The organism is Streptomyces sp. ISL-87 (assembly GCF_018614095.1).
GTDB lineage: Bacteria > Actinomycetota > Actinomycetes > Streptomycetales > Streptomycetaceae > Streptomyces.
In genome coordinates this window covers 1-91308 of record NZ_JAGGOY010000079.1, presented here as the reverse complement: position 1 = coordinate 91308, position 91308 = coordinate 1, and the positions used below count along the sequence as shown (strand labels likewise).

The following is a 91308-nucleotide window of genomic DNA, read 5'->3' as shown; positions in this document are numbered from 1 at the left end:
GCCCGCACCGGACAACCTGATCCCGCTCACCTGCAACGAGATCGCGCGCTTGTTCATCACCCTCGTCATCCAGCCCGTACGCGATACGGCACACCGTCTCCGCTGGTCACACTGGCGACGCCGCCACCAGGCCCGATCCCAAGCAAGCCACTACCACCGCCAAGCCGCAGCACCAGCATGATCACGATCTACAGCTGGAGTACTAGAAGTGGAATTCCCAGGCCTGGTTGACGATCCAGGGATCCTTGGGCTTCTTGACGCAGTCCCAGATCTGCAGGACCGCCATCGGCGGGGGAGGCGTGGGGAAGGACGGGTTCCTCGCGTCGAGGCACTTTCCGCTCAGCTTGTTCACCAAGAGGACGGACCCCAAGTCGGCACCGGGGCCGTAGAACCCTTGGATCTCCCAGAGCTGGTTCGTGGTGCCCGTGCAGTCCCACAGGATCACCGGGGTGCCGTTCGTCGTCCCGAAGCCCGCGGCGTCCAGGCATTTGTCATGGGACCACCTGATCTCGCTGCCGCCCGGGACGTCGACGAGAGCGAAGATGCTGCCTGCGCCGGATTCCAGACGCAGACCCCTGCCGTTGAGGCAGGCCATGTCACGGCATCCGGCGCTGATGACGGATACCTCCAGGCCGGAGCGCCGGTTCGTCAGGCGGGTCGACTGGTGCCAGGTATCGGCGTTGGCCGGGACAGGGGCCGCGAGACCCCACGACGTGCAGAACGCGGTGAGCGCGGCCAGAAGAACCATGGATTTTCTTCTCATCATGCTCTTCCCCCTCGGGGGATGTTGCGTTGTATTGTCACGATGGCACGGAAGGACTGACGCCGCGCGGTCACGCAGGGTTAGGGTATCCGCCGTGGCAGAAGTGAGCGGGGCACTTATCGGCGGCAGGTACCAACTCCTGGAACTCATAGGCCGGGGCGGTATGGGCCGTGTGTGGAGAGGGCGCGACGAGACGCTCGGCCGGGAGGTCGCCGTCAAGGAGGTCACGCTCCCGCAGGGCGTCAGCGATGAGCAGCGAGCCGTCCTGCTCGAGCGTGTGATGCGCGAAGCGCGGGCCGCCGCGCGGCTCAACCATCCGGGGATCATCACCGTGCACGACGTGGTCGAGCACGAGGGCGCGCCCGTCATCGTCATGGAGTACGTGACGGGTCCGTCCCTCGCCGCCGCCGTGGCGCAGGAGGGCCACCTGCCGGTGCGGCGGGTCGCCGAGATCGGCGTGCTGATGCTGAAGGCGCTCTCACGGGCGCACGCTTCGGGCATCGTCCACCGTGATCTGAAGCCCGACAACGTCCTGCTGATGGACGACCGGGTGATCATCACCGACTTCGGCATCGCTCACATGTCGGACGCCACGATGACGCTCACCCACACCGGAACCATCATCGGTACGCCCGCCTATATGGCCCCCGAGCAACTTGAAGGCAAGCCTCCGACGCCCGCCACCGACCTCTGGTCGCTGGGCGCCACCCTGTACAGCGCGCTGGAGGGCCGTCCGCCGTTCTCCGCCGAAACGTTCTCCGCGCTGTGCGTCGCCATCGTCATGCAGGAGCCGCCGGTACCGGAGCGGGCCGGCCGACTGGCGCCCTTACTGGCGGCCCTCTTGACGAAGGACCCGGCCCGGCGGGCCTCCGCCGAACAGGCGCTGGCCGCGCTGGAGGCCGTATCCCGGGGCGCCGAGCCCGCCGAGCCCGCCGAGCGCGCCGAGCCCGCCGAGCGCGCCGAGCCCGCCGAGCCCGCCGAGCGCGCCGAGCCCGCCGAGCCCGCCGAGATCCAGGCACAGGCCGCTCCGGCCCCGGCCCCGGGCCCCGCTCCGGACCCCGCCCCGGCACTCGCGCCGACGGACGTCCCGCCCTCCGGCCCGCAGCCGGTCCCCGTGGCCGGGACCACGCCCCGGCCGCAGTCGGTTCCGGCACTGGCTCTGCTGCTGCGCGGCGTGGGCTGCTTCGCCCTGATCTGGGCCGGCACCATGCTCCCGTACAACTACATCCGGGAATGGCACGGCAACTTGAGGGAACTGCTCATCTCCGCCACGGCTTTGGTGGTGGCCCTGGTGAACACGTCGCTGCGGCCCCGGTGGCCGGTCGCCCCGGCGTGGCTGCTGTTCGTCGTGGTGAACCTCGCCCTCTTCATGGCGGTGGCCCTGATCTGGCCCATCTGGGGGCTCCTGGGGGTCCTTTGCAACGCACTGCTGCTGGGCACCGCCTGCTGGGCCCTGTGGTGGTCGGTGCCCGGCAGCCGCAGCCGCTGACCGACATCGCCGTCGCGCTGGGCCGCCTGGCTTCCCGCGTTGTGCCCCCGCACCGGTTCCCCGGCTGGGACGGGCCCGGACCCTATGGCGTCTCGTCCGGGCCGAGCAGCAGCTGGAGCTTCCTGCGCAGCGTCGTGCTGGAGACGTCCGTGGTGTACGGCAGGTACACCACCTCGACCCCGACGCCGCCGACTTCCCGCTGCCACTGGGCCCCGTCCGAGGTGCCCTGCGAGTCCTCGCCCGTGAACAGGCGGTGGAAACCGATCTGCCGCCAGGCCTCCATCATCCCGGGTGTGGCGTCCGCGACGGCTTCGTCGACGTACTTCACGGAACGCACGATCTCCAGCCGCTCGTGGAGCGGTACGACGGGCGGGTTCCCCTTGCGTGCGGCGACCTCGTCGACGAACACCCCTGCGACGAGATGATCGCAGTGCGACCGGGCCTGCCGGAGCAGGTTGAGGTGACCCACATGAAAGAGGTCGAAGACACCGGGTGCGTAGCCGATGATGCGAGACGCGGGGTCCCCTGCCATGTGCGGGATGGTCAAGGTCGTGCTCCTGCTCTGTGCGGGGGAGGGCCCCGTCGGAGTGCGCCCGGTCCTGGCGGGTGCGTCAGGTGATCCGTCTCCCTGGGCACCGGCAGTTGAGCGGCGATCAAGATACACAAAATGTTGAAGCGCGCGCCCTTTCGGTACACGGGTTGAGACGACACGGGGCGGCGGGCGTCAGGCTCGCCGCCAGCGTGGCCTCGCCGCGCTTCGGGTGGGTGGCGGGTCGGCGCTGTCGAGGTGGAGGCTGCGGAGCGTGTCCTGTGTCTCGCGCTGGAAATGCTTGTAGGAGATGAGCTCGTCCCAGACCGGGTCGGGCAGGCCCGGGACGGTGGCACCGCGAGCCTGCCATTCGCGGGCGAGTTGATCGAAGAGTGGCGCCCGGCCGGCTTCCAGACCGCTTCCGGTCTGCTGGCGGGGGATGCCCGGCAGGGAAGAAGGACCGTCTGGCGCCCGGTGTCGTGCCGTTGAGGCAGGGGCGGCGTACTGCGTCGTGGCCATACACGGCCAAACGATTCTGTGCGGCGACGGAAACTGCCAGGACGCCGCCGCTGATGAGTGCACCGCCCCGTACCGCCGTGGGTTGGCCGGCCGTCCCCCCACGACATGGGCCGGGAGAGGCCTACGGTGGATGAGGAAATCTCGCAGAACCGGACAGGTACCGGCGGGTAGTGGTCCGGCGGCCCCCTGGATTTGATAGACGTGGAACAACGCGGGGCGTGCTTGCCTCTGGCGGAAAGGGGTGGCCATGTTCGATGCGCTTCGGCCGAAGACCGTCGTCTGCTCCTACTGTCAGGCGCGCCCGGCTGACGGGGACGCGCGGACCCTGTACTGCCACGAGGGCCGGCTGACCGTCACCTGGCACACCGACGGGTGCCCCCACTACACCGCCGACCGGGTCCTCGCCGGCATGGACACCTAAACCCCCTGCCCCCGAGGCGAAGTAATCATGGATCAGTCGCTCGTGGCTCGTATGTGGGAGTACCTGAACGCCGGACTCGCCATGGACGTCGAGGGCTGGACGCCCTCTACGACCCGCAGTCCGAGAACATCCGCTGCGACGAGGCGGGCAGGGTGGTGACCTTGACGAAGGACCAGTTCATGGGGCGCTTCCGCGCCCTGCGAGACCAGGGGCAGGCGGTGGGCGAGTCGATCGACGACCTCACTTTTGATCCAGGCCGCCCAGACCTCACCCGCCTGACCGCGCCAGCGGCGGCGGCCCACGTCCGGGCCGCCGCCGTGCACATCCGACCGGGTTCACGGCGTGCGCAACGCGTCGCGATGCGCAGCCAGCCAGGTCGCGAAGTCCTGTAGTTCGGGATTGAGTTCGCGGATCGCGGCGAGGTCCCGGGCACGGGTGAAACGCTCCTCGCAGTCGGCGTAGAACTGGAACATGTTGCCCGCCTCCTCCGCCGCGGGGAAGTCGAGGGCGCGGTAGGCGTCCGGGGTCAGGGGGAGGTACTCCACCGGTTCGCCGAGCGTCTCGGTGAGGGCTCTGGCCATGTCGGCGACGCGCAGGTGCTCACCGGCGATGCTGACGGTCGCGCCGATGAGGTCGGTGCCCCGCTTCAGGATCGCCAGCGCGGTCTTGCCGATGTCGTCGACGGCGATACCGGAGAGCCGGCTGGTGCCCATGGGGAAGTTGAGCCGGAGGATGCCGTCCTCGCCGCGCTGCGGGGCGGACGTCGTGAGCAGGTTCTCCCAGAAGAAGGTGGTGCGCAGAAAGGTGGTGGGCGCGCCCGCGTCGGTGAAGTAGTGGTCGGCCTCCGCCTTGCCGTCGAAGTCCGGCACCTTGTACGAGCCCTGGAGCGTGGGCATCCGGTCGTCGTCGAGGGGGATGCACTCGCGGGTGTCCTCCAGGGTGGACCAGATCACGTGCTGGACGCCGGCGTGCCCGGCGGCCCCGGCGATGGCGGCCGCCTGCGCCTTCTCCCTCTCCGCCGACATGTGCTCCCAGAAGTTGGTCATGAGGAACGCCCCGTACACGCCCTCGAACGCCGGCACCAGGGTCTCCGCGTCGTCCATGTCGGCCTGGACCACCTCCGCGCCCAGCCGAGCCAGCTCCCGTGCCCCGTCCGAGTCGGGCTGGCGCGTGACGGCCCGCACCCTGAATTCTCCGGCGGGGTCCGAGAGGATCGCCCGCGCCAGCGCTCCGCCTTGCGCCCCCCTCGCACCGAACACTGTGATGGTCCGCTTTTCCGCCGTGTCCGCCATCGTCCAGCCTCCGTGCCGTAGCGCTACGCGTACGAATCAATACGGTGAGGTGCCCACCTTATGTGGATGTTCCGGGCAATTCGATGATCCGGCTGAAGGCGTCCATGCACGGGGTGCAGTAGTGCTCGGCACCGGGCTCTGTCGCCGAAGGTGCGGCACGCTCAGGACGGAGCAGGAATCCGCACAAGGCGCTGGAAGGGGTTTCCTTGGCGAGGACGTGCCAGACCAGCCGGAGCCGGTCGGCGGTGGACTCGGCGCGCATCTCATACATCGGCGTACCGCCCTCCTGTATTCGCTGGGGCGAGTGGAACCCCGCCCGCTGTCCATGAGAGGGCCCTGTGACGAATAGGGCCAATGGGGGTAGACCATCGGAAGGAAAACACAGTGCCGGAGGTTTGAGCGGATCGACGGGTATCTACGCGACCGCTGGGCCGAAGGGACCGGGCAGGAAGGGAGGCGGATGCCGAATGGCCTGGGCATCGTGGACGACGACAGGGGTCTATGCGGGGGCCGGTGGCGTGAGTACGGAGGAGGCGGGGCGCATCTCGGGCAACCTGACCGTGCATACGACGTGGACGGGGGCCCAAGCGCAGGTCGCGGTCCAGTACACCGGCTCGTCGGACTGGTTCACCCTGTCCGGCAGCCCTGTGGGCTGCTCGTCGGAGCCGGAGAGCCGGGATCTGCACCAAGCCGTGGTGGAACGGGTCCGTGAGGGAGCCGGCACCGGCGTTCCGCTCCACTGGGGCACGAGTGCGGCCTGACACCGCAGGGATGTCCCACCGGCCCGAACCGAAGGCCGCACGGCCAGAAGGCCGTGCGGCCATGACCGTGCGGCCTGACGGGCGCCAGTGCCGGCGCCGGCGCCCGTCGGGCGGGGCTGCCTGCCTGCCGGGGCTGCCTGCCTGCCTGCCGGGCTGATGCCGTTACCGCCGCCCGGCTGGGTCGTCGTCGCGGATGGGTCGTCCTTCCCGGACCGCCGCACGGTCGAGGTGCCGCCCGGCACCGCCACCCGCGCAGCCCGCCGGGGCCGGCCCGGTGTGCCCTGGCCGCGCCCCTGGGGGCGGGGTGGCAGAGTGGGGTCATGTGCGGCCGCTATGCCTCCACCCGCGCTCCCGCCGACCTGGCCGGCCTCTTCGAGGCGCGCTGGGATCCGCGCGAGACGCTGGCTGCGAGCTGGAACGTCGCCCCCACTGACCCGGTGTGGGCCGTCCTGGAACGCCCGGACCGTGGCAGCGGTGAGCTGGAGCGCCGGCTGCGCACCCTGCGGTGGGGCCTGGTGCCCTCGTGGGCGAAGGACCCGGGTGTCGGTTCCCGGATGATCAACGCTCGGGTGGAGACGGTCCACGAGAAGCCGGCCTACCGTCGGGCGTTCGCCAAACGAAGGTGTCTGCTGCCCGCGGACGGCTTCTACGAATGGCAGCCCGTCCCCGCCACCGCCACGGCGAAGGCCTACAAGCAGCCGTACTTCATCGCGCCCGAGGACACCGCTGTGATGGCCCTGGCCGGTCTCTACGAATTCTGGCGCGACCCGGCCGTCGCCGATCAGGATGATCCGGACGCCTGGCTGGTCACGGCCGCGATCATCACCACTGAAGCCACCGACTCGGCCGGCCGGATCCACCCGAGGATGCCCCTCGCCCTGGACCCCGCGGACTACGAGGCCTGGCTCGATCCCACCCGCCAGGACATCCACGAGCTCCGCGCCTTGCTCCACACCCCGGCCGGCGGCCGGCTGGAGGTGCGGCCGGTGTCGACCGCGGTCAACAGCGTCCGCAACAACGGCCCCCATCTCCTCGACGCCCCTGCCTGACCGCCTGGCCGCCGGCGCACCGGGTCAGAGGGGGCCTTGCCGTGCCGACTCGGGCCAGGCCGCCATCGCCGCGTCGGCCACGCGCTCCAGCACCTCGCGTGCCACCCCGTCGCACGCCTGCTGGTTCATCCCCTGGATCACGGCCGCGTAGAAGGCCGCGAGCCCGTCGGCGTCCACATCCGCAGGGAGGAGGCCCGCGTCGACGTCGGCGCGGATGCGGGCGGCGAAGGAAGCCTTCGTCTCCTCCCGCATCGCCCGCAGGCCGGCCTTCACGTCCTGTGAGCCGGGGCCGCAGTTGGTCGCCGCGGTGATGAGGAGGCAGCCCGGCGGGTGGCTCGGGTCGGTGTAGTCGGCGGCGAGGTACCGCAGCATCCCCGCGATGGCGGAGCGGGCGGTCCTCGACGTCTCCGTCTGGCATCAGCTGTTCGAGTCGGGTCAGCACTCCCTGCTCGCCGAATACCTGAACCTGATGGCCCTGAGCGCACCTGTGCTGAACTCGCTCACACCCGCCCGGGTTCAGGCCGCTGCCGAGCAGATCGCGCCGCTCATCCCGTCCGGCACGGGGGACCAGGTCGGTCTGGTCCGGCGCATCGACGTCCGCGCGGATCTCGCCGGCATGGCGGTGCCGACCCTGGTCGTCGTCACCACCGGCGACCCGCTCGTCTCTCCCGCCCTCCAGCGCGAGCTCGCCGTCGGCATCCCGGCGGCGGAGGTCGCCGAACTTCCTACGGGACACCTGCCGTTCGCCGAGCGCCCGGAGGAGTGGCTGAAGCTCATCACCGACTTCCTCGTACAGGACTGACGCGTGTGCAGACTGACGTGTTCACGCCAATTTTCTGCGGGGCCCGGGTGCCCCTGTACTCCGACGCATGCCGTATATAGCCTGCGTTGCGCAACGCAGTTAACAGCATGGCCCGGCACGCCTGCATGGGTTCGTCTGAACGCCGACGCAGGGCCCCTTCCGTGGGATCTCGTCGAGCGACTAAGGAATTGCGTATGAATCGCGTGACCGACGTGGCCGACGAGGTGCCGCGGCCGCAGGTGTTACTGGTGGTGATCGGCTCGGTCATCGGCGCGGTGCTGCTGGGAGTGTCTCTCGTGGTCAGTCTGGCCGGGCTCAACGAGCCTGAGATGCCCAACATGCCAACTCTTCCGGGTGGGACGCCGCTTCCGCGGCTCCCGTCCGATTTCCCGTCCGCCCCCTCGTTACCGGGCGGCTTACCGACGCGGTTCCCCTCTGACTTTCCCACGGACTTTCCGACGGACTTTCCCACCAGCCTGCCCTCGGACCTGCTCCGTCAGTTTCCGACCGGCCTGCCCGGTGCACCCGCCGCCCCGGGTGGTGCCCGGTGACCGACAGCCTGCCGTCCCCCAAGACCTCGGCCGTGCCCAGGCGCATACGCGACGACGCACTGGCGAGGGGGTGGGCACTGCTGATCGCCCGGCTGGTGATCGCGCTGTACCTCGTGGAGCTGTTGCTCAACATCACCCGGCCGCACCTGCTGCCGGACGAGCCAGCCGTGTCGATCTTCTATGAGCTGCCGAAGTCGATCTCCCAGCAAATGAACAGAGGGCCGTTCGGCTCGCTCGATCGGCTGCTGTCCATGCCACGGATGGTCTTCTGGGCCGTGATGGCGGGCATCGTGGTGGGTGCGCTGCTCCAGGTATTCGCGATGATCACTCGCCCGGCGGGCCGCCGGGCCGTGGTTCTCACCTGGGCGACCCTGGTGGCCCTGCTGGGTCCGTTCGCTTTGATGGGGCTGGCGGTCCTTGCCACGTATCCGCTGACTGCGCTCGCCTGCGTGCCCAGTACGGCGTTCGTCCTGTGGCTGTTGCACCACGGCCAGAGATTCGCCCGGCTGCCGCTGTCGGTACTGCTGACCGCGTTCGGCTGGGGCGCGTTCATCGTGTTCGGGTTGGGCCGTGCCTACAGCGGCCTCGCGTTCGCGACCGTCTACGGCTACCTGCTCAAGGATCCAGGCTCGCCCGCCGACCTCACCGCACCCCTCCAGGGCCTCTACCGCGTGATTGACTTCCTGATCCTGCATCTGAGCGTTGTGAACGTGCTGCTCGTCGCGGCAGGCGTTGTGATGATCCTGCTCCTGTTCCGGCACCGGGTCACCGATACCGTGACCGGTCTTGTCCTTGGAGCCGCGGTCGGGCTCGGGTACACCTTCGTGGAAAGCGTCCTGTTCATCCGGCTGTACGGCGCGATGAGCTCGTTCACCGGGGCGACAGGCGGCTTCGAGTACTGGATCCGGCAGTCGATCGGCCTACTCGGTGGGCAGGTGGCGTGCGGTGCGCTGCTCGGGGCCGGGCTCGGCCTCGCAGCCCAGACGCGGCAGCGCAGACGGCGCGCGCTCATCGCCGGGGCGGCCCTCGTGGCAGCGGTCGGCGGCGCCGTGGCCACCGAAATACTGTCGGCGTGGCTCTCACACCTGGTCGGTGATCACATCGAGGTCGGCTCGGCCTTCGACACCCTGGTCGTCTCCCCGCTCCTCTGGCTGCTCCCGCAGGCGCCCTTCATCGTGCTCGCCGTCCTTCTGCTGATGACCGGGAGGCGCGCACGGGCCTTGGCGGCGCAGGTCGCGCTGTCGGCCGAGGCGGCGGAGGGCGGGGCCATTACCCCCGGAGAAGCGCCCTTCCTGACCAATCCGGCGCTGCGGTTCTGGGCACTGGCGGGCACCTGGCGGTGGTACGGGCGCAATGCCGCGCTGGCGCTGCTCCGGCTGCAGTCCGCTCAGCTGGACCTGGCCGGCTGGCGACTGCAACAACAGGCAGCCCCCGTGGACAACGCAGCCGGCGTAGCGGACGCGGGTGACGTAGCCGACGCAGATGACATGGTCGATGCAGCCGACGTGGCGAGTCGCGAGAAGGGTGAGCAATTGCGCGCGAAAGTGATGCGCCTGAAGGCGAACGCCCGCTCGGCGGTGACATCATGACCGGCCGTGGATTTACCGCGCTGACCTTACGCGCAGCCTGTCTCATCGCGGGAGCGGTCCCCATAGCCTGCCTCATACTGCTCCTCGTCCCGCAACAGGCGTCGGCCTGCACGGTCAGCCTTGGCTACAGACCATCGCTGAAAGTCAATTTCAACGACCCTCACTTCATCAGCAGCCGGGCGTGCGCCAATGGCACCTCGCTCGCCGGTTCCACCATCGTGGCTCTCCTGGCGGTCACCGCCCTGGCCGCCGCGGGCACCAGGGCATTCAAACGGGGCGCGGCGCTCACCGTGTCGTCCTCCTCCCCTGGCCAGGACACGGGGCCCGGGCAGGCGCTGACCGACTACCTTCAGGCCGCGGGCACGGCCCCGCCGGCGCCCGGCCCCGGTCAAAGCCAAGCGGGAGACCACGGTGCGCATCCCTAGTCATAGCCGGTGGCAACGCCTTGCCGCACTGTTCGGCGCGGCGCTGATCGCCTTCGTGCCGGGGGTGCCGGGAGCGCTCGCAGAGTCCACGCCTCCGCCCTTCACGGACGCGAACGGTGTGCGCCTCATAGTGCCGCCGGGCACGAGTCTGGACACCGACCAGCAGTTGGAGGCGGCGTCCGGGCAGCTGCTCCAAAGCCCGATGGGACGAAGGCTCGTCGCGGCTCGCATGAGGTTCGGAACCGACCCCGGGAACGTGTCGGTCGAGTGGTTCGACTTCTCCTGGCTGCGGGACGAAAAGACGCTTCCCTGGTTTCGGGCGGACACGTTCCACAGCGACATGCTGAATGCACTCAATGCGGCAAATTCCGGATTCGACATCCCAGGTGATTACAACATCGCCGCGAAGCCCGTCGATTACGCGGACAACCGGGAGATCTACGCGGAGCTCGGAGCGAAGCAGGCCGGCAAGCTGCTGGAAGTTTCGACGAGCAACGTGTATCACGGTACCCATTCCGAGCAGATCCCCCTCGCGCGCATCCGGGCCGCCGGTCCGCTGAGCATCCAGAGAATGTCCAAGGACATCAGTGACGCGGCAGCCAAATCACTGACAGATTCGATCTTGGTGCGGTCTTCGCTGGGGCTCGCGAGCGAGAACAGTCCCTGCCTCAACAAATGCAATAAACAGACCCAGGACTTCCAGCGCAAGCTCGCCATCGCCTATTACGGCCGGGGCGGAAGCCCTGACTCCAAGGCCTCCGTGGCGGTCTCACAGAACGTCATGGGCAAGGCCACATCCCAGCTGCGCCGGGAGAAGACCCGCAAGGAGGAGCAGAAGCGCAAGGAGACCTTGGGACTCCGGCCGGACTGCGACACCGGGGTGGCGGGCCCGCCCGGGGAAGGCACACGCGGGGGCAGCGGCCGTGTCGTGGTGATGGCGGCGGCGCTGCCCATGGCAGCAGCCCCCTGCTCCTCACCGGGCGGATCCTCGTCGGGCGGGCTCGCCGAGGCGCTCGCGTCGAAGGACACCGGCGGTGTCGACTTCTCCACTCTTGAAATGCGCTACCTGTCCGACAACCCCGGTTCCGGAGGAGTGCAGTACTCCTTCTCGGCGAAACCGGCCGCTCCAGGGCTCCAGCAGGACATCGACTCCGGCCTCGACCTGCTCACGACCAGCGCCGCGGACCTGAGGGCCTGGCTCGTGCTGGACCCGAACAAGTTCTGGGTCAATCTCAACCCGAATGAGCCGGACAGGATCGTGGACACCGAACTCGGCCAGACGAACGCCGGCCGGGCGCTCCTCGAGGCAGACCTGCAGATGAAGCGCACAGAGGGAAAGCTCCTCGATCCCAAGACCGACTTCGGCGCGCGTTACTGGAAGGCACTGACCGGCCCCTCCGGGAAGGCGTGCTATTCATCAAGGCTGTGGATCGTGCCCGGCGACGTCCAGGTACGCGAGGACGGCGGGTCGCTCTACATCCTCAAAGCAACCCTCGCGGTGAACGCGAAGGCCCAGCACATCGCCGGATTGCCCCAGTCGTGCGACGCCGATCCGGAGAGCGACGCGCGCAACGAGCGGCTGGAACAGACGACGGTGGTGCCCAAAGTCGCCGAGGCGGTCAATACGGCGCCGGAGTACGCGCCGCTGCGCCGCGCCTTCCTTGCCCGCATAGTGGCCCAGTGGATCCGCAAGCGGCACCAGGAAGGCCACCCGACCTCCTTCGGCAAACTGATCGACTCGGGAGATCTCGGCCCGGCCAGACTCAAGGGCGACTGGCGGCCTCGGCAGGTGTTCGACACCTACGTTCATTCCATCGAAAGCGGAGAGTTCACCTACGAGCAGACCACCGAAGAGGGCGACACCGTCGTCACGTCCACGATGGTGTTCGGCGGGGTCGACTTCAGCAAGCTGAACACCACCCCGGTCAGCGCCGAGCGGATGAACAGCCTGTATCCACAACTGCCGCAGACCGTGAAGGCGTCGAGGGACCACCCGGCGGCCGCCCCGGACGGATCGATCTGGCTGGGCGAGACGGCCGCCTCACCGGACAGCAGCCTGTGGTCCAGGACCTCCGACGCGGTCCGTGAGTTCGCGACCAGCCGCACCGGCGTCATGGTCCTGCTGCTCGGCGCGCTGGTCGTGGTCACCTTCGGAATCCGCAGCGGCTCCGGCCGCCGACGGCAGCCGTCGTGAGCCGTGAGCCGGAACCGCCGTAGAGAACGGGGTGAGGTGTCATCCGCGCGCCAGGACCCGGCGTTCCGCCTCCTCCACCGTCAGGCGGGCGTCCGGGTCACCGTCCGCCGCGCGGACCGCCGCGCGGACCGCCGCGCGGACCAGGGACAGGTAGAACAGCGCCGGGGCGCACGGGGCCCACAGCGGGGTGTCGCGCAGGAACGTGAGGACCGACTCCGGGTCGGCCGGGGTGAACGTGTAGCGGTCGTGCTCCCACTTGTCCTCGACGCCACGGCTCCAGCGCGCCCGCAGTTCCTCCTCGCCCAGGTCCTCCAGGACCGCCCGGAAGAACACCGCCCACTGGTTGTTCCGCAGGTCCAGGCCGAAGCCGAGCAGTTCCAGGTCGACCCGGTCGGACGCCTGCACCGCCAGCTCCTCGCGCAGTGCCCGGCGCGCCACCTGGTGCAGGCTGATCTCACCGGACGCGGGCAGGTCGTGGTTCGCGGCGAGGCCCTCGTTGGCCGAGGAGTTCCAGCGGGAGGCGTTCGGGCCGGCCACCCTGGCGCTGCGCCGGGAGAAGAGCATTTTGCCGTCCTTGCCCGTCTCGACTGCCACGTTCACGCCGAGGCTGCAGAACATCCAGGGCGGGGCGTCGAGCGGGTCGGCGTCCTCCAGGTACTGCTGGCGCAGCGTCGAGCCGTTGCGCAGGGTCCGCCCCAGCCGCTTCGACCCCGACCACTCCTTCGCCCTCACCGAGCTGGTGGACCGGATCCTCTCGGCCCCGCGGCCGTCGCACACCCTCCTCGTCCTCGACGCCTGCTCCTCACACGGGCACCTGAACGTGGCCCTGCGGCGGGCGGTCAGCAAGGACCGCGCCGCGGTGGCCCGCGCGTACCAGGACACCGCCGCCGGATTCGCCGTGATCGGCACGTCGGGGGTGGGCGCCACCATCCGGGAAGGTCTTTGGGTGGGTTGGCTGTCGTCCGTCCTCGGCAAGCCCGACACCGAGGTCTCCGACCGCTCCCTGCCGATGCACCGGTCGACCTCTACCTCTCCGTCCCCTACCTCGTCGATGCCGTCGACCAGGAAGCGGCCGCGGAAGGCCTGGAGACCAGGGACGAGCGGCCGGGGTTCGAGACGGTCCGGCCCCTGCCCAACAACTTCCTGCACAACCCGTACTTCCAGGACGACGGCGATGCCGCCCTCCGTGGACAGTGGGCAAATCCGGCCGTACTCGCCGACGACGCGGAGCCCCCGTGGGCGCAGGAATCCCCCTTTCAGCTACAGGAAGGTGGCGCGCTGGAACGGGAGTTCACCGGCCGGCACGCCGCGCTGGCCCGCCTCGTCCGCTGGCTCGACACGGCGGCGCACGGCATGCAGGTGGTCACCGGGCCCGGCGGATCCGGCAAGACCGCCCTGCTCGCGATGCTCGGACTGCTGTCCGTGGCCCGGCGCAAACGACGGCTCGACCACCAGCCGCCGCCGCAGATCTGCCCGCGGCCCGGCACCGTCCACGCCCTGATCACCTGCCGCGACCGCTCCCTCCCCGCCGTCGTCGAGGCCGTATGGGACGCGCTGAGCACCTTCGACGCCATGCAGCACAAACCCCCGACGGGCCTGGACGCCAGCCGCTGCGCCGAAGCCGTCGCCGCCCTCGCCCGGCAGGCGGGCGCACTGAACCTACTCTTCGACGGGCTCGACGAGGCGATGCCGGGTCAGGCGCACGAGATCGCACGCCAGTTCCTGAACCGGCTCGCGGAGACCTCGGGCGTGAAGGTGATCGTGGCGACGCGCCCACGGCCCCGGCGGCAGCTGGCCGACCCGGTCGTCGCCGAGAGCCTCCTCGACGTACTCGACCAGACCACCGCCCCCCTCGCCCTCGACCAGGACGACGACGCCGAACGGGACATCACGGCCCTCGTGGAGTCGCTCCTCGCCGCCCCCGGCTCCCCGTACGCGGACGCACGCCGCGCCCTGCTGCGGCGCGAGGCCGCACAGGCGATCGCCGCCGAGAGCGACGGGCTCTTCCTCGTTGCCCGGCTCATCGCCGGCCAGCTCGTCCGCCGGGCGCACCCGCCGTCCGGCCCCGAACTGGAGGCCGAACTCCGGCAGGCGGGAACCGGACTGGAGGAATGGGTCCGCCGGGAGATCAGCCACCTCGAACAAGACGGGACCGTACCGGCGGCCAGGATCCTCGCCCCGCTCGCCCTGGCGCACGGAGGCGGGCTGCGCGACCTCTCCCTCCTGGTGACGATGGCCGACGCCCTGCACGGCCGGGCAGGGGCCTTCACCCGCGCCCAGACCCGCGACGTCCTGGCCCTGGCCCAGGGCGGCCTCGTCGCCGTCGAGTCGGGTACGTACCGGCTCGCGCACGCCGGGGACGGCGCCCACATCCTCGAACGGCTCGGCCTCACACCGCAGAACGGACACCTCAAGGTCCACGACGCGCTCCGCGCCCGCGCAGCCCCCGAGTGGGGGCGGGCGGACGCCTACACCCGCTCCTATCTGGCCGTCCACGCCGCCCAGGCGCCGAGACCCAGCTCCACCAGATCCATCCGGCCGGAGTGGGACGGCAGCTGCTCGGACCGGCCGCACCGCTGACGCATACCGGGCGCGGACCGGTCCGGGCGATCGCGGCCCTGCCGGACCCCGCACCGAGGGCGGGTGAGCCGGCGGCCGCCGGCGCGTGGCTGGCCCGCGCCGACGGCCACACCACCGACGTGTGGCGGCTGGCCGTCACCGCCGGCGGCGACGGCCGCCCCGACCCCGGCTGGTCGGTGGAGCACGCGCTGTCGGTGGAATCGCCCGACGCCCGTGGCGTGGCGCTCGGCCGCCTCGGTACGCAGCCCCTGCTGGTCCTCCACCAAGGCGACCGGGTGGCCGTGCACGGGCTCGCGGAGGAGGGCCGCCCGCTGTGCGCGTTCCCCGTCCACGGGCACCGCATGCGCAGGCGCTGGCCTGTGACCCCCGCGGCAGCGGGCGCGTCGCGGTCGCCGACGGCCCGCACGTACGGATCCTCGACGTCGCCGCGGCGACCGCCGCCCGGCCCCGCGAGCCGCAACGCAGCTACACCGAACGCCTCATGGTGGAACCGGCGGCAGGCCCGCCCGGCCGTCCCGCGCTGCTGTGCCGGGTCATGGGGCGCGCCGTCGTCGCCGGATACCCCGGCGCGGGCGGGGAGCCGGTGCTGCTGCGGCAGGACGAGGCGGTCACCGCGGTGCGCGCGGTGTGGCACGACGACACCTGGCTCGTCGCCGCCGCCGCAGGCCGGACCGTACGCGTCTGGTCGCTCACCGCCGCCCTGGAGAGCGCCGCCCCGTACGAGGACATCACCCTGCCCGGCGACGCCGGCGAGGAGATACGCGGTCTGGGACTCGTTGTCGAGGAGGACGGCGCGCCGAGCGTGTTCGTCCCCGACCGCAGGCGGGTTCAGCGGCGGCGGCTGCGCAACGGCCGCTGGCTGGTCCAGGACGAGGTCGATGTGGTCGCCCACGCCCTGGACGCCCGCGCCATGTCCGACGGCAGCACCTGGGTCGGCGTCGACACCGGTCGCGGCTTCCGGCTGTGGCAGGCGGGCGCGGAGCACGACGGGGCGCTGCCCCTGCTCGACGACTCCTGGCGGCGTACGGCGGCCATGGTGCTGGGCGAGCACCAGGTGCTGGGCAGGTCCGTCCCCCTGGTGGCGTGGGGGGCCGACGACATGATCTACCTCGCCCGGTACAAGGGCGGGCGCTGGGTCGCGGACCGGTTCCCGTACCCGGGCGGACGCGCCTCGGCGCTCGTCTTCACGGGCAGCCCGGACCGCCCGCTGCTGGTGGCCTGCGGCGGGGAGCTGACCGGCTCGGTGTTCGACGCGACGACCCGCCGGGAGCTGAAGGCGGCGACGGTGCCCTGGCGGGGGCTGGACGTCGAGGCGGCCGGGGCCGTGTACGAGGAGGGCCGCGGTATCACCCTGACCCTCCAGGGGCGCCGCCGCTGCGACCAGATCCTGCTCGGCGCGCAGGCGCTGAACCCGGCGCCCGACGCCCGCCCCGGACCGGAAAGACGCGCGGGCACAAGCGGCCCGGGCGTCGGCCCGGGCGCCAACGGCTGGCGGCCCCGCACAGGCTGGTAGCGGCGCCGGCCCCTGACCTGCCGGCGCCACCCGAGGGGGCGGCGGCCGGACGACACAAGGAGGAGTCAGTTGAAGCACGACCTGGTGGTCTTCGTACCGGGGATCACGGGAACCCGCCTGACGCGGGACGGCAAGGATCTCTGGAACCTGTCGGTACGCGCGCTGCTCGGCGCGGTGCCGCCACAGAAACTGATCAGGCGGCTCCGCCTGCCCGACGGAATCGGCGACGAGCGGCCCGAGGAGCCGTACGCGGTCGAGACCCCGGGGCTGATCCACCGGCCGAGCGGAATGCCCGGGATGGTCACACAGCAGGGCTACCCGGACGTCGCCGGCCTACTCAGCGGGGTCCGCCCGGAGCAGTTCGTGGTGTTCCCGTACGACTGGCGACTGTCCAACAGGCTCACCGCGGCCGACCTCAAAATCCGCATCGAGCGCGAACTCGGCCGCTGGAGCGAGGAGTTCAGGACGCACTACCCCAAGGCCGAGGACGACCCGAAGGTCACCCTGATCTGCCACTCCATGGGCGGCCTGGTCGCCCGGTACTACCTGGAGGTCCTCGGCGGCCGGGAAACCGCCCGGACGCTCGTGACGGTCGGCACCCCGCACCGGGGCGCCGCCCAGGCCGTCCGCTTCCTGACAGGGCACGGCGTGGGCACGGGCCTGGTGGGACGCACCGCGGCGGCGATGGCGGGCCGCCTCAACGACCGGCTCACGGAACTGTGCCGCAGCTTCCCTTCGATGGGGCAACTGCTCCCCGTCTACGAGGCCGTGCGCAGGCCCGGCTATCCCGAGGGCTACTACGACCACCTGACGGACATCGACGCGGGCCTGCCGACGGACATCGTCCAGGACGTGTTCGCCTTCCACGAGGAGTTCGAGACCGCCTTACGGGACAACCTGCGGGGGAGCCCGGACCGCAGCCTCCCGTACGAGGTGCAGTGCCTCGCCGGCCGGGCACACCCCACCATTCACGCGGTGACGGCGGACGCGGGCGGGAAGCTCGACTTCCACTACGTCATGAACGACTCGGATCCGTGGACCGGCGACGGGACGGTTCCCGCGGAGTCGGCCTTCGCGCGCTGGGCACTGCGCCGGACGGACGAGGCCCGGTGGAACGGCCACCGCCACGGCCACCTCATCAGCGGCGAGGCGTTCGGCCACCAGCTCGACGCCATCCACAACAGCAAGTCGGCGAAGGACACCCTCGCCGACGACGAATTCGGCATCGTGGTGCCCGAGTTCGCGGTGGCGGGCGAGCCGTTCGACATCGTGGCGACCGGCGTCGAGCGCGGCCGCACCGTACGGGCCGCCTTGCACGCCCACGACTCGGCCGAGCCACAGGACTGGGTGGTCCTGCCGGCGTCGGAACCGGGCGAGCGCCGGGGCAGTCTCACGGCCGGCCCCGGCCTGTGGGTCCTGTCGGTCGTGGCCGACCGCCCGCAAGTGGTCCAGCGCGACGTGATGACGATCCTCGAACCCTAGGACCGCCCCGGAACCTTCTCGCCCCCACATCCCTCTAACTGAGGACCGGCCTGGACGGCCGGTCCTGCTTCAGCCCTCTACGACAGGAGGCACGCGTGCCGTCCTCACGTCGCCGCACCCTCGCGCCGGCTCTGATCTTCACCCTGGCCGCCGCTCTGCTGGCCGTCGCCGCCCTTGCCTTCTGGCAGGGCAGGGCGCCGGGTCTCCTCCCGGAAGGCAGTTGGGGAGCCTGGCGGAACCAGGAGGTCTCCAACTGGTCGACGCACGTGCGGGTCAACACCTGGGTACATGCCGCCGAAGCCAGAGTCCACATGGGCAAGGCCGAGGAGATCACGCTCGAGGCGTACGGCAGGACGGCCCGCGGCACCACCACGATGGACGGCACCACCTTCACCCTGACTCCGGAAGGAAAGATCACCGGGACCCGGCAGTAGCAGGCCGGCCGCACATCGCGCCCGGCGGCTCCATGCAACTAGGCGGTCTTGCGCGACGGCCGCCGAGACGCTTTGGTGACCCAGGTCACGCAGCGGTGAACGGGAGGCGGTCAAGGATGACGGACACGACCCAGATCGACACCGGAGAGAGCGATGAACCCCTTTCTCGAAAGGCGAGTTGGCGATCCATCGGACCCGGAATCGTCGTTGCCGCGACCGGCGTCGGCGCGGGCGACCTCGTCGCCACGCTGATCGCGGGCAGCAAGTTCGGCTACACCCTGCTGTGGGCGGCGGTGATCGGCTGCCTGGTCAAGATCTCGCTCGCCGAGGCCGTGGGCCGCTGGCACCTCGCCACCGGCCGTACCCTCTTCGACGGCTGGCGCAGCCTCGGCTCCTGGACCACGGTCTACTTCGTGGGATACGTCGCCGTCTGGGGCTTTGTCTACGGCGCCGCCGCGATGTCCTCCAGCGCCCTCCCGCTGGCCGCGCTCTTCCCGGACACCATGGACCTGAAGGCCTGGGCCGTGCTGTGCGGCCTGGTGGGTCTGGTCTTCGTCTGGTTCAACCGGTACGCCGTCTTCGAGAAGGTGATGACGGTCCTGGTCGGCGTGATGTTCCTGGTCACCGTCTACCTCGCGATCCGGGTCACGCCCCACCTCGGCGAAGCCGTCGCCGGACTCGCGCCCGTCCTGCCGGACGGGTCAATGATCTACACGCTCGGCCTGATCGGCGGGGTCGGCGGCACCATCACGCTGGCCGCGTACGGCTACTGGATCAATGCCAAGGGCTGGACGGACACGGGCTGGATGAAGGTGATGCGGCTCGACAACCGCGTCGCCTACGTCACCACCGGCATCTTCGTCGTGGCGATGCTCTTCGTCGGCGCCGAGCTCCTGCACTCCTCCGGTGCCGCGCTCGCGAAGGGCGACAAGGGCCTGCTCGATCTGAGCGGCATCCTGGAGGACCGCTACGGTACGGCGACCGCCAAGCTCTTCCTGGTGGGTTTCTTCGCGACCTCCTTCACCTCGCTGATCGGCGTGTGGCACGGGGTGAGCCTGATGTTCGCCGACTTCATGACGAAATACCGGCCGTCCCTGGCCCCGGCCGGCACCAGCCGCGAGAAGTCCCTGCCCTTCCGCGCGTACCTGCTCTGGCTCACCTTCCCGCCCATCAGCCTGCTCTTCCTGGACCAGCCGTTCGGACTCGTCATCGTGTACGGGGTGATCGGCGCCTTCTTCATGCCGTTCCTGGCCCTGACCCTGCTGTGGCTGCTCAACTCCTCACGCACCCCGTCCGACTGGCGCAACGGCCTGCTGAGCAATGTGATGCTGGCGGCAGCCGGACTGCTCTTCGTCGTACTGTGCGTTCAGCAGGTGCGGGAGCTGCCCTGGTGATCGCGGACGGGCGCGGCTCCGATGGCTCAGGCCCGCGGGGTCTCACCCTGAGCCGTGGCCTCCGCCGTCCACCCGTAGGGCAGCTCCCGGCCGTCGACCGTGACCGCTTCCACGGCGTGGGTGCCGGGGTCGATGTCCACCTGGAGGCCGTCGCCCTCGTAGCGGGGGAAGCCGCTCGCCCCCGTGTCGCCGGTGGCCTCGACCGAGGCTGAGCGCATGCTCGCCCCGTGGTTCGTGTGCCCTTCACGATCGGCGATCTGTGGCTTCAGTACGACGGTGTAGCGCCGCGGAGGATTTGTCATACCGACGACGCTAGTACGCCCGGCGGCGCCCCGCCTTCGAGCGCCCGCCGGTCGTGGTAGCCGGGCCGCGGCTGCGGCAAACGCGTGAACCGTTCCGCGAGGTGCTCCGTATGGCCCCGTGCGCGGCGGTGGGAGACCCCGCCGCACCCGACCCGAGCGACCCGAGCCGACATCGCCCACTGGCCGCTGCCACCGGACCGAGCAAGCGACGGGGCACCCCTCCGGGAATGCCGCCCAGGCAGGATGGAGGCATGGATATGACGGAGCTGGAGGGACGGGCCCGCGGCCTCGCCGCGTCGGGCGCTCGGCGGATCCTGGGGATCGCGGGGGCGCCCGGTGCGGGGAAGTCCACTCTGGCCGCGCGCCTGGCCCGGGAGCTGGGGCCGGGGCTGGCCGTGGTGGTACCGATGGACGGATTCCACCTGGCCCAGGCCGAGTTGGTGCGTCAGGGCCGGGCCGACCGCAAGGGCGCGCCGGACACCTTCGACGCGGCGGGGTACACGGCACTGCTGCGACGGCTGCGTGAGCCCGCCGCCGGTGTGGTCTACGCCCCGGCCTTCGACCGCTCACTGGAGGAGCCGGTCGCGGGAAGCATCCGGGTCGCGCCCGCCGTACGGCTGGTGATCACCGAGGGCAACTATCTGCTGTACGAGGAGGAAAGCTGGGCGGAGGTCAGGCCCCTGCTCGACGAGGTCTGGTTCCTGGCGCCGGACGACGGGGTACGCGTCCGGCGGCTGGTTGACCGCCATGTGCGCCACGGCAAGGAGGCGACGTACGCCAGGGAGTGGGTGGCCCGCTCGGACGAGGCGAACGCCCGCCTGATCGCACCGGGGCGCGCCCGTGCGGACCTGGTGGTGGAGTGAATGATTCCGCGCTCCCCTCGTACAAGTGGACGATCTCGTTCTGGCAGGATGATCGGCGTACGACGAGGACGTCAACGGGGAGTGTGGAAAGAGATGCGTACGTGGACGCGTACCGTTCCGGCTGCGGTGGGTGCCCTGGCGCTCGTTGTGGCGCTGACCGGCTGTAACGGCTTGGGTTCGGGAAAGAAGAACCGGGGCAGCTCCGGCTCCGCCGCCAAGGACGAGAAGAAGACCTTCCGCCTGGGTGAGGCCAGCCCGGAACAGGAAAGCGACAAGCAGAAGTCCACGGGGGCCAAGTACACGGTCACGCCGACCAAGGTGGAGACGGGCACCACGGCCGACATGGACGCGTCCGGTCTGGAGAAGGACGAGAAGAAGGGCCCGGAGGTTCCCGTCTTCGTCTGGTCGACGGTCACCCACAAGAGCGGTGCGCCCATGGAGGTCGGCGACATGGACGGCGACCTGGTCATCAGGACGGAAAGGGGCAACCGCACCCGTGCCCTCCTCGTCCTGATGGGCTCCGCGAAGTGGCCCAACTGCCCGGAGACGGACAGCGGAAAGCAGCTGAGCCCCGGCCAGTCGGAGAACATCTGCACCGCCTTCGTCATCCAGGACGGCGACAAGGCCGCCGCGGTGGAACTCACTCAGGGCTTCTACAAGGACCCGCTGGAGTGGCCGGTCACGAACTGACCCGCCGAAGGCGCGGTGGGCACCCAGGGGTTGTGAGGGGAAGGGCGCGCCCCCGATAGTGGAGAGCGGCCTAGATCCTCGGAGCAACGGTCCACCAATCGGGGGCGGGAATGAAGCGCGTTCTCTCTTTGATCAGTTCCATGGCTGTGGGCGCCGCCTTGACGGTCGTCGGCGCGAGCCCGGCCTCCGCGGACGCGTACGACTGCCGCACCTGGTACAAGTCGAGCACCACGGCGGCCGGCACGTGCACCAACGGGACGGGTGAGTTCCGCGTCTACACCAGGTGCGACAGGACCTGGGCGCAGGACTACACCGTGTACGACCCCACGTGGCGCCGCGTCGGCACCACGAGCACCGCCACCTGTTACAGCGGCGGCACGGCTTACGGCGCGGGCATCCAGGTGCACTAGTCCCGGGCCTGCCGAAGGGCAGTGACCGCAGAGACCACTCTGAAGGTACGTGCGGAAGCCCGCGGAAATGTCCGTCAGCCGGGGACCCGGTGCAAGAGGAAGTCGCACAGCACGCCAGGGCGACGGCGTGACCGTACCGACTTTCGGGTGCCCTCGCGCATAACCGCCCCCCTGTTCCATCCCCGCATCAGCGAGAGGATGTTCGCACAGGCCTACGGATCACCTCAGCGCGGGACCGAGCCGGTCGTGCGGATTGGCGGCATGGCCACTCCGGCGTTCCGCGAGGTGGCCGCCGCCGGGGAGGCCGGGGACGTGTTCCTCTGCCACCCGTTCCTGGTCCACGCCGCCCAGCGGCACGGCGGGAGCACACCGCGGTTCCTCGCCCAGCCGCCGCTGGAGCCGACTGGCCTGCTCGATCTGGACGGCCCGGCGCCGTCGCCCGTCGAACGGGCCGTGCTGCCGTGTCTGAGGGTGCGAACGTTCTGCAGGGAAGCGCTAAAAACAGCCGCAGATACGACTTTGTGATCCTGCTGCAGTGCGCACAGAACGGAAGACAGGCCCTAGTCGAGGATCGCGTCGAGCTCTATTTCGACGAGCCAGTCCGGATCGATGAAACGCGAGACCTCGATGAAGGTGCATGCCGGACGGACCGACGCGAGCCGCTCTCCGTGGGCTTGCGCGGCTTCCTTCCATCGAGTCACGTCAGTGAGCATGATGCGGGTCCGCACGACATCCTCCAGTGATGCCCCCGCTTCCTTCAGTGCGCCCTCTGCAATGTCCAGACACCTGACGGTCTGGGCATAGACGTCACCCATCCCCACGGTCGATCCGTCGTCTCCGATGGGAGCAGTGCCGGCAACCGCCACATGCGCCCCTTTGCGGACTGCCCGCGAAAATCCAATCTTCGGTTCGAGGGGTGACCCAGAACTGACCGTCTGTCGAATACGTCCCATTGCGTCATCCTGCCACGGGGCACTGGAACCCGAGACGTCTCCCGACAACTCAAGCCAGGGGTGGGGTGGTCAGGGTGGTCGTGCCGGTTGCCTGGAAGAGCCTCTGCACCTGGCGCGAGGTAACTCCTGCCACGTGGAAGGCGCGTCCCTGGCTGTCGGCTTGGTGCCGGATGCCGAGAAGGACGCTGAGTCCGGAGCAGTCGCAGAAGGACACCGCGCTGAAGTCGGCTTCGACCCGTGGTGTGTTGCCCGCGAGTGCGGCATGGAGGGCATTGGCCAGCAGGGGCGCGGTCGCGATGTCGATCTCTCCGGTCACCGCCACGGTGATGCGGTCGTCAAGGTGGGTCGTGGTGACGGTGGCATGGTCCGTCGTAGCCGGGGCGGAAGGCGTGGGTGAGGCCGTGACGGCACGGCTGGATGGCGAGATTCCTCTTGTGTCCATGGCCCGTCCCTCTCCTTCCCGGGTGCCACGGTGGGTGCGCGTTCGGCCGCGCTCCGTGGCCGGTTTCAGGCTTCGCAATACGTCGCTGGTGGTGGCGTGGCCCTCTCGCATCGCAGTCTCCGCCGTGTTCCGAGTCGTCCGGCAGACGACATTGCCCTTGTCATCGTCTGGACGACATGTTACAACGGATACACGTTGAAGCGCATTGGCAGTTCCTGCCTGGACCGATCTGGAGGTGTTTCGCGATGTTGATGCGCACCGACCCGTTCCGCGAGCTCGACCGCCTCACCCAGCAGCTGGTGGGCACGCCGGGGACCTGGACGAAGCCGTCCGTGATGCCGATGGATGCCTACCGGGAGGGGGACGCATACGTGATCGCCTTTGACCTCCCAGGCGTCTCCACCGACGCGATCGACATCGACGTCGAGCGGAACATGCTCACCGTCAAGGCCGAACGCCGCCCCACGGCCGCGGCCGACGCCGTGCAGATGGAGCTCTCCGAGCGTCCGCTGGGCGTCTTCTCCCGGCAGATCATGCTGGCCGACACCCTCGACACCGAGAACATTCAGGCCGACTACGACGCCGGAGTCCTGACGCTGCGCATTCCGATCGCCGAACGCGCCAAGCCCCGCAAGATCAGGATCAGCGCCAACGACGGGCGCAAGCAGATCAGCGGCTGAGCCGCACCAGCCGCACCCTTCTCGCCACCCCGAACGGCGGAGGACGGGACGAGCCCCTCCCTCCCCCCGGCAGCCCCGTCCTCCGCACCTCCGTACACCGCACCGCCGTACACCGCTGAGGGAGGCTTGCACCGATGCCCCTGCGATGGGAAGCGTTCCTCGACCACGTCCAGGAACGCGGCGCGTACAACACCCGGGATGAGGCCGACAGTGCGGCCCGCGTCGTGCTGGCCCTGCTCGGCGCCCACATCGTCGGCGCCGAGCGGGCCGAACTCGCGGCCCGCCTGCCCGAGACCTACGCCTTGATCCTCCTCAACCCCCTCCAGGCGGCCGAACCCCTCTCCGCGGAGCGTTTCGTCCGAGCGACCGCGGCGTGGATCGAGGGCGCCAACGAGGCCACCGCGATGTGGGACGTCAGCGCCGTCCTCAGCGTGGCCGCCGAAGCCGCCGGCCAGGAACTCACCGGCAGGCTCCTGCTCCAGCTCCCACCCGGCTACGACCACCTCTTCGGCCAGGCCCAGCTCCACCGCCCCCACCACGCCGCCTGAGCGCGTAGTCGCGCGGTGAAGAAACCGGTTGCCCTGGACCGGTGACAGCACGGACGATCGTCTGCTGTGAGCACCAGCCGGATTTCCTCGATACTGCCCGACCTGTCCCCGTGGCGTTCCGTCAGGGACTTCCGGCTTTTGTTCTTCCAGGGCACCGTCACCTATTTCGGCAGCTTCATGGCGATGATCGCCCTGCCGCTGCAGATCAAGCACCTGACGGACTCGCCGCTGGCCGTCGGCGCCATGGGCGCGGTGGAACTGGTCCCCCTCGTGGTCTTCGGGCTCTACGGAGGCGCGCTGGCCGACGCCGTCGACCGGCGGCGGATGATCCTGCTGACCGAGGCCGGGCTGGGAGTTCTGGCCCTGATGCTGCTGGTCAACGCCCTGCTTCCGCGGCCGCTGCTGTGGCCGCTGTACGTGGTCGCGGCCGGGGTGTCGGCACTGACCGGGCTTCAGAGACCCGCGCTGGACTCGCTGATGGCCAGGATCGTGCCGCACGACCAGCTGACCGCCGCCGCAGCGCTCAACGGCCTGCGCTACCAGATCGGCGCCATCGCGGGCCCCTCCCTGGCAGGCCTGGTCGTCGCGTACGCCGGATTCGCACCGGCCTACGCCGCGACCGTCCTGGGCTTCGTGGTCTCGGTCGCCTTGTGCACGCGGCTCAGCCCCGCGCCGCCCTCGCACGACGCGGAGCGGCCTTCCCTCCGGGGAATCGCCGAAGGGGCCCGCTACGCGTGGAGCCGTCCCGTGCTGCTGGGGACCTACGCCATCGACCTGGCCGCGATGCTCTTCGCCTTCCCGAACACGATCTTCCCCTTCCTGGCGGAGGAACTGCACGCCGAGTGGTCGCTGGGCCTGATGTACGCGGTCGGCTCGGTCGGCTCGCTGCTCCTGGGCCTGACCAGCGGCTGGACGTCACGGGTGCGCCGGCACGGGCTGTTCGTCGTATTCGGCGCGGCCGCGTGGGGTGTGGCGATCGCGGCGGCGGGCTGGTTCACGAACATCTGGCTGGTGCTGCTGTGCCTGGCGGCGGCCGGCGCCGGGGACATGCTGAGCGGTCTGGGCCGCGGCACGATCTGGAACCAGACGATCCCGGAGGACCTGCGCGGGCGGCTCGCGGGCATCGAGGTGCTCTCGTACAGCGTGGGCCCGCAGCTGGGCCAGATGCGGGCGGGCGCCATGGCCGGCTGGACGGGCACCCGCTCCGCGTTCTGGAGCGGCGGCCTGGCCTGCGTGGCCTCGGTGGCCGCGCTGGCGGTGCTGCTGCCCAAGCTGATCTCCTACGACGCGGAGACGGACGAGGACGCGCGCCGCCGCAGGGAGGCGAAGGAGGCATCCTCCGCCGCTATCGCGTGATACCTGAAGTCACCGGTCGGTAGCGCTGGTACGAGGTCGCAGCCCGCGGAGCTGCGACCTCGTACCGCCAAGCGTGAATCGCCGTACTAGCCGCGGGCGCCGAAGGCCTTCGCGAAGGCCAGCGGCTCCTGGGCGATGGACGAGCACGTCGGGTCGGCGGTGTTCTTCGGGCCGCCCGGGCACTGCCGGTCGCGGGCGCCGGACCACATCGCGAGCCAGCCGAGTCCCTTGGACCGGGCGAAGTTCACGAGCTGGGTGGCGTCGTCCACCTTGAAGACCTCACTGGAGACGTCGTTGACGCCGATCATCGGAGTGACGGCCACGGCCTTCCACGCGGCCGCGTCGGTGAGGCCCAGTACACCCTTGATCTGCGCCTGAGTAGCGGTGGCCGCCGAGATCGCGTAGTCGCCCATGTCACCGCTGTACGCGGGGCCGTAGTCCATCGCCATGATGTTGACGGCGGAGATCGCCACCCCGTTCTGCCGGGCATTGGCGATCAGGTCGACACCGGGCTGGGTGAGCCCCTCGGGCATCACGGGGAGAGTGAACGAGACGTCGAGCCCGGGATGCGTCTTCTGCAGCTGCGCGATGGCCTGCGCGCGCCGGGTGTTCGAAGCGGTGTCGGGCAGGGCCGCGCCCTCGATGTCGAAGTCCACCTTGGTCAGCCCGTACGCGTCCACGACCTTGCCGTACGCGGCGGCGAGGCTGGTGGGGGAGGTGCACACCAGGCCCAGTTCGGAGCCGGCGGCACCGCCGAACGACACACGGACGTCTCCGCCCTTGGCCCGGAGGGCGGCGATCTGCGAGGCGACCCGGTCGGCATCGAGGGCCGTGGTGCCGCCCCAGAGCGGGGAGCAGCTGCCGCCGGAGGTGATGAAGGCGAGGTTGAACTCCGTCACCCCGGTCTTGGCCGCGGTGTCCAGAAGGTCATAGGCCGGGTAGAGCGAGGTGTCCACGTACGGCGCGACGCCGGCGGGCGTGGCGGTGCCGCCGCCCGGGGGGCGGGTGGGGGTCGGCTTCGGCGTGGCGGTGGCGGTGGCGGTGGCGGTGGGCGCGGCCGTTGGCCTGGAGGGGGTGGGCGTGCCGGGAGGCGTCGGCGCGGTGGTGGGGCGCGTGGTGGGCCGGCCGCTGGGGCTGGGTGTCGATCCGGTGCCCGCGGAGCACTTCGCCTTGTTGATGAGGCACCCCGTCGGGTCTCCCGCGGTCCCGCTCGCGGTGGTGACGAACCCGACTGTGAGCGAGCTGCCGGCCGCGAGCCCGGCGGTGTCCCACCGGGGCGGCTTGACCGTCACATGCTGCCCGTTGACGGCTTGTTCGCCGTTCCAAAGGGAAGAGAGGGTCGTGCCGGCGGGCAGGTCGAACTCGAGCGTCCAGTCCCCCAGCACCTCGCCGCTGTGGTTGGTGATGACGTACTGCCCGGTGTAACCGGCGGTCCAGCCGCTCGCCTTGGTGAAGGCCGCGCCGACCGATGCCGCTTGTGCGGTACCCGTCAGCGCCAGGGCGGTGCCCCCGACGGCCGCCGCGACGGCAAGGGCCGCAGCCGCCTTCGCCTTGCCGCTCGTCGTACGGCGATGGGAATTGCCAGCCATGCGGACCTGCCTCTGTGTTGGGATGAGGGTCGAGCAGCACGCTAGCGACCGGAAAACGGACAAACGTGCCGTTCGGGTCTCACTCCCGAGATCTTGAGGCAGGCTTAAGGAACGGATCGGGGACGGTTAATGGCGGCGGCCACACCCCCGCCCCCGGAGCGTGTGGAACGCGTCGGCGCCGTCCCTGCCTTCAGGGACGGCGCCGAGGGTGGGGGTGGCGATGGTGCTCAGTTGTTCCCTGTGACCGGCACCGCCGGCAGCTTGAAGGTGTGCTGCGGCGTGACGATCTTGGTGATCGCCTCACCGAACAGGGAGCTGGGCTCGGAGCCCTCGTAGTTGATGTCCGTGTTGAGCTGCACCACCAGGGTGGCCTGGGACTCCGGCAGGTAGACGCTCAGCGCCTCGTAGCCCGGCAGCGAGCCGTTGTGCCCGATCCAGCCCTGGACGTTGAAAATACCCAGGCCATAGCCGGCGCCAGGGAGGGCCGGGAGGACTTCAGCCGCTCCGCCTGAGTGGCGGGCTTGAGCAGCGTCCCGGTGGCCAGCACCTTGGCCCAGATCTTCAGGTCGTTGGGGTCGGAGACTCCATCGTGGCCCAGCAGTTCACTTTGCGGCGCGCCAGCGACCCGGGCCAGGTCGCCAACGTGCGAGGGGCGGCGACCGGCGATGGGGTTCCGGTCATCCAGTACCCGTGGTCCGGAACGGCCAACGAGCGTTGGGAAGCGGACTCGGCCCTGGCGGCTGGTACCGGTTCAAGTCAGTGGGCGTGGCAAGTGCCTCAACGTCCAGGGAGCCGGCAACGTCAACGGCACCCAGGTCATCCAGTACACCTGCGGCAACGCCGACAACGAACTGTGGAAGTTCGTGCCCAAGGGCATCGGCTATCAGATCGTCGTCAAGTCCAGCAACAAGTGCCTCAACGTCGCGGGCGGGGTGGGCGTCGGCTACAACATCATCCAGTACGACTGCACCTCACAGGGCGTGGCCAACGACGTCTGGCTGCCCGTCTGGGAACCCAACAGCCTCTGACCATGCCGTAACCACGGCGGCGCCCCACCGGGCTCCGGCACCCGCTTCTCCTTACCTACGTCGGGCCGGTCAGGAGAAGCGGGGCCTCTGGTGGGGTTCCCGTCGGTCGGGAGGGTGAGTCAGTTGGCCGGGACCGTGGTCGCCCGTGTGTTCCATCCGGAGACTCTGATCCGGGGTGCGTCTGCGTGCAGATCGGCGGTTCGGTAGGTCGCCGTCAGAGTCGCCGACTCGCCGGGCCAGAGGCTGACCTGGTTGTCGGACCACTGGATGGGCAGGACGGGGGTGCCCTTGCTGTCGACCAGGTGGATGTCGGTGAGGAGAGCCGGGGTGTTCCCGGTGCTGGTGTTCCGTACGGTGACGGTGGTCTTGGAGAGCGAAGTCGGCGTCGTCGCATCACCGTTCGCGGTCGTCGTCGTCGTGGCGGACACGGAAGCCTGCGCCATGGACCGCAGGCCGCTGAGGTCCGCGTACGCGGTGGTGGGGGTGAAGTACCAGTCGGTGGCCTCGTAGTCGAGGACATCGGGCAGGGTGGAAAGCCAGTAGACGTTCCGGCTCACCTCGCGGCCGGCGTCGTCGGTGAGGATCAGCCGCGCGAGGTACGTGGTGGACAGCCCGCTCACCGAGGCCGGGAGGGCCAGCGCGGTGGCCTTCGCGCCGCTCCCGCCGACGCCGATACCGGTCACGGTCCGGTCGTACTTCTGGGTTCCGTCGGTGTTGAAGAGCGACACACGCGCGGTCAGCCCGGACACCGTCGTGGGACGGCGGTTGACGATGGCCACCGTGCGGTCGTCGTAGGAGTACTGGATGTGCAGCTGCTCGTTCGCCTTCTTCGCGCCGAAGTAGGCGCCGCCCTGGTCGAGGTAGCGGTCCAGGAGCTGCCAGTGCAGGGAGGTCCAGCCGCTGTTGAACATCCAGTAGATGACCCCCGTCGACGGCTCCGAGGCGTCGGTGGCATTGCGCGCGTACGCCTCGTACTGGGCCCGGACGTTCTCGTACTGGGCGAGCTGGGCCTTGGCGACGTAGTCCTCGAGGCTGGTCGTGGTCCCGTAACGGGCGGTCAACGCGTGGTCGTACAGCTCGAGCGTGGCGAACGTACGGGAAGGGGAGCGGTGGTACTGCGGCGCGGACGGGTCCTTCCAGAGGGTGGTCAGCTCGGCCGGGGACATCATGCGGCGCAGGGTGTCGAGGGTGGGGATGTCGGGGCCGGCGCTGGTCTCGGAGTTGAAGCCGGTGGCGCCGCCCTCTCGTTTGTCGTACCAGTAGCCGGGCGGCACCCAGTCGTAGGGCCCGGTCATACGCATCCCCGAAGGGCCGGTGATCGGTGCCGAGGCGGAGGCGGCGGCGGAAACCACGGGGGTGGGCCAGTCGGCGGCCTTCAGGGCGTCGACGTAGCCCTCCTCGATCTCCTCGTCCGGTGCGAAATCGCTGCCGATCAGGAAGGAGACGACGCTGGGGTGATCGCGCAGGCGTGCGGCCTCGGCGGCCATGGAGGCCTTGGCGACGGGGTAGTCGGCCTCGGTCCAGCTCTCTCCCGCCTCGCTGCCGTTCACCTGGCCCTCCCATTTGCCGCAGCACTGCCAGCCCGGCAGCGTGAGGATTCCGTACCGGTCGGCGAGGCCGAAGAACTCGTCCGGCTCGAGGTGCCCTTCCAGGCGCAGGGTGTTGAGGCCGAGGTCGAGTGCGTACTTCAGCCGGTCCTCGGTGTAGGTGTGGTCCCAGCGCAGCAACTCGTCGGGGGACCAGCCGGCGCCCCGGATCAGCAACGGGCGGCCGTTGATGAAGTACTGGCGGGCGCCGTCGCCGTTGAGCGGAGCCTGCACGGTGCGGATGCCGAAGCTGTGGCGCGATCGGTCGGAGACGGAGCCGGACGCCGTCACCGCCAGGTCGAGGTCGTACAGCTCCTGCGGGCCCATGCCGGCGGGCCACCACACGCGCGGTGAGCTGAGGTGCAGTTGCGGGGTGTCGGCCGGGGTGAAGGCCACCGTCCGCGTCTCGTGGGCGCGCAGGGGCAGGTCCCGGCGGAAGACGGCGGTGCCGATGGTGCCGGACACGGTGGCGGTGACGGCTTCGGCCGAGTCGTTGCGGACCTGCGCCTTGACGGTCAGCTCGGCCTCGGCCAGGGACGGCAGCGCCAGGCTCGTCAGTACGTGCGCGTCGCGCAGGGCGACCGGGCCGCCGCGGCGCACGAGGACGTCGCGGACGATGCCCATGTTCTCGTCGGGCGGCGGCTGGAGCCAGTCGAGCCATCCCATGGTGAGGTTCTCGCGGGGGTTGTTGGGCTGGATCCGGAAGGCCACCGCATTGACGCCGGCCCGCACCGAGGCGGTGACGTCGAGCTCGTGGTGGGTGTACGCGCCGGCCACCTCGGATGAGGTGGCGACCTGCTGGCCGTTGACGAACACGTCCGCTGCGGAGACCACGCCGCTGAAATCGAGGAAGGTGCGTGAGGAGGTGTCGTCGACGGTGAACTCGGAGCGGTACCACCACGGCACGGTGAAGGCGGCAGCCGGGATGCGCTGCTGGTTGCCGGCGTAGAAGGGGTCGGGATACGCGCCGCTCGCGACCAGGGCCGCGAGCACGGTGGAGCGGGGCCCCGCCCGGTACCAGCCGGTCGTGCGGTAGCCCGGGGCGGAGACGACAGCCCCCGAGTCGGAGACCTCAGCCGTCGACCGGAGGGCGTACCCGGACAGGGCGGTGGTACTCCCGGGCGCCGCCGGGACGACGGCCACCGGCGGGCGGTGTACTTCTCGAGGGGAGGGAGCGGCGGCCGGAGCACCCGCGAGCAGCGCACACGACACGGCAAGCACTGCCAGGGCTGCTGTTACCCACGGCACACGGACGGGGGAGGGGAACACGGTGGTCTCCGGGGTGGCTGGCCGGGCATCCGCGTAGCACGGGCTTGAGGAGCGGCCCTCAACCTAACGGATCCGACCAGCCGGAGAGGTGAGCGCGCCGCACGAGTCGCCGTCGAGCCCGGCCATCCACTCGACAGTGCCCGAATGCCACGCGCCATGCGTCGGTGGTGACGAGTCGGTGGTGACGAGCAACCACCCCGGGGTCATCCACAGGGCCCAGCACGCGGGTCGGGGTTCACTGACCGGTGATGTGCATATCCCCGCCCGACATGTAGAGCCGGGCGTTGTCGGAGGCCGTGCCGCGCATCTCCACCCGGCGGATCTCGCCCCCTTCGGCCTCCGCCGGGCGCAGCTCCGCGAGGAGTTCGCGCAGGTCGCGTTCGAGCGCCGGGTCTGCCGCCAGCAGGCGGCGGAGCCGGGCCCGCCACTCGGCCGTGAGGTCCTGCTCGGCCTGGTCCTCACCGGCCTCGCGGGCCCTCAGCAGCTCTGCGCGGGCCTCGACCAGCTCCGCCTCGACGATATCGGCCTGCTCGGGCCGGACGCGCCGCCACAGGGCGGCGACCCCTCGCCTGACCTGCTCCCAGCCGTCGGTCGCCAACAGCCCGACCACCGTGTTCGCGGCCGACGACGCCAGTGCCACCAGTTCCGGATCCATCCGGGCCCCCTTTGCCGCTCCGTCCTCCATTGTGCTGGACGAGGCGGCCGGGGCGAGGCGCTCTGACAGGAACTCGCCCAACGATGCTGGCCGCTATGGAAGTTGGGGTGGCCCCGCCGGGCGAGCCGGGTGTGAGGGGAGCAGGGCCGCCGGCAGTAGGGCGAGGGCGGTGAGTGCGGTCAGGACCGGCAGGGTGGGTCCCATTGCTGCGCTCACGCCGGTGGGCCGGCTGCTCGCGCTGGCGGCGATGGCGATGCCCAGGGTCGGGCCGATGTTCATGGCGGTCTGCTTGAGCCCGCCGATGACCCCGGCGTACCGGGGTGGCGCGTCGCCGACGACGGTTCCGGTGGCGGTGACCATGACCGTGGCGAATCCGGCGCCGAGTACGGCGAAGGCCGTGCCCGTGGCCGTCCCGGCGCTGCTCGGACCGAGTCGGGACAGCCCCGCGATGCCGAGGACGATGAGGACCGTACCGGTGATCGCGCTGCGGCGCGGCCCGTGACGGCGCAGCGCGGTGCCGGCGACGGGGGCGCCGAGGACCATGAACACGGTCAGGGGAAGGACGCGCACGCCGCTGACCAGCGGGTCGAGGCGGAGTACGTCCTGAAGGTAGAACGTGGCCGTGAACAGCGCGCCGAACAGTCCTGCGGAGGTGACCAGCAGGAGCGCCATCGATGCCGTCACCGGTCGGGACCGGGCCACCGCGTGCGGCAGGATCGGGTGCACGGTACGGCGTTCATGCCAGGCCAGGATTCCTGCGAGAGCCGCGGCGCCGCCGAGCCCGAGCAGCGTCGGCGCGCCGGCCCACCCGTGCGTGGGGACGCCGGCCAGGGCGTGGACCAGGCTGGCGAGCGCGGTCGCGAGCAGGGCCGCGCCGGCCAGGTCGAGCCGCTGGGGGCCGGTGCGTTCAGGGCGGGGCAGCCGGATGGCGAGCGTGAGCACTGCGATCAGAAGTGCGATCGGGGCGTTGAGCCAGAACACGGCGCGCCAGCCCAGATGCGCGACGAGCAGACCACCGAGGAGCGGACCGGCCCCTGCGGCCACACCGATCGCGCTGGTACGGATCGCTACTGCCGCGCCGAGCCGCTGTGCCGGGTACGCCAGCCTCAGCAGTGCGAGCGTCGACGGCTGGAGAAGCGCACCGAACACGCCCTGGGCGGCGCGTAGGCCGATCACCCAGCCCGTGCCGGGCGCCAGCGCGATGGCGCCCGAGACGGCCCCGAAGCCGAGCACGCCGACGAGCAGCAGCCGAGCGTGCCCGTACCGGTCTCCCAGCCGCCCGGCGATCACGAGAAGCGATGCCACCGCGAGCAGGTATCCGGTGCTCGTCCACTGGACTTGCGCCACGCTCGCGCCGAGGTCCCGCTGCAGGCTGGGCTGCGCCACCAGCAGCACCGTGCCGTCCAGCGCGACGAGCATCGCGCCGGCCACGCTGACCAGAAGGGCGAGGCGCCGCCGTATCGGTGCGCTCACGAATGCGCCTGGCCGAGATGAGCGTTGAGCACCGCGGCGACGAGGTCGTCGAGGCGATCGCCGCGTGGCGCGCCGCCGGGCGGCGAGGTGTCGAGGGCCAGCTGGAGGCTGCCCCACGCCCAGAGTTGGGCCATGCCGTGCAGGTTCGACCACAGGGCCGCGGCCGTCACGGCCGGCGGTGGCGCGGTCTCGCCCGGGCCTCCGGTGCGGCGCGCGGTGTCCTGCTCCGACCGGCACCGGGCGACGAGGGCGACGATGCGCTCGAACAGCGGGACAGTCGACTCCCGCAGCCGCCGCTCGCCCGAAGCATGCTGGTCGCTGTCCAGCAGCTCGTGACGGAACATCAGCTCGAACATGCCGCGGCGTTCCAGCGCGTATGAGATGTACACCCGTGCGACAGCCTCCAGTTGGGCCCGTGCCGATCCCGTTCCGGTGACCGCGCCGGCGAACCGGGCCCCGAGGTCCTCGAAGCCGCGCCGGGCGATCTCCGAGAGCAGGGAGTGGTGCGTGGGGAAGTACCTGCGCGGCGCCCCGTGCGACACCCCCGCCCGACGGGCGATCTCGCGCAGCCCCAGCGATGCCGAGCCCTCCGCCAGTACGAGATCCACCCCGGCGTCGATCAGCCGCTCCCGAAGAGAGCTCTCAGTTTCCATGGACAGTGTCTACCAGCGTCGCGTAGACACTGTCTACTCACTTCCACGCCTCCTGCCGACACGACGGCTGACGGACCGTCCATTGGGGGCGCGCGGCACACCGTCCCCCCGGTCCGCGGCCGTCTCGGTACGCGGGGCCTCGTGACCCGTGAGGACTGCACACCCCATCAGTGACAGCCGTGACTGTCGCCGCGTCCGCCGGGCGTGACACGGTCGGGTCTGCCGCCGACCGAGGGAGCAGGTGTGAACAAGGGGTACGCCGCCTTCTGCGACGCCGACCGCTGGTTCTACGACGCGCCGTACCGGCGGGCCGAGGAGAGCTACCCGGCCGCCCTCGCCCCCATCCCGTCAGGGTGGCGATCGCACCGCAGCGGCGACTGGCTCGCGCTGCGTCCCGTCGCCGCCGTGCTGCCCGCGCAGGGCTGGAAGATCCACATCTCGGCCACGCTCGACAACGCCGAATCGCTTCTCACGACGGTGTACGAGTACTGCACAACCCGGAGCATCGCCTTCAAGTTCATACCGAGCCGGTACCTGCTGCACCTGCGCAACGCCAAGTACGCCGACCGTGCGGCGAGCGGGAAGTTCATCACCGTGTACCCGGCCGACGAGGAGCAGTGCCGCCGGATCGCCGAGGACCTCGACGCCTCGCTGGCGGGAGCGGCCGGCCCGTACATCCTCAGCGACCTGCGCTGGGGCGGCGGACCGGTCCACCTTCGCTACGGCAGCTTCACCCTGCGGCACTGCTACGACGAGCGCGGCGAACTCGTCCCGGCGATCGAGGCTCCCGACGGGCGGCTCGTACCGGATCCGCGCGGGCCGGTGTTCCAGCCGCCAGAGTGGGTCGAGCCGCCCGCCTTCCTGAAGCCGCACCTCGACGCGCGCTCCGCCGTCACCCTGACCGGCATCCCCTTCACGGTGGAGCGGGCCCTGCACTTCTCCAACGGCGGCGGCGTCTACCTCGGCAAGGACAGCCGCACCGGCGAGCCCGTGGTACTCAAGGAGGCCCGGCCGTACGCCGGCCTCGCCGCCGACGGCGCCGACGCCGTGACCCGGCTGCACCGCGAACAGGCCGCACTGGAACGGCTGGCGGGCCTGGACTGCGTCCCCGCGGTCCGCGGCACGTTCACGGTCGGCGACCACCACTTCCTGGTCCTGGAACACCTGGCCGGCAAGCCGCTCAACACCTACTTCGCCCGCCGCCATCCGCTGATCGAGGCGGACCCCGACCCCGCCGAGCTCGCCTCGTACACCGCGTGGGCGCTCGCGATCCACCAGCGGGTGACGGAAGCCGTCGACGCCGTCCACGCCCGCGGGGTGGTCTTCAACGACCTCCACCTCTTCAACATCATGGTGGCGGAGGACGAGACCGGTGAACCCGCCGTCGCACTGCTGGACTTCGAGGCCGCCGCGCACGTCGACGAGGGGCTGCGGCAGACGGTGGCCAACCCCGCCTTCGTCGCCCCGGCCGAGCGGCGCGGGTTCTCCGTCGACCGCTACGCCCTCGCCTGCCTGCGGCTCGCCCTGTTCCTCCCGCTGACCAGCCTGCTCGTCCTGGACCGGGCCAAGGCAACGCACCTGGCCGCCATCGCCGCCGAGCAGTTCCCCGTAGCGCGGCGGTTCCTGGACGAAGCCGTCGAGGAGATCCTGTCCGGCGCGCCGCAGCCGGAGCAGGGCTCCCCGGGCGGGCGCCTGCCGGCACCCCGCGGGCCCTACCTGCCCGTCGAGCCACGGGACTGGCCGGCCGCCCGTACGTCGATGACCGCGGCGCTACGCGCGGCCGCCACCCCGGACCGCGAGGACCGTCTGGTCCCCGGCGACATCGCCCAATTCGCGACCGCCGGGGGAGGCGTCGGCTTCGGCTACGGGATCGCCGGAGTCCTCCACGCCCTCGCCGAGACCGACGCCGGGCCCTGGCACGAAGCCGAGGAATGGCTGCTCGACCGGACCGGGGAACCGGCCTCCGGCACCCCCCTCGGCTTCTACGACGGCCTGGCCGGCACGGCCTGGACGCTGAACCGGCTCGGACACCCCGGCCGTGCGCTCGCCCTCGCCGAACAGCTGCTGCGCCAGCCCTGGGAGAGCGCCGGCCCCGACCTGCACAGCGGACTCGCCGGCATCGGACTGGCCCTCGACGCGCTCGGGACGGCGAGCGGCGAGAGCGCACTGCACACCGCGGCCCTGCGCTGCGCCGAGCTGATCGCCCGGCCGGCGCAGCGGCCGACCCGTGCGGGACTGCTGTACGGCAACTCCGGCCCTGCCCTGCTCTTCCTGCGGCTGTACGAGCGCACCGGCGACAAGGAACTGCTGATCCAGGCCGGCCACGCGCTCCACCGCGACCTCGACCGCTGCGTCACCAGCGCGTACGGCACCCTCCAGGTCAATGAGGGCTGGCGCACGATGCCGTACCTCGGCGAGGGCAGCGTCGGCATCGGCATGGTGCTCGACGACTGGCTGGAACACGGCCCTGACGAGCGCTTCGAACAGGCCCGGCGCGAGATCGTACGGGCGGCGCAGGCGACCTTCTACGCCCAGCCCGGGCTGCTGCGCGGCGCCGCCGGAATGATCCTCTACCTGGCCCGGACCACCACGCCCGGCCCGGGCACCGGGCCCGGCGCCATCGCCCGCCAGATCGACGCACTGGCCCGGCACGCCGTGCCGTACCAGGGGCATCTGGCCTTCCCCGGCGAGCAGATGATGCGGCTGTCCATGGACCTGGCCACGGGCACGGCCGGCGCTCTCCTCGCCCTCGGCAGCGCGGCGCCCGGCGGGCGCGCACACCTGCCGTTCCTCCCGCCGCTGCGCGGTGGCGCGGCGGCCCCCAAGCCGGTCCCACCCGGGGCCGTGACCCATCGCACCACTCAAGAGAAGAAGAGGAATCTGACATGACGCTTCTTGACCTGCAGTCGATGGAGACCCCGAAGGAAGAGACCACCGAGGCCGCGATGACGGGCGGCGGCAGCCGGGCCAGCCTGCTGCTCTGCGGTGACAGCAGCCTGAGCATCACGACCTGTAACTGACCGGGTCACCTCGGGCCCGGGCGGTTCGCCGCCCGGGCCCGCACCACATTCCTGGAGGCATCCGCCGATGAGCCCCCCTGACCAGCCGGCCCCGGCCCCGGCCGGCGCCGCGGACCCGGCGGCGGGCCCGGGCTCCGCGGCGGCCGAGGCAGTGGACGCGGCCGAGGTGGTGGACGTTGTGGACGCGGCCGAGGCGGTGGACGCGGTGGACGCGGAGGACGCGGTGGAGGCGCGGGCGCGCACTGCCGACCGGGCGCTCGCGGCCGCCACCCGGCACAGCGCCGGTCGCACCGCCGCCGTCCTCGGATGCACGGTGGCGGCGGCCGCGGCAGCCCTCGCCGAACCCGCCGTCCTCGGCCATACCCTCGACCTGCTGCTCCGCCGCGCCCCGTCGGGACCCGCCTGGACCCTGCTGTGCGCCGGTGTCATCGCGGCCGAGGTCGCGCTGGACGGCGCCGCCGCACGGCTGACCGGCGAGGTGGACGGCCGCTCCACCGCCTGGCTGCGCAGGCTCGGGCTCGCCCGGCTACTGCGTACGGCCCCGCACCACGCGGCCCGGTACGCACCCGGCGAAACCGCCGCGCGGCTGACCGCGCACGCCGCCGAGGCCGGGAAGGTCCCGGCCGCCGTCGCGCACGGCGTCGCCGCACTGTTGCCGCCGCTCGGCGGAGTCGCCGCGCTCCTCCTCATCGACCTGTGGACGGCGCTCGCGTTCCTCGCGGGCGTTCCGCTGCTGGTGCTCCTGCTACGGGCCTTCGCGCGCGACTCGTTCACCAGCGTCGCCCGGTACCAGCAGGTGCAGCTCGCGACCGCCGGCCGCCTCGTCGAGGCCCTGGCCGGGGCCCGGACGATCGCCGCCGCCGGTACCGCCGACCGCGAACGCGCCAGGATCCTCGCGCAGTTGCCCGAGCTGGGCACCGAGGGCAGGCGCATGTGGCGCGTCTACGGTGGTACGACGGCCCGCTCCACGGCCCTCATGCCGATGCTCCTGTACGCGGTCCTCGCCGTCGGCGGCATCCGCCTGTCGGCCGGGGCCGTCGGGGTCGGCGAACTGCTCGCCGCCGTACGGTACGCCGGCCTCGCCGCCGGCGTCGGCGCCGTGACCGGCGGGCTGGCGGCCGTGGTCCGCGGCCGGGCCGCCGCCCGGCGGACCGCTGCCCTCTTCACCCTGCCCGTACTCGACCACGGCCGGGCGGAGCTGCCGGAAGGCGGCCCCGGCACCCTGGAACTGCGCCGAGTCCGGGTCGTACGCGGCGGATCGACGGTGCTGCACGACGTCAGCCTGGTGATCCCCGGTGGCATCACGGCGGCCGTGGTGGGCCGTTCCGGCGCGGGCAAGACCCTGTTGGCCGCCGTGGCCGGGCGGCTGACCGACCCCGACGCGGGACAGGTACTGCTGGACGGTGTGCCCCTGCGGGAGTTGACCGCCGAAGCGCTGCGCCGTGAGGTCGGGCACGCGTTCGACCGGCCCGTGCTGTTCGGGGACACGGTCGGCGATGCGATCGGGTTCGGCGCGGGTCCGGACCCCGGCCCGGGAGCGGTCCGCGCCGCGGGCCGGGCCGCGGTCGCAGACCTGTTCGTACGGCGCCTGCCCCACAGGTACGGCACGCGCCTCGCCGACGCCCCGATGTCCGGCGGTGAGGTCCAACGCCTCGGGCTGGCACGGGCGTTCTGCCACGCCGGCCGACTGCTCGTCCTCGACGACGCCACCTCCAGCCTCGACACCGTAACGGCCCGCGAGGTCGAGCGCGCGCTCGCCCACGAGATCCGGCCCGGCACCCGGATCGTCATCGCGCACCGCCTCTCCTCCGCCGCCCGCGCCGACCTCGTCGTATGGCTGGAGGACGGGCGCGTCCGGGCGACCGGCACCCACGACGTGCTGTGGCAGCACGAGCCGGCCTACCGGACGGTGTTCGCGGCCGACGCGGAAACGGAAGTGGCGCGGTGACCGAGACCGACGCCTGGCGCCGGGTCGCCCCCGAAGGGCGGAGGTTCCTGCGCGGCCGCAAGCGCCCTCTGGGACGGCTGGCGGCATGGTCGCTGCTGGAGTCCGCGCACACCTTCCTCGGCGGCTACGGCGTGGCCCGAGCCCTCGACGACGGTTTCCTCGCCGGTCGCACCGGGACCGGTCTCGCCTGGCTGGCCGTGGCCGGAGCCGGTGCGCTGCTCGGCGGGTTCGCGCTGCGCGGTGTGTTCGCCGGACTCGCGGACCTGGTGGAGCCGTTGCGGGACGGCCTGGTCCGGCGGGCGGTGCGGCAGGCGCTGGACCGCGCGATCGCCGACCCGGCGCGCGCTCCCGATGCCGGCGCGGTGTCCCGGCTGACTCAGCAGACGGAGATGGCCCGGGACTCGTTCGCGGGCCTGGTCCTGACGGTACGTTCGTTCGTGTTCACCGCCGTGGGCGCCCTCGCCGGCATGGCGGCGCTTGCTCCCGTGCTCCTGCTGATCGTGCTGCCCCCGCTGCTCCTGGGCGTGGCCGCCTTCCTGGCCACACTGCGCCCCATGGCCTCCGTGCAACGCCGCTCCCTGGACACCGACGAGGCGCTGTCGGACCGGGTGGGGGCACTGGGCGAGGGCCTGCGCGACGTCGTCGCGTGCGGCGGGCAGGCGGCCGCGGAAGCCCGGGTGGAGCCGCTTATCGCTACCCAGGAGCGGCTGGCGCGCACGCTCGCGCGCTGGGCGGCGCTGCGTACGCTTGCCCTGGGTGCGGCGGGACGGCTGCCGGTGGTCGCACTGCTGGCGGCGACGCCCTGGCTGCTCGGGCACGGGATCAGCGCCGGAACGCTGGCCGGCGCCCTCACGTACCTGGTACAGGCCCTGCTGCCCGCGCTCAACACCCTGATGACGGCGCTGGGTTCCGCCGGTACGCGCCTGCTGGTGGTCCTCGAACGCTTCTGCGATCCGCTGTCGCCGGACCCTGACGGCCGCCGCGCGAAGCAGCAGCCCACCACCCTTCCGGCCGGTCGCCGGACCGCCGCCGCTGCCGAGCTCCAGGGCGTTACCTTCGCGTACGGCCCCGGCGCGGCCCCCGTCCTCGACGACCTCGACCTGGTCGTGCGTCCGGGGGAGCACCTCGCCGTGGTCGGACCGAGCGGCATCGGCAAGTCCACGCTCACCGCACTGCTCGCCGGAATACTGGCCCCCGACGCGGGGACGGTCCTCGTCGCCGGTGCGGCCGCCCGCCGGGAGCGGGGTGCCCCGGCGCCGGACCGGAGGCGGACCCTGCTGCCGCAGCAGGCCTACGTGTTCACCGGCACGGTGCGGGAGAACCTGACCCACCTGTGCCCCGGCTCGGGCCCCGGAGCACCCGACGAGGCACAGGTACGGCGGGCCGTCACCGCCCTGGGACTGGACGGCCTCATCGACCGGCTCGGCGGTCTGGACGCCGAGGTGTCCCCCCGGCTGCTGTCCCGGGGCGAGAGCCAGCACCTCGCGCTCGCGGCCGCCTACCTCTCACCGGCTCCGCTCCTCCTGCTCGACGAGGCCACCTGCCACCTGGACCCGGGCACCGAGGAGCGTGCCGAACGGGCCCTCGCGGCCCGCGCCGGCACCCTCGTCGTCGTGGCACACCGCGTCTCGTCCGCGGCCCGCGCCGACCGGGTCCTCGTCCTCGACGGGACCCGCGCCGTGTGCGGCACCCATGAGGAACTCCCGGCCAGGTCGCCCCTGTACCGGGACCTGGTCGGGATGTGGAACGAGATCACGGACGAATGACGCGGCGCGGCTACCGTGCGCGGCCACGGTGGCGGATCAGACCCAGCCGGCCCGCCGGGATATCCGGATCGCGTCGATGAGGTTGCGCGCGCCGGTCTTGCGGGTCGCCGCGGCCATGTAGTTGCGTACGGTCCCGCTCGCCAGGTGCAGTGTGCGGGCGATCTCGACGATGGAATCGCCCTCGGCGGCCCGGGCCAGCACGCTGAGTTCCCGCGGGCTCAGCGGTACGGGGTCGGCCTCCATGAAGGCCGAGGCCAGCGAGGCGTCGATGAACCGTTCCCCCGCCGCGACCTTCCGGACGGCCCGCACGAGCCGCCCCGGTGAGCCGTCCTTGTCCACGTAGCCGCGGGCCTCGGCCTGGAAGGCCCGGTGCAGCGAGCCGGGTGCGTCCGCCGACGCCAGCACCAGCACCGGGGTGGGGGAGGCGAGGACCTGGCGATCCCCGCGTCCGTTGTCGGCCAGGACGGCCGTCGTCCCCGGACAGTCGAAGTCGACGACCGTCACGTCTGGTCGTAAGGACTCGGCCTGGCGTGCCGCGGTCCGCCAGCCCGCCGACGTGACCTCGAAGGACCCTTCCGATCTCAGCAGGGCGGCCAGGGCCGACCGGACGAGGCTGACGCTGTGCAGGACGAGGACCTTCGTCATCGTGTGCTCTCCTCGGTAGACGAACCAACAGCACCACGCGGCTGCCCCCGTACAGGGGCGATGGAACGTCACTGCGGGGGGCGTGCAGGGGCGCACGGGCAGCTTGGCCGAGACACTCAAGGATTCGGCTTCCGTTTGGCGGGTAACCCCCTTGAACACTGGCCCTCGAAGACTGGCCCCGCCCCACTTCCCCGGATCAGACCTGGCGCCACCGGGCCATCGCCCAGCAGAACACCCCGAAGAGCATCAGCCCGACGGCGACCGCGACCAGCAGCCACGGCCCCGCCGCGGTCCGCGTGAACGACCTCAGGGTGTCGTCGATGCCCTTCGCCTGCGCCGGGTCGTAGCGCAGCGCCGCGTACACGATGAAGCCGCCGGCCGCCGCGAACACGCTGCCCCGGGCCAGGCCGCCGGTCACCCCGAGGACGTCGACGGCCTTGCGCCACGGCGCCGGGACCCCGCCCATGGCGAGGTGCTCGCGGAAGCTGCACCGCGCAGCCTGAACCGCGATGACCACGCCCGCGATGGCGATCCCGAGCCCGGCCGCAGCCACCAGCCACCTGCCGGCGGGCAGGTCCAGAGCCTTCGCCGTCACATCGCGCGACTGTTCGTCGCCGGAGCGCCCGCCGCCGCCCGCCGCAAATGTGAACACGGAGAAGGCGACTACGCCGTAGAAGACGGCCCGGCCTGCCGAGGCCAGCCGCTTCCCGGGCTTGTCGCCCTCCGGTCCGGCCTCGCCGAACACCGCCTCCGACAGGCACCACAGCATCATGCACACGAGCCCGATGCCCACGGCCCAGATCAGCAGACCGCCGAGGGGTTTTCCCGCGAGCTCCTGGAGGGCCCCCTGCCGGTCGGCCTCCTTGCCACCGCCGCCACCGGAGACGATACGCAAGGCCAGCAACCCGACCAGTACGTACAGCACCCCGCGTGCCAGCAGCCCGCAGCGCGCCACGACCTCCCGCACCCCGCCGCCTCGGGAAGCGGCCAGCACACCCTTGCTCGCGGTCCTGCCTCTCATCGCCGTCAGACCTCACCCCGCCAGGCGCCCGTCTCGACTCCGCGCGACTCGATGAAGAGCTTGAACCGCTTCAGGTCGCCGGCGACCTGGCGCTTGACGAAGCCGAGCTTGTCGGCGGCCGTCTCGGCCAGGCCGTCCGGTACCCAGTTCATGTGCAGGACGACCTTGGTGGTGGTCGCGTCGATCGGCTGGAAGGTGACCAGCCCGGCCTGGCGGGCCTGCCCGTCCACCGTCATCCACGCGACGCGCCGGTCCGGCAGCTGCTCGGTGATCTGCGCGTCGAACTCGCGCTGCACACCATTCACATTCGTCACCCAGTGGGTGAGCGTGTCCGTGCGCTGGTCGATGCGTTCGACCCCCTCCATGAAGGCCGGGAACTCCTCGAACTGGGTCCACTGGTTGTAGGCCGTGCGTACGGGGACGTTGACCTCGACATACTCCTCGACGTGCGACATGCGCACCCCTTCCGCGTCGTCAGTGACCCCGCACCCCGCGGTGCGGGTCGCCCGCCAGGGCGTTTCAAGCGCGGCTACCCGCCTCCGACGGCCGCATGCGCCGGGCCGGGCACGACGGGGCCCGTGGTGTCAGCTTCAGCTCGCCTCCTCGGGGCAGGCGCGCGAAGTCCATGCCGCCTACATCCGCTGAGGGGATATGAACAGCGCACTTCGCTTGCTGACCGTCCTGGGGGGCTCGATCCTGCTCACCGTCGCGGCCGGATGGGCCGTCGACCTGCTGCTGCGCCGAGCCGACGCACGGCACCCCGAAACACCCCTGTGGAACCTGCTGCGCCGTTGCCGCCGGGCACTTCAGATCGTGCTGCTCGCGGCGCTGCTCAAGGGCGCCTATCCGCAGACCGCATGGCGGCCGCTGCGGGAGAACGAGGCCGCCGTGGGCCGTGTCCTCTCGCTCGCCCTGATCGGTGCGGGGGCCTGGCTGATCGTGGGCATGGCCTCCGCCCTCGTCGAGTCCGGATACGCGCGCTACGCGACCGGCACCCGTGACCCGGCCCGGGTCCGCCGGGTCCGCACCCAGGTGACCCTGATCATGCGAGTCGTGACCGCGGTCGTCGCCATGGTCGCGGCCGCGGCGATGCTTCTCACCTTCCCGAGCTTCCGCGCACTCGGCACCTCCCTGCTCGCTTCCGCCGGGATCATCGGAATCGTCGCGGGTGTCGCCGCCCAGTCGACGCTCGGCAACCTCTTCGCCGGCTTCCAGATCGCCTTCGGTGACATGGTGCGCATCGGCGACACGGTCGTGGTCGCCGGCGAATGGGGGGTGGTGGAGGACATCACCCTCACTTTCCTCGCCGTACGCACCTGGGACGAGCGCCGGATCACCATGCCCGTCTCGTACTTCACCACCCGCCCCTTCGAGAACTGGTCCCGCGGCGGCGTCCAGATGACCGGCACCGTCTTCCTCCACTGCGACCACTCCGCGCCCGTGGACCTCATGCGGGACAAGGTCCACGAGATCCTGCACCACTGCCGGGAGTGGGACGGCCGTGGCTGGGACGTCGCCGTCACGGAGACCACTCCCTCCACCATCGTCGTGCGCGCCATCGTCACGGCCAAGGACGCCGACGACCTGTGGACGGTGCGCTGCGCGGTACGCGAACAGCTGATCGCCTGGCTCGCGGAGAAGCACCCGGATGCCCTGCCACGGCTGGTCCTCGCGTCGGCACCCGAGGCCGACGGCGCACCGCTCGACGGCAAGACTCGACACCCTCGGTGACCCACGTGATGCGCTGTGTGACTCTCTGTGTGAGCGTTGAGATGCCGAGCTGCACGGCACGAGAGAGGTGGCGTCCGATGGACAGCAAGGACAAGGACAACCCGGCGGCCGAAGTGGCGGTGACGATCAGCGATTGCTCCAAGACGGACGCGCGCACCGTCATCGACCTGCTCGAACACTTCTTCCCGGTGGCTGGGACGGGCCGCGCCGTCGAAGGCGGTAGCGCCGCGACCGTATGGAGTACGACCCTCGACGCGGCCAAGCCCCCGGAGCGACGGCCGGCGCCCGTTCGGGTGGAGGACTCGGTCAGCGTCGCACTGCAGGGGAGCCCGCGGGCGGTGGACCGGGTGCAGGCCGCGCTCGCCGGGCACTTCACGGTCGAGGGCGCGGGAGCAGTATCGGGCGACCAGGAGAAGGAGATCGGGCTCCGCATCCGCTCCGCGTAACCGTCGCCCCTCTCGTGGCCCGGTACTCCCTGTGTACGGACGCCGACTCAGGGCACACGCGGTGCATGACCGTACCCAAGACAAGCGTCGTCGTCCTGGACAGTGCCGAGCCGGAGTTGCTGGCGCGGTTCTACGCCGAACTCCTCGGTGCCACGGCGGGGCCGGCTGCCCGTGACGACGATCTGATCCTCATCACCGGCCGCACCGGCGTGGTACTCGGGGTCCGCCGCGACCCGAACCACGCCCCACCGAGCTGGCCACCGCCGGAGGACTCCCAACAGGCACATCTGCGCATCCTCGTGGAGTCACAGTCCCTCGACGAGGCCGAGCGCGAGGCCGTGGCTCTCGGGGCACGTCCGGTGGCTGCCGAGGAAGACGGCAGCCGGCCGGACAACCGGACGAGCCTGCGCCGCTACGCCGACCCTGCGGGCCATGCGTTCGTCCTTGCCGCCATTCGGGAAGACCCCACCCCCGACCGCCTCCGCGAGTGAGCCGGCCGCGGGGGCGGCGCGGCTCGGGCCATCGGGATCAGCTCTTCTGGAGTTCCAGACGGAAGGCCGGGCAGACGTCGGGGTCGAAGTCGTCGTAGACGAAGATCCGATCGGCGTCGATGCCGATGGAAAGCTTATCGAGGGTGTCGCCCGAGGTGACTTCTGCCGGATCCTCGAACTGCAGCCGAAGCAGGGACCTGTGCGTCGAAGCGCGGGCGTCCTCCACCTCCCAGGTGCCGGAGCCAGTAAAGGCCTTGCCCGGCTTGGACTTGTGGAAGCTGCCGGTAGGCCAGTTCTCCGTCGTGAGGGTGCCACCCCGGTTTTCGCCAGGGGTGGCGGTGAGGGTGAGGCGGACGCCCTCGGCCTCGTGGGACCCCTCGTAGGTGCCGACGAGCTGAGCAGCGCTCGCCGTGGTCGACGCTTCCGGGACGCAGCGTTCGAAGGTGTCCGAGCCGCAGGCGGTGAGCGAGCCGCAGAGGACGGCCAGGGCTGCCGCGGCACGGCGGATGCGTTGTGGTCGGTGGTGCACGGGACTACTTTCGGTCTGCCGGGATGCGCTCGGTCCATGTGATCTTCTGATCAATGGTGGACAGCATGCCATCCTCGCGATTCGTCTTCTCCAGCCACTTGTAATAACCGATGTAGTGGAGGAGGGACTCGTTGCTGGTGGAGTTGTTCAGGGTGTACTCGACCACGAGCGAGCCGTCGGGATCCTGGCCCTTCACGTTGTAGTCGAGGGAGTACGAGCCCACGAAGGCCTCGCCGAGGTGCTCCTCGTCATTGGTGAAGATCGCCGGGAGGTCGGTGGTGAAGAGCTTCTTGAGCGCGCCGACCTTTCCGTCCTTTGAGATCGAGTAGCTGACCGTGCCGTCCTGGCTCCCGTGCTCCTGCCAATCGGCGAGGGTGTCGGCCCGGAGCTGGTCCATGCTCACGCTCTTCTTGATGAGCTCCGTCATCTGGTCGCCGTCGTGGTACTCGCGCTCTCGTGGGCCACTGCCGGTGCCGTAGTCCCAGCCGAGCGAGTAGGCGCCCTCCCCCTTGTGGGCGGGGTACGGGTCCTTGCCCTGCATCGCGAGGTTGAGGGCGTTGTAGTCCTCGTGAGAGATCTTGTCGGTCGTGTCGATGTTGCTGTGCTGCGGCTTGCTGTTGAACCACTGCCCGAGCCCCACGTCGGACATCAGCGCGAACGCCAGGTTCCGGTCGGCGATGATGCCCCGCTTCACTATGCCGTCGATCTCCCGCTGGGCGCCCTCGATCGCCTTGGCCTCCGGGGAGTCCTTCTCGATCACCTTGCACTGGCCCTCGAACACCGTGGTGGCGACGGCGCCGCTGGCCTGGATGAAGACACCCTTCTCCTGGGCGCGACGGACCGCGTCCTGCAGGTCCTTCTTCACCACTTTGAAGTCGCCGAGGGCATCCTCCATGACGCCGATCACCGCGTCGGCGACCTTGGCGGCCGAGTCGATCTGCCGCTCGATGTCGTCGATCATCCGCCATGCGTAAGGCGCTGCGACGCCCTCCCAGTAGCCCTTGTCCCGGAGCGGAGTGAGCATTTCGTCGTGGACCCGTTTGGGGAGCTTCGCGAGAGCGTCGCGCGTGGTGCGCCACTGGGTGACGAGCTTCTCCAGCGGACCGAGGTCCGTTTCCAGGATCTCCTGGTAGAAGGTGGTCATCAGATCCTCTCCAGCTGCGAGCGGCGGCTGACGCCCCTGAACGACAGGGCGGCCGCCGGTCCGGGAAGTACGCCGTCGGCCATGTGCGGACCCCCCTGTACGCGAACGCAAATAACGAACACACTTGCGCCCGTACTCTAGTTCAATCGATCAAGGCATCGAGAACGGGCCGATGTCCTTGCGCTCGCGGGCCGGATGGGTGGCAAGCGCTACGTGGTGGACAAACCCGTAGGCCATGGGACGACCTGCTTCCTTCGAGCAACATCGGAACGGAAAAGTCCCGTTGTGGAAGCCTCGGGGCTCACAAACGGGACTTTTCCGTTCCGAAAACTGGTGCCGCGGCCCCGGACCCCCCCGGCTTGTCGCGCCCACGCGGGGCAGCCGCACCATGTCAGTCCGGTCAGTCGTCAGGCGCGGCAGCGCAGCATCTCCAGCGGGGGGTTGTCGAGGAAGTCCGCCCAGAAGTCCGCTCCGAACTTGCGCACGCCGGCGTCGGACACCTTCAGTGGGACCCAGGTCACCTCGCTGAATCCGGCCGCCCGCAGGCAGTTTTCGTAGACCTCGCGGCGCGGGCGGTTGGCGACGAACGAGATCGGCGGGTCGAGCAGCGCCGTGGTCCGGACTTGCGGTCCGGTCTCGGCCTCCTCGCCGGTGAGCTCGCTGAGGAAGCCGTACTTCTCCGGGGTCGGCCCGTCGAAGCGGAAGTCGGGCGACTGGTTGAGCACGAAGAGCTCGCCGCCGGGCTTCAGACTCCGGTGCGCGTTGCGGCTCATCCGCTCCGTGGCGGCGATGTCCTCCGCGTAGTTGAGCAGCTGGACCGCCAAGGCGATGTCGAACCGCTGCTCGAGGGGCCGCAGTTCGGACACGTCGCCCACCTCGTAGCGCACACCCAGCGGAGCGCGCTCTTCCAATGCCTGTGCCACGGCGATCATTTCACCGGAGATGTCGATTCCCAGCACCTCCGTGGCGCCGCGCCGCTTGAACTCCCGGCTGTAGAAGCCGGTGCCGGATGCCAGGTCGAGGACCGACTTGCCGCGTACGTCCCCGACCAGGGCCAGGAAGCCGGGCACCACCGCGTAGTGCTCCAGCGGCAGGGACTTGAAGCCCTCGTACGCCTCACCGATCTCGTCATACTGCTGCACGCTCATCGTGCTGTCCTCCCCTGTGCTTCGTCATGTCCTGGCCTCGGCCCCCCGGACCCCGGGACGTGCCGCAGCCTCTGACGGGAAGTCTTGCCGCACCCCGGCAGGCCGTCGTACTGGCAGAAGCAACGAAGATGCGGACCTCGTCCCGGACTCCTGTACGGGCGGGCGTACGGATTCGAACTCGGTGAACTTCCGCAGCGCTGTGTCACCCGTACGGAGGAAAGGTCACTTCATGTCTCGATGCGGTGATCCACTCGAGGTTGGATGGAGCCTTTGGTGCAGGACCACCGTCTGAAGGCTCAGAGCCCCGACATGCCCGCTGAACAGTACGGGCGCCGGACTGGACCCCCTCCACCGTTACTTGCCCTCTGCCTCATGCGTGAACGGAGACGCCCCCGTGCGAATGACCGACATCCAACGGTGCGAGGTCCGGCCCGGACTGCTCATCGAGTGGACGCTCGATCCGGCGGCCATCGAGACCGCGACAGACCTGCCGGAAGACTCCCGACCGCCTGGGTACGTCCAGGAGGCACACATCAGGACCGCTCGATCCGTCCGCGAAGACGGCCTGTTCGTGCCGACCTGGCTCGGCACGGCATTCGACATCCCGGGCACGGTCGATCTCGACGTACTGCAAGATGCACTACGGAGCTGGACACTCCGGCACGAGACGCTGCGCAGCGGCTTCCGTTGGGCCGGCGATGAGATGCGCCGGTTCACGCTCGACGCCGAGGCCGTCTCGCTGTATCGCGGGGTGGTCGGCGAGTTCTCGGACGCGGGAGAGCTCGTCCAGTACCTCCAGGACCGCTTCGACGTCGCGGCGGACGCGCTCAGCTGGCCGAACCTCATCTACACGGCGGTTGTCCGGGATGACTGCACGAGCGTGTACATGGCCTTCGACCACAGCAACGTCGACTCGTACTCCATCCAACGCATCCCCTCCGAGATCCACGAGCTCTACACGGCGGGCGTCGAAGGCCGGGCCGTGGAGCCGGCACCCGTCAGCAGTTACGTCGACTTCTGCGAGATCGAGCGGGCGAACGCGGACCAGATCGACGAAACCCACGCGATCGTCGCCCGTTGGCGGGAGTTCATCAACCGGTGCGACGGGAAACTGCCGAACTTCCCCGTCGACCTCGGGCTGGAGCCCGGAGGGAAGCTACCCACCCAGAAGCTCATGCAGGAGATGCTGGTGGACGCCGACGACGCCGCCGCGTTCGAGTCGTATTGCCGGCCCTTCGGCGGGAGTCTGGTCGGCGTCCTGGCAGCCACGAGCCTCATCGTCCACGAGATCGGCGGGCAATCCGTCTACCGCACGGTCGTGCCCTTCCACACCAGGGCGAAATCCCGATGGCACGACTCCGTGGGCTGGTACGTCGGCGGCGCACCGATCGAGATTCCCATGGCGCAGAAACCCGATTTCCACAGCGTCCTGGCGATGGTGCGTGCCGAGCTCCAGGCCAACAGGTCACTGGCCCGCATGCCCATCGCCCGGGTACTGGGCCTGCTCGGCTCCGACTTCCGCCCGACGTCGCCCGACCTGTACTCGATCGTCTCGTTCGTCGATGCCCGGGGCATCCCCGGATCCGGGCGCTGGACTGACCTGAAGGCATACGGCCTGGTCAGGGTGTCGTACGGCGACCAAGTATGCGCATGGATCAACAGGCTCCATGAGGGGCTGCAGTTCGCGAGCCGCTACCCGGACACCGACATCGCGCACAAGAACATGCGGCTGTACGTGGAGCAGCTGCGGGAAATCATCATCTCGGTGGCCCGCGGCCACTGACCGATGCGCAGGCGGTCAGCCAAGGAAGGACAGCCGAACGTTGCGTCGGGGGTTGTCCCTGTTTGTGTCCACCAGTACCACCGATTGCCAGGTCCCCAGTGCCAGTTCGCCCCGTACCACCGGCAGAGTGGCGTGCGGCGGCAGGAACGCGGGCAGCACGTGGTCGCGGCCGTGCCCGGGGGAGCCGTGCCGGTGTTGCCAGCGGTCGTCGGCGGGCAGCAGCGTACGCAGGGCGTCCAGCAGGTCGTCGTCACTGCCGGCGCCCGTCTCGATGACGGCCAGCCCGGCGGTCGCGTGTGGGGTGAACACGTTGAGCAGCCCGTCCTGCCCTCGGGCAGCCTCCCGCAGGAATTCCGCGCAGGCGGCGGTCAGATCGTGGACGGTCTCCGTAGCACCGGTCGTGACGTCGAGGACCCGCGTGGTGAATGTGTCTGCCATAGGCTCATCCTCACTCGGGCACCGCGAAAGGGTGCCCGCCGCCGCACCGCTTCCGGCACGCGGACTGTGACTGTGTGTACGGCTGTGACTGTGTGTACGGCTGTGACTGTGTGTACGGCTGTGACTGTGTGTACGGGCCGTACGTCAGGTGCCTTCCATGACCCGTTTGGCGGCTTCACTCTCGGCCGCGGCAGGGGACAGCTCGGACAGCGTGTCGAGTTCGGTGTCCTCCGCCAGCTCGGCCTCCCAGGCGGCGGTCAGCTCCTCCTGCCGCTCGCGCGGCATCTGATCGACCTCTTCCCTCCGGGCCGGGCTCAGGGCCTTCAGGAACCGCGAGACCGCGTCGTTCGACATCGCTTCTCCTTCTTCCTTTCAGGGGTCGTACAACCACCATCCCCCTCCAGGCGCCGGAACCGCAGCTCGTGCGCGGCGATCGGGACCTTCTCCGGCCTTTCGGGGTCCGACGATCGATCGCTGTTCACTCCGAGTGATCGGCGTGGTCCCTCAGGCTCCGGCCGGTACAGCCACGGGGATCCAGGCCAGGCCGCACACCGCTCAGCCACTGCCCGGCGCCGGAGTGGGCCGCACCTCGAACCCGGTGAGTTCCTCCGGGGCCGGGGCCTCCTCGCGTACCTCGACGCCATTTACCTCGGCCGCCGACGGGCCCGTATGCGCCCACCGCACCATCCTCGCGACGGCGTCCTCGTCCGCTTCGAACACCGCTTCCACATCGCCGTCGGGCAGATTGCGCACCCACCCGGACACCCCGTGTTCAAGGGCCGCGCTCCGGCAGCTGTCCCGGAAGAACACACCCTGGACCCGCCCGGTCACGATCACGCGCTTGCGTACCATGTCCCGACCATAAAGCCCGTCGGCTTCCCCCGCCGGGACGCCCCGGCCGTGCCGGAAGAGCACCCTGGAATCATGGCCAGAACCAACGAAGAGGTCGAGGCGCTGCTCCAGGAGTACGCGGACCTGATCGCGATCACCGGCGGGGACGCCTTCAAGGCGCGTGCCTACGAGAAGGCCGCCCGCGCCATCGGCAGCCACCCGGCCGATGTCGCCCAGCTCGACGCCAAGGGTCTGCGCGAGATTCCCCACGTCGGCAGGTCCATCGCCGACAAGGTCGTGGAATACCTGCACACCGGCCACGCGCCGCCCGACATCGAGACGGCCAGGGCCTCGATCCCGGCCGGGGTGCGCGAGCTGATCAGCATCCCCGGACTCGGGCCGCACAAGGCCATGGCCCTCTACCAGGAGCTGGGCATCTCGTCCGTGCCCCAGCTGCAGGACGCCATCCAGGGGGAGCGGCTGCGCGACCTGAAGGGGTTCGGCGAGCGCACCGAGCAGAACATCCTGCACGGCATCTCTGTGCTCCAGCAGGCCGGCAGCCGCATCCTCCTCGGCGCCGCGATGGACGTCGCCGAGCAGATCGTCTCCGACCTGTCGCGGATCCCGGGATGCGTACGGTGCACCTACGCGGGATCGCTGCGCCGGATGCGGGAGACGATCGGTGACATCGACATCCTGGTGGCGGCGGATCGGTCCGAGCCGTTCATGACGGCCCTCGCCGGTCTCCCGTACACCGCCGAGGTCATCGCGCACGGGGCGAAGAAGACCTCCATCCGCACCACCACGGGCCTCCAGGTCGATCTGTGCGTCCTGCCCCCAGCCTCCTGGGGAGCGGGACTGCAGTACTTCACCGGCTCCAAGGCGCACAACATCCGCACCCGCGCGCTGGCGGTACGCCAGGGGCTCAAGCTCTCCGAGTACGGCCTCTTCGATGCCGAGAGCGGCGAGAACCTCGCCTCGGAGACGGAGGAGGAGATCTACGCACGGCTCGGCCTGCCCTGGATCCCGCCGCCGCTACGAGAGGACCGCGGCGAGATCGCGGCCGCGCTGCGCGGTGAACTCCCCGCCCTCCTGACGGAGCGCGACATCAAGGGCGACCTGCACACCCACACCGACCTCACCGACGGCGTCGCCTCGCTGGAGGACATGGTCGCCGCGGCCGCGGAGCGGGGCTACGCCTACTACGCCGTCACCGACCACGCGCCGGACCTCGCCATGCAGCGCATGACGCGGGAGAAGATCCTCGCGCAGCGCGAGCAGGTACGCGCGCTGGACCGCACCGCGCGAGGGATGCGACTGCTGCACGGCACGGAACTCAACATCGGCCCCGACGGCGGCCTGGACTGGCCGGACGCCTTCCTCGCGGACTTCGACCTGTGTGTGGCCTCGGTCCACTCCCATTTCAACCAGAGCAGGCAGGCCATGACCCGCCGCATCATCCGCGCCTGCGAGAACCCGTACGTCGCCGTAATCGGCCACCCCACGACCCGGCGGATCGGTAAACGCCCTGGCGTGGACGCCGACTTCGACGCGATCTTCGAGGCGTGCGCGCGTACGGGTACGGCGCTGGAGATCAACGCACACCCGGAGCGGCTCGACCTGTGCGACGAGGACATCCTGCGGGCGAGGCGCTACGGAGTGAAGTTCGCGGTGAACTCGGACGCGCACGCGACGACGCATCTGCCGTACGTCCGGTACGGGGTGGGCACGGCCCAGCGCGGGTGGCTGACCAAGGACGATGTCGTCAACACCTGGCCGTGGTCCCGGCTGCACCGCTTCCTGAACTAGACGTTCAACGACCGCCGGATCAGATGATCCGGCGATCGTCGACCTCGACGGACAGGTACGGCCATGGTGTGACGAACCGCGCCAACTCGTGGGACGTCGATCCGACGGCCGTGAGCAGGGGCTCGGCGGGGAGACGCTGAAGCCAGGCTCCGCCTGCGCGGCGGTTGGTATGGACGAGCCATTCGCTGAGCGCCGCGACGACGGACATGCCCCGACGCGGATAACCATCGGGAAGCAGTTGCGCGTCAGGGTGGTCGAAGAACCGGAGGTCCTTCGACGCCATGACGGGCTTCTTCACGGGCCGGCCGTGATCGTCGAATCGGGTGTCTGTGCCTCGTCCGTCATCCGCGACGGACACTGAGCCATCGGCGTGAAGGGTGACCGTGCAGCGCCCCCCGCCCGTGGACTCAGCCTCGTCGGCTGCATAAGCGACGACTTCAAGGATCAGGTGCCCCGTGCCACCGGGAGCGAACGCGGCCGGATCGCTCCGGATGGACGAGAGGTGGTCGATGTCCACGGCGCTCGCCCAGTCGTGCGTCGTGTTACGCCAAGAAGCCGTTGCTCTGTCCATCGGAGAAGTATGACAACCAGGCAGGCGGCGGAACGAGAGGCGCTGGTCAGGGTTCGGGTTACTCCGGCCAGGGACTGGTTTGAATGGTGGTGACGAAGTCGGTTCGGGTGAATTCGGGTACGAAGTGAGCCAGGACATCCGCGTTGACCGTGCCGAACGTGGTGTCGGGGCGGTCCTTGAAGCCGTCCGTGAACGCCGTCAGGATCTGCCGCTTGAAGTCCGGTCGGGGATGGGCGGTGGTGACCGCGCGGATCGCCGCCGGGTCGAGGTCGCTGTGGCCGATGCCCAGGACGTCGGTCTCGACGCCGGCGGTGACCAGGGCGACCTCGGCGTCCATGAACTCGGGGATGCCGGGAGTGGTGTGCAGCGCGATCGCCGTCCACACCCGCTGCACCGCGCTGTCGGCCATTCCGTGCGAGGCCAGGAACCGGCGGGCCTCGTCCGCGCCGTCGACCTCGAACCGCCGCCGACGGGCTCGATCGCCTCCACGCCCCGTTCCCTGGGCCCGCCCCAACCGTCCTCCCACACCGGGTCTACCCGGTGCGCCCGCGCGTTCCCCTCCCCGTACCGCTTACGCACAGGGTGAGTTCGGGATCAGCGAACCGCGTCGACGCCCCCACGGGGCCGCGGCGGCCCTCTTCGCCGACCGGCTGGGCCGACCCCATGCGTCCGGGCCCGGACCCAGGCCCCGACCTGCCGTGGCCCTCGGTGTGGTCCCGAGTCGGGGCCTGGGTCCGGACTGATGACGGGGCTCGGCGACGCGGACAGGCCTGCGGACGAGTGTCCGCACCATCGCCGCGCCCGCCACCACGGCGCAGAGATGCAGCCCAACCGCGACGACGAGGTTCTCAGGCGGCCTGGCGCCAACCGGGCCCGCCCACGCTATGTACAGCGTGATGGGCAGTTTCCAGGCACTCCACGCGAACAGCGAGCCCGACCCGACCCAACCGAACACCAGAGGCACCCAGCGGGGCAACCGGGCAGGTCGCGCCCGGGCGACCAGCCAGACGGCGACGGATCCGGCGAGCGCCCAGAAACCGGAGACAGCTCCCAGCACGTACCCGTCGGTGACCCGCTCGGCCGGGTGCGCGATTCCGATGGTGCCGCCGACCGCCCAGTAGAGCCAGACCAGCCCGACCGCCGCACCGACGGCGGCCCCCCATGGCGGCGCGGTGCGCGGGTCGTCGCCGACTCGCCCAGTGAACGCTTCCGGCCAGCGGCGCCTCAGATACGCGGGGACCGCGAGGGCCAGCCCCAGCCCCATGCCCAGAAAGCTGAACTGGAGCAGTGCGCCCTCCCAGACCGGCATGGCCGGATCCTCGCTGCCGCCCTGTGAGCCGCCGCCGTTATCCAGGAGGGCGCTGAGCACGCCGAACGGCAGTATCGAGACGAGGAACCCCGACCCGACCCAGGCGGGGAACGCGACCAGCGCCCCCGGTATACGCATCCCCCACGGCCGCACCAGAGCAAGCGCCAACGCGATCCCGATCGCGGCCATGCCGACTGTGACGATGTTGAGAACCACCCACTCCGCCACCCCGAAGCCGTCGCCGACCGGCAGCACCCCCAAGAGCGAGCCGACCACCCACGACACCTTGATCAGCAAGTACGGAGACAGCGCCAGGGCCGCCCCGTAAGCCGCTCTCCGCCCGACCCGATCCCACCGTTCCAACAGAACTCCCCTTCCACTAGCAGGAATTCCATCTTCGAAGGTGGCCCCGACCAGTCGCATCCCTCGCTGGCCGCATCCGCCTCCCCCGTCCGGGGGAGCCGACCGAGCTCGTGCCGCCCGGTTCGCCGCCTTCCGATACGTCAACTCGCGGCCGGGGTGCCTTTCGAAGGGGGGCGGCGATGGCGAGGCGGGGCTGATCAGGCGATGGTGACGACGATCTTGCCGCGGGTGTGGCCCTCGGCGTTCAGGCGCTGGGCGTCCGCGGCCTTCTCCAGTGGGAAGGTCGCGGCGACCTCGACCCGCAGTCGTCCGCTGTCGGCGAGGTCGGCGAGCGCGGTGAGGTCCGCGGTGTCCGGCCGGACGAAGACGTAGTGGCCGCCGAGGGCGAGTACGGCGCCGTCGGCGATCGAGGCCAGGCGGCCGCCTTCGGCGAGGAGCCCGGGGGAGAGCTGCAGGGCGTCGCCGCCGACCAGGTCGAGGACGGCGTCCACGCCCCGCGGGGCGAGCGTACGGACCCGGTCGGCCAGGCCCTCGCCGTAAGCGACCGGCTCGACGCCCAGGGCGCGGAGGTAGTCGTGGTTGCGTGCGCTGGCGGTGCCGATCACGCGGGCGCCGAGGGCGGTGGCGATCTGGACGGCGAGGGAGCCGACGCCGCCGGCCGCGGCGTGCACCAGGACGGTGTCGCCAGGCTTGATCTCCAGGGCGCGGGTCAGTGCCTGGTAGGCGGTGAGGCCGGCCAGCGGCAGCCCTGCGGCCTCCTCGAAGGTGAGGGCTGCGGGCTTGCGAGCCAGTGTGCGCACGGGTGCGGCGACGTACTCGGCGAAGGTGCCACGGCCGACCATGTCCTCGCGAACGTAGCCGATGACCTCGTCGCCCGGGGCGAACTCGGTGACGCCGACGCCCACCCGCTCCACTACGCCGGCCACGTCCCAGCCCGGGATCACCGGGAAGACGGCGACCATCAGGCTGTCCAGGTAGCCGGCCTGGATCTTCCAGTCGACCGGGTTCACGGAGGCGGCCTTGACCTTGACCAGCACCGCGTCGGCGCCGAGCTTGGGCTCCGGGACGTCGCCGTATTCGAGGACGTCGGGGCTGCCGTAGGTGCGGTAGGTGATGGCCTTCATGGCGATACTCCAGAACAGATAAATTAGAGAACCTGGATGATTGAGGTCCTCAAGCAATAAATCGAAGGTAGACCTCAATGGTTGAATAGGTCAAGTAATCGGCCTAGGGTGGAGGCATGACCTGGACCACACCCCCCGCGGCGCCCGCTCCCGCCGCTCCCGGCAGCGACCGCCTGGTGGAGCACCTCGCCCACGCCGCCGACTGCTACTACCGCGCCTTTGCCACCGCCGCCGCCGCCGACCACGGCCTCACGCTCATCCAGGCCAGGCTGCTCACCGTGCTCGAGCGGCCGCTGTCCATGCGCGCCCTGGCCGCACTGCTCGGCTGCGACGCCTCCAACGTCACCGGCATCGTCGACCGGCTCGAAAGCCGCGGCCTGCTCCGCCGGGAAGCCGACCCCGCCGACCGGCGCATCAAAACCGTCGTGCTCACCCCCGACGGCGAAGCGACCGTCCTGCGGGTTCGCGCCGAGATCACCACCGCCCTGCCCCACCTCGGACAACTCGACGACAGCGAACGCCGGACCCTCCAGGACCTGCTCGACCGGGCCTTTCCAACGGCGTCCGGCTGACCTGGGCCCCCGGCCGCACGCCGCGATGCCGCCCGAAGGTTCCGCGCGGGGACCGCGCGCCGAGAGGGCGTAACGGCCGTCCGGCGATAGGTTTCGGCGGCATGACGGAACCCATTTACACGGACCCCATCTACTACGTCGACCGCTCAGACATCCACGACGGCAAGCTCGCGGAGGTCAAGAGCGGAATGCGCGATCTGGCCGCGTTCGCCGAGGAGCGCGAGCCGCAGCTGATCGCCTACCACTTCTACATCGACGAGTCCGAGTCCACGATGACCGTACTGGCCGTACATCCTGATTCGGCGTCGATGGAACTCCACATGGAGCTCGGCGGACCGAAGTTCCGCGCGTTCGGTGCGCTCATCCGCATGAGATCAATCGACGTGTACGGCCGGCCCAGCCCGGAGGTCGTGACGCAGCTCCGCCAGAAGGCCGAGATGCTCGGTGGAGGCACCGTCAACTTCCACACCCCGCAAGCGGGCTTCAGCCGACTGCACCCGCCCCGGAACACAGCCCAAGGGTCTCGTGCAGGGTGAGGGCGTCGGCTACGGCAACTTGGCGAAAGGGGAGAGGAACGCGCGGGCGCCGGGCGTGTCCAGGCGGTACGAGACGTTGGTCGCGTAGCACGGGCCGTCGCCCGTGATGGTGGTGGCGACCAGGGTGAGCTTGCCACCGAGCGTGGCGAAGTTCGGGCCCCCCGAATCGCCGTAGCAGGCACCGCCGTTGCCCTGCGGCGCGGTCATGGCCAGACGGACCCAGGCGTTGTTGAGGGCGTCGAAGGTGACGGGGGCCTTCATACGGACGCCGCCGCCGGGGTGGGTCTGGCCGCCGGGGCCACGCGCGGCCTCCTGAGTGCCGTATCCCGCGACGGAGAACGGGGTGGCGTTCAGTCCTTGCGGGCCCAGGGCGTCGAGCGCTCCGGCCTGGGGGAGTGTGGCCGGGGTGAACGTCCAGCGCGCCTTGATCTGGGCAGCGGGCAGCTCGATGACCGATATGTCGTGACTGTCCGAGGCCGGTCCCGGGTAGGCGGGGTCGCTGTGGGCGGCGCCCTGTACGGCGACGGCCTTCGCCGCGGCCGCCGGGTCGCCGGGGTGTTCGGCGGCGGCCTTGTCGAGGCCCGCCTGCACGTCCTGGTCGAGGGAGACGTAGAACTTCACGTTCGCCGGCCAATCGGTGGTGCAATGCGCGGCGGTCAGGAAGGTATCCGCGTCGATCATGGTGCCGGAGCAGACCCAGTCGACCCTGTCAGGGGTGGCCGGGTCGTCGTCGTTGTCCCAGGTGGCGACGAGGGCGCCCACCTCGGTGCGCTCCGGCGCAGGCGTCGCGTTGTACGAGTTGATCGCCGAGGACGGTAGGGCAGTGCCGAGGACGAGGGCGCAGGCCGCAGCGGTGACGGCACTCAGACGTACGGGTACGGCAGTCAAGGGAAACCCTTCGATGTCGTGGGACGGGGGCTCTCCTGTGGGGTGATCGACAGTGAAGCGCGCGTGGGGGCGTGCGGCAAGAGTGCCGGGATTCTTTGGCTGTTGCTTGACCGATTTCCCGTTACAGAAGGGAAGTTGGTAAGGATTTGCGGTCGATGCCGCTCGATCGGGTGTGGTTGCGTGCGGCTTCCCCATCCGCGGAGGGCTCCCGGATCGGGGTCCTAGCCCGGGTGACCGGCGCGGGAGACGCTTTCACCGGAGGCTGATCGCCCGAGGGGAATGGCCGACCGGACCTCCCATCGTCCTCAGTCGTCAGCGTCAGGCGTCGTAGCATCGCCCCATGTCTCAGGCCATCGCTCCGGTGGCCGCGTCCAGGGCATAGACGGCTTCTTTGTTCTTGCTGGTGACGTACAGCACCGCGCCGGCGATCAGCAGGGAGCTGCCGCTGATGGGGGAAGTCCAGCTCTTCATGCCGGTGGTCGCGTCGAGCGCCTGGACGTGGGGGTCGTCGCCGGTCTCGCTGACGTACACGACCCCGTCGGCGCACTTCAGCTCCTGACGGTCCGGGCTGGTGATCGACCACTTGGTCTTCCCCGAGGCCACGCTCAGGGCATGCGTCCGTCGCGTCCGCGTACGTACAACGCCCCGTCGACTGCCGTCAGCGTGCCGCGGCCGAGGTTGTTACCAGGGCGTGCGGACCACTTCCGCTTCCCGGTGGCGGCATCCAGCGCATGTACCGACTGGTCATGAGAATCGTCGGCCGAGGACCCGGAGACATACGCCCCCCGTCGGCCACCTCCGCGCCCTTGTACGCACTGGAGGAGCCCTAAACACGCTGGAGGGGCTGAGAAACTCCCATTTCGTCTCGCCGGTGGCCGCGTCCAGAACGCAGAGTTTCTCGTCCAGGCCGCTGACGTACACCGCTCCGTCGATCACCGCCGGAGGCGGGACGTCGAGGGAGTCGCCCTCCTTGGCGCCGGCTTGGCCGTAGCCCCCGCCCTTGAGGGGGCGGGACCACTTCGCCGCCCCGGTTGCCGCGTCCAGCGCGTACACCGTGCCTTCACGGATGTCCTGGCCCTTGATGTACACCATCCCGCCGTCCACCACCGGGGGTGAGAGCTTTCGGCGGCCGACGGCGAACGGCCCGTTCCTTACGGGGATCCTCGGCCCGGTCGGCAGGGGCGCCGAATGAGCGCACGCCGCTCGCGGCCTCGACCGGCGCCCAGCGGGGGCCCTCCTGTCGGCTGGGCGACTGCACGGGACGGGGCAAGGTCCGCCGCACCATCCGCGGAGCCCACCAGTTGACGTCGCGCAGCAGCGTCATCGTGGCCGGAACCAGCAGACAGCGCACCAGCGTGGCGTCGACCACGACGACGATGGCGAGCGCGACCGACAGCTGTTTGACGACCATCAGCTCGCCCGTGGCGAAGCCGACGAAGACGATGCACATCAATGCCGCTGAGGAGCTGATGATCCGGGCAGAGCGCTGAAGCCCGAGCTCGACCGCGCGGTCGTTGCCCACCCCGGAGTCGTACAGTTCCTGAATCCGGCAGAGCAGGAAGACCTCGTAGTCCATGGACAGGCCGAAGGCCAGCGCGAACACGACGACGGGGAGCCAGTAGCCCAGCCCGCCAAGGGTGTGCACGCCCAGCAACCCCGCACCCCACCCGTCCTGGAACACCAGGACCAAGGCGCCGAACGACGCGCCCAGCGAGAGCGTGTTCATCGCGATCGCCTTGAGCGGGAGCAGAACCGATCCGGTCATCAGAAACAGCAGGACGAGGGTGGACAGTGCGATCAACGCAGCGGCGCGGGGCGCGTAGTCGACGACCTCGGCCCTGAAGTCGATGTCCACGGCGTTGCGCCCCGTGACCCAGATCGGGAAGTCGGCCGGCCGCTCGCCCCGCAGACGGTGCACCAGCCGTTCCCCCGGAGAGTCCACCGCGCCCGGCCCCGCCTCCACCCCATCCCGCCCCGCCTCCACCACGTCCAGCCCCGTGTCCACCGCATCGGCCACGGGAACGACCCGTACGACGGCGACCCCCGGCCCCGAGGCGGTGGCCGTGCCCACCGCCTCTACCTCCGGTCGGCTCGCGAACCGGCCGGCCCACGCCTGCAGCCGGGCGGGATCAGTACGGGCCACCACGAGGACGGCATCGGCGCGCTGCTGGGGAAACCGTTCGGCCACGAGACCGGCGTACCGACGGGCCTCGGCCCCCGGCGGAAGCTGGTGCTCCCCGACCGGGCTGACCAGATGCACCCGAAGGAACGGGGTGGCGCAGGCGAGGAGCAGAACTCCGACGCCGATCACCACCATCAGTGCGTGCCGCCGGGTCCACCGCGCGAGACGGGCGAATGCGCCGTCATCGGTGTCCCGCGCCGCGCGCGACCCGATCCTCTCCGGGAACGCCGCCAGAAGCGCCGGCGTCAGTGTCAGCGCCCCTGCCAGCGAGAGGGCGACGGTCCCAGCCGCGGCCAGGCCGATCGCGGCGTAGAAATCACTGGGGAAGGCGGCGAGTCCGCACAGCGCGGCGGTGACCACCAGCGCCGCGAAGACGATCGAGCGCCCCGCGGTCCGCGCCGTGCGGACGACGGCCTCCGGAACCGGGTGCCCCGCGGCCCGCTCCTCCCTGAACCGGCCCACCGTCACCAGCGAATAGTCGATGGCCAGGCCCAGCCCGACCATGGTGGTCGTGGACAGGGCGGGCGAGGTGAGGCGTACCAGCGTGACAGGAGGAGGAGCCAGAGCATCCCCGTGACGACCGTGCCCACGGCCGCGAGCAGCGGCACCGATGCCGCTACGAGGCCCCCGAAGAGGAGATAGACCACCACCAGGGTCACGGGCAGGGTGATCAACTCGCTGCGCCGGGTGTCGGCCAGCGACCGGGCGGCCACGGCGTGGCGCGCGCGGTCGCTGCCGCCGAGCGTCACTTCGACACCGGGCACAGCGTCGGCGATCTCCCGCAGGCGGGTCTCGACGGCGGCCGCCGATGCCTTGCGTACGGTGTCGGGAAGGTCCCGCTTCAGTTGTACGGAGACCAGGGCCGCCTCCCCGTCGGCGGAGACGGCCGGATCGTGAGGGCGCCCACCGCTCGCGGACGCAGTCGGGGCCGCCGGGGCTGCAGTCGGGGCCGCAGTCGGGGCCATCGCGGTCACCGCCGGGGCGCTCACCGTCAGCACGCCGTCGATCGCGGACACGTCACGCTTCATGGAGGCCAGAGCGCTCCGGAACCGGGGACCGGCCACAGGTGCGCCGGCCACTACCGCGTCGATCTGCTCACCGTGCGCCCGAGCGCCGTCCATCAGGCGGTTTGCCCGGACCGACTCGTGCGCGGCCACGCTCCACGGCTGCCGGTCCAGGCGGTCCATGACGGGTCCCACGGCCCACAGTCCGGCCCCCACGATCAGCAACCACACCCCCAGCACCAGCCGGTGGTGGCGGACGCACGCCAGCGTGAGCCGGGCCGTCACGCGGCGCATCGCCGAACCTGCCTGCCGTACCGGTACCCGGACCCGATGGTGATGTCGCCCGGCCGGCTCGCGGTGAGCCATGTAAGTCCGCCGTCGTGCTCCGGGTCCAGGCAGCCGGCGTCCGCCCGCAGCCAGGGCGAGTAGGCGATCCGTAGTGTCACCGTGCCCGGCTCCGGCATGCGCACGACGACCTCGGCGCTGTTCGAACTCACCACGGAGGCCGGCGGGTCGACCATGGGCACCGGATCCTTGACCCGGTAGATCCGCCAGTTCTCGTCTTGCCACACCGGCTCGAGATATCCCGGCCCCCTCGCCACCAGCATGTACTCGCGCTCCCACGCGCCGTCCAGCGGCCCGTTGTGCAGGACGACGAAGCCCACGGCCCACTGGTCGAGCCAGCGGCGGTAGGCACCGGGGGTAAGGGCCCCCGCCGGACCGCCGTTCCCGCCGGACCGCTCGTAGAACAGCCGCCCGCGCACGACGTCGGCCTGCCGGTTCCAGCCGCGCGCCAGGTTGACGTGGGGAGCCAGGACGGCCGCCTCGCGATGGCTGCGCGCCATGACCACCTCCACGCGGCTGCGGTCCGCCCCCATCCGCTTGAGCGCGCCGACGACACCGTCCGTCTCCGCGGCCCACGCGGGCACCTCGGCCGTGTCCCTGAGGTGGGCCGCCGTGCTGCCGCCCACCCAGGCCACCGCCAGGGCGAGGACGAGCGGCAGCGAGAGCCGCCGCACGGTTCCCCGTAGCCCCGCGGCCAGCCCGCCGCCTGTTCCCCCGTGCGGACTCCGTGGACCAGCGCGGCGGCGAGCAGGACCGGCGGGGCAGCCAGATGGGCCAGCCGCTCGACGTTGGTCCCGATGGGGGAGGGGATCAGATAGACCAGTCCCACCCCGACCGCGTACACCGCCGCGGCCCGTCGCACCGTCCGCCAGGCGCGCGGTGCCGCCGCTGCGGCGGCTACCCCCATGACCAGCGGGGGCCAGACCCGCACGAAGTCCATGGGCTGTTCGCCCCAGAAGGGGATGAGCCAGGCCGTCAGGCCGAGGACGACGGCCGGCGGTACGAGCAGCCCGGCCGAGTGTCCCCATCGCCTCATCAGCAGCAGGCCTGCACCCACGACGGCAAGGAACAGGCCGGCGACGGGGCTTGCCAGTGCAGCCAGCGCCGCCCAGAGCGCCGTGACCCCGGTGTGCCGCCCACCCAGCAGGGCCACGAGCGCCGCGCAGGCGAAGGCGATGCCCAGCATGAAGGTCGTACGCCCCGAGGCCACCTGGCACCAGAGCATCAACGCGAGTGTCACGGCGGGCCACTGGGGCCGGCGCAGGCCGCTGCGCACGCAGAGCACCCCGGCCAGCCAGGTGGAGACCAGCCCGCAGGCCAGGGTGACGGGCACCACGCCCAGTGCCGCCATCGCGTAGGGAGACAGAAGGCTGTAGCCGACCGTGTGCAGCCCGCCGTACCAGGAGAGGTTGTAGGGGGAACCGGGGTGCCGCGCGACGAATCCGGCCCAGGCCTCCTGCGCCGCGAGGTCCCCGCCGCCCGTGGCGAGGAACGCCGCCCACAAGGCGTACAGCGGGAGAACGGCCCCGGTGACGATCAGCGGCACACGGTGCCGCCGGTGCCACGGCGCGCCGGCGGGGGAGAGGACGACGGGGAGCGCAGTGGGGTGCGGGGACAGTTCGACGGAGGCCACGTCAGGGAGTTGTCCGTTCGGGCGGTGGGCAGGGTTGTTCGGATAACGACCGAGGGCGCCAGATGTGATCACCCGTCGCCTCTCGGCAGTACCTTTTGTCTCGATATGGTGATGGTGTGTCGGCCGGAAATCCCCGCCCGACATGCGGAAGCCCTCCGTTCCTTGACCGATGGGCCGCGTGAACCGACCCGGCCTGCCGCCTTCGGTGGGTGACGGGCCCCGCGATCGGCCACCCAGGGGCCGTTGCGAAAGTCGATCTTGATGAGGCTAGAGTTCCCGTCTGTCGGCTTTCATGTGAGGAGGGACGGGATCCATGGATGTTCGCGTGCAGACCCGTGTTTCGGCATACGCGATCGCAGTGCAGGACGATCGGCTGTTGTTGGCCCGCCTGTCGGATGCTTCGCCGATCTTCACGCCTGGGCTGTGGCACCTGCCGGGCGGAGGGATCGACCCGGGCGAACAGCCCGTGGAGGCCCTGGCGCGTGAGCTTCGGGAGGAGACAGGGCTTGAACTCGCCGCTGCTCGACTGCTTGACGCGCGGACATACGCGGTCCAGCGGCACGGAGTGAGCTGGAACCTCACAGCATTGTTCTTCGCCGTAGACCTCAGGGGAGGGACACCGGCGGTCGTTGAGATCGACGGCTCCACTGACGCGGCTGTCTGGATCCCCCTGGCGGACTTGCAGGACGCCATGCTGTCACCGGCGGCTGCTGATGCCCTTCGCATGCTTGGACGCGAGGGACAGAATGAACGTGCTGGTCACGGCCACTCGTTGAGGACCGCGACCAGCACGGTCGCCTCGTAGCGGACAACGAGCTTGTCGTATCGCGTGGCCACCGCTCTGTTGCCCAGCCGTGATCACCACGGACAAAGGCTTCTGGGTGCCGAAGATGCCCATGTCTGCGCGGTGGCGGCCAGGAACCCGGCGCCGGGATGACCCCGAGGCGGGGCATGCTGAATGATCACCTCGAAGCGCTTCGTTGGCCCCGACCTGGACTGGTAATGATGAACCCACCCGCCCCCGCCGTCTCCCCGACTTGGCGCCGACGCGCGCTGCTCATACCGCTGTTGGCAACCGCTTCGGCCGTACTGCTGGCCGCGCGCGGGGTCTTCGACTCGGACACGTTCCAAAACTGTCATTACCTGGGCCCCTCCACGCGGATGTACGTCACCTCGTGGGCCGGTCTTGCCTGTGCCGTGGGCTCCCTGCTGGTGTACACAGCTCTGCGCCGCTCCGCGCACCGGCACGGACCGCCGGCGGGGGCGGCCTGGCAGCGACGGCTCGCGGCGGTGTCCGCCGCCATCGCCCTGGTACTCGTGCTGGTGCTGCTCATGGCGGTATACACGCTGTACGCCCCGGATCCGAGCGGCGGGAACGACTGCTCGGGCCTGTTCCCGATCACGGGGTAGGACGACCACTGACCGCACCACGGGCTACTTCCCTGGCTCGGCGATCTCGCGGCCCAGTACGGCTGGTCCGCCATCTGGGGTACGACCACCTGAGGCGCGCCGGCCCGGGCGGCCGTCGTCGTCGTGCCCGCCTCTTTGCCTTGATCGTCCGCTATCGACGGACACCCTCCTCGCGAAGCGGCGGCGCGCCGCAGACGGCGGTGCCGTCGGCCCGTGATCCGGTCGGGTGCGGCCCGCCCGGCCGCCGTAACCTGCTCAGCAGGCAGGTGCGTTGCTCGGATCGGACTGTCTGAGGATGCGCCGAAGCCAGCGGGAACGGGCGTTGCGGGCGTCCTGGCTGAGAGCTGACCGTGGTGCGAAGGTGTCGAACCCGTGGAAGGCTCCGGGCCATACGTGCAGTTCCGCTTGGCCACCGGCCTGCCAGATCGCATTGGCGTAGGCCACATCCTCGTCCCTGAAGGTCTCGGCCGAGCCGACCTCGATGTAGGCCGGGGGAAGCCTGGACAGATCCGTAGCGCGGGCGGGAGCCGCGTAGGGCGGCAGGTCCGCGGCGCCGTACCGGTCGCCCAGCAGCGCCTGCCACGCGGTTGCGTTGGAGGTCCGGTCCCAGGTGTCGATGCCGGCCATCTGGTGGCTGGAGTAGGTGTTGTTGCGGTCGTCGAGCATCGGGCAGAGGAGCAGTTGCCCGATCGGTGTGGGCCCGCCCCGGTCACGGGTGAGCAGGGCGAGTGCCGCGGCGAGTCCGCCGCCGGCACTCTTTCCTCCGATAATGATGCGGTCCGCGTCGATGCGCAGTCCGGCGGCGTGTGCGGCCACCCAGACGAATCCGGCGTAACAGTCCTCCACCGGTCCGGGGTACCGCGCCTGCGGAGCCAACCGGTACTCGACGGAGATGACGGCCAACTCCAGCGTGAGAGCCCATTCGCGAAGCAGCTGCGGAAGTACGGACCACGCATTTCCCATGATCATTCCGCCGCCGTGCATGTAGTACAGCAGCGGCAGCGGCCCGGCGATCCCGGCGGGCCGTGCGCTCACGAGCGTGACGTCCTGCCCGCCCGGCGCGCCCGGCACACGCAGCTCATCTACCTCGAAGCGGCCGTCGGCCTGGAGATCCCGAACCGTCGGCCTGGGCCGGACCAGAGCATCCCGCTCCTGCCGGGCCGCAAGGTTCTCCGGGGTGAACGGCTCCCTCGCCTCGTCCCCCAAAGCCGCCAGCGCCACACCCAGTTCGGGGTCGAAAGGCGGCGCATCCCAAGCCGTCGAGACAGGGCCGGGCTCGGACGGCATGCCACCGGCACTCATGACGAGCCATCCCGTCGGGTGTGGGAACACCGGCCGGCATCCCGACCGGAACAGCTCGTCAGCACGTCCGTGCGTGTACGGAACGCTTGCGCGAGGTCCATGCGACGTAGTCAATCACCTGCGATCTGGATCGGCATCACCCGCAGGTCTGCCGGTGCCGAGTGACTGCCCAGCGCGGGAAGGTGGGTGGTGCTGCGCTACAGGTCCGCCGGTTCACCTGCCTTGACACCATGCCTGGGCGTGGGTGATGACGTCTGGGCTGCCGGACTACAGATCCAGGACGGACCGGCTGGACAAGGACAGGGAGGAGGCCGAGGCCGGGGCGGTGAGGGCGGCGGCTCGCGCGGGACGGGGGACCGGCGGGTCGTTCGTCCGTGCGGGGTGTCGCCCACACGGAAAACGCTTGGACGGCGTGGGCGCGCTCGCGGGACACTGCGGTTCCCGGTCTGCCACACAACATCACAGGGTTGCGATGGAATCGTCTGCGTCACGAGGGGTTGAGCCCGGCAGGAGCCCAGTGCTCCTCGCACTTCGTTACTACGGACGGGAGTTGGCGCGGCTGCGGTGGCTGACGGTGCCCGCTGCTGCCGGCCCTGGGCAACATCGGCATCAACTACATCGCCCCGCTGGTCGTCGCGAAGCTCGTCGGCCGCATCGCCGACGACGCCGCTCCCACCCTCGGCTCGATGCTCCCGTACGTCCTCGGGTTCGCCGGTGTCCTGTTGCTCTCGGAGGCGGTGTGGCGCATCGGCCTGCACTGCCTGAACCGCCTCGACGCCCTCGGCATCGAGCGCCTGTACGTGATCGGCATGGACGAGCTGTTCGCGAAGGACGCCGCGTTCTTCCACGACAACTTTGCCGGGTCACTCACCAAACGGGTCCTGAGCTTCGCCTCCCGCTTCGAGGAGTTCGTCGACACGCTGACCTTCTCGGTCGTGGGCAGGTTCGTGCCGCTGCTGTTCGGGTCGGTGGTGCTCTGGCACTACGAGCCGCTGCTCGTCGTGGCGCTCCTGGCCACGATTGCGGTGACAGCGGTGTGCGTGCTGTCCCTCATCCGTCGCCGTCAGGCGCTCGTCGACCGGCGTGAGGAGGCCATCGCGCGGGTGTCGGGGCACGTTGCCGACAGCCTGATGAACATGGACACGGTCCGCGCGTTCGCCGCGGAGAAGCGCGAGGCCTCCGAGCACCGGTCCCGGGTGGCGGAGTCGCGTGGGCTCATGCTGCGGTCGTGGGACTACGGCAACCTGCGCATCGACACCGTCGTCGCGCCGATGTCCGTACTGGCCAACACGCTGGGGCTGCTGCTCGCGGTCGCGGTCGCCGCGGGCGGGCACGGTGTGGAGGCGGTCGTGGTCGCCTTCACGTACTACTCCAGCGCCACGCGGATCATGTTCGAGTTCAACTGGATCGGACGGCCCCACGAGCGTATCGCACGCCTCCGAGGGAGGCGAGGGAAGGGGCTTGGTGCGACAAGGTCAACGGCCGAGCGGGCCCTCCGTATGTGGCACCTCGGCTGTCCCCAACTCCCCCATAGGGCATGGGGCAGAGCCTGTTGACCTTGGGTGATGCGTCCGGGTGTGAGCTGGGCCTGGTGGGTGTCATTAGTTCCAGTTCTAGAGGTGTCGGACTTAGTGGTGCCGCCTCGGGAGGCGCTTGCGGATCTTGCCGTCGAGTCTCATGTGGATCAGGCTGTGATCGGGTCTGGTCGGACGAATGCTGACTCCTTGCTGACTTTACTGACTAGTAGTCATATTCATCGGTGTGAGCCGCTCGGCTCTACAGGCGTCCCGCCGAGGGCCTCTGGCCCTGCCCCTTTCGGCAGAGCTTGAGGCCCTTCTCCGAGATGTGGCCACGCGTCATCACGGCAGGGGTCTCGGGAGGTCGCAGTTGTGGGGGGCGGACAAGGCGTGCCTGGCGATCCTGGATGAGCTGGAGCAGCTCGACGGCTCGGAGTACGGGTCTCTGAGCGTGGGGGCGGGCGCCGGCTCGCCACCCGGCCCGCCCGATGATCTCAAGTCAGGGAGGCGAGCAGCTGCCGCGCCGCTTCCTGTGCCGGCGCGGTCAGTGGCGTCGTCTTCCCAGAGCGGCGGCGGGCCCGCTCGACGTTTGCGGACGGCATCAGCCGGGATAGGCGGTCGGCCCGGGTGTCGAGGACATCGTGGAACTCGGTGAGGACGCGGGCGGCGAGCGTGGGGACGGGAAGGGATGCGGACCTCAGGCAGGCGGCGTCGTAGCCGACGGGGGCGCGGCCCCAGCCCTCCCAGTCGAGCAGGGTCAGGGTGGGGTCGGTGAGGTTGGCCCAGCCGATGTCTCCGTGGGCGCAGGCCCAGTCGGTGATCGTGGTGTCGACGGTGTCGCTGTAGACCTCGCGGATCCGGCCCGTCAGGTGCTCATGCCGCATGCACGCCCGGTCCGTGTGGTGTCCGGACAGGGCGGCCAGGGCGCGGCGGAGCTCCGCCCACCACCAGTCGGCCGGGAGGTTCGGGTCCTGGTCGACGGTGCCGGTGGCGGAGACGGCGAGGCCGGTGGCGCGGCTCATCCCGTCGACCCGCCACGCCACTGTTACCGGCGGGACCTGGCTCACCCGGCCGCTGTGCCGGTGTGAGTCAGGCCCCGTCCGCGATGGCGAGGTGATGGCGAAGTTCGTTGGCCACCCGTGCGGCGTCGCCGTTGGCGGGCAGGCGCCGATCCGTCTCGATGCCCCGTTCCACGGCCGGCTCGCTGCTGAGGAACGGCAGCCCCGGCGCCGTTCGGCCCGACCACGTCACCACCCTGATCGGCGTCGTGCCGAGCACCACCGCGAGGACCGGGAGTCGGAGGGCTCGCGGGGCCGGTACGTCGGTCAGAGTCTCCTCGGCCGCATGTCTCCCCCGTACGTGGTGCGGTAGTCCGGGACGACGATCCGGCTCGTCGGAGACTCCTGGTGGACCTGGGCGACGAACCCGTCCAGGTCCATTGCCGGGTCGCGGCGTGGGGGCTCGCTCAGCGGCTCCTCGAAGTTGTCCCAGTGGACGGGTACGACGACGCCGGGCCGGCCCAGTGCCCGCAACAGTCGGGGCACATAGCGGGAGGTGGCGGCGCTGGACGGCACCGCGACCATCGCGAGATCGGGGCTCAACCCCTGCACGGCCCGCTCGGAGAAGTCGCTGGCGCCCATCAGGAACGCCGAAGGGCCGCTGCTCCCCGCCGTCACCTGGAAGGCGAGCGTGTTGCCCTCCGGCAGGTCGGAGATGGTCCTCGGGGCCGCCGCGGGCGGTGCGTTCAGCGTGCCCGGGGCGAAATAGGAGTGCCGCTTGTTCCGGCTGTGCAGGCTCGACACGACCTCGATGGTGATCCCGTCGAAGTCCAGTATCTCGCCGCCCTTCACCACCGAGATCTGTCCCGGGTCGACGCCAAACGCGACCAGCAGATGGAACGTGGTCTCCGTGCCGATGACCCGGGCGCCGGTGGACTTGGCGATGTGGGGCACATCCGCGATGTGGTCCCAGTGGCAGTGGCTGATCAGGACGATCTCGGGGTGGCCGATGTGCTCCCGTACGAGCTCGGGGTCGGACTGCAGCTTCGTACCGGGTTTGAAGCCCCCGTCGAACAGGCCGGTCTTGAACCGGGTGAGGTACGGGTCGAAGAGCACCGTCCGGCCGTCGACGTCGATGCGCCAGCCGGAGGTGCCCAACCAGCGGAAGGAGGCCGAACCCGCCGCCGGGGCCCCGCGGGTGGCCGCATCGGAGGCGGTGGTCGCGGAGGCGCCGGCCGCGGAGGCGGTGGCGGGAAGCAGCGGGACGGCCGCGCCGAGCACGGCGCCGCGCAGCACCGTACGCCGGCCGAACCCCTGGATGCGCCGCTTCGGGCGCTGTGCGTCTGTGTCGTCGTTCATGGCGTCAGGAGATCAGGACGCGGCCCCCGCCGTCCAAGATCAAAATCCCGGAGTCCTCATATGTGTATGCATATGAGTGCACGTCAGAGCCCTCTACTGCGCAGGAAGTCGACGGCGATCCGGGCTGTGGCGCCGATCGCGGAGTCCACCGCGGTACGCGAGGCGGCCAGCTCCCGCGTACGGGCGAAGACGGAGACTGCGTAGCGACCGCCGTCGGGATACCGGACGACCCCCGCCTCCATGTGCAGCCCGGGCAGGGTTCCGGTCTTCGCCGCGATCGTCACCTCGTCGGGGAACCCCGACACCAGCCGGTGCTTGAACACCTGGCGGGCCATCAGCTCCCGCACCTGAGCACAGGCATCCGGCGGGCCCGCCTCGTCACGCCAGACCAGACGCAGCAGTCGGGTGATCTCACGGGGTGTGGCGGCGTTGGTCCGCTGCGGATCCAGCACGCTCAGCCGTCTCTTGCGATCGTCCGTCAGAGCCGGGTACCGGCGGGCGAACTCCGCCTCGTCCCGTGCGCCGACCTCGGCGAGCATCGACTCCAGTACGTCACGGGGACCACCCACGATCCGGGTCCTGGCGAGCCCGAGTTCCCCGGCGAGAAGCCGCACGGTGTCCAGGCCGACCCGTGCCAGCAGCAGATCCGCCGCCGAGTTGTCGCTCACCGAGATCGCGAAGAACGCCAGATCGCGCAGCGACAGCTCGACGTCGTCCGCGCAGCCGGCGGTGCCCCAGCCGCCGAGCCGGTCGGCCGCCGTGACCCGCACCCGCTCACGGGGGTCGAGTTGGCCGGCGGACACCTGCCGGGCGAACTCCAGGACCACCAGCACCTTGAAGACCGAGGCGATCACCACGGGCTCTTCCGCACCGACGGCCACCTCCTCGACCTCCGGCCCCCCGCCGACCGGGACCGCATGCAGCAACCCCTCGGCACCCGCCCCCGCGAAGACCTCGCGGATCCGTTCCTCGACCATCGCTGCGCCCCTCACGTAAGGTCCTTGGCTGTGGATCTCTTGCGCCACTTGCGTATCTTCGTCGTTGTCGCCGACGAGCTGCACTTCAGCCGGGCCGCCGACCGGTTTGGCATGGCCCAACCGCCCCTCAGCCAAGCGGTACGCAGACTGGAGAAGGACCTCGGCGCCGAACTGTTCGACCGATCGCACCGCCAGGTCCGGCTGACCGCCGCCGGCATGGTGCTGCTGGACGAGGCCCGCGAACTCCTGGCCCGCGAGGAGCGGTTACGGACGCTGGCCCGCCGCGCCGGGGACGGCGGCCTGGGCACCCTGCGCGCGGGCGTCCCTCCCGACACCACGGTCGCCATGCTCTCCACGCTGCTCACGGCCTGCGCGGAGCACGCCCCGGGCCTGTCCGTCGATCTCCAGGAGATCACCACCGAGGAACAGCTGCGGCTGCTCGCCTCGGGTGGACTCGACGTCGGCCTCGTCCACCAGCCCGTGGACGCCACCGAACTCCGCCTCGGCCCGGAGGTGTGCGCGGAACTCGGCGTCGTCCTGCCCCGCACCTCACCGCTGGCGCGGCTCCCCGAGGTCGCGCTCGCCGAACTGTCCGGCCACGACCTGGTGCTCTTCCCCCGCGCCCAGGCCCCCGGCTGGTACGACCGGGTCCTCGACACCTGCCGCGCCGAGGGCTTCGTGCCCGGCCGGCTCCGGCACGCCGCCAACCCCGAGTTCCTGCTGGCTCTTGTCCACGCGGGCCACGGCGTCGCCTTCGACCAGGGGCCGGTGGCCCGCAAGGAACCCCGCGTCGTCTGGCGGCCGCTGGCCGGCCGCCCACTCGTCCAGCGGACGACCGGGGCCTGGCCCGCCGGCCGGTCCGCCCACCCGGCAGCCCCGCACTTCGCGGAGCTCGCGGCTGGTGTGCTCGCCCGCGACCATACGGCGACCCTGCGCCATGACGGCAACCCCGGCTCACCGGACGGGCCACCCCGCCCATGGTCGGTGGTGTACGACGAGTCGAGCTGACGCGGACACCCGCTCCCGCCGTCACGTTCACCGGCGAGGTGGTGTGCCGCAGCGGCGGCCACCGCGAATCCGCGGACACCAGCGGCGGGATCAAGGCGACGACCGCCTGGGACCCTTGGAGGCGCGGGCGGCTCCGTGGGGAGTGCCACGGCCTGCAGCCCCAGTAGGCGTCTGCGTCAGCGGGGAAGCCGGGACGGCGGCGGCCGCCGGGCGGCGGCTCGGACCGCCCGAGCACTCTTCCCGAGATGTTCCGGGACTTCGGGCGCGGCGAGGTCGCCCATGGGCGCAGCCTGGACTCCCTGCAGGGGATCTACCGGCTGGGCGTGCGGCTTTCCTGGCGGCGCATGGCGGAGATCGGCCAGGAGGCCGAGATTCCGTCCTCGGCCATGTACGAGCTCGCCGAGTCCGCGTTCGAGTATCTCGACGTGATGGTGGCCCAGTCCGTACGCGGATACGCCGAGGCCATCGCCCGCCAGGCCGGGGAGCGGCTGCGCCTGCAGCGCCTCCTCGTCGATCTCCTGCTCTCCGAGCACCGCTCGGATCCGTCCGCTTTCCTTGCCGACCGCGCGGCCGACGTGGGCTGGCAGCTGCCCGAAAAGGTGGCGGTAGCTGTACTGCTCCGCCCTGCCGCGGAGGCGGTCGCCCCTGCCGTGGGCGACGAGGTGCTGTTCGACATGGAGGGCGAGCGGCCGTGCCTGGTCGTACCGGACCCGGATGCCCCCGGACGCGCAGAGCTGCTGCACCGGGCCCTCACCGGCTGGTCCGGCGCGATCGGCCCCTCGGTTCCCGTGACGGAGGCCGCCACGTCGCTGCCCGTTACGCAGGCCGACGCCCGTGACGCTCGACCCCCTGCAGGGCAGGGCTGATAGGGCTCTGTCTCCACGTCTTCCCGATGACGCACCACGTGGAGTGCGTCGCGATCCTGGAGCCGGTGGCGAAGGGCGCCTGACCTGCGGTTTCGTCGGTGCGCATTATGTGCGGTGTGGGCGTTACAGGCGATATCTTGACGCTGAAATGACGCTCGTGACGCTCATTTGACGCTCGCTCTGATGGCTCGTCAGGGGCTCGTTCGTGCAGGTGAAACTGTCGAGTGGAGACGACCCGCTTTGCTATCGCTTGACTGAGGCCTGTACGCACCTGGCCAGTGCGGAAACCAGCGCAAACGCGATCCACGCCTTGGCTTCCGTCCTCAATTGTCCGGGCGACAGCGTGGCCGAACGGAGTCGTAGCCTTCTGTGACGGGCTGTTCCGGAAACGAGGGGTACTCATCATCCTCGGATCGTGCTTCGGCAGTCCCCAGCACATCCGGGTCGGCTTCGGCGGCCGGACGGACCAGCTGACCGAGGCCTGGAACGCCGGGCGGGCGCCCTGAAGGAGGCTCGTCGCTGAGCCGTGCACCACCCTGCTCCCTCGCGCGAGCGATGCCCCTGTCCCTCGCGCGAGGGAGTACCTGATCACTGCTTGGAGGGACGGCTGCGCAGAGGTCCGGCTGCCATAATGACCGGCGTGAACCGTGCGACTGCCTGGCGTGACGGCTGGACCGGAGTGCTGTGGCGGGCCACGGCCCTCCCGTGCAACGCCGTGTTCATCTCGATGCTGTGCGTGCTCGCGATCGCCGAATCGCTCGCCGAGCTGGTCGCCGTCCATGGGTCGATCCCCCGGATGTTCGCGGACACCTCGCAGAAAGCGGCCGACGGAAGCGTCGGCGGTTTCCAACTCGCCATGGTCATGGGGCTGTTATGCCTGTGCACCGCGCTGCCACTGGCTCTCCTGCGGCCCGTCCTCGCCGGATTCACGGTGACCGCGGCGAGCTTCGGCTCACTCACGATCTTCCATACGCTGACGCTGGCAGGCTTCGCCGCTCAGTTGCTCGCCCAGTACCGGCTCGGCCGCTGCGGAAACGTCCTGGCGGCGATGCTCTTCACCACACCGTTCCTCGCACTGGCCCTCGCCGGATCCACGGACACCGACTACCGGGCGCGCACGGTGCTCCTCGCCTCGCTGGCCCCGATGGCCGCCTTCGCCGGTCTCGCCCGACGCGCAAGACAAGGCGACCGGGAACACAACGCCATACGCGAAGTCATGGCCGGCAGCCAATGGGAGAACGCCGCCCGCGAGGAGCGCGCCCGTATCGTCCGCGAACTGCACGACGTCGTCGGCCACCACGTCTCCATGATCGCCGTGCAGGCCGAGACGGCCCGCGTGGCCACCCCCGGCATGCCCGCCGCAGGCGGTGAGCGGCTGCTCGGCATCGGCGACACCGCCCGCGCGGCCCTGACGGAGATGCGCCGCCTGCTCGGCGTACTGCGCGAGGACGACGGGCCCGTCACCGGCGGCGAGCGGAAGCCGCAACCCGACCTCACCCAGCTCAACGACCTGCTCGACGAGGCCCGCAAAGCCTCCACCGCCATGATCCGGCTCATCCTCAGCGGTATCCCGCGCCCCATGGGACCAGGAATCGAGCTGGCTGCCTACCGCATCGTCCAGGAGTCCCTCACCAACGCCCGCAAACACGCCATGGGCGCACCGGTCGACGTGGAACTGCACTACGCCCACGACGCCCTGCGCGTCAGCATCCGCGACAACGGCCCCGGAGCGCCGCCCGCGACGCCGGACGGCGGCTACGGCCTGCTCGGCATGCGGGAACGGGTCGCCGCGGTCGGAGGGCTGATCAACACAGGTCCGGCGGACTCCGGTGGATTCATCGTCGAAGCCAGTTTCCCCGCCAAGCCAGAACGGACCACATGACCTCCCCGCCGACACCGATCCGCGTCGTCATTGCGGACGACCACCTGGTCGTCCGCACCGGATTCGCCGCACTCCTCGACTCCCAGCCGGAATTCACCATCGTCGAGACCGCCACCAACGGCGTCGACGCGGTCCGTGTCTGCCGAGAGGTGTCCCCGGACGTCGTCCTCATGGACATCCGCATGCCCGAGATGGACGGCATAGAGGCCACCCGGCAGCTCCTCGGCGACGCGCCCGACAGAGCGAAGGCGCCACGCGTCCTCATCCTGACGACGTTCGACCTGGACGAGTACGTCTACGACGCGCTGCGCGCCGGAGCCAGCGGCTTCCTGCTCAAGGACGCCACCGCCGAGCGGCTCTTCGACGCCGTGCGCGTCGTCGCCGCCGGAGAGGCCCTGCTCGACCCCGGGGTCACCCGCCGGCTGATCAGTGAGTTCACGCAACTACCCGCCAGGACCACGGCCCAGCCGTCGCCGGACGTCAAGATGCTCACGGCGCGGGAAACCGAGGTACTGCTGCTCGTCGCCGAAGGTATGTCCAACGGGGAGATCGCCGCCCGCCTCCTCGTCACGGAGGAGACGGTGAAGTCGCACGTCAGCCGCACACTGACCAAACTGGGCCTGCGGGACCGCACCCAGGCCGTGATCGCGGCGTACGAAACGGGACTCGTCGTCCCGGGATTCCGCAGGACCGACTAGGGAATCCGGGACTCCGGACCTATGGGATTCCTGGGGGCCGAGCTCCTGTGCGTGGAACGTGTCGGGGTCGACGGCAAGTTCTCCGACCGGGGCGGGCACTCGCTGCTCGCCACACCGGCGGTCTCACGCGTCAGGGCGGTGTTCGGGGTCGATCTGTCGCACGCCTCCGTCTTCGACCGGCCCATGGTCGCGGCGATCGCCACGATCGTCGGAAGCGGTGCGGACGCGGAGGACACGGAGTACGAGGAATTCGACCTCTGAGTCCCGGCGTGTGGATCACGCCCGCCCGATCCACACGACAGATCCTGGGCCACATCCTCAGGGAGGAGACCGCCCCTCCCTCGTACGAGGGAGGGGCGGTCTGCTTCGTCCCTCACGCGAGCACCGCGGAACTTCACTCTTTGCCGTGACGACCCGCACCCCCTCCTTTCCCTAGCCTTTTTCCATGGAGAAGACGATCGATGGGTCGCAAGCTGTGATCGAGGTCAGGGACGTCTACAAGCGTTTCGGCAGCACTCAGGCACTGGACGGCATGTCGTTCTCCGTCAGGCCGGGGCAGATCACCGGTTTCGTCGGTCCGAACGGCGCCGGAAAGTCCACGACGATGCGTGTCATCCTCGGCCTGGACAAGCCGGACAAGGGGAGCGCGCTGGTCGGCGGACGCCCGTACCAGACGCTGCGCACGCCTCTCAAGCACGTCGGCGCGCTGCTCGACGCGGCTGCCGTACAGCCGAGCCGGACTGCCCGCCATCACCTGCTGTGGCTGGCGCACTCGCAGGGGCTCGGCACCGCCGCCGTGGACGAGGTGATCCGTAGGGTCGGCCTCCAGGACGTGGCAGGGCGCAAGGCGGGCGGTTTCTCCCTGGGGATGCGGCAGCGGCTGGGCATCGCAGCCGCGCTGCTCGGCGACCCGCCGATGCTCATGCTGGACGAGCCGTTCAACGGCCTGGACCCCGAAGGCTTCATGTGGATGCGGGGCTTCCTGGCGTCGCTCGCCGAACAGGGCCGTGCCGTGCTGGTGTCCAGTCACCTGATGAGTGAACTCCAGGACTCGGCCGATCACGTGATCGTCGTCGGGCGCGGCAAGGTCGTCGCCGACATGAGCGTGCGCGAGCTGCTCGCCTCGGTTTCCGAGGGGCGCGTCACCTTGCGCACGTCGGCCCTTGCGCAGGCGATGGACGTGCTCGCGCGGGCCGGTGCGACGGTGAGCTCCACGAGCAGCGACACGATCAGCGTCACCGACCTGCCGGCCGAGCACGTCGTGTCCGTGCTCGGCGCGAACGCGGTGGCGTTCTCCGAAGTGTCCTCGCACCGGGCGTCCCTGGAAGAGGCGTACATGGAACTCACCCGGGACTCCGTGCAGTACCGCGGGGTCGTCACCAAGGAGGCCGGACGATGATCACGACGCTCTCGCCGCCTCCCGCCACCCGCCGGCCGGAGTGGGGCGGCTTCGGACGCGTACTGCACGCGGAGTGGACCAAGTTCCGGACCGTACGGGGCTGGGTGCTCAGCACGGTCGGCGCGCTGGTGATCACCTGCCTGGTCGGTCTGCTCGCGACGGCCGCGAGCAACGACGGGGGCGTCAACGCATCGAAGCTGCCCGTCGGTCCCTCCGGTGAAGCGGTCAACGACGCCTTCTACTTCATGCACCAGCCACTGAAGGGCGACGGCGGCATCACGGTGTCCGTGCCCTCGCTGACCGGTCAGGTCGCGTCGTCGCCCACGGAGAACAAGCCCGGTCTCGCACCCTGGGCCAAGGCCGGAATCATCGTGAAGGACTCCCTCAAGCCGGGGTCCTCGTACGCGTCGATGATGGTCACCGGCGCCCACGGCGTACGGATGCAGTACGACTACACGCACGACACGGCGGGACTGCCCGGCGCAGTGTCCAAGGAGGCGCCGCGCTGGCTCCGGCTGGAGCGCTCCGGTGACACCGTGACCGGCTACCAGTCGACGGACGGCAGCAACTGGGCCGAGGTGGGCACCGCCCGGCTCTCCGGACTCTCGGATTCGCCGCAGGTCGGGCTGTTCGTGACCTCGCCGTCGGCCACGGAGGAGACCGGTACGGGAACGGGGTTCAACCCCGCCGTCGCCACCGGCACGTTCAGCGCCCCCACCCTGAGCGGCGGGTGGAGCGGCAACGCCTGGCAGGACCGGCAGGTCAGCGACGGCGCAGGTACGAACGGCAGCTACAGCCAGTCGACGAAGGGCGAAGTGATCCGGTCCGGCTCGGGCTACCGCATCACCGGGGCCGGCGACATCGCGCCGGTGGTCGGCGGACCGGCCGCCAGCGGTGTGCGCATCCTCTCGAACTTCCTCGTCGGCGCGTTCGCAGGACTGATCATGATGGTCGTCGTGGCGGCGGGTTACATGACCGTCGAGTACCGGCGAGGACTGATCGGCGTCACTTTCGCGGCCAGTCCGAGCAGGGGCCGCGTGCTGGTGTCGAAGGCCCTCGTGGTGGGCTGCGCCGCCTTCCTCGCCGGAACGATCGCTGCCGCCGTCATGGTGCCCTTCGGCGCGGCACGGTCCTTCGCGAACGGTTTTCCCGTCCTGACGGTGCCGTCATCGACCGAACTGCGGGTCATCGTGGGAACGGGCCTGCTGCTCGCGGCTGCCAGCGTCTTCGCCCTGGCGGTCGGCGCGATCCTGCGGCGCAGCGCCGTGACCATCACCGTGGTGGTCATCGGCATGGTGCTGCCCTACCTGCTCGCCACCGCATCCGTGCTGCCCCCCGCGGCCTCGGACTGGCTCCTGAAGGTCACGCCGGCCGCCGGGTTCGCCATCCAGCAGACCGTCACCCACTACGACCAGGTCGTCACCGTCTATTCGCCGGCGCACGGCTACTTCCCGCTGGCGCCGTGGGAGGGCTTCGCCGTCCTGTCCGCCTACGCCGCGGCCGCCTTCGTCGGCGCCCTGGTCCTGATCCGCCGGAGGGACGTATGAGGTACGCGGGACGCGCGGAGTGGACGAAGCTGCGGACGGACTCCAGCAACGGCTGGCTGCTGCTCGGCGCCGTGGCCCTGACCCTGGCAGTCGGCGCCGCGGTGGCCATGACCTCCCGGTGTGATGCCATCGGCTGTGGAGAGGACGCCACGAAGCTCAGCCTCACCGGTGTCATGGTCGGCCAGGTCGTCGCCGCGATCGTCGCGGTGCTGATGGTCGGCAACGAGTACAGCACCGGCATGATGCAGACCACGGTCGCCGCTGTACCGCGCAGGCTGACCGTCCTCCTCTCGAAGGCGGCCGTCCTCAGCGCGGTGATCGTGGTGGCGGGTGCCATCGGTGTCTTCGGGTCCCTGCTGATCGGCGGGATGGTCCAGCCGGGCCGGGGCTTCACCGAGGCGCACGGGTACGAGCCGATGTCGCTGGCCGACTCGCAGACGCTGCGCGCCGGCGTGGGCTCCGTCCTCTACCTCGCCCTGATCGGGCTGCTCAGCCTCGGCATTGCACTGATCGTGCGGAGCTCGGCGACGGCGATCGGGATCGTTCTGGGACTGCTCTTCTTCTTCCCGATCCTCACCCAGGTGATCACGGACCCGGACTGGCAGCGGCTCCTCCAGCAGAGCGCCCCCATGACGGCCGGCCTCTCCGTCCAGACGACGATCGGCGTCGACCAACTCCCGATCGGTCCCTGGGAAGGTCTCGGCGTGGTGGCTCTGTGGGCCGCCGGCGCACTGGCCGTCGGGGGCGCGACGCTGCACTCGCGAGACGTGTAACCGAACCAGGTTGCCCGCCACCCCCCCCGGGCGGGTAAGGCGGTCTCGTGTTGCTGGAGGGGTCCGCAGGGTGACGAGGGGCCATCCACCCGAATCCTGATAGAGCGCAACACAGCTGCTTGGCACATGGTGCCGTCAAATGGCCCCGAACTGGATGATGTTGATGTCGCATACCGTGCCGCTGTCCCGAGCGCGACGGAGAGGCTGAGCGTCAGGACTTCGCACTTGGCGCCCACTCCGCACGTAACACACAAGGGCGTTGCGCCCGGTCAGAGTGGAACAGGTCTCTGGCCTGCGGTTTCCTTGCACACGCTTGTGTTGCACATGTTTTGCGCGACCCACCACGTGGAGTGCGTGGCGATCCTTGAACCGGTGCGGGAAGGTATCTGACCTGCGATTTTGTCGGTGCGCATGATGTGCGCTGTGGGCGTTACGGGCGATATCTTGACGCTCATTTGACGTGTGGGGCCGGCTGCACGAGGAGATCCTGTACCGGCTCGACGACGCCGGCCTGCTCGACTTCTCCCGCGTAGTCCTCGACTCCGCCCACGCCAGGGCAAAAGAGGGGGGCGAACTCACAGGTCCGAGCCCCGTGGACCGGGGCAAGCCGGATTCCAAGATGCACATCCTGTCGGACGCGGCAGGACTGCCACTCGTCGTCGGCGTCAGCGCGGGCAACACCCACGACAGCGAAGCCCTGAAGCCCATGGTGCTCGGTCACCAAACGAGACACGACCCCCACCGCGGCCGCCACTTTAAACCCCAACGCCTGCACGCGGACAAGGCCTTTGACGTCCCCGACCTGCGGCACGGGCCGGCCGCCGGCCAGCCAAGCCCATCGCCCCGGAATCCCGGCCCTGGACTACTGGTCGTGAAGCCGTCGAACAGGCCCCGCCCACGAACCGCCGGATCGCCGGATCCTCGTCCGGGCCCGCGCAGCCCCGGGGCCTCGGGCAGGCGCTGACGGCGCTGCGAGGGGCGCTTCCGTGGGCAGACGTACGGAGGATGATCTGCTGGGAGGCGCCCCCCGCCGGTCGTACCTGTTCGACCTCGTCGGCGCGTCGGCGATCGTCTTCCTGGCGTCCGTCCTGGTTGTTTGACACGCTGATCCACGGTCGAGGCCGGGATCCGGTCGCCGGAGGCCGGCGCTGTGTGGACCCGACCGTCGCGGAGTCGCTGCGCCAGACCCATGCCGGTCGGGCATGCGACTCGTCCAAGCAACGGACGTCATTCGGAATCGAGAGGCCGTCGCGTGCGCATCATGATGGTGGCTCATGCCTTCCCTCCCACATGGGGAGGGGTGGAGACACACCTGGCCGACCTGGTGAGGGAACTGCGCAGGCGAGGCCACGAGATCCTGTGTCTGGTCGGGGGAGAGGAGTCAGACGAGACGTGGGAGGGCGTGCCCGTGCACCGGCGTCCCCTGCTACGGCCGGAGGAACTCCTCAGGGTTCATCGTGCCGGTGCCGAAGGCCGAGCCGTCCATCTCCGGTCGATCGAAGTCGTCGTATGCAAACTCCTCGACTCGATGCGGCCCCATGTCGTGCACCTGCACAACGCGCATCACTACGGGCCGCAGCTCGCGCACGGCGTCCTGGCCGCCGTGGATGCCGCGCGCGGACAGGCGGGGCGTACGGAACCGGTCGTGCTCAACAGTGTCCACGACCACACCGGAGAGCACGTGCTCCGCGATGTGATGGACCTGCCCTGGAACCTGCTGCTGTACGTCAGCGACTTCCTGCGCGCCTCCCTCCCGAGCCGGGCTCCGTCCGTGACGTTGCCGCTGGGCATCGACGTGTCGAGGTTCGCCTCGGAGGGGCCCCGGCACGAGGCACTCGACCGACTCGAACGACCCGTCATCTTCCATCCTGCGCGGCCGCTCCCGTGGAAGGGAGTAGACATCGGACTCGAGGCCTTCGTCGACGTACGCAGGCGGTTGGGTCGCGCCAGTCTCGTCCTGTGTTCGGGCGACAACATCATCGGCGAGTCGGCGGTCGTCTCCGAGCTCAGGCGGCGTCTGACACGGTACGCGGCCGACGCCGGAGTAGCCGGGCACGTCGTGTTCCAGGATTTCCCGCCGCTCGCGATGGGTGACGCGTACCGGGGCTGTGATCTGGTCTGGTACCCGACGACGGGGGAGGAGCCCTACGGGCTCGTCCCGTTGGAGGCCATGGCATCCGAGCGGCCGGTGGTCGTCGCCGACTCGGGCGGCCTGGTCGAGACCGTCGTCGACGGGGTCAACGGACTGGTCGTGCCGCGCGGCGACAGCGGCGCCCTGGCGCGTGCCGCACTGCGGTTGCTGGACGACGACGCGGGGCTGCGCCGTCGGGTCGTCGCCGGCGGACTGGAGACGGCGCGGCGCTGCGGGATCGACGCGTACACGGGCCGGCTCGAGAACATGTACACGGCGGTGCATTCGGGCGGTTTCACGGGCGACTCGGGAGACTCGGGATGAGCGGTGCTCCGCCCACGCCCGAAGAGATCGACGTCACCGAATTTCAGAACCTCCGTCAGGAGATCAACAACCGTACGAATCTGGCCTACGCCCTCATCACGCTCCAGCTCGCGGCGCTCGGCACCGGTCTGTCCGTGATGACCAGGCTCCCTGACGTCCTGCTGGGCCTCGCGGCCGCCTCCAGTTTCCTGTGGCTGTTCTGGGTCGACCACGCCGGCCAGGTGTACAAGATCGCTGGCTACATCGCTCTCGAACTCAGCCCGCAGCTCAGCGCGGATGTCCGCCGCCCCGTCCTGCGCTGGGAACACTTCCTGCGGAGGATCGACGCCGGCGGCGGGACGACGCAGCGGGCGCTGTACGGCACGGCCGCTCCGCATAGCAGGGTGTACGTGCAGAGCAGCACGGCAGCCGATGTGTACGCCATGTTGCTGTTCGGCTGTACGCCGCCCCTCATGATCTGCGGGTACGTGGTGGTCATGCTGGTCGGTGGCGAGCGCTCGGTCGTCCTCGTCGTCGTACCGGCCGCCGCTGCGACGGGGCTGTGGATCTACACCGTCACGCGCTTCCGTGGCTTCCGGAAGACGGTCAGCACCATCGGGACGGCGATCCGGGCATCCGACCCGGACTCCGGCACCGGCACCGGCACCGGGGGTACGCCGTGAGTCCACAGGCACAGCAGTTCCCGGCTGTCCGGCCCAGCGGCCTGCCGCCACGGGCGGACCGAGCGTTGCGTGAGTGGGTGCGCAGGCATCCCGACGCCCGCATCGTGCGCGCGGCCCGCAACGCGGTGTACGGTGCCCTCTCCGTGCTCCACACTGAGGACCACTGCCTGGCGACGAACGGCGAAGAGCGCGTCCTGCGGTGCTTGAGCCGGGCCAGCGGCCCGGTACACCAGCGTTCCGGTGGCCCCGTCCTCTTCGATGTGGGTGCCAACCGCGGAGCCTGGGCCCTGACCGCCCTCGACGCGTGCCCCGGGGCCACGGTGCACTGCTTCGAACTCGTACTGCCCGTGCGACGCCGACTTCATCGCCTCGCGGCTGAACGGACGGGCATCGTGGTGGCCGGAGCAGGGCTGGCAGGCCGGTCCGGCACCCGACGGGTCAAGTACTACCCGGGGCGTGACGAACTGAGTTCGTTGTACGACTACCCACACGACGCGTGCTTCGAGTGGCGACAGGAGCCTGTGCTTCGGGGAGACGACTACCTGACCGCGCACGGCATCGAGACCGTGGATCTCCTCAAGATCGACACGGAGGGCGCAGAACTGGAAGTCCTGAAGGGATTCCAACAGGCCCTGTGCGACGGCAGGGTGGCGGTCGTCCAGTTCGAGTACGGCTACGCCGCGATCCTTTCGGGCTCACTCCTGTATCGCCTGTACGATCTGCTCAGCCCTCTGGGCTACCGCGTGGGGAAGATCATGCCGCGGCGCGTCGACTTCCGGCCCTACACGCTGTTCGACGAGAGGTTCTTCGGTCCGAATCTCCTCGCGGTGCACCACTCGAGACGGGACCTGACGACGCTGCTCAGCGGAGGGAAGCCCCCCGTCGCCGTACCCGCCCGCCAGCCGAAGCCCTCCCAGTCCGCGAGGAGGCCTCATGTCGCCCCCGACGTCGATCAATGAACGCCTCTCCCCGCCAGAACAAGGACCGCGGCCTGTGGCGCTGGTGACTGGGGCCAGCAGGCGACGTGGACTCGGCGCCGCCATCGTCACGCGCCTGGCGGAAACGGGATGGGACGTGGCGTTCACCTACTGGACGCCGTACGACTCGAGGATGCCCTGGGGAAGGGAGGAGGGCGCCCCGGAGTGGCTGACCGCACGGGTCGCCGAGACCGGTGCCCGAGCCGTCTTCCTGGAGGCCGATCTCTCCGAGCCGGCCGCCGCTGCCACAGTGGTCGACAGCGTCGAGGCAGCTTTCGGCCAGCACGTGACCGCTCTGGTCCTGGCCCACGCCGAGTCGGTCGCCTCCGGCCTGCTGGACACCAGCGTCGAGAGCTTCGACCGGCACTTCGCCGTCAACGCCCGGGCCGGCTGGCTCCTCATTCAGGCCTACGCTGAGCGCTTCACCGGACCGTACGGCAGCGGCCGCATCATCGCCCTGACAAGCGACCACACGGTCGGGAACCTGCCCTACGGGGCGAGCAAGGGCGCCCTCGATCGGATCACCCTGGCAGCCGCCCAGGAACTGGCCGCACTCGGCGTCACCGCCAATGTCGTCAATCCGGGCCCGGTCGACACGGGCTGGATGACCGACCGGGTGCGGGAGACCCTCGTCAAGGCCACCCCGCTGGGCAGGCTGGGCACGCCAGGCGAGTGTGCCCGTCTCGTGGGCTTTCTCTGTTCTCCCGAGGGTGGCTGGATCAACGGTCAGCTCCTGTGCAGCAACGGCGGTCTACAGCACATCCCGGGTCACGAGCATGCGTGAAGCCCCCGCAAAGGCGCCCAGCCCGTACGCCCCGCCCGTCACAGGCCAGAGGGATCCTCGTGGTCAGCCCGCCGCCGGGGCCTCCTCGAGGCGGCCGGTCACAAACAGATTGCCGTTCGGGGTGCGCCGCGCGAGCTCGCCGGTGCGGAAGTAGCCGTCGGTGGTCCTCGTGATCAGGCTTGAGGTGGAGCGCTCTGATGCTGACTTTTGCTGACTTGCAGGGACTCGTAACGCTCTGACCTGCGGAAACGTTCAGAGATCCAATGCGAGTTCAACCAGATCTACCGTCGTCTGGAGAGCTCGATGACGGAGGCCGCGCAGTTCACGGAGCTGCTGCTGAAGCCGCCGACCGTGGTCGACCCGCAGTCGCCGGAGCCACCGCCGACCCGGGCGGCCGACATCCGCTTCGATCAGGTGACCTTCGCCCACGCGGGCGCGGCCCCGCTCTTCGAGGGACTTGACCTGGCCGTGCCCAGCGGGGCGAAGATCGGGTTCGTAGGGCGGTCCGGCGGCGGCAAGACCACGCTCACCCGGCTGCTGCTGCGCATGACGGACATCGACGCGGGCCGCATCCTGATCGGGGGGCAGGACATCAGCAGGCTGCGCCAGAGCGACCTGCGGAACCTGATGGCCTACGTGCCGCAGGACCCGGCGATGTTCCACCGCACGCTGCGGGAGAACATCGCGTTCGCCCGGCCGGACGCCACCGACGCCGAGATCCGCCGCGCGGCCGAGGCGGCGCACGTCACGGAGTTCGCGGACGCCCTGCCGTGCGGTCTCGACACCATGGTCGGTGAGCGCGGCGTCAAGCTCTCCGGCGGACAGCGCCAGCGGGTCGCGCTCGCCAGGGCGATTCTGCGCGACGCTCCGATCCTGCTGCTCGACGAGGCGACCAGCGCCCTGGACTCCGAGAGCGAGATCCTCGTCCAGGAGGCGCTGTGGCGCCTTATGGAGGGGCGGACGGCGCTCGTGGTGGCGCACCGGCTCAGCACCGTGGCCCACATGGACCGGCTTGTCGTACTCGACCGCGGACGCATCGTTGAACAGGGCACGCACCACGAGCTGCTCGCCTCCGACGGCGCCTACGCGAAGCTGTGGCAGCACCAGTCGGGCGGCTTCCTCGAGGACGGCCCCGCCCGGTCCGACCTGCACTGATCACGACCCCGTGGGCGCAGCGGCGGGTCCTGGACATCCTTTCGCATCACCCGTACGTCTGCGTGCTGAGAGTCCAGTAGGCCCAGACGGCGACGGCGACCGGCACGACGACGGCTACCGAACCGAGGGCGATCCCGGCCCGCGCACGGCGCCGGTCGGCCGCTCCCTCTCCCCGCATCGCGCGCAGAGCGCTTACTCCAGAGACGATCGCGCAAATCCCCACAGGAATGATGAAGTAGACGGGAAGGAACCGGATCCAATTCGAGAAAGTAGACGGCAGCCAGGGACATCCGAGCATGACCGTGGCGGAGATGCCCAGCAGGAGAGACATGGTGCCCGGATGCCGTTTCACGCGCCCCACTTGGCGCTCCGCTCGGCGCTCGGCTCGGACTCCTGCCGCTCGTTCCACTCGAATCCGTTCGGGAAAGAGGGAAGACGGCAATGCGCAGGTGATGAGCCGAAGGGGATGCATGTCGCCGAGCGTAGATCGTCCGGCGGGCACGAACATGAGGATGGCTACTCAGATCGACATAAGTAGTCGAGGGGTCCGAGTGTGCAACTTTCGCGCGGCAGGTGGCCTCTGACGGCTTCAGTTGGCGAGTTGGCCCCCCTCGACGCGGTGGACGAGTGCGGCGATGTGGGTGGCGAGCTCGGGCCACAACTCCCGCGGAAGGTTGTGCCCATCCCCTCCAGGATCACCAGTTCGGCACCCCGGATGGCGGCAGCTGTCGCCCGACCGCCACTGACATCACACAAGATGTCGGAGGCGCCGTGCATCACCAGTGTGGGGAACCCGCAGTGAACACAGCCGTTCGGTGCGGTCGCCCGCCGCTACGACCGCGAGGCCCTGACGCTGCATGCCGAGGGCGTCGTACCCCCGGTCGAAGACCCGGCCGGCCCGCTGGGATGCAGCGGCCGCATCGAACTCGAAACCCGGTGACGCGGCGAGGCGCAGGGCGCACACCTGCCAATCGACGAAAGCCTCCCGGTCCTTGGGCGGTCCTCCCAGCTCGGTGAACACCGAGAAATCGGCCTCGCCCACACCGGGCTCACCAGTCGTGGACATCATCGACGTCAGCGAGCGCACCGGGTCCGGATGCTCGATCGCGACCATCTGGGCGATCATCCCGCCCATCGAGGAGCCGACAAGGTGCACGCCGGTGAGGCCGAGCGCGTCGAGGAGGCCGGACGGTGTCGGCTGCCATGTCGGAGAGCGTGTAGGACGCCGTCGAGAGGTCACCGGCCAGGGCCGCTGCGGAGTCGGGCACGGGTGCGTCACGGAAGTGCGTCGACCGGCCGGTGTCGCGGGTGTCGAACCGGATCACTTGCAGACCGCAGTCCACCAGTGCCTGGCAGAACCCCTCCGGCCGATTGATCATCTGTGCGCCTGCCCCCGTGATCAGAAGGACTGGGGGTGCAAAAATGGCCAGCGGAGCCATCCAGCGGACAACCGTGACGCGGAATGTGGCCAACTGAGGCAGTACCGGGATCGGTTACGGAAGCGCTCGGCATCATGGCCGACGATCAGCACTTGCCGCCGTTTCGAGGTTGTGGGTCATGCGTTCCAGGACAAGGACGGCTGTGCGGTACTCGTCAGGGGAGATGCCGCTTGTGGACAGGTTGCGGAACGCGTCGACGCGCTCGGCGACATCGGTCAGGCGCTGACGGCCACTGTGGGTGAGGGAGAGACGGTCTGGTGCGTGCCGCGTTGCCCAGCCATCGGCGAGCACGGTGTCGACGGCGGCGGTCAGCGTGTGGATTTCGGCGTTGGCGGAGAGAGTCGAAAGGACGTCGGAGTCGGTGGCCTCGGGAGCGTCGTGGATGACGTTGAGGACCTGCCAGGCGATCCGAGTGAGGCCGAACTCTTCCAGCATGTCGTCCATGTAGCGGGTGAGGGCCTTGTCAGTGCGGTTGAGCCAGTAGCCGATGGGCTTCATGAAGGTGCCCTGCCTTTCTCAATGGTTGGCCCGCGGAAGCCGGCGGCCGCAGCGGCTGGTGTCGGGCTGGTGTCGGGCGTCCGGAGGGTCAGTGACGGGCGGGCGCGGGGGCCAGGAGCGCGCTCCAGTCCTGGCCGACGGTCCAGTCAGTGAAGCTGTGCCAGCCGACTTCGGGGTAGTCACGGTGCAGCCGGGCGACGTCGACGTCGAGGCCGGAGGTGGTGAAGTACTCGAACATGGCAGCCAGGTCTGCGGACCAGGTCCGCACATAGGACAGGGGGACCTCTTGGTGGGCGATCGGGCGGCCGATGGCCGCCGCGAGGATTTCCGCGATCTGGCCAGGGGTGCGCTCGTCGGAGGCGATGTCGATGCGTCGTCCGGTGAACTCGTCGCGGCGCTGGAGGGCCAGCGCGGCGAATGCGCCGATGTCGTCGGCGGGGATGAGCGTGAGCGGCCGGTCGGTGGGCATGGGCCAGGCGAATGTGCCGTCGCGCAGTCCGTCGAGGGTCCAGCCGCTGGCGTAGTTGTCCATGAACGCCGCTGGGGCAATCACCGTCCAGGGCAAGCCGGTCGCACGCAGGTGCTGCTCGATCAGGCGCTTGCTGTCGTAGTGCGGGATGCCGGTGTCGCGGTCGGCGTGAGCGGCGGATGTGAGTACGACGTGCCCGAGGCGGGCGGTTGAGGCGGTGTCGACTAGGGCCTTGCCCTGCCGGATTTCGGTGGCGGTGTCGGCCTCGAACGGGGTGGTGACCGCGAAGAGCGAGTCCGCTCCGGCGAGGGCGGCGTCGAGGGAGGCGCGGTCGTCGAAGTCGGCGTGGCGTACGTCGGCTCCGAGGCCGCGCAGGGCGTCGGCGGCGGGTGAGTTGGGATCGCGGGTGAGCGCGCGCACCTGGTGGCCGGAGGAAAGCAGTGCGCGGGCGGTGGCCCCGCCCTGGGCGCCGGTGGCTCCGGTGACGGCAACGGTGAGCATGGGGTTCTCCTGGAGGTAGATAGTATCTGCGTGACGCATCAACTGCACTACGCAGTAGATTACGCGAGAATGCTGTGTCGCGCAGCAATCAAGAGTGTGATCCAGGTCACATAGTTGTATCGGGCCTGGCCCGGCTGTGCACGGAGTTGTTGATGGAGTCCCGCCGCTACCTGGCGGGCGTGAGTGGGCTGTTGCAACCAGGCTGTCGCTGGTCCTCGGGCTGCTGCGTCCGACCGACGTGCGGTGTGCTGAGCCTGCCGAAGGTCTGCCCCGTTGCTGCCGGCCGCTCATTACCCTCGGGGTAATCGACCGTTCTCCCCTCCTCCCGGCAGGATCAAGCACATCGACGGGACCCCCCGCCGGGATCCAGCCGCAGCCGCGAGGAGCGCCATGTCCGTCAAGTCCACCGTCACCACGGAGAGTTCAGCCGCCTCCGCGAGTTCCGTCGCCGACGCCACCCGGGCCGTCGTGCAGGAGTTCCTTGCCGCCCGGGTGGCCGGGGACACCGGGCGGCTCGTCGCGCTCTTCGCCGAGGAGGTCGACTGGCTCCTCGCCGAGAACCCCACCGTCCCGTGGGTCCGCCCGCGGTCCACCGCCGCCGAATGCGCCGCGCAGTTCACGGAGTTGATGGAGCACACCGTGCCCGAGGATGCGCGCGCCTCCGTCGACACCTTCCTGGTCGACGGCGCCGACGCCGTCCTGATGGGGTGCCTGTCGGGAACCGTACGCGCGACGGGAAAGTCCTTCGAGGGACCGTTCGCGCTGCACCTCACCGTCGAGGGCGGCCGGATCACCCGGCACCACCTCTACGAGAACAGCCTGTCGATCGCCGAGGCCTGCGCCCCGTGAAGGCGTGGGCGACGGAGCCGACCGGATTTCATCCCGCGGGGGCCGCGGCACTCTTGGAGCCGAGCGCGCCAGGCGTCTTGGGCACCCAGGGGAGTACGGCCGTGGCCTCCGCGTAGTCCGCTTCGGTCATGTAGACGTGCCAGCCTTCCTCCTCGCCACCCATCCCTCCCCGGACCAACAGCTGCTTGATCTGCCCGGTGCCGTGGAAGTAGAGCACGACGGTCTGTCGTTTGGAGCCCTCGTCGTAGAACTCGGCGGTGACCTTCCCCCGGGCGCCCTTGCCGAAGGCGGTGATCCAGTTCTCCGCGGTCTTCTCGGGGGCGCTGTCCACGGTGTTCGGCGTCGCGAGCGCGGCCAGCTTGCCCGGGTTCGCGTCGGCCATTCGCCAGACCACCTCCTGGGCTATCCGCAGGGAATCCACCGACGGATAGCCGACCACGGCCAGCGGCTCGTGGGCGCCGTAGTCCGTCGCGTACCACAGGTCCTCCTCGTCGGAGGAACAGGCGGTCAGCGCGCCGATCGCCAAAGTGGTGGCCGTGACGGCCCGTACGGCTGTCGTCAGAACCGTCCGCCGGGCCCCACCGTGCCGCTTCCACCTGCTCTGTCTCTGCATGCGGTCAACGTAGTGGAGCCCCGGGGAGTGTCCGCAAAGTCCTGATCCGGCCACCGAACGGCAGTACTTCGCGAACACCCCGTCGAAAGCCGTCATGGCGGGGAAGACGCGGCGATCGTCAGCGAAGGCTGAGGCTTTCGATCAATATGTGGTGGTCTGAGTAGGGTGTGTCGGTGACGGTGCACCAGCGCTTGGTCTCGCTGCTGAAGATGTAGTCGATCTTTCCGCCGAATGCGTGGGTGGGACGGCCCGTGCGGGAGGTTCCGCTCTGGTCGCACTCCTGGTAGCCCGGGGTGCCGGGTCCTGTGGAGTAGAGGCCGACGGGCCACACGGAGGCAGCGGTGTTGTTCGGGTCGTCGGGGGAGAGTGAGTTGAAGTCTCCGCCGAACACCGTCTTGGGGAACGTGTCCACGATGGCCTTGAGCTCGGCGAACTGCTCGTCGCGGTAGTCCTCCTTGGGGAGGTCGGGGTTGGCTCCCACCCGTGCGGCGTGGACGCTGCACAGCCGTACTCCCCAGGCGAGTGCCGTTGCGCACTGCAAGGGTGACTGCTGCCCGGTCTCGGGCTGCGTGATGGGGTACTGGCGGGCGTCGCTGATCTGGCCCTTGACGACGATCGCGGTCCCGATCCGGTCGGCGCGCCCGGTGTCCTCTCCGCAGCGGCTGGGCCACTTCTTGCCGTCCTGGGCCCACTGGTAGGGCTCGAAGTTCTTGCTCCAGTCCGGACCGAGTTTGCTCATGAGGAGCGTCAGGTCGTCCTCGCATACTTCCTGCAGGAGGGCGGCCTGGACCCGGTTCGTGTCGACGTGGTGGGTGACCATGCTCGTCTTCTGGTCCGGTGTTCCGGTGCCCTCGCAGTGCCATGTGGCTCTCTGTGAGCCGCACATGTTCCAGGACATGACCTGCAGATCGTGGGGGAAGTCCTCCACGGCGTAGGGCATCGCGTCCGCTGTAGCTTCGGCGGCGGCCGCGTGGGGCTGAAGGGCGAGAGCTGTCAGGCCGGCGCCGCCAAGACCGATAACGGCGGCGACGGTGATCAGAGTCGTGTAGGCGCCGGGGAAGCGGAGTCTCACGTGGGTTCCTTTGCGGGTGAGCGGTGAGGAGCGGCGGGGGACAGAGGGCGGTGTTCGCCGCTGGTCGCTCCTGATCCGCAGGGGACGCGGAGCCCGTCGAAGTGCCGGGTCGGTTAGGTGGATTGGAGAGGGTATTGCGGAAGCGCCTCCGGTTCCCGCCGTGCGGAAAGTACGGCGGGAGCCGGCGACGCCAGGGGTTAAAGAATACCGGTGATGGTGACGAGGACATGGGTGCGGGTGATGCCCTGGGGGTTACCGGTGTGGCGGTCCAGGTGCGGCCGGTGTGGCGGGCTGTCCTCGACCGACCATCGGCGCCCACTCGCGCACGCCGAGTACCTCGACTCCGGGTGTGCGGTAATAGGGATCGGCTTCGAGCAGGCGGTCCAGCTCCCCACGTTCCACATCGAAGACAAGTAGCGCGCCTGTGTCGTCCGCCCAAGGACCTGCGGCGACGAGATGGCCCTCTTCGTGAAGGCCCTGGAGGAGTGCGCGATGCGCGGGACGTCCCGCGAGGCGCTCTGAGAGGGCGTTAAGTCC

At 70.2% G+C, this 91308-nt stretch carries 92 protein-coding genes and 11 pseudogenes; 54 read left to right on the top strand and 49 right to left on the bottom strand.

Going from position 1 to position 91308, the window contains the following annotated elements:
* Window positions 1-181 (top strand): annotated as a pseudogene (locus tag J7I97_RS27945) (IS701 family transposase); the annotation flags it as partial.
* A 21-nt stretch (window positions 182-202) separates the two neighbouring features.
* Here J7I97_RS27945 and J7I97_RS27940 read toward each other — a convergent pair.
* Window positions 203-748 (bottom strand): RICIN domain-containing protein, encoded by a 546-nt coding sequence (locus J7I97_RS27940; RefSeq protein ID WP_214940045.1) that lies wholly within the window; start codon window positions 746-748, stop codon window positions 203-205.
* Between the two features lie 109 nt (window positions 749-857).
* Between J7I97_RS27940 and J7I97_RS27935 the strand changes: the two genes are divergently transcribed.
* Window positions 858-2252 (top strand): serine/threonine-protein kinase, encoded by a 1395-nt coding sequence (locus tag J7I97_RS27935; protein WP_214940042.1) that lies wholly within the window; start codon window positions 858-860, stop codon window positions 2250-2252.
* A gap of 82 nt (window positions 2253-2334) precedes the next feature.
* Here the strand turns inward: J7I97_RS27935 and J7I97_RS27930 are convergent, their stop codons facing one another.
* On the bottom strand, window positions 2335-2784 hold the full coding sequence (locus tag J7I97_RS27930; protein ID WP_214940074.1) for an adenylyltransferase/cytidyltransferase family protein: 450 nt from the start codon (window positions 2782-2784) through the stop codon (window positions 2335-2337).
* A gap of 192 nt (window positions 2785-2976) precedes the next feature.
* Entirely contained in the window at window positions 2977-3300 is a 324-nt protein-coding gene (locus J7I97_RS27925; RefSeq protein ID WP_214940039.1) for a hypothetical protein, read from the bottom strand.
* 247 nt (window positions 3301-3547) lie between these two features.
* On the opposite strand from J7I97_RS27925, the gene J7I97_RS27920 reads away from it, so the two are divergent.
* The gene (locus tag J7I97_RS27920) at window positions 3548-3721 is read left to right on the top strand and encodes a hypothetical protein (protein ID WP_214940036.1); all 174 of its coding nucleotides are present in this window, start codon (window positions 3548-3550) and stop codon (window positions 3719-3721) included.
* A 335-nt stretch (window positions 3722-4056) separates the two neighbouring features.
* Here J7I97_RS27920 and J7I97_RS27915 read toward each other — a convergent pair whose 3' ends face one another.
* Together J7I97_RS27915 and J7I97_RS27910 are read right to left on the bottom strand one after the other, a co-directional pair.
* Entirely contained in the window at window positions 4057-5013 is a 957-nt protein-coding gene (locus J7I97_RS27915) for an NmrA/HSCARG family protein (RefSeq protein ID WP_214940033.1), read from the bottom strand.
* Window positions 5014-5071: 58 nt separating this feature from the next.
* Complete coding sequence (locus J7I97_RS27910; RefSeq protein WP_214940030.1) at window positions 5072-5284, bottom strand: hypothetical protein; 213 nt, start codon at window positions 5282-5284, stop codon at window positions 5072-5074.
* Between the two features lie 196 nt (window positions 5285-5480).
* Here J7I97_RS27910 and J7I97_RS27905 point away from each other — a divergent pair, with 196 nt between their 5' ends.
* Window positions 5481-5774, top strand: coding sequence for a hypothetical protein (locus tag J7I97_RS27905; RefSeq protein WP_214940027.1), 294 nt, complete (start codon window positions 5481-5483; stop codon window positions 5772-5774).
* 320 nt (window positions 5775-6094) lie between these two features.
* Window positions 6095-6823, top strand: coding sequence for an SOS response-associated peptidase (locus tag J7I97_RS27900; RefSeq protein ID WP_214940024.1), 729 nt, complete (start codon window positions 6095-6097; stop codon window positions 6821-6823).
* Window positions 6824-6847: 24 nt separating this feature from the next.
* On the opposite strand, the gene J7I97_RS27895 is transcribed toward J7I97_RS27900, so the two are convergent.
* Entirely contained in the window at window positions 6848-7195 is a 348-nt protein-coding gene (locus tag J7I97_RS27895; RefSeq protein ID WP_214940021.1) for a TetR family transcriptional regulator C-terminal domain-containing protein, read from the bottom strand.
* 7 nt (window positions 7196-7202) lie between these two features.
* On the opposite strand from J7I97_RS27895, the gene J7I97_RS27890 reads away from it, so the two are divergent.
* From J7I97_RS27890 to J7I97_RS27870, 5 genes are all read left to right on the top strand, one after another.
* On the top strand, window positions 7203-7625 hold the full coding sequence (locus tag J7I97_RS27890; protein ID WP_214940018.1) for an alpha/beta fold hydrolase: 423 nt from the start codon (window positions 7203-7205) through the stop codon (window positions 7623-7625).
* A gap of 194 nt (window positions 7626-7819) precedes the next feature.
* Window positions 7820-8176 (top strand): hypothetical protein, encoded by a 357-nt coding sequence (locus J7I97_RS27885; protein ID WP_214940016.1) that lies wholly within the window; start codon window positions 7820-7822, stop codon window positions 8174-8176.
* The gene (locus tag J7I97_RS27880; protein ID WP_214940013.1) at window positions 8173-9765 is read left to right on the top strand and encodes a PrsW family glutamic-type intramembrane protease; all 1593 of its coding nucleotides are present in this window, start codon (window positions 8173-8175) and stop codon (window positions 9763-9765) included. Before J7I97_RS27885 ends, J7I97_RS27880 begins: the two co-directional genes overlap by 4 nt.
* The gene (locus tag J7I97_RS27875; RefSeq protein WP_214940010.1) at window positions 9762-10190 is read left to right on the top strand and encodes a hypothetical protein; all 429 of its coding nucleotides are present in this window, start codon (window positions 9762-9764) and stop codon (window positions 10188-10190) included. The genes J7I97_RS27880 and J7I97_RS27875 overlap by 4 nt, the downstream gene beginning before the upstream one ends.
* The gene (locus tag J7I97_RS27870) at window positions 10177-12384 is read left to right on the top strand and encodes a hypothetical protein (RefSeq protein ID WP_214940007.1); all 2208 of its coding nucleotides are present in this window, start codon (window positions 10177-10179) and stop codon (window positions 12382-12384) included. The genes J7I97_RS27875 and J7I97_RS27870 overlap by 14 nt, the downstream gene beginning before the upstream one ends.
* Before the next feature lie 39 nt (window positions 12385-12423).
* On the opposite strand, the gene J7I97_RS27865 is transcribed toward J7I97_RS27870, so the two are convergent.
* A complete protein-coding gene (locus tag J7I97_RS27865) occupies window positions 12424-13314 on the bottom strand; it encodes a hypothetical protein (RefSeq protein ID WP_251059230.1) in 891 nt (296 codons plus the stop codon).
* Window positions 13315-13335: 21 nt separating this feature from the next.
* On the opposite strand from J7I97_RS27865, the gene J7I97_RS27860 reads away from it, so the two are divergent.
* From J7I97_RS27860 to J7I97_RS27840, 5 genes are all read left to right on the top strand, one after another.
* Window positions 13336-14964, top strand: a complete 1629-nt coding sequence (locus J7I97_RS27860; RefSeq protein WP_214940005.1) for a hypothetical protein — start codon at window positions 13336-13338, stop codon at window positions 14962-14964.
* Between the two features lie 313 nt (window positions 14965-15277).
* Entirely contained in the window at window positions 15278-16477 is a 1200-nt protein-coding gene (locus J7I97_RS27855; protein WP_214940003.1) for a hypothetical protein, read from the top strand.
* Window positions 16478-16546: 69 nt separating this feature from the next.
* Window positions 16547-17959, top strand: a complete 1413-nt coding sequence (locus J7I97_RS27850) for a hypothetical protein (RefSeq protein WP_214940001.1) — start codon at window positions 16547-16549, stop codon at window positions 17957-17959.
* 95 nt (window positions 17960-18054) lie between these two features.
* On the top strand, window positions 18055-18393 hold the full coding sequence (locus J7I97_RS27845) for a hypothetical protein (protein WP_214939999.1): 339 nt from the start codon (window positions 18055-18057) through the stop codon (window positions 18391-18393).
* Between the two features lie 116 nt (window positions 18394-18509).
* Window positions 18510-19787, top strand: coding sequence for an Nramp family divalent metal transporter (locus tag J7I97_RS27840; protein WP_214939997.1), 1278 nt, complete (start codon window positions 18510-18512; stop codon window positions 19785-19787).
* Between the two features lie 26 nt (window positions 19788-19813).
* Here J7I97_RS27840 and J7I97_RS27835 read toward each other — a convergent pair whose 3' ends face one another.
* On the bottom strand, window positions 19814-20089 hold the full coding sequence (locus J7I97_RS27835) for a hypothetical protein (RefSeq protein ID WP_214939995.1): 276 nt from the start codon (window positions 20087-20089) through the stop codon (window positions 19814-19816).
* 251 nt (window positions 20090-20340) lie between these two features.
* Here J7I97_RS27835 and J7I97_RS27830 point away from each other — a divergent pair, with 251 nt between their 5' ends.
* The 4 genes and pseudogenes from J7I97_RS27830 to J7I97_RS38975 form a co-directional block, all read left to right on the top strand.
* Window positions 20341-20952 carry a nucleoside/nucleotide kinase family protein gene (locus tag J7I97_RS27830; RefSeq protein WP_214939992.1) on the top strand — a complete coding sequence of 204 codons (612 nt, stop codon included), beginning with the start codon at window positions 20341-20343 and terminating at the stop codon, window positions 20950-20952.
* Between the two features lie 93 nt (window positions 20953-21045).
* Complete coding sequence (locus tag J7I97_RS27825) at window positions 21046-21642, top strand: hypothetical protein (protein ID WP_214939989.1); 597 nt, start codon at window positions 21046-21048, stop codon at window positions 21640-21642.
* 140 nt (window positions 21643-21782) lie between these two features.
* On the top strand, window positions 21783-22052 hold the full coding sequence (locus J7I97_RS27820) for a hypothetical protein (RefSeq protein ID WP_214939986.1): 270 nt from the start codon (window positions 21783-21785) through the stop codon (window positions 22050-22052).
* Window positions 22053-22343: 291 nt separating this feature from the next.
* Window positions 22344-22577 (top strand): annotated as a pseudogene (locus J7I97_RS38975) (phytanoyl-CoA dioxygenase); the annotation flags it as partial.
* A gap of 35 nt (window positions 22578-22612) precedes the next feature.
* Here the strand turns inward: J7I97_RS38975 and J7I97_RS27810 are convergent.
* Window positions 22613-23005 carry a RidA family protein gene (locus tag J7I97_RS27810; RefSeq protein WP_214939983.1) on the bottom strand — a complete coding sequence of 131 codons (393 nt, stop codon included), beginning with the start codon at window positions 23003-23005 and terminating at the stop codon, window positions 22613-22615.
* Between the two features lie 49 nt (window positions 23006-23054).
* Complete coding sequence (locus tag J7I97_RS27805; protein WP_214939980.1) at window positions 23055-23447, bottom strand: STAS domain-containing protein; 393 nt, start codon at window positions 23445-23447, stop codon at window positions 23055-23057.
* Between the two features lie 245 nt (window positions 23448-23692).
* Here J7I97_RS27805 and J7I97_RS27800 point away from each other — a divergent pair, with 245 nt between their 5' ends.
* From J7I97_RS27800 to J7I97_RS27790, 3 genes are all read left to right on the top strand, one after another.
* Window positions 23693-24127, top strand: a complete 435-nt coding sequence (locus J7I97_RS27800; RefSeq protein ID WP_214939977.1) for an Hsp20/alpha crystallin family protein — start codon at window positions 23693-23695, stop codon at window positions 24125-24127.
* A gap of 134 nt (window positions 24128-24261) precedes the next feature.
* Entirely contained in the window at window positions 24262-24675 is a 414-nt protein-coding gene (locus tag J7I97_RS27795; RefSeq protein ID WP_214939973.1) for a DUF2267 domain-containing protein, read from the top strand.
* A 66-nt stretch (window positions 24676-24741) separates the two neighbouring features.
* Window positions 24742-26031: an MFS transporter gene (locus J7I97_RS27790; protein WP_308369414.1), complete on the top strand. Its 1290-nt coding sequence runs from the start codon at window positions 24742-24744 to the stop codon at window positions 26029-26031.
* 86 nt (window positions 26032-26117) lie between these two features.
* Here the strand turns inward: J7I97_RS27790 and J7I97_RS27785 are convergent, their stop codons facing one another.
* Window positions 26118-27620, bottom strand: coding sequence for a cellulose binding domain-containing protein (locus tag J7I97_RS27785; protein WP_214939970.1), 1503 nt, complete (start codon window positions 27618-27620; stop codon window positions 26118-26120).
* Between the two features lie 227 nt (window positions 27621-27847).
* Window positions 27848-28203 (bottom strand): annotated as a pseudogene (locus J7I97_RS27780) (serine hydrolase); the annotation flags it as partial.
* Between the two features lie 82 nt (window positions 28204-28285).
* Here J7I97_RS27780 and J7I97_RS27775 point away from each other — a divergent pair.
* The gene (locus J7I97_RS27775; RefSeq protein ID WP_214939967.1) at window positions 28286-28648 is read left to right on the top strand and encodes an RICIN domain-containing protein; all 363 of its coding nucleotides are present in this window, start codon (window positions 28286-28288) and stop codon (window positions 28646-28648) included.
* 119 nt (window positions 28649-28767) lie between these two features.
* On the opposite strand, the gene J7I97_RS27770 is transcribed toward J7I97_RS27775, so the two are convergent.
* From J7I97_RS27770 to J7I97_RS27755, 4 genes are all read right to left on the bottom strand, one after another.
* Window positions 28768-31503 (bottom strand): sugar-binding domain-containing protein, encoded by a 2736-nt coding sequence (locus tag J7I97_RS27770; protein ID WP_214939964.1) that lies wholly within the window; start codon window positions 31501-31503, stop codon window positions 28768-28770.
* 235 nt (window positions 31504-31738) lie between these two features.
* Complete coding sequence (locus J7I97_RS27765) at window positions 31739-32158, bottom strand: hypothetical protein (protein WP_214939961.1); 420 nt, start codon at window positions 32156-32158, stop codon at window positions 31739-31741.
* Window positions 32159-32251: 93 nt separating this feature from the next.
* Window positions 32252-33631: an MFS transporter gene (locus J7I97_RS27760; protein ID WP_374195519.1), complete on the bottom strand. Its 1380-nt coding sequence runs from the start codon at window positions 33629-33631 to the stop codon at window positions 32252-32254.
* The gene (locus J7I97_RS27755; protein ID WP_214939958.1) at window positions 33628-34284 is read right to left on the bottom strand and encodes a TetR/AcrR family transcriptional regulator; all 657 of its coding nucleotides are present in this window, start codon (window positions 34282-34284) and stop codon (window positions 33628-33630) included. Before J7I97_RS27755 ends, J7I97_RS27760 begins: the two co-directional genes overlap by 4 nt.
* A gap of 243 nt (window positions 34285-34527) precedes the next feature.
* Here J7I97_RS27755 and lanKC point away from each other — a divergent pair, with 243 nt between their 5' ends.
* From lanKC to J7I97_RS27735, 4 genes are all read left to right on the top strand, one after another.
* Complete coding sequence (gene lanKC, locus J7I97_RS27750) at window positions 34528-37173, top strand: class III lanthionine synthetase LanKC (RefSeq protein ID WP_214939954.1); 2646 nt, start codon at window positions 34528-34530, stop codon at window positions 37171-37173.
* Window positions 37170-37304: a SapB/AmfS family lanthipeptide gene (locus tag J7I97_RS27745; protein WP_214939950.1), complete on the top strand. Its 135-nt coding sequence runs from the start codon at window positions 37170-37172 to the stop codon at window positions 37302-37304. The genes lanKC and J7I97_RS27745 overlap by 4 nt, the downstream gene beginning before the upstream one ends.
* Window positions 37305-37371: 67 nt before the next feature.
* The gene (locus tag J7I97_RS27740; protein WP_214939947.1) at window positions 37372-39252 is read left to right on the top strand and encodes an ABC transporter ATP-binding protein; all 1881 of its coding nucleotides are present in this window, start codon (window positions 37372-37374) and stop codon (window positions 39250-39252) included.
* On the top strand, window positions 39138-41018 hold the full coding sequence (locus J7I97_RS27735) for an ABC transporter ATP-binding protein (protein ID WP_214939944.1): 1881 nt from the start codon (window positions 39138-39140) through the stop codon (window positions 41016-41018). The genes J7I97_RS27740 and J7I97_RS27735 overlap by 115 nt, the downstream gene beginning before the upstream one ends.
* Before the next feature lie 36 nt (window positions 41019-41054).
* On the opposite strand, the gene J7I97_RS27730 is transcribed toward J7I97_RS27735, so the two are convergent.
* The 3 genes from J7I97_RS27730 to J7I97_RS27720 form a co-directional block, all read right to left on the bottom strand.
* Window positions 41055-41663 carry a response regulator transcription factor gene (locus J7I97_RS27730; protein ID WP_214939942.1) on the bottom strand — a complete coding sequence of 203 codons (609 nt, stop codon included), beginning with the start codon at window positions 41661-41663 and terminating at the stop codon, window positions 41055-41057.
* Window positions 41664-41859: 196 nt separating this feature from the next.
* Complete coding sequence (locus J7I97_RS27725; RefSeq protein ID WP_214939939.1) at window positions 41860-42684, bottom strand: DUF1206 domain-containing protein; 825 nt, start codon at window positions 42682-42684, stop codon at window positions 41860-41862.
* A 5-nt stretch (window positions 42685-42689) separates the two neighbouring features.
* Entirely contained in the window at window positions 42690-43139 is a 450-nt protein-coding gene (locus tag J7I97_RS27720; protein WP_214939935.1) for an SRPBCC family protein, read from the bottom strand.
* 196 nt (window positions 43140-43335) lie between these two features.
* Here J7I97_RS27720 and J7I97_RS27715 point away from each other — a divergent pair, with 196 nt between their 5' ends.
* The 3 genes from J7I97_RS27715 to J7I97_RS27705 all read left to right on the top strand — a co-directional run bounded on the left by J7I97_RS27715 (window position 43336) and on the right by J7I97_RS27705 (window position 45352).
* Window positions 43336-44415 carry a mechanosensitive ion channel family protein gene (locus J7I97_RS27715; RefSeq protein ID WP_214939932.1) on the top strand — a complete coding sequence of 360 codons (1080 nt, stop codon included), beginning with the start codon at window positions 43336-43338 and terminating at the stop codon, window positions 44413-44415.
* Between the two features lie 77 nt (window positions 44416-44492).
* Entirely contained in the window at window positions 44493-44861 is a 369-nt protein-coding gene (locus tag J7I97_RS27710) for a hypothetical protein (protein ID WP_214939930.1), read from the top strand.
* A gap of 65 nt (window positions 44862-44926) precedes the next feature.
* A complete protein-coding gene (locus tag J7I97_RS27705; protein WP_214939928.1) occupies window positions 44927-45352 on the top strand; it encodes a VOC family protein in 426 nt (141 codons plus the stop codon).
* Window positions 45353-45389: 37 nt separating this feature from the next.
* Here J7I97_RS27705 and J7I97_RS27700 read toward each other — a convergent pair whose 3' ends face one another.
* From J7I97_RS27700 to J7I97_RS27690, 3 genes are all read right to left on the bottom strand, one after another.
* On the bottom strand, window positions 45390-45881 hold the full coding sequence (locus tag J7I97_RS27700; protein ID WP_214939925.1) for a hypothetical protein: 492 nt from the start codon (window positions 45879-45881) through the stop codon (window positions 45390-45392).
* A 4-nt stretch (window positions 45882-45885) separates the two neighbouring features.
* Window positions 45886-47025: a hypothetical protein gene (locus J7I97_RS27695; protein ID WP_214939921.1), complete on the bottom strand. Its 1140-nt coding sequence runs from the start codon at window positions 47023-47025 to the stop codon at window positions 45886-45888.
* 407 nt (window positions 47026-47432) lie between these two features.
* Window positions 47433-48173 carry a class I SAM-dependent methyltransferase gene (locus J7I97_RS27690; protein ID WP_214939918.1) on the bottom strand — a complete coding sequence of 247 codons (741 nt, stop codon included), beginning with the start codon at window positions 48171-48173 and terminating at the stop codon, window positions 47433-47435.
* Between the two features lie 400 nt (window positions 48174-48573).
* On the opposite strand from J7I97_RS27690, the gene J7I97_RS27685 reads away from it, so the two are divergent.
* Window positions 48574-49956: a condensation domain-containing protein gene (locus J7I97_RS27685; protein WP_214939914.1), complete on the top strand. Its 1383-nt coding sequence runs from the start codon at window positions 48574-48576 to the stop codon at window positions 49954-49956.
* Between the two features lie 15 nt (window positions 49957-49971).
* Here the strand turns inward: J7I97_RS27685 and J7I97_RS27680 are convergent, their stop codons facing one another.
* From J7I97_RS27680 to J7I97_RS27670, 3 genes are all read right to left on the bottom strand, one after another.
* Window positions 49972-50394 carry a YjbQ family protein gene (locus J7I97_RS27680; protein ID WP_214939911.1) on the bottom strand — a complete coding sequence of 141 codons (423 nt, stop codon included), beginning with the start codon at window positions 50392-50394 and terminating at the stop codon, window positions 49972-49974.
* 144 nt (window positions 50395-50538) lie between these two features.
* Complete coding sequence (locus J7I97_RS27675) at window positions 50539-50748, bottom strand: hypothetical protein (protein WP_214939908.1); 210 nt, start codon at window positions 50746-50748, stop codon at window positions 50539-50541.
* A 201-nt stretch (window positions 50749-50949) separates the two neighbouring features.
* Window positions 50950-51246 (bottom strand): acylphosphatase, encoded by a 297-nt coding sequence (locus tag J7I97_RS27670; RefSeq protein WP_214939905.1) that lies wholly within the window; start codon window positions 51244-51246, stop codon window positions 50950-50952.
* Between the two features lie 72 nt (window positions 51247-51318).
* On the opposite strand from J7I97_RS27670, the gene polX reads away from it, so the two are divergent.
* Window positions 51319-53034 (top strand): DNA polymerase/3'-5' exonuclease PolX, encoded by a 1716-nt coding sequence (polX, locus tag J7I97_RS27665; protein WP_214939901.1) that lies wholly within the window; start codon window positions 51319-51321, stop codon window positions 53032-53034.
* Window positions 53035-53053: 19 nt separating this feature from the next.
* Here polX and J7I97_RS27660 read toward each other — a convergent pair whose 3' ends face one another.
* The 4 genes and pseudogenes from J7I97_RS27660 to J7I97_RS27645 form a co-directional block, all read right to left on the bottom strand.
* A complete protein-coding gene (locus J7I97_RS27660) occupies window positions 53054-53605 on the bottom strand; it encodes an ATP-binding protein (protein WP_214939898.1) in 552 nt (183 codons plus the stop codon).
* A 58-nt stretch (window positions 53606-53663) separates the two neighbouring features.
* Window positions 53664-54071, bottom strand: a pseudogene (locus J7I97_RS27655) (diguanylate cyclase); the annotation flags it as partial.
* 105 nt (window positions 54072-54176) lie between these two features.
* On the bottom strand, window positions 54177-55190 hold the full coding sequence (locus J7I97_RS27650) for a hypothetical protein (RefSeq protein ID WP_308369408.1): 1014 nt from the start codon (window positions 55188-55190) through the stop codon (window positions 54177-54179).
* A 284-nt stretch (window positions 55191-55474) separates the two neighbouring features.
* Window positions 55475-56401 carry an NADP-dependent oxidoreductase gene (locus J7I97_RS27645; RefSeq protein ID WP_214939892.1) on the bottom strand — a complete coding sequence of 309 codons (927 nt, stop codon included), beginning with the start codon at window positions 56399-56401 and terminating at the stop codon, window positions 55475-55477.
* Window positions 56402-56517: 116 nt separating this feature from the next.
* On the opposite strand from J7I97_RS27645, the gene J7I97_RS27640 reads away from it, so the two are divergent.
* Together J7I97_RS27640 and J7I97_RS27635 are read left to right on the top strand one after the other, a co-directional pair.
* Window positions 56518-56973, top strand: coding sequence for a MarR family winged helix-turn-helix transcriptional regulator (locus J7I97_RS27640; RefSeq protein WP_214939889.1), 456 nt, complete (start codon window positions 56518-56520; stop codon window positions 56971-56973).
* A 101-nt stretch (window positions 56974-57074) separates the two neighbouring features.
* Entirely contained in the window at window positions 57075-57509 is a 435-nt protein-coding gene (locus J7I97_RS27635) for a hypothetical protein (RefSeq protein ID WP_214939886.1), read from the top strand.
* A 9-nt stretch (window positions 57510-57518) separates the two neighbouring features.
* Here the strand turns inward: J7I97_RS27635 and J7I97_RS27630 are convergent, their stop codons facing one another.
* The 7 genes and pseudogenes from J7I97_RS27630 to J7I97_RS38970 all read right to left on the bottom strand — a co-directional run bounded on the left by J7I97_RS27630 (window position 57519) and on the right by J7I97_RS38970 (window position 62602).
* Window positions 57519-58397, bottom strand: a complete 879-nt coding sequence (locus J7I97_RS27630; RefSeq protein WP_214939883.1) for a trypsin-like serine protease — start codon at window positions 58395-58397, stop codon at window positions 57519-57521.
* A 345-nt stretch (window positions 58398-58742) separates the two neighbouring features.
* Window positions 58743-59042, bottom strand: a pseudogene (locus J7I97_RS27625) (PQQ-binding-like beta-propeller repeat protein); the annotation flags it as partial.
* Window positions 59003-59137: pseudogene (locus J7I97_RS40455) on the bottom strand (hypothetical protein); the annotation flags it as partial. The pseudogenes J7I97_RS40455 and J7I97_RS27625, both read right to left, overlap by 40 nt.
* A gap of 4 nt (window positions 59138-59141) precedes the next feature.
* A complete protein-coding gene (locus J7I97_RS27615; RefSeq protein WP_214939880.1) occupies window positions 59142-59489 on the bottom strand; it encodes a PQQ-binding-like beta-propeller repeat protein in 348 nt (115 codons plus the stop codon).
* A complete protein-coding gene (locus J7I97_RS27610) occupies window positions 59458-61083 on the bottom strand; it encodes an MMPL family transporter (protein WP_214939876.1) in 1626 nt (541 codons plus the stop codon). The genes J7I97_RS27615 and J7I97_RS27610 overlap by 32 nt, the downstream gene beginning before the upstream one ends.
* A complete protein-coding gene (locus tag J7I97_RS27605; protein WP_214939873.1) occupies window positions 61044-61877 on the bottom strand; it encodes an MMPL family transporter in 834 nt (277 codons plus the stop codon). Before J7I97_RS27605 ends, J7I97_RS27610 begins: the two co-directional genes overlap by 40 nt.
* Window positions 61865-62602 (bottom strand): hypothetical protein, encoded by a 738-nt coding sequence (locus tag J7I97_RS38970; protein WP_251059228.1) that lies wholly within the window; start codon window positions 62600-62602, stop codon window positions 61865-61867. Before J7I97_RS38970 ends, J7I97_RS27605 begins: the two co-directional genes overlap by 13 nt.
* A gap of 501 nt (window positions 62603-63103) precedes the next feature.
* Here J7I97_RS38970 and J7I97_RS38965 point away from each other — a divergent pair.
* The 3 genes from J7I97_RS38965 (at window position 63104) to J7I97_RS27590 (ending at window position 64971) form a co-directional block, all read left to right on the top strand.
* Window positions 63104-63286 carry a hypothetical protein gene (locus tag J7I97_RS38965; RefSeq protein ID WP_251050507.1) on the top strand — a complete coding sequence of 61 codons (183 nt, stop codon included), beginning with the start codon at window positions 63104-63106 and terminating at the stop codon, window positions 63284-63286.
* Between the two features lie 588 nt (window positions 63287-63874).
* The gene (locus tag J7I97_RS27595; RefSeq protein ID WP_214939870.1) at window positions 63875-64366 is read left to right on the top strand and encodes an NUDIX domain-containing protein; all 492 of its coding nucleotides are present in this window, start codon (window positions 63875-63877) and stop codon (window positions 64364-64366) included.
* Window positions 64367-64629: 263 nt separating this feature from the next.
* Complete coding sequence (locus J7I97_RS27590; RefSeq protein WP_214939867.1) at window positions 64630-64971, top strand: hypothetical protein; 342 nt, start codon at window positions 64630-64632, stop codon at window positions 64969-64971.
* 255 nt (window positions 64972-65226) lie between these two features.
* Here the strand turns inward: J7I97_RS27590 and J7I97_RS27585 are convergent, their stop codons facing one another.
* On the bottom strand, window positions 65227-66273 hold the full coding sequence (locus tag J7I97_RS27585) for an alpha/beta hydrolase (RefSeq protein ID WP_251059227.1): 1047 nt from the start codon (window positions 66271-66273) through the stop codon (window positions 65227-65229).
* 472 nt (window positions 66274-66745) lie between these two features.
* On the opposite strand from J7I97_RS27585, the pseudogene J7I97_RS27580 reads away from it, so the two are divergent.
* Window positions 66746-67688, top strand: a pseudogene (locus tag J7I97_RS27580) (ABC transporter transmembrane domain-containing protein); the annotation flags it as partial.
* A 596-nt stretch (window positions 67689-68284) separates the two neighbouring features.
* On the opposite strand, the gene J7I97_RS27575 reads toward J7I97_RS27580, so the two are convergent.
* The 4 genes from J7I97_RS27575 to J7I97_RS27560 all read right to left on the bottom strand — a co-directional run bounded on the left by J7I97_RS27575 (window position 68285) and on the right by J7I97_RS27560 (window position 71124).
* Complete coding sequence (locus tag J7I97_RS27575) at window positions 68285-68812, bottom strand: hypothetical protein (RefSeq protein WP_214939864.1); 528 nt, start codon at window positions 68810-68812, stop codon at window positions 68285-68287.
* A 67-nt stretch (window positions 68813-68879) separates the two neighbouring features.
* The gene (locus J7I97_RS27570; protein WP_214939862.1) at window positions 68880-69071 is read right to left on the bottom strand and encodes a hypothetical protein; all 192 of its coding nucleotides are present in this window, start codon (window positions 69069-69071) and stop codon (window positions 68880-68882) included.
* A 44-nt stretch (window positions 69072-69115) separates the two neighbouring features.
* A complete protein-coding gene (locus J7I97_RS27565) occupies window positions 69116-70147 on the bottom strand; it encodes an MBL fold metallo-hydrolase (protein ID WP_214939859.1) in 1032 nt (343 codons plus the stop codon).
* A gap of 83 nt (window positions 70148-70230) precedes the next feature.
* The gene (locus tag J7I97_RS27560) at window positions 70231-71124 is read right to left on the bottom strand and encodes a serine hydrolase (RefSeq protein WP_214940056.1); all 894 of its coding nucleotides are present in this window, start codon (window positions 71122-71124) and stop codon (window positions 70231-70233) included.
* A gap of 39 nt (window positions 71125-71163) precedes the next feature.
* On the opposite strand from J7I97_RS27560, the gene J7I97_RS27555 reads away from it, so the two are divergent.
* From J7I97_RS27555 to J7I97_RS40450, 10 genes and pseudogenes are all read left to right on the top strand, one after another.
* A complete protein-coding gene (locus J7I97_RS27555; RefSeq protein WP_214940059.1) occupies window positions 71164-72132 on the top strand; it encodes a LysR family transcriptional regulator in 969 nt (322 codons plus the stop codon).
* Window positions 72133-72356: 224 nt separating this feature from the next.
* Window positions 72357-72959, top strand: a pseudogene (locus J7I97_RS27550) (PucR family transcriptional regulator); the annotation flags it as partial.
* A 679-nt stretch (window positions 72960-73638) separates the two neighbouring features.
* The gene (locus tag J7I97_RS27545; protein ID WP_308369409.1) at window positions 73639-74880 is read left to right on the top strand and encodes a sensor histidine kinase; all 1242 of its coding nucleotides are present in this window, start codon (window positions 73639-73641) and stop codon (window positions 74878-74880) included.
* On the top strand, window positions 74877-75578 hold the full coding sequence (locus J7I97_RS27540; RefSeq protein WP_214939856.1) for a response regulator transcription factor: 702 nt from the start codon (window positions 74877-74879) through the stop codon (window positions 75576-75578). Before J7I97_RS27545 ends, J7I97_RS27540 begins: the two co-directional genes overlap by 4 nt.
* Window positions 75579-75599: 21 nt before the next feature.
* A complete protein-coding gene (locus J7I97_RS27535) occupies window positions 75600-75839 on the top strand; it encodes a phosphopantetheine-binding protein (RefSeq protein WP_214939853.1) in 240 nt (79 codons plus the stop codon).
* Between the two features lie 184 nt (window positions 75840-76023).
* Window positions 76024-76977: an ATP-binding cassette domain-containing protein gene (locus tag J7I97_RS27530; RefSeq protein ID WP_214939851.1), complete on the top strand. Its 954-nt coding sequence runs from the start codon at window positions 76024-76026 to the stop codon at window positions 76975-76977.
* On the top strand, window positions 76974-78524 hold the full coding sequence (locus tag J7I97_RS27525; protein ID WP_214939846.1) for an ABC transporter permease subunit: 1551 nt from the start codon (window positions 76974-76976) through the stop codon (window positions 78522-78524). Before J7I97_RS27530 ends, J7I97_RS27525 begins: the two co-directional genes overlap by 4 nt.
* Window positions 78521-79297, top strand: coding sequence for an ABC transporter permease subunit (locus J7I97_RS27520; protein ID WP_214939843.1), 777 nt, complete (start codon window positions 78521-78523; stop codon window positions 79295-79297). Before J7I97_RS27525 ends, J7I97_RS27520 begins: the two co-directional genes overlap by 4 nt.
* A gap of 460 nt (window positions 79298-79757) precedes the next feature.
* A pseudogene (locus J7I97_RS27515) lies at window positions 79758-80123 on the top strand (transposase); the annotation flags it as partial.
* A 363-nt stretch (window positions 80124-80486) separates the two neighbouring features.
* A pseudogene (locus tag J7I97_RS40450) lies at window positions 80487-80822 on the top strand (glycosyltransferase); the annotation flags it as partial.
* On the opposite strand, the gene J7I97_RS38960 reads toward J7I97_RS40450, so the two are convergent.
* A complete protein-coding gene (locus J7I97_RS38960) occupies window positions 80724-80960 on the bottom strand; it encodes a hypothetical protein (protein WP_251059226.1) in 237 nt (78 codons plus the stop codon). The pseudogene J7I97_RS40450 and the gene J7I97_RS38960 overlap by 99 nt on opposite strands.
* Here J7I97_RS38960 and J7I97_RS27510 point away from each other — a divergent pair.
* The 5 genes and pseudogenes from J7I97_RS27510 to J7I97_RS27490 form a co-directional block, all read left to right on the top strand.
* Window positions 80943-81752, top strand: coding sequence for a glycosyltransferase family 4 protein (locus tag J7I97_RS27510; protein ID WP_308369410.1), 810 nt, complete (start codon window positions 80943-80945; stop codon window positions 81750-81752). The two genes, J7I97_RS38960 and J7I97_RS27510, sit on opposite strands and share 18 nt — an antisense overlap.
* Window positions 81749-82414, top strand: a complete 666-nt coding sequence (locus tag J7I97_RS27505; protein ID WP_214939837.1) for a hypothetical protein — start codon at window positions 81749-81751, stop codon at window positions 82412-82414. Before J7I97_RS27510 ends, J7I97_RS27505 begins: the two co-directional genes overlap by 4 nt.
* A gap of 77 nt (window positions 82415-82491) precedes the next feature.
* On the top strand, window positions 82492-83373 hold the full coding sequence (locus J7I97_RS27500) for an FkbM family methyltransferase (RefSeq protein WP_214939834.1): 882 nt from the start codon (window positions 82492-82494) through the stop codon (window positions 83371-83373).
* Window positions 83348-84175, top strand: coding sequence for an SDR family oxidoreductase (locus J7I97_RS27495; protein WP_214939832.1), 828 nt, complete (start codon window positions 83348-83350; stop codon window positions 84173-84175). The genes J7I97_RS27500 and J7I97_RS27495 overlap by 26 nt, the downstream gene beginning before the upstream one ends.
* A gap of 252 nt (window positions 84176-84427) precedes the next feature.
* Window positions 84428-85330: pseudogene (locus J7I97_RS27490) on the top strand (ABC transporter ATP-binding protein); the annotation flags it as partial.
* A gap of 46 nt (window positions 85331-85376) precedes the next feature.
* Here J7I97_RS27490 and J7I97_RS39675 read toward each other — a convergent pair.
* The 4 genes from J7I97_RS39675 to J7I97_RS27470 form a co-directional block, all read right to left on the bottom strand.
* Complete coding sequence (locus J7I97_RS39675; RefSeq protein WP_285441185.1) at window positions 85377-85508, bottom strand: hypothetical protein; 132 nt, start codon at window positions 85506-85508, stop codon at window positions 85377-85379.
* A 570-nt stretch (window positions 85509-86078) separates the two neighbouring features.
* Window positions 86079-86456, bottom strand: coding sequence for a hypothetical protein (locus tag J7I97_RS38955; protein ID WP_251059225.1), 378 nt, complete (start codon window positions 86454-86456; stop codon window positions 86079-86081).
* 385 nt (window positions 86457-86841) lie between these two features.
* The gene (locus J7I97_RS27475) at window positions 86842-87267 is read right to left on the bottom strand and encodes a MarR family winged helix-turn-helix transcriptional regulator (protein WP_214939830.1); all 426 of its coding nucleotides are present in this window, start codon (window positions 87265-87267) and stop codon (window positions 86842-86844) included.
* A gap of 88 nt (window positions 87268-87355) precedes the next feature.
* Entirely contained in the window at window positions 87356-88237 is an 882-nt protein-coding gene (locus J7I97_RS27470; RefSeq protein ID WP_214939828.1) for an NmrA/HSCARG family protein, read from the bottom strand.
* Between the two features lie 390 nt (window positions 88238-88627).
* Between J7I97_RS27470 and J7I97_RS27465 the strand changes: the two genes are divergently transcribed.
* Window positions 88628-89086, top strand: a complete 459-nt coding sequence (locus tag J7I97_RS27465) for a nuclear transport factor 2 family protein (RefSeq protein ID WP_214939826.1) — start codon at window positions 88628-88630, stop codon at window positions 89084-89086.
* A 28-nt stretch (window positions 89087-89114) separates the two neighbouring features.
* Here the strand turns inward: J7I97_RS27465 and J7I97_RS27460 are convergent, their stop codons facing one another.
* The 3 genes from J7I97_RS27460 to J7I97_RS27450 form a co-directional block, all read right to left on the bottom strand.
* Entirely contained in the window at window positions 89115-89699 is a 585-nt protein-coding gene (locus J7I97_RS27460; protein WP_214939824.1) for a hypothetical protein, read from the bottom strand.
* Between the two features lie 118 nt (window positions 89700-89817).
* Window positions 89818-90771 carry an endonuclease/exonuclease/phosphatase family protein gene (locus tag J7I97_RS27455; protein WP_308369411.1) on the bottom strand — a complete coding sequence of 318 codons (954 nt, stop codon included), beginning with the start codon at window positions 90769-90771 and terminating at the stop codon, window positions 89818-89820.
* A gap of 252 nt (window positions 90772-91023) precedes the next feature.
* Window positions 91024-91308 (bottom strand): YciI family protein (locus J7I97_RS27450; RefSeq protein ID WP_214939822.1); only part of this gene is annotated, 285 nt, incomplete at its 5' end.

Bases quoted from the DNA above. Each gene is read 5' to 3' on its own strand.
- J7I97_RS27940 (WP_214940045.1), bottom strand. From the start codon at position 748: ATGGTTCTTCTGGCCGCGCTCACCGCGTTCTGCACGTCGTGGGGTCTC.
- J7I97_RS27930 (WP_214940074.1), bottom strand. From the start codon at position 2,784: ATGGCAGGGGACCCCGCGTCTCGCATCATCGGCTACGCACCCGGTGTC.
- J7I97_RS27925 (WP_214940039.1), bottom strand. From the start codon at position 3,300: ATGGCCACGACGCAGTACGCCGCCCCTGCCTCAACGGCACGACACCGG.
- J7I97_RS27920 (WP_214940036.1), top strand. From the start codon at position 3,548: ATGTTCGATGCGCTTCGGCCGAAGACCGTCGTCTGCTCCTACTGTCAG.
- J7I97_RS27915 (WP_214940033.1), bottom strand. From the start codon at position 5,013: ATGGCGGACACGGCGGAAAAGCGGACCATCACAGTGTTCGGTGCGAGG.
- J7I97_RS27910 (WP_214940030.1), bottom strand. From the start codon at position 5,284: ATGTATGAGATGCGCGCCGAGTCCACCGCCGACCGGCTCCGGCTGGTC.
- J7I97_RS27905 (WP_214940027.1), top strand. From the start codon at position 5,481: ATGGCCTGGGCATCGTGGACGACGACAGGGGTCTATGCGGGGGCCGGT.
- J7I97_RS27900 (WP_214940024.1), top strand. From the start codon at position 6,095: ATGTGCGGCCGCTATGCCTCCACCCGCGCTCCCGCCGACCTGGCCGGC.
- J7I97_RS27895 (WP_214940021.1), bottom strand. From the start codon at position 7,195: ATGCTGCGGTACCTCGCCGCCGACTACACCGACCCGAGCCACCCGCCG.
- J7I97_RS27890 (WP_214940018.1), top strand. From the start codon at position 7,203: ATGGCGGAGCGGGCGGTCCTCGACGTCTCCGTCTGGCATCAGCTGTTC.
- J7I97_RS27885 (WP_214940016.1), top strand. From the start codon at position 7,820: ATGAATCGCGTGACCGACGTGGCCGACGAGGTGCCGCGGCCGCAGGTG.
- J7I97_RS27875 (WP_214940010.1), top strand. From the start codon at position 9,762: ATGACCGGCCGTGGATTTACCGCGCTGACCTTACGCGCAGCCTGTCTC.
- J7I97_RS27865 (WP_251059230.1), bottom strand. From the start codon at position 13,314: ATGGTGGCGCCCACCCCCGACGTGCCGATCACGGCGAATCCGGCGGCG.
- J7I97_RS27840 (WP_214939997.1), top strand. From the start codon at position 18,510: ATGACGGACACGACCCAGATCGACACCGGAGAGAGCGATGAACCCCTT.
- J7I97_RS27835 (WP_214939995.1), bottom strand. From the start codon at position 20,089: ATGACAAATCCTCCGCGGCGCTACACCGTCGTACTGAAGCCACAGATC.
- J7I97_RS27830 (WP_214939992.1), top strand. From the start codon at position 20,341: ATGGATATGACGGAGCTGGAGGGACGGGCCCGCGGCCTCGCCGCGTCG.
- J7I97_RS27825 (WP_214939989.1), top strand. From the start codon at position 21,046: ATGCGTACGTGGACGCGTACCGTTCCGGCTGCGGTGGGTGCCCTGGCG.
- J7I97_RS27820 (WP_214939986.1), top strand. From the start codon at position 21,783: ATGGCTGTGGGCGCCGCCTTGACGGTCGTCGGCGCGAGCCCGGCCTCC.
- J7I97_RS27810 (WP_214939983.1), bottom strand. From the start codon at position 23,005: ATGGGACGTATTCGACAGACGGTCAGTTCTGGGTCACCCCTCGAACCG.
- J7I97_RS27805 (WP_214939980.1), bottom strand. From the start codon at position 23,447: ATGGACACAAGAGGAATCTCGCCATCCAGCCGTGCCGTCACGGCCTCA.
- J7I97_RS27800 (WP_214939977.1), top strand. From the start codon at position 23,693: ATGTTGATGCGCACCGACCCGTTCCGCGAGCTCGACCGCCTCACCCAG.
- J7I97_RS27795 (WP_214939973.1), top strand. From the start codon at position 24,262: ATGCCCCTGCGATGGGAAGCGTTCCTCGACCACGTCCAGGAACGCGGC.
- J7I97_RS27785 (WP_214939970.1), bottom strand. From the start codon at position 27,620: ATGGCTGGCAATTCCCATCGCCGTACGACGAGCGGCAAGGCGAAGGCG.
- J7I97_RS27775 (WP_214939967.1), top strand. From the start codon at position 28,286: ATGGGGTTCCGGTCATCCAGTACCCGTGGTCCGGAACGGCCAACGAGC.
- J7I97_RS27765 (WP_214939961.1), bottom strand. From the start codon at position 32,158: ATGGATCCGGAACTGGTGGCACTGGCGTCGTCGGCCGCGAACACGGTG.
- J7I97_RS27755 (WP_214939958.1), bottom strand. From the start codon at position 34,284: ATGGAAACTGAGAGCTCTCTTCGGGAGCGGCTGATCGACGCCGGGGTG.
- J7I97_RS27745 (WP_214939950.1), top strand. From the start codon at position 37,170: ATGACGCTTCTTGACCTGCAGTCGATGGAGACCCCGAAGGAAGAGACC.
- J7I97_RS27740 (WP_214939947.1), top strand. From the start codon at position 37,372: ATGAGCCCCCCTGACCAGCCGGCCCCGGCCCCGGCCGGCGCCGCGGAC.
- J7I97_RS27735 (WP_214939944.1), top strand. From the start codon at position 39,138: ATGGCTGGAGGACGGGCGCGTCCGGGCGACCGGCACCCACGACGTGCT.
- J7I97_RS27730 (WP_214939942.1), bottom strand. From the start codon at position 41,663: ATGACGAAGGTCCTCGTCCTGCACAGCGTCAGCCTCGTCCGGTCGGCC.
- J7I97_RS27725 (WP_214939939.1), bottom strand. From the start codon at position 42,684: ATGAGAGGCAGGACCGCGAGCAAGGGTGTGCTGGCCGCTTCCCGAGGC.
- J7I97_RS27720 (WP_214939935.1), bottom strand. From the start codon at position 43,139: ATGTCGCACGTCGAGGAGTATGTCGAGGTCAACGTCCCCGTACGCACG.
- J7I97_RS27715 (WP_214939932.1), top strand. From the start codon at position 43,336: ATGAACAGCGCACTTCGCTTGCTGACCGTCCTGGGGGGCTCGATCCTG.
- J7I97_RS27710 (WP_214939930.1), top strand. From the start codon at position 44,493: ATGGACAGCAAGGACAAGGACAACCCGGCGGCCGAAGTGGCGGTGACG.
- J7I97_RS27705 (WP_214939928.1), top strand. From the start codon at position 44,927: ATGACCGTACCCAAGACAAGCGTCGTCGTCCTGGACAGTGCCGAGCCG.
- J7I97_RS27695 (WP_214939921.1), bottom strand. From the start codon at position 47,025: ATGACCACCTTCTACCAGGAGATCCTGGAAACGGACCTCGGTCCGCTG.
- J7I97_RS27690 (WP_214939918.1), bottom strand. From the start codon at position 48,173: ATGAGCGTGCAGCAGTATGACGAGATCGGTGAGGCGTACGAGGGCTTC.
- J7I97_RS27685 (WP_214939914.1), top strand. From the start codon at position 48,574: ATGACCGACATCCAACGGTGCGAGGTCCGGCCCGGACTGCTCATCGAG.
- J7I97_RS27680 (WP_214939911.1), bottom strand. From the start codon at position 50,394: ATGGCAGACACATTCACCACGCGGGTCCTCGACGTCACGACCGGTGCT.
- J7I97_RS27675 (WP_214939908.1), bottom strand. From the start codon at position 50,748: ATGTCGAACGACGCGGTCTCGCGGTTCCTGAAGGCCCTGAGCCCGGCC.
- J7I97_RS27670 (WP_214939905.1), bottom strand. From the start codon at position 51,246: ATGGTACGCAAGCGCGTGATCGTGACCGGGCGGGTCCAGGGTGTGTTC.
- polX (WP_214939901.1), top strand. From the start codon at position 51,319: ATGGCCAGAACCAACGAAGAGGTCGAGGCGCTGCTCCAGGAGTACGCG.
- J7I97_RS27660 (WP_214939898.1), bottom strand. From the start codon at position 53,605: ATGGACAGAGCAACGGCTTCTTGGCGTAACACGACGCACGACTGGGCG.
- J7I97_RS27645 (WP_214939892.1), bottom strand. From the start codon at position 56,401: ATGAAGGCCATCACCTACCGCACCTACGGCAGCCCCGACGTCCTCGAA.
- J7I97_RS27640 (WP_214939889.1), top strand. From the start codon at position 56,518: ATGACCTGGACCACACCCCCCGCGGCGCCCGCTCCCGCCGCTCCCGGC.
- J7I97_RS27635 (WP_214939886.1), top strand. From the start codon at position 57,075: ATGACGGAACCCATTTACACGGACCCCATCTACTACGTCGACCGCTCA.
- J7I97_RS27615 (WP_214939880.1), bottom strand. From the start codon at position 59,489: ATGGTGTACATCAAGGGCCAGGACATCCGTGAAGGCACGGTGTACGCG.
- J7I97_RS27610 (WP_214939876.1), bottom strand. From the start codon at position 61,083: ATGGTCGGGCTGGGCCTGGCCATCGACTATTCGCTGGTGACGGTGGGC.
- J7I97_RS27605 (WP_214939873.1), bottom strand. From the start codon at position 61,877: ATGCGCCGCGTGACGGCCCGGCTCACGCTGGCGTGCGTCCGCCACCAC.
- J7I97_RS38965 (WP_251050507.1), top strand. From the start codon at position 63,104: ATGCCCAGCATGAAGGTCGTACGCCCCGAGGCCACCTGGCACCAGAGC.
- J7I97_RS27595 (WP_214939870.1), top strand. From the start codon at position 63,875: ATGGATGTTCGCGTGCAGACCCGTGTTTCGGCATACGCGATCGCAGTG.
- J7I97_RS27585 (WP_251059227.1), bottom strand. From the start codon at position 66,273: ATGAGTGCCGGTGGCATGCCGTCCGAGCCCGGCCCTGTCTCGACGGCT.
- J7I97_RS27575 (WP_214939864.1), bottom strand. From the start codon at position 68,812: ATGAGCCGCGCCACCGGCCTCGCCGTCTCCGCCACCGGCACCGTCGAC.
- J7I97_RS27565 (WP_214939859.1), bottom strand. From the start codon at position 70,147: ATGAACGACGACACAGACGCACAGCGCCCGAAGCGGCGCATCCAGGGG.
- J7I97_RS27560 (WP_214940056.1), bottom strand. From the start codon at position 71,124: ATGGTCGAGGAACGGATCCGCGAGGTCTTCGCGGGGGCGGGTGCCGAG.
- J7I97_RS27540 (WP_214939856.1), top strand. From the start codon at position 74,877: ATGACCTCCCCGCCGACACCGATCCGCGTCGTCATTGCGGACGACCAC.
- J7I97_RS27535 (WP_214939853.1), top strand. From the start codon at position 75,600: ATGGGATTCCTGGGGGCCGAGCTCCTGTGCGTGGAACGTGTCGGGGTC.
- J7I97_RS27530 (WP_214939851.1), top strand. From the start codon at position 76,024: ATGGAGAAGACGATCGATGGGTCGCAAGCTGTGATCGAGGTCAGGGAC.
- J7I97_RS27525 (WP_214939846.1), top strand. From the start codon at position 76,974: ATGATCACGACGCTCTCGCCGCCTCCCGCCACCCGCCGGCCGGAGTGG.
- J7I97_RS27520 (WP_214939843.1), top strand. From the start codon at position 78,521: ATGAGGTACGCGGGACGCGCGGAGTGGACGAAGCTGCGGACGGACTCC.
- J7I97_RS27505 (WP_214939837.1), top strand. From the start codon at position 81,749: ATGAGCGGTGCTCCGCCCACGCCCGAAGAGATCGACGTCACCGAATTT.
- J7I97_RS27495 (WP_214939832.1), top strand. From the start codon at position 83,348: ATGTCGCCCCCGACGTCGATCAATGAACGCCTCTCCCCGCCAGAACAA.
- J7I97_RS39675 (WP_285441185.1), bottom strand. From the start codon at position 85,508: ATGCGGGGAGAGGGAGCGGCCGACCGGCGCCGTGCGCGGGCCGGGATC.
- J7I97_RS38955 (WP_251059225.1), bottom strand. From the start codon at position 86,456: ATGATCGCCCAGATGGTCGCGATCGAGCATCCGGACCCGGTGCGCTCG.
- J7I97_RS27475 (WP_214939830.1), bottom strand. From the start codon at position 87,267: ATGAAGCCCATCGGCTACTGGCTCAACCGCACTGACAAGGCCCTCACC.
- J7I97_RS27470 (WP_214939828.1), bottom strand. From the start codon at position 88,237: ATGCTCACCGTTGCCGTCACCGGAGCCACCGGCGCCCAGGGCGGGGCC.
- J7I97_RS27465 (WP_214939826.1), top strand. From the start codon at position 88,628: ATGTCCGTCAAGTCCACCGTCACCACGGAGAGTTCAGCCGCCTCCGCG.
- J7I97_RS27460 (WP_214939824.1), bottom strand. From the start codon at position 89,699: ATGCAGAGACAGAGCAGGTGGAAGCGGCACGGTGGGGCCCGGCGGACG.